At 57.3% G+C, this 87,171-nt stretch carries 65 protein-coding genes; 29 read left to right on the forward strand and 36 right to left on the reverse strand.

Annotated features, from left to right (window positions below; genetic code table 11):
- Positions 1–316 precede the first annotated feature (316 nt).
- Together VF639_RS22605 and VF639_RS22610 are read right to left on the reverse strand one after the other, a co-directional pair.
- Positions 317–751 carry an acyltransferase gene (locus VF639_RS22605; RefSeq protein WP_331148223.1) on the reverse strand — a complete coding sequence of 145 codons (435 nt, stop codon included), beginning with the start codon at positions 749–751 and terminating at the stop codon, positions 317–319.
- A 107-nt stretch (positions 752–858) separates the two neighbouring features.
- A complete protein-coding gene (locus VF639_RS22610; protein ID WP_331148224.1) occupies positions 859–1,725 on the reverse strand; it encodes a glycosyltransferase family 2 protein in 867 nt (288 codons plus the stop codon).
- Between the two features lie 733 nt (positions 1,726–2,458).
- Here VF639_RS22610 and VF639_RS22615 point away from each other — a divergent pair.
- From VF639_RS22615 to VF639_RS22640, 6 genes are all read left to right on the forward strand, one after another.
- Positions 2,459–3,811 carry a TolC family protein gene (locus VF639_RS22615; RefSeq protein ID WP_331148225.1) on the forward strand — a complete coding sequence of 451 codons (1,353 nt, stop codon included), beginning with the start codon at positions 2,459–2,461 and terminating at the stop codon, positions 3,809–3,811.
- Between the two features lie 129 nt (positions 3,812–3,940).
- Positions 3,941–5,104, forward strand: a complete 1,164-nt coding sequence (locus VF639_RS22620) for an efflux RND transporter periplasmic adaptor subunit (protein WP_331148226.1) — start codon at positions 3,941–3,943, stop codon at positions 5,102–5,104.
- Between the two features lie 167 nt (positions 5,105–5,271).
- Positions 5,272–8,496, forward strand: a complete 3,225-nt coding sequence (locus VF639_RS22625; protein WP_331148227.1) for an efflux RND transporter permease subunit — start codon at positions 5,272–5,274, stop codon at positions 8,494–8,496.
- 425 nt (positions 8,497–8,921) lie between these two features.
- Entirely contained in the window at positions 8,922–9,839 is a 918-nt protein-coding gene (locus VF639_RS22630) for an alpha/beta hydrolase (RefSeq protein ID WP_331148228.1), read from the forward strand.
- Between the two features lie 218 nt (positions 9,840–10,057).
- Positions 10,058–10,627: a YMGG-like glycine zipper-containing protein gene (locus tag VF639_RS22635; RefSeq protein WP_331148229.1), complete on the forward strand. Its 570-nt coding sequence runs from the start codon at positions 10,058–10,060 to the stop codon at positions 10,625–10,627.
- A gap of 92 nt (positions 10,628–10,719) precedes the next feature.
- A complete protein-coding gene (locus VF639_RS22640) occupies positions 10,720–11,181 on the forward strand; it encodes a DUF4440 domain-containing protein (protein ID WP_331148230.1) in 462 nt (153 codons plus the stop codon).
- Here the strand turns inward: VF639_RS22640 and VF639_RS22645 are convergent.
- The 3 genes from VF639_RS22645 to VF639_RS22655 form a co-directional block, all read right to left on the reverse strand.
- Entirely contained in the window at positions 11,174–11,467 is a 294-nt protein-coding gene (locus VF639_RS22645; RefSeq protein WP_331148231.1) for a hypothetical protein, read from the reverse strand. The genes VF639_RS22640 and VF639_RS22645 overlap by 8 nt on opposite strands.
- A 201-nt stretch (positions 11,468–11,668) precedes the next feature.
- Complete coding sequence (locus VF639_RS22650) at positions 11,669–12,085, reverse strand: DUF779 domain-containing protein (RefSeq protein WP_331148232.1); 417 nt, start codon at positions 12,083–12,085, stop codon at positions 11,669–11,671.
- A 136-nt stretch (positions 12,086–12,221) separates the two neighbouring features.
- On the reverse strand, positions 12,222–12,593 hold the full coding sequence (locus tag VF639_RS22655; protein WP_331148233.1) for a hypothetical protein: 372 nt from the start codon (positions 12,591–12,593) through the stop codon (positions 12,222–12,224).
- Positions 12,594–12,723: 130 nt separating this feature from the next.
- Between VF639_RS22655 and VF639_RS22660 the strand changes: the two genes are divergently transcribed.
- A complete protein-coding gene (locus VF639_RS22660) occupies positions 12,724–13,536 on the forward strand; it encodes a DUF3239 domain-containing protein (RefSeq protein WP_331148234.1) in 813 nt (270 codons plus the stop codon).
- A gap of 236 nt (positions 13,537–13,772) precedes the next feature.
- Here the strand turns inward: VF639_RS22660 and VF639_RS22665 are convergent, their stop codons facing one another.
- On the reverse strand, positions 13,773–15,299 hold the full coding sequence (locus VF639_RS22665) for an aldehyde dehydrogenase family protein (RefSeq protein ID WP_331148235.1): 1,527 nt from the start codon (positions 15,297–15,299) through the stop codon (positions 13,773–13,775).
- Between the two features lie 267 nt (positions 15,300–15,566).
- Here VF639_RS22665 and VF639_RS22670 point away from each other — a divergent pair, with 267 nt between their 5' ends.
- The 3 genes from VF639_RS22670 to VF639_RS22680 all read left to right on the forward strand — a co-directional run bounded on the left by VF639_RS22670 (position 15,567) and on the right by VF639_RS22680 (position 18,508).
- Positions 15,567–16,487: an AraC family transcriptional regulator gene (locus tag VF639_RS22670; RefSeq protein WP_331148236.1), complete on the forward strand. Its 921-nt coding sequence runs from the start codon at positions 15,567–15,569 to the stop codon at positions 16,485–16,487.
- 54 nt (positions 16,488–16,541) lie between these two features.
- A complete protein-coding gene (locus VF639_RS22675; protein ID WP_331148237.1) occupies positions 16,542–17,129 on the forward strand; it encodes a DUF416 family protein in 588 nt (195 codons plus the stop codon).
- 131 nt (positions 17,130–17,260) lie between these two features.
- Positions 17,261–18,508, forward strand: a complete 1,248-nt coding sequence (locus tag VF639_RS22680) for an MFS transporter (protein WP_331148238.1) — start codon at positions 17,261–17,263, stop codon at positions 18,506–18,508.
- A gap of 243 nt (positions 18,509–18,751) precedes the next feature.
- Here the strand turns inward: VF639_RS22680 and rfbD are convergent, their stop codons facing one another.
- The 8 genes from rfbD to VF639_RS22720 form a co-directional block, all read right to left on the reverse strand.
- Positions 18,752–19,603 carry a dTDP-4-dehydrorhamnose reductase gene (gene rfbD / locus VF639_RS22685; RefSeq protein WP_331148239.1) on the reverse strand — a complete coding sequence of 284 codons (852 nt, stop codon included), beginning with the start codon at positions 19,601–19,603 and terminating at the stop codon, positions 18,752–18,754.
- 211 nt (positions 19,604–19,814) lie between these two features.
- Complete coding sequence (locus VF639_RS22690; protein WP_331148240.1) at positions 19,815–21,290, reverse strand: efflux transporter outer membrane subunit; 1,476 nt, start codon at positions 21,288–21,290, stop codon at positions 19,815–19,817.
- Between the two features lie 39 nt (positions 21,291–21,329).
- Positions 21,330–22,634: an efflux RND transporter periplasmic adaptor subunit gene (locus VF639_RS22695; RefSeq protein ID WP_331148241.1), complete on the reverse strand. Its 1,305-nt coding sequence runs from the start codon at positions 22,632–22,634 to the stop codon at positions 21,330–21,332.
- Positions 22,635–22,785: 151 nt separating this feature from the next.
- Entirely contained in the window at positions 22,786–26,142 is a 3,357-nt protein-coding gene (locus VF639_RS22700; RefSeq protein WP_331148242.1) for an efflux RND transporter permease subunit, read from the reverse strand.
- Positions 26,143–26,478: 336 nt separating this feature from the next.
- Positions 26,479–27,390, reverse strand: a complete 912-nt coding sequence (locus VF639_RS22705; protein WP_331148243.1) for a TIGR03915 family putative DNA repair protein — start codon at positions 27,388–27,390, stop codon at positions 26,479–26,481.
- A gap of 115 nt (positions 27,391–27,505) precedes the next feature.
- Positions 27,506–28,402: an alpha/beta fold hydrolase gene (locus VF639_RS22710; RefSeq protein ID WP_331148244.1), complete on the reverse strand. Its 897-nt coding sequence runs from the start codon at positions 28,400–28,402 to the stop codon at positions 27,506–27,508.
- Between the two features lie 50 nt (positions 28,403–28,452).
- On the reverse strand, positions 28,453–28,638 hold the full coding sequence (locus VF639_RS22715; protein ID WP_331148245.1) for a hypothetical protein: 186 nt from the start codon (positions 28,636–28,638) through the stop codon (positions 28,453–28,455).
- Positions 28,639–28,747: 109 nt separating this feature from the next.
- Complete coding sequence (locus tag VF639_RS22720; protein ID WP_331148246.1) at positions 28,748–30,016, reverse strand: putative DNA modification/repair radical SAM protein; 1,269 nt, start codon at positions 30,014–30,016, stop codon at positions 28,748–28,750.
- Positions 30,017–30,314: 298 nt separating this feature from the next.
- On the opposite strand from VF639_RS22720, the gene VF639_RS22725 reads away from it, so the two are divergent.
- Entirely contained in the window at positions 30,315–32,216 is a 1,902-nt protein-coding gene (locus VF639_RS22725) for a BamA/TamA family outer membrane protein (RefSeq protein WP_331148247.1), read from the forward strand.
- 100 nt (positions 32,217–32,316) lie between these two features.
- Here VF639_RS22725 and fbaA read toward each other — a convergent pair whose 3' ends face one another.
- Together fbaA and VF639_RS22735 are read right to left on the reverse strand one after the other, a co-directional pair.
- Entirely contained in the window at positions 32,317–33,396 is a 1,080-nt protein-coding gene (gene fbaA / locus VF639_RS22730; protein ID WP_331148248.1) for a class II fructose-bisphosphate aldolase, read from the reverse strand.
- Positions 33,397–33,746: 350 nt separating this feature from the next.
- Positions 33,747–35,957 carry a sensor histidine kinase gene (locus tag VF639_RS22735; protein WP_331148249.1) on the reverse strand — a complete coding sequence of 737 codons (2,211 nt, stop codon included), beginning with the start codon at positions 35,955–35,957 and terminating at the stop codon, positions 33,747–33,749.
- A gap of 453 nt (positions 35,958–36,410) precedes the next feature.
- Between VF639_RS22735 and VF639_RS22740 the strand changes: the two genes are divergently transcribed.
- From VF639_RS22740 to VF639_RS22750, 3 genes are all read left to right on the forward strand, one after another.
- Positions 36,411–37,721 (forward strand): amidohydrolase, encoded by a 1,311-nt coding sequence (locus tag VF639_RS22740; RefSeq protein ID WP_331148250.1) that lies wholly within the window; start codon positions 36,411–36,413, stop codon positions 37,719–37,721.
- Between the two features lie 161 nt (positions 37,722–37,882).
- Positions 37,883–38,722, forward strand: coding sequence for a CvfB family protein (locus tag VF639_RS22745; RefSeq protein WP_331148251.1), 840 nt, complete (start codon positions 37,883–37,885; stop codon positions 38,720–38,722).
- Positions 38,723–38,934: 212 nt separating this feature from the next.
- Positions 38,935–41,694 carry a cyclic nucleotide-binding domain-containing protein gene (locus VF639_RS22750; protein WP_331148252.1) on the forward strand — a complete coding sequence of 920 codons (2,760 nt, stop codon included), beginning with the start codon at positions 38,935–38,937 and terminating at the stop codon, positions 41,692–41,694.
- Positions 41,695–41,981: 287 nt separating this feature from the next.
- Here VF639_RS22750 and VF639_RS22755 read toward each other — a convergent pair whose 3' ends face one another.
- The 5 genes from VF639_RS22755 to VF639_RS22775 all read right to left on the reverse strand — a co-directional run bounded on the left by VF639_RS22755 (position 41,982) and on the right by VF639_RS22775 (position 48,633).
- The gene (locus VF639_RS22755; protein WP_331148253.1) at positions 41,982–43,214 is read right to left on the reverse strand and encodes a transglutaminase-like domain-containing protein; all 1,233 of its coding nucleotides are present in this window, start codon (positions 43,212–43,214) and stop codon (positions 41,982–41,984) included.
- Between the two features lie 209 nt (positions 43,215–43,423).
- The gene (locus tag VF639_RS22760; protein WP_331148254.1) at positions 43,424–44,470 is read right to left on the reverse strand and encodes an adenylate/guanylate cyclase domain-containing protein; all 1,047 of its coding nucleotides are present in this window, start codon (positions 44,468–44,470) and stop codon (positions 43,424–43,426) included.
- Entirely contained in the window at positions 44,467–44,859 is a 393-nt protein-coding gene (locus VF639_RS22765) for a response regulator (protein ID WP_331148255.1), read from the reverse strand. Before VF639_RS22765 ends, VF639_RS22760 begins: the two co-directional genes overlap by 4 nt.
- Before the next feature lie 37 nt (positions 44,860–44,896).
- On the reverse strand, positions 44,897–47,257 hold the full coding sequence (locus VF639_RS22770) for an ATP-binding protein (RefSeq protein ID WP_331148256.1): 2,361 nt from the start codon (positions 47,255–47,257) through the stop codon (positions 44,897–44,899).
- Between the two features lie 2 nt (positions 47,258–47,259).
- The gene (locus tag VF639_RS22775; protein WP_331148257.1) at positions 47,260–48,633 is read right to left on the reverse strand and encodes a sensor histidine kinase; all 1,374 of its coding nucleotides are present in this window, start codon (positions 48,631–48,633) and stop codon (positions 47,260–47,262) included.
- A gap of 260 nt (positions 48,634–48,893) precedes the next feature.
- Between VF639_RS22775 and VF639_RS22780 the strand changes: the two genes are divergently transcribed.
- The 10 genes from VF639_RS22780 (at position 48,894) to VF639_RS22825 (ending at position 64,932) form a co-directional block, all read left to right on the forward strand.
- Positions 48,894–49,490, forward strand: coding sequence for an HD domain-containing protein (locus VF639_RS22780; RefSeq protein ID WP_331148258.1), 597 nt, complete (start codon positions 48,894–48,896; stop codon positions 49,488–49,490).
- Positions 49,491–49,897: 407 nt separating this feature from the next.
- Positions 49,898–50,560 carry an NAD-dependent epimerase/dehydratase family protein gene (locus VF639_RS22785; protein ID WP_331148259.1) on the forward strand — a complete coding sequence of 221 codons (663 nt, stop codon included), beginning with the start codon at positions 49,898–49,900 and terminating at the stop codon, positions 50,558–50,560.
- Between the two features lie 69 nt (positions 50,561–50,629).
- Positions 50,630–51,202, forward strand: coding sequence for a hypothetical protein (locus tag VF639_RS22790; RefSeq protein WP_331148260.1), 573 nt, complete (start codon positions 50,630–50,632; stop codon positions 51,200–51,202).
- A gap of 441 nt (positions 51,203–51,643) precedes the next feature.
- Positions 51,644–53,089: a T9SS type A sorting domain-containing protein gene (locus VF639_RS22795; protein WP_331148261.1), complete on the forward strand. Its 1,446-nt coding sequence runs from the start codon at positions 51,644–51,646 to the stop codon at positions 53,087–53,089.
- Positions 53,090–53,386: 297 nt separating this feature from the next.
- A complete protein-coding gene (locus tag VF639_RS22800) occupies positions 53,387–53,608 on the forward strand; it encodes a PID-CTERM protein-sorting domain-containing protein (RefSeq protein WP_331148262.1) in 222 nt (73 codons plus the stop codon).
- A 136-nt stretch (positions 53,609–53,744) separates the two neighbouring features.
- The gene (locus tag VF639_RS22805; RefSeq protein ID WP_331148263.1) at positions 53,745–54,800 is read left to right on the forward strand and encodes a hypothetical protein; all 1,056 of its coding nucleotides are present in this window, start codon (positions 53,745–53,747) and stop codon (positions 54,798–54,800) included.
- Between the two features lie 30 nt (positions 54,801–54,830).
- Positions 54,831–60,437 (forward strand): T9SS type A sorting domain-containing protein, encoded by a 5,607-nt coding sequence (locus tag VF639_RS22810; protein WP_331148264.1) that lies wholly within the window; start codon positions 54,831–54,833, stop codon positions 60,435–60,437.
- A 611-nt stretch (positions 60,438–61,048) separates the two neighbouring features.
- Positions 61,049–61,696 carry a (2Fe-2S)-binding protein gene (locus VF639_RS22815; protein ID WP_331148265.1) on the forward strand — a complete coding sequence of 216 codons (648 nt, stop codon included), beginning with the start codon at positions 61,049–61,051 and terminating at the stop codon, positions 61,694–61,696.
- Entirely contained in the window at positions 61,693–62,676 is a 984-nt protein-coding gene (locus VF639_RS22820; RefSeq protein ID WP_331148266.1) for an FAD binding domain-containing protein, read from the forward strand. The genes VF639_RS22815 and VF639_RS22820 overlap by 4 nt, the downstream gene beginning before the upstream one ends.
- Positions 62,677–62,688: 12 nt before the next feature.
- Complete coding sequence (locus tag VF639_RS22825; RefSeq protein WP_331148267.1) at positions 62,689–64,932, forward strand: xanthine dehydrogenase family protein molybdopterin-binding subunit; 2,244 nt, start codon at positions 62,689–62,691, stop codon at positions 64,930–64,932.
- Positions 64,933–65,006: 74 nt separating this feature from the next.
- On the opposite strand, the gene VF639_RS22830 is transcribed toward VF639_RS22825, so the two are convergent.
- The 3 genes from VF639_RS22830 to VF639_RS22840 form a co-directional block, all read right to left on the reverse strand.
- The gene (locus VF639_RS22830; protein WP_331148268.1) at positions 65,007–65,342 is read right to left on the reverse strand and encodes a hypothetical protein; all 336 of its coding nucleotides are present in this window, start codon (positions 65,340–65,342) and stop codon (positions 65,007–65,009) included.
- A 177-nt stretch (positions 65,343–65,519) separates the two neighbouring features.
- Positions 65,520–66,512: a DUF4249 domain-containing protein gene (locus VF639_RS22835; RefSeq protein ID WP_331148269.1), complete on the reverse strand. Its 993-nt coding sequence runs from the start codon at positions 66,510–66,512 to the stop codon at positions 65,520–65,522.
- Between the two features lie 69 nt (positions 66,513–66,581).
- On the reverse strand, positions 66,582–68,972 hold the full coding sequence (locus VF639_RS22840; RefSeq protein WP_331148270.1) for a TonB-dependent receptor: 2,391 nt from the start codon (positions 68,970–68,972) through the stop codon (positions 66,582–66,584).
- Between the two features lie 412 nt (positions 68,973–69,384).
- On the opposite strand from VF639_RS22840, the gene VF639_RS22845 reads away from it, so the two are divergent.
- On the forward strand, positions 69,385–70,746 hold the full coding sequence (locus VF639_RS22845; RefSeq protein ID WP_331148271.1) for a vanadium-dependent haloperoxidase: 1,362 nt from the start codon (positions 69,385–69,387) through the stop codon (positions 70,744–70,746).
- Between the two features lie 118 nt (positions 70,747–70,864).
- On the opposite strand, the gene VF639_RS22850 is transcribed toward VF639_RS22845, so the two are convergent.
- Genes VF639_RS22850 through VF639_RS22860 form a run of 3 tightly spaced genes read right to left on the reverse strand, consistent with a single transcriptional unit; the run spans position 70,865 to position 73,878 of the window.
- Complete coding sequence (locus VF639_RS22850; protein ID WP_331148272.1) at positions 70,865–71,563, reverse strand: LytR/AlgR family response regulator transcription factor; 699 nt, start codon at positions 71,561–71,563, stop codon at positions 70,865–70,867.
- A 6-nt stretch (positions 71,564–71,569) separates the two neighbouring features.
- Positions 71,570–72,691: a sensor histidine kinase gene (locus VF639_RS22855; protein WP_331148273.1), complete on the reverse strand. Its 1,122-nt coding sequence runs from the start codon at positions 72,689–72,691 to the stop codon at positions 71,570–71,572.
- Positions 72,688–73,878, reverse strand: coding sequence for a sensor histidine kinase (locus tag VF639_RS22860; protein WP_331148274.1), 1,191 nt, complete (start codon positions 73,876–73,878; stop codon positions 72,688–72,690). Before VF639_RS22860 ends, VF639_RS22855 begins: the two co-directional genes overlap by 4 nt.
- 281 nt (positions 73,879–74,159) lie before the next feature.
- Between VF639_RS22860 and VF639_RS22865 the strand changes: the two genes are divergently transcribed.
- Positions 74,160–74,651 carry a nuclear transport factor 2 family protein gene (locus VF639_RS22865; protein WP_331148275.1) on the forward strand — a complete coding sequence of 164 codons (492 nt, stop codon included), beginning with the start codon at positions 74,160–74,162 and terminating at the stop codon, positions 74,649–74,651.
- 271 nt (positions 74,652–74,922) lie between these two features.
- The gene (locus VF639_RS22870; protein WP_331148276.1) at positions 74,923–75,297 is read left to right on the forward strand and encodes a hypothetical protein; all 375 of its coding nucleotides are present in this window, start codon (positions 74,923–74,925) and stop codon (positions 75,295–75,297) included.
- 91 nt (positions 75,298–75,388) lie between these two features.
- On the opposite strand, the gene VF639_RS22875 is transcribed toward VF639_RS22870, so the two are convergent.
- The 7 genes from VF639_RS22875 to VF639_RS22905 form a co-directional block, all read right to left on the reverse strand.
- Positions 75,389–78,856: a PAS domain S-box protein gene (locus tag VF639_RS22875; protein WP_331148277.1), complete on the reverse strand. Its 3,468-nt coding sequence runs from the start codon at positions 78,854–78,856 to the stop codon at positions 75,389–75,391.
- Positions 78,857–79,142: 286 nt separating this feature from the next.
- The gene (locus VF639_RS22880) at positions 79,143–79,796 is read right to left on the reverse strand and encodes an OmpH/Skp family outer membrane protein (RefSeq protein ID WP_331148278.1); all 654 of its coding nucleotides are present in this window, start codon (positions 79,794–79,796) and stop codon (positions 79,143–79,145) included.
- 152 nt (positions 79,797–79,948) lie between these two features.
- On the reverse strand, positions 79,949–81,019 hold the full coding sequence (locus tag VF639_RS22885) for a succinylglutamate desuccinylase/aspartoacylase family protein (RefSeq protein WP_331148279.1): 1,071 nt from the start codon (positions 81,017–81,019) through the stop codon (positions 79,949–79,951).
- A gap of 100 nt (positions 81,020–81,119) precedes the next feature.
- Positions 81,120–82,067 carry a 30S ribosomal protein S6--L-glutamate ligase gene (rimK, locus tag VF639_RS22890; protein ID WP_331148280.1) on the reverse strand — a complete coding sequence of 316 codons (948 nt, stop codon included), beginning with the start codon at positions 82,065–82,067 and terminating at the stop codon, positions 81,120–81,122.
- Between the two features lie 80 nt (positions 82,068–82,147).
- The gene (locus VF639_RS22895) at positions 82,148–82,624 is read right to left on the reverse strand and encodes an ATP-dependent zinc protease family protein (RefSeq protein WP_331148281.1); all 477 of its coding nucleotides are present in this window, start codon (positions 82,622–82,624) and stop codon (positions 82,148–82,150) included.
- 117 nt (positions 82,625–82,741) lie between these two features.
- Complete coding sequence (locus VF639_RS22900; RefSeq protein WP_331148282.1) at positions 82,742–83,872, reverse strand: PQQ-dependent sugar dehydrogenase; 1,131 nt, start codon at positions 83,870–83,872, stop codon at positions 82,742–82,744.
- Positions 83,873–84,072: 200 nt separating this feature from the next.
- Positions 84,073–84,351, reverse strand: a complete 279-nt coding sequence (locus VF639_RS22905; protein ID WP_331148283.1) for a 2TM domain-containing protein — start codon at positions 84,349–84,351, stop codon at positions 84,073–84,075.
- Between the two features lie 169 nt (positions 84,352–84,520).
- Here VF639_RS22905 and VF639_RS22910 point away from each other — a divergent pair, with 169 nt between their 5' ends.
- Complete coding sequence (locus tag VF639_RS22910) at positions 84,521–85,099, forward strand: O-acetyl-ADP-ribose deacetylase (RefSeq protein WP_331148284.1); 579 nt, start codon at positions 84,521–84,523, stop codon at positions 85,097–85,099.
- Positions 85,100–85,197: 98 nt separating this feature from the next.
- Entirely contained in the window at positions 85,198–85,659 is a 462-nt protein-coding gene (locus VF639_RS22915) for a DoxX family protein (RefSeq protein WP_331148285.1), read from the forward strand.
- Between the two features lie 11 nt (positions 85,660–85,670).
- Here VF639_RS22915 and VF639_RS22920 read toward each other — a convergent pair whose 3' ends face one another.
- On the reverse strand, positions 85,671–86,462 hold the full coding sequence (locus VF639_RS22920; protein WP_331148286.1) for an alpha/beta fold hydrolase: 792 nt from the start codon (positions 86,460–86,462) through the stop codon (positions 85,671–85,673).
- 103 nt (positions 86,463–86,565) lie between these two features.
- Positions 86,566–87,114 carry a DUF502 domain-containing protein gene (locus VF639_RS22925; protein ID WP_331148287.1) on the reverse strand — a complete coding sequence of 183 codons (549 nt, stop codon included), beginning with the start codon at positions 87,112–87,114 and terminating at the stop codon, positions 86,566–86,568.
- Between the last annotated feature and the right edge of the window lie 57 nt (positions 87,115–87,171).

Consider the following 87,171-nt stretch of genomic DNA (forward strand, 5'->3'; position numbering starts at 1 on the left):
ACTAGCTATGTTTTTGAAGAATTGAAAGGCCCAGAATAGCCTTCCAATGATAATAGCCCCTGAGTTTGGTCTCCTGACTTAAACTCGAAGGGACTATGTAGGGCTTTAAGCCCGCTGTAAAGTTGTTTGAACGCGTCACTGCCCAGGCCAGCTACTTACTAGCTGCTGCAAATGACAGTGCTTGGTTTAATTGCTGTTGAGGCTCGCAGGAACTACTACCACTACAGTTCTGCCAATCAGCATAAAAATAGCTACCCATCTAATTCGCCATGTTATCTCTTAAATAAACATGGCGAATTAGATGGGTAGCTATTCTTCAGTTGAAAAGCCGATCATAAGAAGCATTGTAATCTAAGTTTTGAATGCGGGCGCTTTTATATACGGCAGGCATTCCAACATAAATTTCATACGCTTCTGTTGATTTTGTTAAGAGTGACTTGGCGCCCAATACAGAACCTTTTCTCATGCGGACTCCACCCAACAACATAGCATCGGCTCCAATAAAGACGTAGTCTTCAAGCACTATTTCGCTTTGCCTGCCTTCGCACTGCGGATGATTCATATCATGATCCGCAGTCATTAGTTTCACATAAGGCGATATAGATACGTTATTACCTATCACGATACCGCCTCTGTTATCAAGTCGGCAGAATTGATTAATGGTGCTGTTCTCTCCCATCAGAAAAGTATCGGGCGTATTGAACTTGCATCCTAGATGAACAGTACTGCCTTTGCCGATAGTAAAACCCATTACTTGTTTATAATAGAAAAGCCTTATAGAATGGCTTGGCACGTAAGAGATAAAAAAATTACAAAGGTATATTTTGAACTCAAACCAAAATCCTCTCAATCTCATGGCTACAATACGCTTTGAGCAAGTCGTTTCACATATAAATAGAATACGTCTTTCTCGAAATGCTTGGTATTATTACAAAACGACAAAAATCTTCTAGCAAGCATTGTGGTATAATTAAATCCGCTTTTATTTTTGAAACTATCTTGATGGTAATCAAGAAAATCTTTTAAAAAACTCCTCGTCTCCCCGTTTGGTTTAGAAGAAGAATTCGACTCGTGCCTTCTATAGTAGCCCCATATTTGCGTGTCGTCGAAATACACTTTAGCTCCTTCTAAATAACACCTATACCATAATTCGTAATCACAAACCTGCGTATTCAAAAACAAGTTACCATCATCGAACTCCACTTTTTTCAGCAACTCTTTTCTAACTAAGCTGAAATTCCAGTGAAATGCAGACCGAAAATATAGTTGAGAATATAAATTACTAACCAATCCGCCTACTAAACCAACATGATCAGGATAGACGAATGTTCTACTTGTTCCGGTCACTAGTACTTCAAACTTTCCAGTTATAATATCTAGTGTGGAATCAGAATCTAGTCGTGATAAAAATCCTGCAACCATGTTTGGGTGCATGATGTCATCCCCATTAAATATTACGAAGTAATCGCCAGTAGCTTTAGCATAAGCTACATTCCAGTTCTCGCCGATACCTAAGTTACGAGGATTTCTGAAAAGCACTACTTTCGATTCATCAGCATATAATTTATTAAGCAATTCCCAAGTTCCGTCATTTGAGCAATCATCCTGGATAATAATTTCAACTTGATCGTGCGTTTGAGCCAAGCAGCTATCTATTGCTTGCTGAACATACTTAACCGCATTGTATATTGGAATTATTATGGAGACCAGACAAGATGCCGACATGTAAATTTACTGTTTGAAAAGAAAAATAATTTTAGAAACAGTAATTTCCAGCTTATTGAACACGTAACTTATTTAATTCGAGTGAAAATTAATTATACAATTAGCTAATATTATCGGTGCCTTTAAGCTGCAAATATACTTAAATGCATAACCTCAAGAAACTAACTTACCGTAAAACGCTTTTCTATTTGCTGGTAGTATTTTTATCGGCTGCCTGAAGCTGGACTAGTATCAAAATTCTGGTGTATATCGTAAGTGCAGAGGGATAAGTTCAATTTGTGTTGGTGCTTGAGTGTCAAACAAGGGTAATCGATGAGGCAGAAGGTGAGTGTAAATATATGTAAAAGTACAAATTATTCTTTGATAAGATCAGCTAAGTAGCTAAATAGAACTATTTGCGCAACTAAGTACAACTTTGAATTATTATATTATTTTATCCATCAATAGTATTCAAAGAACTTACATATTGACCGCTGCTTTTGTTTAAGCATACAACCTTTTGCTGGTATCCCTGTTTATTGGCCTTGCTCCCCTTTCGGATGCTGCTTTTGCGCTGTGCTGCTAATCTTAACTTATTCCTTGCTGAGCAGGCGTCATCGTACGCAAGTTCTACCGACCATGCAGCTTCACCTACCTACGCAGCATCCCTTACACCGGTTTTTTCGTTTGCCCTGCGGTCGATCCGGCCGCTTACCGTTCAGTTACGTAAGGTAGTAGCTGCTTTCACTAGTATATGATACACATAACACGGATGCACCGGCTTCTGCTTGGTATCCTCTTGCTTGCCCCGGTGTGGCTGCAGGCTCAAGCCCCTACACCTGCCCCTACTACCGGTCAACTTACGCTCGAGCAATGCCTGCAGTACGCACTGCAAAATCAGCCAGTGCTGCGTCAGGCTCGCATCGACGAAGAAACCAATGAAGCCACCATTCGCATTGGGTTGGCGGGTTGGTTGCCGCAGGTGGGGCTCAACGCCACCGGCCAGCACTACTTTCAGCTGCCGTACACCGTGTTTCCGAATGCCGACGGAGTGAACGTGCCACGCCAGATTGGCTTGCAAAACACTTCCACCGTGGGTGTTTCGGCCACGCAGGCGCTTTACAACAACGATGTGCGCCTGGCTTTGCGTAGTGCCCGACCGTCGCGGCAACTGTACCAGCAAAATACCGTTGGGACTCGTATTGATGTGGTAACCGATGTGAGCAAAGCCTTCTACGATGTGCTGCTCTCCCAACGGCAGCTCGACGTGCTCAAGGAAGACATCGTTCGGTTGCAGCGCAGCCTGCAGGATGCCAAAGCCCGCTACGATGCTGGCATTGTGGACAAGACCGACTACAAACAGGCCGAGATTCTGCTCAACAATTCTATTGTTGACCGCAAGCGCGCCGTGGAGGCCATCAACGCCAAGTCGGCGTACTTGAAGGAGCTGATGGGCCAGAATGGTGCGCAACCGCTGGTGCTACAGTACGACACGCTGCGGCTGATGCAGGATGCCACCGTGGACACCACCGTGACGCTGGAGCCGGCCAACCGCATCGAAATTCAGCGGCTGCAAACCCAGAAAGCCTTGCAGGAAGCTCAAATCAGCTACTACCGCTTAGGTTTCCTACCGGCAGTTTCGGCATTCGGCAACTACAACGCCGTGTTTCAAAACAACAACTTCGGCGACTTGTACAGCCGCCGCTTCCCCAACTCCTATGCGGGCGTGCAGCTGTCTTTGCCGATCTTCCAAGGCACTCGCCGCTTACAAAACCTACGACGGGAGCGGCTCGTGGATCAGCGCCTCGACCAGGATATTATTGCCACTCGCAACCGGATCAATACCGAGTTCGAGCAGGCGATGTCCAACTACAAGAGCAACTACGCCGACTACCTGGTGGGGCAGCGCAACCTGGCGTTGTCGCGGGAGGTGTACACGGTGGTGAACCTGCAATACCGCGAAGGCATCAAAACCTACCTCGATGTAATTGTGGCGCAAACCACCCTGCGGACGTCTCAACTCAACTACTACAGCGCCTTATTCCAAGTGCTGAGCAGCAAAGTAGACTTGCTACGCGCCCAAGGCAACCTAACCACTTCTTATTAATCAATGGAAGCTTTAGCCTTTGTTCTGCTGGCTATTGCTTTACGAACAGGATTATCCTGGAGCTGAACTGCACAGCCAAGCAGCTGTAAACTCCGGGCTCTCCTTTCCAAGCTGTATTTAATTCCCCTTATGAAGAAGATAGTTCTTGTCCTGAGCTACGCGGCAGGCCTGTTTGCCTGGACGAGCTGCGGCAACAAAGAAGCTGAAAAGCCAGCGGGTCCGCCGCCGGCAACCCCCGTTACGCTAGTAGACGCCCGCACCACCGACGCCGTGTACTACGACGAGTACCCGGCCACGGTGGTAGCCATTAATAACGTGGAGCTGCGCAGCCAAGTGGCGGGCTTCATCACGGGCATTTTCTTTAAGGAAGGCGACGTGGTGACCAAGGGCAAAACGCTTTACGAAATCGACCGGCGGCGGTACCAGGCGGCGTATCAGCAGGCGCAGGCGGCCCTGCGCAGCACCCAGGCCACTGTTCAGAATGCCAAGGTCAACCTGGACCGCTATGAGCGGCTGGCCCAGCAAGATGCTATTGCTCGCCAAATAGTGGACAATGCCTCTACGGCCTACGCCACCGCCCAAAGCCAGGTAGCTGAAGCGCAGGCCGGCGTGGCCCTGGCCCGCACCGACCTCGACTACTCGTTGGTGAAAGCTCCTTTCACGGGCCGCATCGGTATTTCGCAGGTGCGTCTTGGCTCACAAATCAGCCCTGGCACCACCCTGCTCAATACGATGAGCGCGGAAGACCCTATGGGCGTAGACTTTGTAATTACGGAATCCGACCTAACCCGCTTCGCCGACTTGCAGCGTCAAGCTCCGGGCCGCAACGACTCGACCTTTCGGATGGTACTACCCGATGGCACGCCTTACAATCAGCCAGGTAAAATTCTGGCCATCGACCGAGGTGTGGAACAAGGCACCGGAACCGTGCAGATTCGGGTGCAGTTCAACAACCCCAAGCGCCAGCTCAAGGATGGAATGAGCTCCGTGCTGCGCGTACTCAACCGCCAGTCGGGCCGCCGCATTGTAATTCCCTACAAGGCTATTGTCGAGCAAATGGGCGAAAACTTCGTGTTTGTGGCTGGCGACAGCAGCAAGGCCTATCAGCGCAAGGTGCAAATCGGCCCGCGCCTGCGCGACCAAATTGTGGTGATGGAAGGCCTCAAGCAAGGCGATAAAGTGATAACCGAGGGCTTGCAGCGCCTGCGCGATGGCGGTAAGATTCAGGTGGGTACGCCCGCCCAGGCAGGTGCCCAAGGCGGTGGTGCCCCGGCGACCGGATCCGCCAAATAACAAAGAATGTTCTGCTTGATCTGGCGTCCGCTTGTCGAAGCGTTTCGCTAGGGTGCTAATCCCATTTACCATTACAACGTCAGCACGCGAGATGCTTCGACAAGCTCCGCATGACGTTCTTGAATTTCCGCTAACAGCCATCAGCTGACAGCTAACAGCCAAATCAAATGATTGCAGAAACCTTTATTAGGCGCCCCGTTACGGCCATTGTCACCTCGCTGGTGATTGTGCTGGTAGGGGCGCTGGCCATTCTGAATTTGCCTATTGGGCAATATCCAGAAATTACGCCCCCTACCGTATCCGTAAGCGGTACTTATACCGGCGCCGATGCCCAAACGGTGGAACAAACGGTGGCCACGCCCGTGGAAGTGCAGGTAAACGGTACGCCCGGCATGACCTACCTGCAAAGCAACAGCACCAGCAACGGGCAGATGAGCATGACGGTCAACTTCGAGGTGGGTACCGACATCAATATTGCTGCCCTCGACGTGCAGAACCGCGTGGGTATTGCTCAACCGACGCTGCCGCAGGAAGTACAGCGCCTCGGCCTGGTGGTGCGCAAGCGAAACCCGAGTATTCTGATGCTGGTGGCTATGTACGCGCCCAAAGGCACGCACAATACCACCTTCCTCGACAACTACGCCAACGTCTTCATCAAGGACGCCCTGCTTCGCACCAAAGGCGTGGGCGATATTGTATCACGTGCCGACGACTTCTCGATGCGCGTGTGGCTTCAACCCGACAAACTCTCGCAGTTAGGCGTAACGGCCCAGGAAGTAACGGCCGCCATTCAGGAGCAAAACGCCCAAATTGCGGCCGGCTCGATTGGCGCCCCTCCCCAGCAAACCGGCCAGACCTTCGAGTATATCGTGTTCGTGAAGGGCCGCCTAACCACCACCGAAGAGTTCGGCGACATCATTGTCAAAACCCAGCCCGCCGACGGTTCACTGGTGTACCTGAAAGACGTGGCCCGCCTGGAGCTTGGCAAGTTCAACTACGGCAACAACTCGTTTGTGGACGGCAAGCGCGCCGCTTATCTGCTGGTGTACCAGGCGCCCGGCGCCAACGCCCTCGAAACGTTTGAAAATGTAAACGCGACGATGGAAGAGCTTAAAAAGCAGTTTCCCGCCGACCTCTCCTACGTAGTGCCATTTGAGTCGGCTACCGTGGTGCAGGTTTCGATTGAGGAGGTACTGCACACGCTGGTGGAGGCCCTGCTGCTGGTAGTGGTAGTGGTGTTCCTGTTCCTGCAAAGCTGGCGCTCCACCCTAATTCCGGTGCTGGCTATTCCGGTGTCCATTGTGGGCACGTTCATCTTCTTTATTCCGTTGGGCTTCACTATCAACACGCTGACCATGTTCGGCTTTGTGCTGGCTATCGGTATTGTGGTCGACGACGCCATTGTGGTGGTGGAAGCTGTGGAGCACAACATGAACGAGCGGAACATGAACGTTTTGGATGCCACGCTGGAAGCCATGCGCGAAATTTCGGCGCCGGTTATTGCCATTGCCTTAATTCTGGCGGCGGTGTTCGTACCCGTAGGCTTTATTCCCGGCATCACGGGCCGCTTGTATCAGCAGTTTGCCATTACCATTGCTATTTCGGTGCTGATTTCGGCGTTTGTGGCCTTGTCGCTCACGCCGGCCTTGTGCGTGCTGCTGCTCAAGCCCCACAAGCGCGACGAGAAGTCGGGCGGCATCGATAAGCTGTTCTTCAAGTTCAACACCTGGTTCGACAAGGTGACGTCGAAGTACGGCAACGGAGTGCAGCGCGGCATCAAGCACTCGCGCTTCGTGGTTGTCATTCTGGTGTGCATTGTGGCCGGTACGGTGCTGTTGTTTATGAAGAAGCCCGGCGGCTTTATTCCCACCGAAGACGAAGGCCGGATTATCGTGACGTTCAACCTGCCGGAAGCTTCCTCCACGGCCCGCACGGTGAGTACCCTAAACGAGATTATGAAGGAGCTAGGCCAGATTAAAGGCATCCGGCACTACGCTGCTTTGGGTGGTCTGAACGCCGTTAACTTTTCCTCGAAATCGAACAGCGGTACGGTGTTCTGCCAGCTACAGCCTTGGGAAGAACGCGAAGACAAAGAATTACAGCTGCAAGGCCTGATTGCCACCGTGCAAAAGCGCCTGAGCCGTCTCAAGGAAGCCAACATTGTGGTGATTTCGCCGCCCGCCATTCCGGGCCTTGGCAACACCGGCGGTTTCTCGTTTGTGTTGCAGGAGCGCGAAGCCGGCGGCGACATCAAGAACTTCGATGCAACGCTGCAAAACTTCCTCGGCGCCTTGCGTAAGCGGCCCGAAATTGCGGCCCCGTTCTCGTTCTTTACCGCCAATACGCCTGGCTACCTGCTCACCATCGACCGGGAGAAAACCAAGAAGCTCGGCGTCTCGATTGCCGACGTGGGCACCGCGCTACGCACCTACCTCGGCAGCGCCTACGTCAACGACTTCACTGTGTACGGCCGCAACTTCCGCGTCGTAACCCAAGCCGACTCCATGTACCGCGGCGACATCAGCAACCTCGGCCAGTACTACGTGCGCAACAGCAGCGGCGGCATGGTGCCACTCAGCACGCTTACCAGCTACAAGCGCGCCGAAAGCGCGCCGCTTATCTCGCACTACAACCTTTTCCGCTCAGCCGAAATCAACGGCAACCCAGCCCCCGGCTACAGCTCCGGCGACGCCATCAAGGCCTTACAGGAAACGGCGGCGCAGTCGTTGCCCCAGGGCTACGGGTTTGAATTCTCGGGCTTGAGCCGCGAGGAATTGCTAGCCGGCGGGCAGACGGTATACATCTTCGCCCTGTCGATTGCCTTCGTATTCTTGTTTCTGGCCGCGCTCTACGAGAGTTGGTCGGTGCCGTTTTCGGTGCTGCTGGCCGTGCCGGTAGGGGCGTTTGGGGCTATTCTGGCGCTTACCTTTTTGCCCAAGCTGACCAACAACGTGTACGCCCAAATTGGCTTGATTACGCTGATTGGTTTGTCGGCCAAAAACGCCATTCTGATTATCGAGTTTGCCAAGGAACGGGTAGACAAGGGAATGCCGCTGGTAGATGCCACGCTGGAAGCCGTGCGGCTCCGCCTGCGCCCTATTGTCATGACCTCATTGGCCTTTATCCTGGGGGTGCTGCCGCTGGTTTTCGCCTCCGGTGCCGGTGCCCAAAGCCGCCAGACCATTGGCTGGACGGTGTTTGGCGGGATGCTCTCGGCCACTTTGCTGGCTATTTTCATCGTGCCGGTGCTGTATGTCATCATCACGCGTTTCGCCTACGGCAAAGAAAAGCTAGCCGAGTTGGAAGCCAACTACAAGCCCGACGAAGAACACGGCGGCCCCAAAGAAGAAGGCCCCGGTGAAGGCGACCGGCCAGCCCCACAGCCGGCGTAAAGTTGACTTAGAGGACAATTAAGACAAAGTCCCACTTCGCGACCTGTGTTGATAATGTTGTAGCCGGTCAGGTCAATATTCTTTAACACGAGTCGCGAAGTGGGACTTTGCCATACTTATCAGAGCTGCCAAACATTGCCTTCTTCCGCCGTTGCCAAGAATCAAACGCGCAAGCTGATTGAAGCCTACTCTGATTTGCAAAGACGTTCGCGGCAAGCAGTATAAATCAGCGTCCTAAACCGGCTGCGCGAGTGGAGCCAGTCGGCCACCCTCAAAAAGCAGTAGGCAGTTTGGTGTAGCAACAAACGAAATTCTGCTTTACTTCACTCCTTCCTAATATTGCCACCTTACGTAGGCGTATCGTGCTGTTTGGCTTTGATAGCGGCGGCATCGCCCACTATTCCTTGGAACCTGTAGTTAACCTGATGAAAAAGCTTCTGCTCACCGTGACCCTTGGCGCTTGTTCGCACCTGCTACTCGCACAACAAGTTATTTCGGTATACGCCGTTACCATTCCTGATTCCAAGCCGAGCGACGTCAAGGAAAGCACGGTGACGGAAGCAAACGGTGGTATTCGTATCTCCAACGTCATTCAGCCGACACTGACGGTATACAAGCCTGCTAAAGAGAAGGCCAACGGCACGGCCGTAATAGTGTGTCCGGGAGGTGGCTATGCGCGCCTGGCCTTCGACCACGAGGGCCTTGACGTGGCCAAGCGGCTGACGGAAATGGGCGTTACGGCTTTTGTGCTCAAGTACCGCCTGCCCAACGACCAAAGCCAGCCCGACAAATCGATTGCGCCCTTACTCGACGCGCAGCAAGCCATTCGGCTGGTGCGGCAGCGGGCCACCGAGTTTGGCGTGAATCCCGCCCGCGTGGGCATCATGGGCTTTTCGGCGGGTGGGCATTTGGCTTCTACAGCGGGCACGCACTTTGCCAAGCCCGTCGGCCAGGACCCTACCAACACCTCCGTGCGGCCCGACTTTCTGGTGCTGCTCTACCCTGTTATTAGCCTTACCGATAGTTTGATGCACGCTGGCTCGCGCACCAACCTGCTTGGCAACACGCCCACGGCTGACCAAATCCGGCTCTACTCCAACGACCAGCAGGTAAGCGCCCAAACGCCGCCCACCTTCCTGGTACACGCCGCCGACGACAAAACGGTGAAAGTGCAGAACAGCCTGCGGTTCTATGAAGCCTGCGTGCGCCGCGGCGTGCCTGCCGAAATGCACCTCTACCCCAAAGGCGGCCACGGCTTCGGCATGAACAACCAAACCACTAAGGACAGTTGGGTGGACCGTATGCAAAACTGGTTCGATGCCAACGGCTGGCTGGTGAAGTAGTTTCCCAAGTATTTTTTCCTTACGGCCCGAGCCCCTGAGACAAACTCTCAGGGGCTCGGTTATTTGGAAACTACGCAGTCTGTTCTTGCTATTGTTATTATATATCGAAATCGTATAGTTTTTATCTTCTGCACAAGTCCATTCGTCTTACTGGCACGGTGCTTGCAAACTTCCTTCACAAGTGAATGAAAGTTCCTTTACCCGTAAAAATATTCATCATGAAAAAGATTAGTTTAATTCTCGCTCTGGTTCTGATTTTCGCTTCTGTTTTCAGCTTCAACACACAAGCTCAAAACAAAGTAAGCTCACATGCTAAAGGTGCTGTTATTGGTGGCTTGGGTGGCGCCGCCGCTGGTGCTCTCATCAACAAGCGCAACCGCGTGGTAGGTGGCGTAGTAGGTGGTGCTGCCGGCGCCGGCCTTGGATACGCCATCGGTAAGAATGCCGACAACAAGCGCAAGGCCGAAGCCGCCCGCGTAGCTGCCGCCAACCGCGCCGAAGCCAACCGTGTAGCCGCTGCCCGTCGCGCTGAAGCCCAACGCACCGCGGCTTATAAATCTGGTTTAGAGCAAGGCTCTGCCTTAGCCGCCAGAAACTCGGCCGCTCCCGCTGGCGCTGCTGCCCTGACAGCTGGTACCGGTGCCGGCGTGATGTACACGCTGAACTCCAACACCAGTCAGGCGGCTTACGCTCCTACCGCTTCAAACAGTTCTTATCTGCCCAACGAGTCGTACGGCGACCGGGCATCTGCTTATCCTAGCTCGGAAGTTCGCCGGAAGAGCTGGTAGTTCCACACAAACCACACTTAACCGAAAAACCCGGGCCTTCGCGTCCGGGTTTTTCAATCCTCGCTACTTACTACTTACCAAAACCTTATCCCATGAAAATCTATTTCGGCTGGCTGCTGGCGGCAGCGTCGCTAGCCTCTTGCTCCTCTGACAAAAAATCGGCAGAAACCGTGAACGTGCAAACCCTTAACCAGCAGTTCATCGGGGCCTGGAACAGCCGCAACACCGCGCAACTCGACACCCTATTGGCTGACGACATCCAGTATTCGCAGGGTGAAACGCATTTCAAGGGCAAGTCGGAAGTATCCGACAAGTGGGTGCGCGCCACGCTCGGCACCATCACCGACCTGAAAACCTACGCCACCAGCTCCGGCGCTGATACCCAAATGGCGTACGAAGCCGGTACGTTTTCCACCGAAGTAGTGCCCGAAGGCCCCAACTCGCCCCGCGGCGAGGGGGAAGGCAACTTCATTTTGCTGTGGAAGAAAAACGCCAAGAATGCCTGGAAGCTCAGCTACGTGCAGCTCGAAGGCCTACCAGTACAGGTTAAATAGCAAACGGATCCTGCTGTTCCCGCAAGTACACCAGGGTTCCGGCCGGTACGGATTCGATTCCTTCTTGCGTCAGCAACAAGGCCCGCTTTTCAACCGCCACAGCACCGGGCGAATCGGAAGGGCGGGATATTTCTTCGATGCTGGCAGTGGCTTTGGCTTCACTGCCATTGGGGAAGACCAGGTGCACCAGCCACTGCGTATACAGGTCGAAGTCTTGCAGCAGAGGCCCCACCTGCTGCGGCAGCAGCAAGACACCTAAGCCGGTCAGGCTAACGCTTTTTTCCACTTGCATTAATAGTTTCCGGGGCATCTGCCCTATACGTTGAAAAGCCCCCGGCAACCAGTTGCCGGGGGCTTTTTGCTTTTGATTTGGGCCCCGCCCCTTCGCGAAAGGGTGACGTTGTGAAAGGTGAAACGTGTCGTATTAATTGCTCACAACTTCACGCTTCACTAATTCACCACCTCCTGAAGAGGGTGGGGCAGACGCCTAGGCAGCTTCAGTAGGTCGGGTAAGGTACTCTTCGCCATCGTACACCGGGGTCATGTTTTGCTCTTCTTGCTGCGTAAACAGCCGGGAGCGAATCAGGAACCGGACGCCGAGCGGTATTTCCAGGGAGAAGCTGGCGCCGCGTCCTTTCACTACATCCACTGTGAGTTGGGTGTGTTTCCAGTACTCGAATTGGCTGGCGCTCATGAAAAAGTCGCAGCCGTGAATTTGGCCGAGCCAAGTATCGTTGGTGCCTACCCGAAACTCGCCGGCAGCAAAGCACATGGGCGAGGAGCCGTCGCAGCAGCCACCGCTCTGGTGAAACATCAGCGGGCCGTGCTCGTCGCGTAGCAGGTCGATGGTAGCTTCGGCGGCGGGCGTAACGAGGACGCGGGGAGTTGGTTCGGTGGGGGGCATAAAAGGCACAAAGAAAGTGATGACGGTGGGCTAGTTGAACGGACAAGCTTCGATTTATAGACGAGCGTATCTGCTTCTGCGTCTTCTGCGGCCCAAAACCCATTGGGCCTGTAGGCTAATTGAAGCGGCAACTTAACTAGTGAGCGGAACTAGATGCTATGCGACGGTAGGTGTACACAGTGCCTGTTGTTAGATTCTGTACCCGCACAAGCCCTTGCTTGTAAGCCTTCAAGTTGTTGCGGACTCCTCGCTTGGTATCGTAGAGAATCTCCCACTCACCATCCTGGTTTTTTGTACCGCCATAATAACCAGATCTTGGTGCGGTCGGCATTGGAGCCGGAGTAGGTTGATTCTCGGCTTCGCCTAACAAGCGTACCTCCTCTGTTTTTTGCAACAGCCAACCCGGGTTCTTCTCGCCGGGCACGGGCAGCTTTTGCGCTTGCGCCGCTAGGGTAGTCCAAGCTAAAAGAGCAGCTGTACATACGCAGTGGATCAATGAAGTTTTCATAAGTCAAGAACTTAGCTTTATTCCGTTGATAACGACGCCGTTTCGAGGTGTATCGTTGCGTTTAGCGGAAACAAATAGGCCGGTGTATCTTACCAACGCTTTATGGCGGTGCCGTCGATGACAACCTGAAATGCCCGGAGCCGTTGCTCCTAAGAAGCTCAACCTAACGCCCCACATGGAACGACAGATTGGTGACTCCGGCAAATTCCTAAATGCCTCCATGGCCACGCGGGCCGTGAACATCAAACCCGACATGCGCAAGGTCGCCCGACTTGATACCTACCACAAAAGCTACCGTAGCCTGCTGATCGGGTGGGGTTTGGCGGGGCTGGCGCTGCTAGCGGGCGGCATTGTGTTGTGGCTTTTGCAGCATCAGGTGTGGGGCGGCTTTCTGATTGCGTTGGCGCTACCCGTGCTCTACACCGCCTCCCGGTTTCCCCAAACGCTCAAAGGCGACGCCTACCGCAACGGCTTGCTGATACCGGGCATCATTACCAATCTGACCCCCCTCACGCTGACTTGCCTGACCGACGTCCGTACCGATGACGAAGACGACTACCAGGAACCTGAAGACGTAGCGCAAAACGCTCGTGGCGGCATCGTGTGGGGCGTCAGGCAGGTGGTTATTCACCAACTCTCCGTACAGCCCGAACGACTAGGCGAACAAGTCCCATGCGTGTCTTTGTTTGGCGAAACCAACGACGAGGGAGTATTTTACACCAATTTCGAACCACGCCCTTTAGCTTGGGGCACTGATGATGCTCACGTTATCGAGCAAGCCCGGCAGGCGATAGAAGATGCCGAATGGCTGCTCCTGCCGCCGCTGGCCCTGGCCTACGAAACCAGCGAGAAGAACGACAACGGCATTGCGTATTTCGACGCCGGTTTGAATCCGGTTAGCCTACCCAAAACATCCACGCCTGCTGCCGAAGCCACAGAATAGAGGCGCCAGTATAGCAAAGTGGTTAAGGTAGTGGTGCCACGACTCCTTTTAGGGTTCACTTATTAGGCGGTGTGGATAGGCTTGCCGTTTTGTAGCGCGGAAGCCACAGGAAATCTGTTCCGCGACGAGCAAAGCGAGTTCCTGCGCGGGAGAGCCAAAAGGTACAAACGCGAGATACTCGCTCTGCTCGTCGCGGAACAGATTTCCTGTGGCTTCCGCGCTACTGTCAACAGAGACTAAAAGAAGCCGAGCTTTTGCTGGCTGTAGGAAATGAGCATGTTCTTGTTTTGGCGGTAGTGGCCAAGCATCATCTTGTGATTCTCGCGCCCAAAGCCCGACGACTTGTAGCCCCCGAACGGTGCGCCAGCCGGATAATCGTGGTAGCAGTTCACCCACACGCGGCCCGCTTGAATGGCGCGGGGCACCTCGTACAGTTCGTGCGCGTCGCGGGTCCAGACGCCGGCGCCGAGGCCGTAGAGCGTATCGTTGGCTATTTCGAGGGCTTCTGCTACCGTTTTGAAGGTGGTAACGGACACCACCGGGCCGAAGATTTCTTCCTGGAAGATGCGCATCTTGTTGTGGCCGCGGAACATCGTGGGCTGGATGTAGTAACCCTCGGATAGCGCACCATCCTCCTGCTGGTAGGCGTCGCCGCCAGTTAGCACTTCGGCGCCTTCGGCCTTACCAATTTCCAGGTAGCTCAGAATTTTCTCGAACTGGTCGTTGCTGGCTTGGGCACCCATCATGGTTTCCATGTCGAGCGGATTGCCGAGCTTGATGGCCTTCACCCGCTCAATCACGCGGGCAATAAACTCGTCGTAGATGTCTTCCTGAATCAGCATCCGCGAAGGGCAGGTGCAGATTTCGCCTTGGTTGAGGGCGAACATCACGGCGCCCTCAATGGCTTTGTCGAGGAAGTCGTCGTCGGCATCCAGCACGCTCTTGAAGAAGATGTTCGGCGACTTGCCACCCAGCTCCATCGTTACGGGAATGATGTTTTCGGAGGCGTACTGCATGATCAAGCGGCCCGTGGTGGTTTCGCCCGTGAAGGATACCTTCTGAATGCGCGGCGACGAGGCCAGCGGCTTACCGGCTTCCAGCCCGAAGCCGTTTACCACGTTCACCACGCCCGGGGGCAGTACGTCTTGCAGCAATTCCATGAGCACCATAATGGAGGCCGGGGTTTGCTCGGCCGGCTTCATCACCACGCAGCAGCCGGCGGCCAGGGCGGGGGCCAGCTTCCAGGTGGCCATCAGCAGCGGGAAGTTCCAGGGAATAATCTGCCCCACCACGCCTAGCGGCTCGTTGATATTCATCGACACGGTGGTCGAGTTCAGTTCCGTCACGTTGCCTTCCTCGGCCCGGATTACGCTGGCGAAGTAGCGGAAGTGGTCGACTACCAGCGGCAGGTCGGCAAGGGTGGTTTCGCGGATGGGCTTACCATTTTCCACGCACTCCACCGCCGCCAGGTGTGGCAGGTTTTCCTCGATAATATTGGCTACCTTATTCAGTAGATTGCTCCGCTCGGTGGCCGAGGTTTTGCCCCAGGTTTTGAAGGCCGTATGCGCCGCTTCCAGAGCCAGTTCGATGTCCTCTTTGGTGCTGCGGGCTACTTTGCAAAAAGCCTTGCCATCAATGGGCGACGGGTTTTCGAAGTATTGGCCTTTCACCGGGGCTACCCATTTGCCGCCAATGAAGTTGTCGTAGTGCGATTTGAATTGGGGACGGGCAACGAGGGTGGTGGTTTTTTCTAGGGTTTCCATTAGCGCTAGATTGAGGTTAAATTTAGATACCCCAAGCTAGCGTTTCCCTCAGCTGAAATAGTTGTAGTATACTCTCACAAAAGCAACCTATCATCTCATAATGTGAGTACTTACTCACCAAGCCCATTTCTACTGGTGTCGTGCGTAGCTTTCCTGCAACAAACCTGCGCGTCATTTAACTGGCGCGGTAACCGTTCCTCTTTTTAGTTGTTACTTACAACTTGGATTTCCTTTGCTTTCCCAAAGCTTCCAATTGTTTTGTCGTCCATGCCGCATCTGCCCGCCCCTATTGCTCTCCGCCAGGCCGACCAGCTTTCCACGCTCGTTGAAAACCGGACGGTATACGCCCTGGATGCTTTCGAGCTGAACGTGTTTGAAACGCACCGCACGGCCCATCAGGTGCCGCTGAGCATGGGCAGCCTGGTGCTAACAACTATGCTTCGGGGCAAAAAGGTGATGCACTTGGCGGGCCGCCCGGCGTTCGAGTACCTACCCGGCGAGTCGGTTATCGTGGATGAAAACGAGACCATGCTCATCGACTTCCCCGAAGCCGCCGAAGACAACCCCACGCAGTGCCTGGCCGTGGCCATTCCCGCCGATACCATCCGCCAAACCGTGGATTTGCTCAACGAGCACCAGCCCCGCGCCGAAGAGCACCTGCCCTGGCAGCTCGATACCGTTGATTTTGCACACTTTCAGAACACGCCCGAGCTTACCTCGGCTCTGGAGCGCCTCGTGCAGCTCTCCCGCGACACCGGCCGGGTGAAGGATGTATTGGCCACGTTTACCATTCAGGAAATGCTGGTACGCCTGATGCAGACGCAGGCCCGGCAGCTCATCTTCAACAACTACACGCAGCACCTTACCTCCCACCGCTTCGCCCACGTGGTGCAGTATATCAAGCAGCACCTCACCGAGCAGATTACGGTGGACAAGCTCAGCGCCCTGGCTTGTATGAGCAAGGCCACGTTTTTCCGGGTGTTTAAGCGCGAATTAGGCCTTACGCCCATCGAGTACATCATTCAGGAGCGCCTGGCCGAAGCCAAGCGCCTGCTGCGCAACCCGCTCTCGTCGGTGGCTGATGTCTGCTTTAGAGCAGGCTTTAATAACACAGCGTATTTCCAGAAGCTATTCAAGCAGTACGAGGGGATGACGCCCGGCTTATATAAAAAGCAGCACGCGGTGTAGGTCCACTTTTCGGCATTAATCTTTTCTTCACTATTTAATAGTGTACTTGCAGGCTTGCTAGACATTCCGCACCCTTCCCAGTTATCGGCTCGCCATAAATCCATCATGGCGGCGCTTACTTGTGAGAAGATGCAGGTGCTCTACGAAGCTTTCTGTGAAGTAGAAGAGTGGGGTGATCCTGCCCTTTATCAGGAAGGAATTGAGGCCCTCTACAGTTTCGGGCTGGATAATTCTACGGCGGCTGCCACGCAGTTCCTGGCCACTGCGCAACACCTCTCCCCCGACCTCGACGACTTTGCCACGGCCCTGGCTTCTTACGCTCTTGATGCCAGCAGCGCCCTTACGGAAGCCCTTCTTTTCGTTTCGAAGCAGCAGGAGCACTACTTCCAGAACCACCTTACCGCCGTGACGGACTGCGTAGATACGTTCGTGCAGATGTACTTGAACCTAAACCCGAACCGGCGGGATTTAGACCAGATCATTAAGGCCGACCACTACATGCAGCAAGAGCGTCAGAGGCGCGCAAGGTTGTACAAGGTTTTGCGCAACATGCCCGAAATAACGCCAAGCGCTGTCGCTACACTTAAAAATATCAACGGCACAGAGCCCATCGTTGGTCTCGACCGGTTGATTGGCTTGTGAAGTCAGTGCCATTCCGCGTCAGGATTTGGCAGGTTCTACTTCTAGGTCGACTGCAACCTTACACCTGAAATTCCTGTTAGCTGAGGCCGTATACACACTCCTGCCATAAGGCAGTGGTGGCACCTTATCTCATGGAAGAACAAGCAGTGGCTGAACGTCAGCCCGTGGTAGAAGGCACTTCTGCTACGCAAATAAACCAAGCCCCCTTAGCGCCTGCCTTGGTGTGGCTGATGGCCATTACCTGCGGTTTGGTGGTGGCCAATATCTACTACAACCAACCTTTGCTAGCTGAAATTGGCCGCACATTCCGGCTTTCCGAAAGCGAAGTGAGCTTGGTGGCTACTATTACGCAAGTGGGCTACACGCTCGGGCTGCTGTTCGTGGTGCCCCTCGGCGACAAGCGCGAACGGAAAGGCTTGATTCTGGCGCTAATATTGGCGGCGGCTGTGTGCATGGCCGCTGCGGCTTTTGCGCCCACATTCGCGCTGCTGGCCGCGGCCAGCCTCTGCATCGGCATTTTCTCGGCGGTGCCGCAGCTGCTCATGCCCATGGCCGCCTCGCTGGCCTCCGACGAAGAGCGGGGCCGCGTGGTGGGCAAAGTAATGAGCGGCTTACTGATTGGCGTTCTGCTTTCGCGCACCATCAGCGGCTACGTGGGGGCTCATTTCGGCTGGCGCACCATGTTTTGGATTGGCGCTGCTGTGATGGTGCTACTAACTGGCATTCTGGCTCGGATGCTGCCGCGCAATCAGCCCAACTTCCAGGGTAGCTACGGCGGTTTGCTGAAATCCTTGGGCACCCTCACCCGCGACCTACCGGTGCTACGCCGCTCGGCACTGGTGGCAGGCTGCATGTTTGCCGGCTTCAGCGCTTTTTGGACTACGCTGGTATTCTTCCTGGAAAGCGACACCTACCACTACGGCAGCGAAGCAGCCGGCTTGTTCGGGCTTATCGGGGCTAGTGGGGCCTTTGCGGCCTCGTTTGCAGGTAAATCAGCGGACCGCAAGGGTCCTGATTTTGGCATCAACCTCGGGATTCTGCTGTTTGTGGGAGCCTACGGGCTGCTGGCTTCCGGCGGCTATTATTTAGTAGGCCTGGTGGTGGCTGTGGTGATTTTAGATGTGGGCCAGCAAATGACGCACATCTCCAATCAAGCCCGCATTTTCAACTTACTTCCCGAAGCTCGCAGCCGCTTAAACACGGTGTACATGACGGCCGCCTTTTTAGGTGCCTCCATGGGTTCGTTGGTGGGAGCTTGGGCATGGAGCCACTTCCATTGGCCCGGCGTATGCGGTGTGGGGCTGGCTTTCGGAGGAATAGCGTATCTGCTCAACCGGTTTTACGGGCGGGGTGCTGAAGTGCCAGCACCTGCTCGTTAAGTTATTTTCACGCATAATCGAAAAAGCCTTTGCTTTAGTTAAAGCAAAGGCTTTTTCGATTATGCGTATTAGTAAGGCCCTATCCAAATAGGCAAAAAAGAACGTCATGCAGAGGCGCAGCCGAAGCATCTCGCGTGCTGACACTGGAGTACTAATCAGACCTCAGCACGTCAAACATCAACACGCAAGATACCTCGGCTGCGGCTCTGCATAACTACCCACGCCGATAGCTTCCAAGTGCGTTTACAGTCGACTCAAGCATTCTTTCAGACTGTCGCGCCAGTGCGGAATGGCTAGGTTGAATGTGGTTTTCACTTTCGTTTTGTCCATCACCGAATACGTTGGCCGGGTGGCTTTGGTGGGGTATTCGGCCGTGCGAATGGGGACGGTGCGCACGGAGGTATTGCTTAACTCGAAAATAGCTCTGGCGAAATCGTACCAGGAAGTCAAGCCTTCGTTGCTGTAGTGATAGATGCCATACGCTTGGCTTTCCGTTTCGATAAAAGTGAGGATGCAGCCGGCTAGGTCGATGGCGTAGGTGGGGGTGCCGGCCTGGTCCCAAATAACCCGCAGTTCTTCCCGCTCCCGACCAAACTTCAGCATGGTCTTCACAAAGTTGTTGGCGTATTCCGAGTACAGCCAGCTGGTGCGCAAGATGAAGTACTGACTGGTATGGGCGGGTATAGCCTGTTCTCCCTCCAACTTGGTGAGGCCATAGACGCTGACAGGCGCGGCTTCGTCGGTCTCCAGGAGCGGCGTATTACCGGTTCCGGCAAAAACAAAGTCAGTGGAAATATGAACAAGCGTAGTGCCTTGCTCGCCACAGAGCTGCGCCAGATTAGCGGCGCCATCCTTGTTAACCTTGCGAGCTATAGCAACTTCGTCTTCTGCTTTATCTACGGCCGTATAAGCGGCGCAATTGATGCAGTAAGTAGGCTTGTACTGCGTGAATACGGCGCGCAGCTTATCGGTATCGAGAATATCAGCTTGCTCTTCTGGCAGGAATACGATGTCTGTGATGCTTCGCTCTTTGGCTACATGCTGCAGGCATTGTCCTAATTGACCAGACGCCCCGAAAACGATTATTTTACTCATTCTGAAAAGAAGGGATAAAGACAGGCAAGTACGCTTCTGACGTCCTGCATGTCGTTTTATAGCTAACTACAGTGCGTTTGCCGCGCAATTTAGCGTTTTCGAGTTTGCCCGCACGGGTGGAGTTGGGATGAGGCGCGTGTGAAGCACAAGAACAACGAAAAGAGCTTTGCAGGCACATCAACGAGCGGTGATACCGCACTATCCCGTTGGTTTATTCCCAACCGCCGCCCAAGGCCTTGATTAGCTGGATTGCCGACTGAAACTGGAAACTCTGGGTTTGCACGGCTTGCCGGGCGGCGTCCAGCGTTTGACGGTCGGCGTCTACCACTTCAAAATAGTTGGTCAGGCCGCGGTTGTATCGGGCCCTGGTTAGTAATCCGGCCTGGCGGGCGGCGCGCAGGGCCCGCTGTTGCGCAGCTAGTTGCGCGGCACTTTGCTGCACATCGGCCAGGGCCGTTTCAACTTCCTGAAAAGCTACCAAGGCAGTTTGCTGGTATTGGGCCGTGGCGGTGGTAGTGCGGGCTTTGGCTAATTCCTCGTTTGAGCGCAATCGGCCCCCGTTGAAAATTGGAATGGCTACGCCGGCACCCACGTAGTAGGTATAGCTGTCACTCAAGCGCGCTAGTTCGCCTAACTGCGCACTCTGCGGACCGATATAGCCATTGAGCTGCACCGTGGGCAGCCGGGCCAGGCGGGCCGATTCGGTGCGGGAATCGGCGGCGGCTAGCAGGCGCTCCGCTTGTTGCAAGTCGGGGCGGCGGGCGAGTAGGGCGGCGGGTACACCGGCGGGTATGGTGGGCACGAGCAGGTCGGTGGGCCGCGGAGCCACAACAAAACTGCTGGCTGGCTGACCACACACCGTAGCCAAAGCCGCCACGTAGCGGGCCCGCTGGCGCTGCACTTCCACGCGGCTCGCGTCTACGTTGGCTAATTCGGTTTCGGCGCGGCGCACACCAATTTCATTGTCGACACCGGCTTTGTAGCGGGCTTGCACCAACTGTAGGTTCTCGACGCGAGCTTGACGGGTACTGTCGAGCACGCCAAGGTCGGCGTCGAGGCCCCGGACACTGTAGTAGTAGCTGGCGGCATCGGTGGTGAGGGTAAGCTGCACGGTCCGCAAATCTGCTTCCGCGGCCTGCTGATCAGCTTGGGCGGCCTGGATGTCGCGCCGCAAGCGCCCCCACACATCCACTTCGTAGCTGACATTGATAGGAATATAGAACTGCTGTTGGCTTACGCCCGCCACTTGCGCGTTGGCGAACTGCACCGGCCGCAACGCCGACAACCGGCTGCGGTATACCTGCGGATTCACGGTTACATCGGGCTTCAGGTAGGAGCCAGCTATGCGCACCGTGGCGCGGGCTTCTTCCACGCGCGAGGCGGCGGCGCGCACGTTGAAGCTGCCCGCTAGCGCCTGCTGTTCCAGCGCCTCCAGCACGGGGTCGTTGAAGAGCGCCCACCAGGAGGAAACGGCCGGAGCTGCTTGCGGCGGGGCAGCGGTGGTGGTGGCGGCGGGCGACGGAATTGGTGTTCCTGCGGAGTCGCGGTTGTTTTGCCAGGCGGCGGGCGCTGCCACGGTGGGCGGCTGGTACTGTGGGCCGCGCGCGCAACCAACTACTCCTGCCAGGATTGGCATCAACACCCAACACCAGCGGCTACAGGAAAACAAAGCAATGAAAAACCTCATGCGCAATCAATCAGCAGCAAAAAATACAGAGCAGCTCCCTTATTTTCCCGTTCCCTCCCCTACTGGCGACGAGATGCGCGGCCGGTCGGGGTCGTAGAGGCGTTCGGGGGCTTTCGGGCCGGCGGGCGTATCGGGTTTCTTGGCGGCGGGCGCTTTGCGGGCCGTCACAGTTTCGCCTTCTCGCAACGATTCGATGGGGTTGATAACCAGCATTTCGCCGCCTTTCAAGCCTTGCAACACCTCGATTTGCGCCCCAAAGTCGCGGCCGGCCAAGATGGGCTGGTAATGCACCTTCCGGTCGTGCACTACCACCACGCGGGTATCGGTGCCGCCCGGCACCAAGGCATTGGCAGGCACAATAACGCTCGGCGAAGTGCGTGGCAGCTCGAACCGGATTTGGCCGAACACCCCCGGCCGCAACAGTTGCTGGCGGTTAGGAATCTTAACTACCGTCAGCAAAGTCCGGGTATCGGAACTGAGCGCGCCCGCCTCCCTCGATACTCGACCCTGAAAGGTTCGGTCGGTGAATTCGGGCACAATTAGCTCGGCAATCAGGCCCGCTTTTATGCCGGTAGCATAGTTCTGCGGCACATTCACGAAGGCCCGTAGCGTATCGGTTTGCTCTACTTTAAACAGCTGAGTGCCTTCCGTGTTGCTGGTCGATACCAGGGTGCCGACCTCCACATTGCGCTGCGTTACGATGCCGCTGAACGGCGCACGCACCTCCCGGAAGTTGCGCAAAGCCAGCAGTTGCTGCACGGCGGCTTGTTGGCCGCTGTAGCGGGCCTGAGCTTCGTCGAGTTCTTGCTTGGAAATAGCGCCGGGCATGTCTACACTGCGCAAACGGTCGTAGCTGGTGCGGCTAAGGGCGAGGCTGGTTCGGGCCTCCACTACTTGCTGGTCTAGCTCGGGCGTGGCGATGCGGGCTAAGAGCTGCCCGCGCTTTACCCGGGTGCCTATGTCCACATACCAGGCCTGCACGAAGCCGTTGGTGCGGGCAAACAGAAAGGTTTCGCGGTTGGAAACGGTGTTAGCAGGCAGTTCCACCCGCACCGTATCGGGGGCGGCTTGCGCGGCCTGCACGTTGACGACCGGTGTGGCGTTGGCCGAAGCTCTAACTTCTTTATCGCGGGCCTTGTTGGCCTTCAGCCTGGGCAGCAAGCCAAACAGGAATAGCCCGCCAAACACTAGGGCAATCAGTACGATTACCAGCCAAAATCGCCGCTTTCCGCTTGGTTTTGGGGCAGCCGAATCGTCGGCCGCCGTGGGTTCCGGCGGGGCAGGCGGGGCAGGCTGGTAGGTGGGTTGCCGAGAAGTTATGCTATCGTCCGGGTGTAAAGCCATTGAGGAAGATTAATCTTAAATCCGGTGCTGCTCATCTTGCGTTCTTAAGCAGTAAGGAGCCAGCACAAAGTAGCGCGGAAGCCACAGGAAATCTGTTCCGCGCTACTTCTTGCTGGCTTTTTGCAGGATCTGGCGATGGGAGTATACTTTATTAGGCGGCAACTCGCTGTTGTTGCTCTTCCTCTTTACGGGCGCCGTCGAGTTGGCGCTGCTTCAGGTAGCTGAACATAATCGGGACGAAGAACAAGGTGGTAACGGTGGCCAGCAGCAGGCCGCCAATTACGGCCCGGCCAAGCGGGGCGTTTTGCTCGCCACCTTCGCCTAAGCCGAGTGCCATGGGCAACAAACCAATAGTCATGGCCAGGGCCGTCATGAGCACGGGGCGCAGGCGGGTGAAACCGGCGTCGAGGGCGGCATCGCGCGGCGAGAGGTCGGGCTCTTCTTCGCGTCGTTCATTGGCAAAGGTGACCAGCAGAATACTGTTGGCGGTGGCCACGCCGATGCACATGATGGCGCCCATCAGGGAGGGCACCGAAAAGGTGGTTTGCGTGACGAACAGCATCCACAGAATACCCGACATGGCGCCCGGCAAGGCCATGATGATGATGAACGGGTCGAGCCAGGACTGAAAGTTCACGACCATCAGCAGGTACACCAGCGCAATAGCTCCTAGCAAGCCAATGCCAAGCCCAATAAACGAGGTATGCATGCTGTCGACCTGGCCGCGCACGGTGATGGTGGTGCCTTTGGGCAAGTCTTTGCGGGCTTCCTCCAGAATCTTATTCATGTCGGTGGCCACGCTGCCAAGGTCGCGGCCTTCTACGCTGGCGTACACATCTATCACGCGCTGAATGTTGTAGTCGCTGGCGAGGGCAGCGGTGGTGGCGCGGCGGGTGGTGGCAAAGCTACTGAGCAGCTGGGGCGCCAATTGCGAAGGGCCCGTGATGCCAATGGTTCTCAACTCATCGAGACTGGACAGGGCGCTGGGCGGCGTTTGCACGGCCACAATGTAGTTGACGCCCGTTTTGGGGTTGAGCCACTGATTAGGCGTAGTCTGGGTGCTCGACGACAGATTAACCAGCACGTTGTTGGCAATGTCGCGCTGGGAAAGGCCCGCTTGCTGGGCCCGCACCCGGTCCACATCGAGGCGCATTTGGGGCAGGTCGAAAGCCTGGTACACGAAGGCATCGACCACCCCCGAGGTTTTCGCCATTTGCTCCCTGATTTTGGTGGCAATCTTGTAGTTGGCCTCCACATTCTTGCCCGTCACCTGGATATCGATGGGCGCCGGCAAGCCGAAGTTCAACGTTTGGTTGACGATATCGGCCGGCTGAAAAAACACCTGCAAATCAGGATATTGCTGATTGATGCGACGGCGAATTTCGGTGATGTACTCGGCCGTCGACCCGTGCTCTTCCTTCATCGACACCAGAATTTCTCCGTCGCCGGCCCCAATCACGGGGTTATCGCCCATGAGCAGGTTCAGCGGCACTACGGGCAAGCCAATATTGTCGAGCACCAGATCCAGTTCTTCGGCCGGAATAACGGCGCGAATAATCTTTTCCACTTCCGCAAAGCGGCGCTCGGTTTCCTCGAGGCGGGTACCCGTAGGGGCGCGCACGTGCAAGCGGAGCTGGCCGGCATCTACCCTAGGAAAGAAGTTTTGCCCGATAAACGGGTAGAGGCAGCCCGAACTAATAAACAGCACGGCAAAGCACACCACCACCAGGCGGCGATGATCAAGCACCCAATCGAGGGCGTCGCGGTAGCCTTCGCGGAACTTCTCGAACCGGTGGTCGAAGGCTTTGTGGATGCGCCACACCCAACTCTTCTCGATGCCTTTGGCGGCTTCCCGCTCGGCGTCGGTGATGGGGTGCTCTTCTTCCTCGGCACTCACCGTGGGGTGCTCCCGCTCTAGCTGCTCGCGGCGGAGCTGGCTGAGTCGAACTTCGGCTTCACTTACGGTCTGGCCGTCGCGCACTTGCTCGGTGGGCAGGTGGGCGCCGCCTTCGGCGTGGTAGATGGGCAGCTCCTTGCGCAGCAGAAACTGCACCATGGTGGGCACCAGCGTCCGGGAAAGCAAGTACGAAGCCAGCATGGCAAAAATAACGGCCATGGCCAGCGGCGTGAAAATGTACGACGCCACCCCCGACAAAAAGAACACCGGCACGAAGACTATGCAGATAGCCAACGTAGCCACCAGCGCCGGCGTCGCAATCTGCTGCGCCCCGTCCAGAATCGAGCGTTTCAGCCCTTTCTTCATGGCCATGTTGCGGTGGATGTTCTCGATTTCCACCGTCGCATCATCCACCAGGATGCCCACCGCCAACGACAGCCCGCTCAGCGTCATGATGTTGAGCGTTTGGCCGAGCAGCTTCATCACCACAATGCTGACCAGAATTGACAGCGGAATACTAAGGGCAATGATGAGCGTGGAGCGCCACGACCCGAGGAACAACAAAATCATCAGGCCGGTGAGGGCCGCCGCAATGCAAGCCTCGATGATGACGCCCTTGATGCTGGCCCGCACGAAAAACGACTGGTCGAACAGGAGCTTCAAATCCAGGCCCTCGGGGGCGTTGGCCAGCACATTGGGCAACGCCTGCTTGATGCCTTCGATAACATCGAGCGTGCTGGCTCCGCCGCTTTTGAGGATGGGCACGAAGGCCGTGCGCCGCCCGTTTTGCCGCACAATGTTTTGCTGCACCGCCGCCCCTTCGTGCACAAACGCTACGTCGCGCACGTACACCGTGGCCCCGTTCACTTCCTTGATGGGCAAATCGTTGAGAGTGGCAACTGCTTCAGGGCTGCTGTTGAGGCGCACATCGTACTCGCGGTTGCCAATTTTAGCGGAGCCAGCGGGCAGAATGATGTTTTGGCTGCTTATGGCCGTTACTACATCATTGGCCGACAAACCTTTTCCGGCCAGCGCGCTGGGGTTCAGGTCCACCATGATTTGTTTGGGTTTGCCGCCGTTGGGCAGCAGCAACGAAGCCCCTTTCACGATAGCCAAGCCCGGCCGGATATAGGCATTATTGGCGTCGTATAAGTCCGACTCCCCGAGCGTTTCCGACGACAAGCTGGCCTGGGCAATGGGCACGTTAGAGGCCGAGTACCGGATGATGTTGGGCGGCGTGATGCCGGGCGGCATAGTCCGCAGGATGGTCTGGGAAATGGCCGTGAGCTGGGCAACCCCCGCCGCCGGGTCGGAGCCGGGCTGGAAAAACACTTTGATGATGCCCACGCCCTTCAGGGCCTGCGACTCCATGTGCTCGATGTTGCTGACGGTGGTGGTGTAGGCGCGTTGGTTTACCACCAAAATACGCTTGTTCATTTCCTCGGCGCTCATCCCCGAGTAGGTCCAGACCACCCCTACCACCGGAATATTCACCTCCGGAAAAATGTCCACTGCCATCGTGCGAATGGTCATGATGCCACTCAGCAATATCAGCAGCGCCATAACCACGAACGTGTAAGGACGCGCTAGCGCCAACCGAACTATCCACATGCGGAAACAACCTGTTTGTTAGCTTATTGAAACTCTTCGATTCAGACCAGCAGAAAGCTATTTCAGCAAGCTATGGCTTCCACCTATCTTAAAAAATGATTCAGCACCAGTGCATCGCCTCTAGCTTCTATAAGAGTGAACCAGATTAATGGGCCAAAAAAGTTCTGCGTTGCTTCGAGCAACACCTACTTTATTTCTTGAGCCCACGCAATGACAAGGCAATCTTGGTAGTGTTGCACCTTTCTGTTGGAAGCATACGGGCCCGGCACTATAAAAGCTGGCTTTCAGCTAACTCGTTTACAAGAAACAAGAAAGCCGCTCTGTTGGCAGAGCGGCTCACGATTGACCTGGCGGCCTCTTGTTCTTGATGGGCTGGAAACGTTGCTCCCGCGGCTGCTTTTCGCTGAGGTAGCGCCAGTAGCGCAGCGGAATATGGCGGCGGTGCAGCTTCATGTTTTTGCGCTCCGGAATGTTAACATGGTCGAAATACGACTGCCAGAGCAGCTTAAACAGCGGCTCCCGCTCGTCGAGCACCGTGGCCGATATGTCGGTGCTGCGCTGCGGGGCGGTGGTTTCGAACTGCACCACGTCGGTGCGCTGGAGGTCATAGTAGAGGCCGTAGCGACGGCGCTTATCGAAGATTAGCCAGCGCTGGTCGGCGTAGCGCTTGGTGAAGTGCGGCGCAATCAGCGGCAACACGTCGAAATCCGGGTCGATGGTGGCGTGAAAGAGGTTGTCGCTGGTTTTCTCGAAGCGCACGAAGGCCTCCATGCGGTGCTTCTCCCGATACATCTGCTGCGCGATGTGCGCTACGCGGCGCACGTTGTCATCGGCGTAATTCTCGGCAATGTCGCGAACAGAGCGCATGGCTAAGTCGGCGTAGCGAAAGATTAGTAGCTCCCGATCCGGTTGCTCGCTCAGAAATACGTGGTAGAGCCGGGTGCGGGCCTCTTTGTCTAGGTGGCGCAACAGGCCGTCCCACACGCGGGTGGCGGTAGCCTCGTCGGTATCGATTTGCACGGGTTGGGCGAACAAGCCGCCTTGCACTTCTCCTAGCGGCTGAATGCTATTGGGAGCGGCCTTCCGGTCGTAGATGGCGAATAGCACCGTCAATAAGCCTTCAAACGAACCGTCATACGCATAATCCAACGGCGCATTGGTCAGCGCGGGTGCCGTAGGGCGGGGCGTAGCTGAAGCGGCGGCAAGAGTTGCTTTCCGGCGGTTGTAGGGCGTAAGGGAACGGCTCATTAAGTGCTAGGTAAAAGCTAGTAGCTACTGGCGGCGGGCTTTCAAGGAACAGCGTTAGACACCAGTAGTTTTCCAGAACATCCGGTACATATTACGCCTCAAGCCTACAGGAATGCTACCTTAAATTTCTTTGAGTATATGGCTGCCCCTGCGTCTGCAGAAACTCAAGCAGCAGCTTGTTTACGGCGCGGGGCTCTTCCTGGTGGAGCCAGTGGGTGGCATCCTTGAAATAGGTTAGCTCTCCTTTCTCGCACATAGTCAGGCTGAGGCAGCCTAACACAGGCTCAAGAAAAGCATCTCGCTGCCCCCACAACAGCCGCACGGGCACCGTGATGCGCCCCACTTTACCTGTCCGACCCGTTTTGCGGAAGGCCGCCCGGTACCAGTTGATCATGCCGGTAAGCGCGCCAGGTTGCGCCCACGCTTTTACGTACTGCTGCAAGTCATAGGAAGAAAACGTATCGGGCCGACTAGTACCTCGCAACGAAGCCCGCCCGAACAGGTATTCCTTGCGCCGAAACAGCTTCTCGGGCAACCACGGCAACTGGAAAAAGTAGATGTACCAACTTTTCAGCAGCTGCCGCGGGGCCTTCCGCAACGCGCGGCTAAGCACCGCCGGATGCGGCACATTCAGAATAGCCGCCTGCGCCACCCGCGCCGGGTAGCGCCCGGCCAGCCACCACGCCACGGCCGCGCCCCAATCGTGGCCGATGACAACTGCCTTGGCTTGGCCAGCCGCATCGAGCAAACCGATAATATCAGCTCCTAGTTTGTCGATGCGGTAGTTGGACACACCGGTTGGCTTCTCGCTCAGGTTGTACCCGCGTTGGTCGGGAACCCATACGCGGTAGCCAGCTTCCGCCAGCGCCGGAATCTGCTTGCGCCAGCTGTACCAGAACTCCGGAAAGCCATGCAGCAAAATAACCAGCGGCCCCTCGAGGGGGCCGCACTGTACCACATGCAGCGTAATGCCGTTGGTACGGACGTAATAATGCTCTATTTCGAAAGCCATGCTACGACGTACCTCATAGTAAGGCACAAGGTTATGGCTCAGCTAGTTGCTCAGGCCGCTTCCGACTGTGGTCTAGCTTGCGCGGCGTTGGCTTGCGCCGCTTCACGGTGGAGCTGCTGCACAATCGGCAACAGGTCGGAAAGCTTACAGCAACAGGCAATACGGGCCACTTTGGCAGGTTTTGCAGCTTCGAGGGAGGCCGCCGACGCGTCGGCGGCGCGATGAGAAATGGTCATGGTTCGTTTTTCGTTATTGGTTTTTGGCTGTTCGTTTTTAGCTGCTACACTTTGTTTTCCAAGGGTTTGGCACCGCGCGAAAAACAAAAAACCAACAACGAAAAACAGATTAACTGGCTTGGGCAAAAAGGTCGAGCTGTTGGGTAACAAGCGCCGAGCGTACCGAACCCGCGCCAAATAGAATCTGGCGGCGAATGGTTTGCTCGTCGTAATCACGCTTCTCCAGCGCCTGCCCGCGGCAGGTCAGGAAAAACTTGGCCCGCTTGAGTACCACCCCAAACTTGTGCAGATGGTCGAGGGTGATGGGGGCAAACCGCCGGGCGGCCACGATCCGTTTGGCGGAGCGCGCCCCTACGCCGGGGATGCGCAAGATCATTTCGTAGTCGGCGCTATTCACGTCCACCGGAAACACGTGGCGGTTGCGCAGGGCCCACGCCAGCTTTGGGTCCACTTCCAGGTCGAGGAAGGGGTGCGCGGGGTCCAGGATTTCGTCGGCCTGGAAACCGTAAAAGCGCATCAGCCAGTCGGTTTGGTAGAGGCGGTGCTCCCGGATGAGGGGCGGCTGCGTCAGCTGGGGCAGGCGGGCATCGTCGGTGACGGGGATGTAGCCCGAGTAGTACACGCGCTTCAAACCGTAGCCTTTGTAGAGCGAGTCGGTCAGATTGATGATTTCGAGGTCGTTTTCGGCCGAAGCGCCCACAATGAGCTGCGTGCTTTGGCCGGCGGTGGCAAACTGCGGCACCTTCTTGAAAAGCGCTTTCTCTTCTTTGTTTTTGGTGATGCCGTCCCGGATCTGGGCCATCGGGGTCAGAATCTCTTCGTAGTTCTTTTCCGGCGCCAGGTTCTGCAAGCTCATATCCGAGGGCAACTCGATGTTCACGCTCAGCCGGTCGGCGTACAAGCCTGCCTCCTGAATCAACTCTTCCGAGGCGCCCGGAATGGCTTTCACGTGAATGTAGCCGTTGAAATTGTGCTCGGTGCGCAACTTCTTGATGATGCGCACGAGGCGCTCCATGGTATAGTCGGGCGACGAGAAAATGCCGGAACTTAAGAACAAGCCCTCGATGTAATTACGACGGTAGAAGTTCATGGTCAGGTCCACCACTTCGTCCACGGTGAAGGCGGCGCGCTTCACGTCGTTGCTTTTGCGCGACACGCAATAGGCGCAGTCGAAGATGCAGTGGTTGGTGAGCAGGATCTTGAGCAGACTTACGCAACGGCCGTCTTCGGTGTAGCTGTGGCAGATGCCCATGCCTTCCGCATTGCCGAGGCCCTTGGATTCGTTTTTGCGCTTGCCACCGCTGCTCGAGCACGATACATCGTACTTCGCGGCGTCTGCCAAAATGCTTAGCTTTTCCTGAATGCGCTGGTCGTTCATTGGGCTGTATCTGGGCTTAAAAATAGAGGCTTGTGCTGAGATATGCACTATACTCCAAGACTAATTTCATTAGAAATGTTCCTCAACTGCGGAGTATTTGTCTTGCTTTATCAGACAACCACTTTGTTGTTCCGACGCAGGAGGAATCTGAGTAAGGTCGCTGAACGGCTTCCCTCAGATCCTCCTGCGTCGGAATGACAGTTGGCCTTTTTACCTCGTTTCAGAGGCGTTTTGCAACGATTTTCGTGTGGCAAACCTCCTTATAACACTGTAACTTGCAAGAGTTGGATTCCGCCTTATGAGGTATATGGTTTTGGTATGGGCGTTTTGGTGGCTTGGGGCCTTATCGGCCCTGGCTCAGAACGGCGTGCGTCCCGACACCACTCGTATTGTCGAGCCCACAGATACCGTTAGTCGCCCCGCTGTTCGCACCGACTCGCTGCGGCGGCGCTTCGACCAGGAGCGTTTGCTGAACGGCCTCAAGGCGTACACCCGGCGCAAAACTATTGCCGGTAAAGCCGCGGCGGTGCTTTTCAACTTCACGCCCCGCCACGAAGACCAGGCCGGCCTCGATGCCGCCTTGCTTGACCGCCAGTACGACCGGCACAGCTACAAAATCGTCCGGAGCATCAACATCAAAACCCTGACGGCGTTCGGCTACAGCATTTCCGATACCACCCGCACACCGCGCAACATTCTAGAGAAAACCGGCAACGCCCTCCACATGAAAACCTCCCGGGCCCGGGTGCGGCAAGTTTTGCTTTTCAAGGTAGGTAGGGAACTGGAACCGCAGGCGCTGGCCGAATCGGAACGTTTGTTGCGCCAAACCGACGAGCTGGTGGATGCGCGGGTATTCGTGAACGAGCGCACCAGCACCGCCGACAGCGTGGACGTGGAGGTCGTAACGAAGGATGTATTCAGTCTGAGCGGCTCGTTTGAAATACGCGACGTTGACGCAGCGGTGATTGGGCTAAACGACCAGAACTTTCTGGGCCAGGGGCACCGGTTTCGCAACCGGTACGAGTTTGGGCGTAACCAGCCCCAATCGTGGAGTTACATAGGCAGCTACCGCATTCCGTTTCGCAATTTTCTGTACGGTGAGGCCCGCTACCGCAACGAGTACCAAAATCATTCGAGCGGCATCACGCTCAGCCGGGATTTCTACTCCATCAATACCAAGTATGCCGGGGCACTGGCTATAAATAATTACAGCTACCGTCTGGTACTTGTGCCGCCACCCAATGGGCAAGAGCCGGTGTACTCTCCCATCAGCTACAGCACGCAAGACCTATGGGTGGGCCGCTCCCTCCCCCTGCGCAGCTATGACCTGGGCTACGAAAACCCCGGCCGGATGATTCTATCGGCCCGGCTCTTGCGCACGTATCACACGGTCCGCCCTAATACTGATTTCCTCAACGCCAGTGCCCTCCTGGGCACTGTGGGGTACAGTGTGCGGCGTTATTATAAAGACAAGTACCTGTTTGGGTTTGGGCGCACCGAGGACATTCCAACGGGGACCCTGCTGAGCGCCACGGTGGGCTACGAGCTCAACGATCAAGACCACCGCAACTACTACGGCGCCCGAATTTCAACTGCTAATTACAGTCCGCGCAAAGGGTATCTGTATCTGAGCGGGGAGTTTGGCTCGTACATGCGGCCCACCACCGGCGCCTGGCAACAAGGCCTGGTTAGTACGGAAGTACTGTACTTCACCCGCCTCTATCACACTGGCAACTATCAGTGGCGCCATTTTCTGTGGAACCGGTCGGCTATCGGGTTCAACCGCCTCTCCAGCGACCTGCCGCTTTCCATCGAAGGCGAAAGGGGCCTGCGCGGCTTCAAGTCGGTCAGCGACCTACGGGGCACCAGCCGGGTGGTTCTCAACTATGAAACCACGGTGTATACGCCCGTCTCGTTTCTGGGCTTCCGCTTGGCGGGCGTGCTTTTTGCCGACGTGGCTTGGCTCAATACGCGCTCGAAACGGATTCTACCCATCTACGAGAAGCCTTACACTGGTTTTGGGGTGGGCGTCCGTTTCCGCAACGAGTATACCCCCATTCGTGCTTTCCAGATTCTGTTCGGCTACTACCCCCGCGGCCTCACCACCGACAGCGGCTACCGCATCTACGAAAGCTCCCGCCCCTACTACGACTTCAGCGACTTCAGCTTCGGCCAGCCAAGCATCGCGCGGTATGAGTGATAGGAGCTAGGAGGGAGGAGCTAGGAGCCAAGAGCTTTTTTGCTCGTGCCCTCTAGCCTAGTCTCCTAGCTCCTAGCTTCTCACTCCTAACTCCTCCCTCCTACCGCCGATTGATGGCGTTCAGGTCTTCGAAAGCTTGCTTGAGGCGAGCAATGAAGGTTTCTTCGCCTTTGCGGAGCCATACGCGCGGGTCGTAGTACTTCTTGTTGGGCGAATCGGCACCGCTGGGGTTACCGATCTGGCTTTGCAGGAAGCCTTCGTTTTTCACGTAGTAATCCTTGATGCCTTCCCACAACGCCCACTGCAGGTCGGTGTCGAGGTTCATCTTGATGGCGCCGTAGCTGATGGCCTCGCGGATTTCCTCCTGGCTGGAGCCAGAGCCGCCGTGGAACACGAAATCAACGGGCTGCGGGCCGGTGTTGAAATGCTCCTGCACGTACTCTTGCGAGTTTTTCAGGATAACAGGCTGCAGCTTCACGTTGCCGGGCTTGTACACGCCGTGCACGTTGCCGAAAGCAGCGGCCACCGTGAAGCGGGGGCTTACCTCGCTCAACTCCTTGTAGGCGTAGGCTACTTCCGAGGGCTGCGTGTAGAGCTTGGAGCTGTCCACGTCGGAATTATCAACGCCGTCTTCCTCGCCGCCCGTCACGCCAAGCTCGATTTCCAGCGTCATGCCGATCTTGCTCATGCGCTCCAGGTAGCGCTTACAGATTTCGATGTTCTCTTCAATCGGCTCCTCCGACAAGTCCAGCATGTGCGAGCTGTAGAGGGGCTGACCGTACTGAGCGTAGTGCTTTTCGCCGGCGGCGAGCAGGCCGTCGATCCAGGGCAGCAGCTTTTTGGCGGCGTGGTCGGTGTGCAGAATCACGGGCACATTGTAGAGCTCGGCCATGAGGTGCACGTGCTGCGCCCCCGAAATAGCGCCGGCAATGCTAGCCCGCTGGTCGCCGTTGGGAATAGACTTACCAGCGAAGAATTGCGCGCCACCGTTGGAAAACTGGATGATAACCGGCGAGTTGACGCCAGCCGCCGTTTCCAGCACGGCGTTTACTGTATTGGTGCCCGTCACGTTGACGGCGGGAAGTGCGAAGGCATTGGCCTTGGCCACTTGAAACAGGGCTTGTACTTCGTCGCCGTGCAGGACGCCAGCCCGCAGGCCAGTAAGGGTTTGTTCAGCCATTGATTTGAAAGAAATATGAACAGGAAATGGGGAATCTACAGCCGCAAGTTTGCTTGGCCGGACCGGAGCTAACGTCACCGTTCACGTTCCGGCTACAGCGCCAAGTTAGGGGCTGCTAGCGTACAAAAGAAAGAAAGTCGAAAACTACCCCCATATAATCCACATTCGTGCAGACAGGATTAGTTGAACTTCCGCAGCCGAATGGGGTGGTCTTACAAACCGCTACACGGAATCTAGAGGGCCACCCCTTTAGCTGCGGCACCACAATAAACCATAGCGCGAAAGCCACACGAAGCCACAGAAAATCTGGTTCTCATTACTGCATAAACAGCTCGTTTGCGCTAGCGGTTCTAGATCTGGTAGGAAGGCAGGTCGCAGGTTATTTCTTCGGCGGGTAAGCTCACGGTAAACTCGGTGTACTGGCCTTCCTGCGTATCAACCAGCAGGTTGCCTTTGTGCATTTTGGTAACAATGTCGTAACTCAATGAAAGCCCAAGACCCGTACCCTGGCCCGTAGGCTTAGTGGTGAAGAAGGGCTGATAGATTTTTGACAGGATAGAGGAGGGAATGCCCGTGCCGTTGTCGCGCACCACTAGTTGCACCGCGTTGCTGCACCGGAGGGTGCGCACCAGCACTTCGGGTTTGTAGTCTTTGCCTTCCTGCGCTTGCCGCTTACAAACGGCATAAAAGGCGTTGTTGAACAGGTTGAGCAGCACGCGCCCCATGTCCTGCGGCACGACTTCAAGCAAACCCAAATCCGGGTCGAAGTCGGTGGTAAGTTTGGCACTGAAATCCGGGTTCTTGGCCCGCAACCCTTGATAGCTTAGGCGCATGAACTCGTCGGCCAAGGCATTGAGGTCGGTCAGGGCCCGCTCGCCGGTTCCGATGCGGGCGTGTTCCAGCATGCCTTGCACTATCGAGCCGGCCCGGTGGCCATGATGATGAATTTTCTCCAGCACCTCCGTTAGCTCGCCCAATAAGTCGCAGGTGTAGGTTTTTTGCGGAGCGGCAAGCACCGGCAACATTTCGTCTTTCAGCTCTAGCAGCAGCTCATTGGCCACTTCCGAGAAGTTCTTAACAAAGTTGAGCGGGTTCTGAATTTCGTGGGCAATGCCGGCCGTCAGCTCCCCGAGGCTAGCCATTTTTTCGCGCTGAATCAGCTGGTTTTGGGTGGCTTGCAGGTTGTGCAGGGTTTTTTGCAGGGCCGCGGTGCGTTGCTGCACCTTGCGCTCCAGCGTCTCGTTTTGCTGCGCTAGTAGTTGCTGTTTTTCCTGCTCCTGCGCCAGCATCTGCTGCGAGAGGTTACGCACCTGATTCAGCTTGATTTCCAGCAGCCGGCTGGCCCAGGCAAACTGCCGCGTCAGGTACAGCGAAATGGCCAGCACCGGACTCAAGAACACCGGGAAAGTGAGGATGGTACGCAAGGGCAACGACAGCACGTTTACTTGTAGCAGCGCCTGGTTGTAGCGCGAAATAAAACCGTACGCAAGCAACAAAACCAAGGAAACAGCAAACCCGGTGGCAATAATACCCGCGGCTTGCTTGGTTTGCCGCAACGCGCCCAGCGTCAGCCGCAACTGCTCGACCGTAACCAGCAGCATAAACCCCACGGTGGGGTACCAACTGTAGTGGTTGGCGAAGGTGAGCAACCCCAAACTCAGGAAATTGGCCGCCCACAAGCCCCGGTAGATACTACCAATGGGTACGCCAAACAGGCTGTACAATGCCCGCACCACCAGTATCCCTCCAGTTTGCAAGCACACATAAGAAAGAATATCAACCCCAATCCGAACATCAAGCCGGTGCACTTCATCTAAAAACCCCGTGCACGCAAAGCTGATGGCACCGGCCAGGGTGTAGAGGGTGAAAAAATAGTTGGCGCGCTGCGCCGGATTGTAGAGGTAGAAAGCCAGGTGCAGAACGCTCAGCAGCAGAAAAGCGCCAAAGAGCAGCATGTCCGACGTTTTGTAAGTGGCTTCCAGCTGATTGCTTTGCACCACCTGCTGCAGTCCTTCTAGTCGGGCCCGAAAAAACGAAGGCACAAAAAAGTCGCTGAACACACTGAAGCGGGGCCAAACCGCAAACCGCACGGCCAGCACCTGCTCTTCTGCCTCGCTCAGCTGCAACTCAATCGGCTCATCGTCGGGCCAGTAAGGCCGTACCTGCTTGGGGTCGGAGCTGAGGGTGCCGTACTGGCGCAGCAAGCGGCCGTTGAAGTAGATTTCCGAGGCCGCATATTGGCTGATACGCAAGACCAAGGCTTGTTTCCGCAAGGCAGGGCTCACCCGGAAGCGCAGCCGCAACCACCCCGAGCCGGCCTTTTCCACCTGGGGCAGGCTGTGCAGGCTCAGCGTAGGGTCAATGGGCTGCCACTGTAACTCGCTGAGGCCCGGCAACGCCCAGCGCGGGTTGTCGCCAGGATGAAACCGCCACCCTTGGTTGAGCACCAGGCCCTCGGCAGACATCTGCTGATAAGTTGCCACCGGGCCGGCTGCATTTGGCGCCGATGCTACGTTACTTGCTAGCAGAAACGCCCAAAACAATAGAAACAAAGCTTTCATAAGCGCCCACAAATACACTACCAGTCCCCTTCACAAGCCGTTCAAAAACCCACGCCGCGGAACTTAACTGTTAACCTTGGCTAGCAGCAGACGCACGTCGGACGACAACAAGGAATAGAAATGCGCAACTGTTTCTAAGTATAAATATACCATTCTGCTATATAACTTATTCTCCTCAAGAGAAACAATCTGTTACAAGCCAGCCAATCGGCTTTGGCCTGCTTAATAGCTGGTTGAGCTAACCGGAAACAGAAGTGTACCGGGTTGCGACGCGGACTTGTGCGGGGCTACTTGGCCTGAGTTGAACAGCTTTTCGGAGGCCAGTAAGCTCGCCATGCCAAGCCTCGCGCAACTACCCTTGCCGCAGGAACTGGTGTAACTTGACCCCAACCCAATGGCGCACTGCTTGGTTTAAGTGCTTGTTGCCGCCGCTTCGCTTACTTTCTTTGCTTTATGAAGTTGAAACTATACCTTTTGCCGTTGGCTTTGCCGCTGCTGACAGCAGCACCGGCCTGGGCGCAAGACGCGGCCCTCGATGCCCGCATAGCCAAGCTGGCCCGCCAGCAGGAAAAGAATGTGGTGGCCTGGCGGCGCGACATCCACCAGAACCCCGAGCTCAGCAACGAAGAAAAACGCACTTCGGCGCTGGTAGCTGACTATCTGCGCAAGCTCGGGATGGAGGTGCAAACCGGAGTGGCGCGCACTGGGGTCGTAGGCATTCTGCGCGGCGGCAAACCGGGGCCCGTAGTGGCGCTGCGGGCTGATATGGATGCCCTACCCGTAACCGAGCCGGCCGGGCTGGCCTTTGCCTCCACGGTGAAAGCGCAGTACAACGGCCAGCAGGTGGGCGTGATGCACGCCTGCGGCCACGACTCGCACACGGCCATGCTGATGGGCGCCGCCACGGTGCTGAGTGAGATACGCAAAGACCTGCCGGGCACGGTGAAGTTCATCTTCCAGCCGGCCGAAGAAGGGTCCTTGCCCGGCATGGTGGGCGGCGCCCGCCTCATGGTGCAGGAAGGCGTGCTCGACAACCCGAAAGTGGACGCCATTTTCGGCCTGCACGTGAGTGCGCAGCGCGAAGTGGGCACTATCGAGTACCGCTCGGGGCCGGAAATGGCCAGCTCGGATGTCTTCACCATCAAGGTGAAAGGCAAATCGGCACACGGCGCTACCCCGTGGTTGGGCGTGGACCCGGTGGTGGTTTCGGCGCAGATTGTGTTGGGCTTGCAAACCATTATCAGCCGGCAAACCGAGCTGACCGAGGATGCCGCGGTGCTGACGGTGGGCATCATGCAGGCCGGGGTACGCAACAACATCATTCCGGAGCAGGCCGAAATGGCGGGTACTATCCGCACCCTCAGCCCGGAAATGCAGCAGAAGGTGTGGGCTGCCATCCGGCGTACGGCCACCAACGTAGCGGAAAGCGCGGGCGCCACGGCCGAAGTGGACATTGTGAACTACGCGCCGGTTACCATCAACAACCCGCGCCTGACCGAGCTGATGCTGCCTTCGCTGCGCACGGCGGCCGGGGCCAGCAAGGTGCGGGAAACTAAAGCCTCGATGATAGCCGAAGACTTTGCCTGCTACCAGGAAAAAGTGCCCGGCTTGTTTGTGTGGCTGGGGGGTATGCCCGTAGGTGGCAACCCGGCCACTGCCGCCCCCCACCACACGGCCGGGTTCCACATCGAAGAAAGCGGATTCACCCTCGGCGTCACGACGCTGGCCACGCTGGCCGCCGATTATCTAACCAAAAAGAAGTAACGCTAAGCTCCTGCTTGGCGAGTGAACAAGGCGAATAGTTGGCGTATGCTGACGGTGCAGACGAGAATAATTACTCGGTTTGTATCCGGAGCTTTGCGCTACGCTTCCCGTACAAAGAGGCCTGTATCTTTGCTGTTCCTCTCCTTACCCCAACATCTCCTATGCTACTCGGCGACTACAACGAACTGGAAGTGGACCGCGAGGTCGATTTTGGCATGTACCTGCGGTCCGATGACGGCGACATGCTGATTCCGCGCAAATACATTCCCGAGGGCACCCGCATCGGCGACGTGCTGCGCGTGTTCGTGTACCGCGACTCGGAAGACCGCCTTATTGCCACTACCTTAGACCCGCTGGCCAAAGTCGGCGACTTTGCTGCCTTGACGGTACGCGACGTGACCCCGCTAGGTGCCTTCCTGGACTGGGGCCTCGAAAAAGATTTGTTTCTCCCCTACCGCAACCAGCGTCGCAGCCTGCGCGTGGGCCAGCGCGAAACCGTGTACGTGTACCTCGACGACACCTCAGACCGCATCGTAGCCACCGCCAAATGGGAGCGGCAGTTGCCTAGTGACGTGCTGTTCCCCGGCAAAGTGGGCGACGAAGTGCGCTTGTTTGTGGCCGATGAAACAGATATGGGCTACAAGGTTATCGTCAACGGCACCCATCAGGGCTTGCTCTACCACAACGAGGTGTTCCGGCCGCTACGTCTCGGTGACACGCCTACCGGCTACGTGCGCCAGATTCGGGAAGATGGCAAGCTGGATATCAGCCTGCAGCGCGTCGGCTACGACGAAGCCCTGGCCGCCGCCGATACCCTGCTGGATGCCCTACGCCAAGCTCCCGGTGGCAAGCTCCCACTCGGCGACAAAAGTGAGCCCGACGATATATACCGCCGCTTGGGCATGAGCAAGAAGGTATTCAAAAAGGCCTTGGGCACGCTGTATAAACGCGGCGAGGTGCAGCTTTTCCCGGAACACACGCAGCTGGTGAGCAAGAGCTAATCAGGCGGTGCTTTGGGAGCCTTGTTTGGTTTTCGCAATAAGGCCGTCATGCTTCGGCAAGCTCGGCATGGCGGCCTGGAGTTTTGAGATACAGTTACCTGAAGCCAGTCCAGCTTTTCTTTTCAAGTGAGTAAGCCTTAATAGGCAGCAGATAGCTATTCCTTCGGGAAGCCGTTAACTTGCCGCTACGAATTCCAACCGTAGGCTACCTGATGTTTCTTACCACCTGGCACCGCTTTCTTGGTATCCGCCCTGAGGAGGGCAAGACGGTGTGGCTGTTCTTTCTGCACAACTTCCTGCTCGGCATCGGCACCATCCTGGTGTACGTGGCGGCCAACGTTATTCTGCTTGAGAACAACCCCGAGCGCAACCTGCCGCTGGCCTACGGCGTGGCCGCGCTGGCGCTCATGGCCGTGGGCCGGGCCTATACGCATTTCGAGCACCAACTGCAACTGCAGCGCCTAGCGGTGCGGGTGCTGCTGGCAGTGGTAGTCCTGACGGGCGTGCTGGGCGTGCTGGTGGCGCTGGGGCATTCGGTGGCGGCTGCGGTGGCTATTATGGCGGGCTACCGCATCATCTACCTGCTCACCAACCTCGAGTTCTGGGGCGTGTCGGCGGTGGTGTTTGACGTGCGGCAAAGCAAGCGGCTCTTCAGCCTCATCAGTTCCGGTGATATGCCGGCCAAAGCCCTGGGCGCGGTACTGGCGGTGCTGGTTCACGGCCACACCGACTTGCTGTACTTACTGCTGCTGGCTTTTGCGGCTTACGGAGGCGCGTTGCTGACGCTGCGCACCACGTTGGCCTCGCACGTGGTAGAAGCTAAATCGGTGGCCCGGCGGCAACGACAACAAGGTACAACCTCGTTGCTGCAACGCTGGTTCGGCAACAGTGACTTGGTGCTATCGATGTGTTTGAGTTTGATGGCTGTGGCGGCTGTTACGACCGGCGTCGAGTATTCGTTCTTCGTCAACGTCAAGCACAAATTCCACGACCAGGCCACGCTGATGCGCTATTTAGGTACGGTTCTGACGCTGACCTACCTGCTGGCCATGGTGTTCAAAGTACTGCTTTCGCAGTTCACGCTCGAGCGCATGGGCATACGCCGCATGTTGCTGGCCTTGCCGATTTTGGTGCTAGTAGGGGTTCTGCTATTTGGGGGGCTGCGCTACATTGCGGCCGTCGACTCCCTCATGCTGCTGTACTTCTGCGGCTTGTTTCTGGGGCTGGAGGTGCTGCGGCGGGCGGTTTTCGACCCGGTGTTTCTGGTGCTGTTTCAGGCACTTTCGGCCGAAGAGCGGTTGCAGGCCCACACCAGGGCCAAGGGCTTTTTCGAGCCTTTAGGGATGGCGCTGGCCGGATTCCTGCTGTTTGCGCTGCACCACTTGCCGGAGCTGAACGAGTGGCTGCCGTTCGTGTGGATGGGCTTGTTTGCGGCCGGGGCGCTGCTATTTCTGCACCGCACCTACGGCCACTACCTCGCCGAGCTGCAACACGCCGTCAGCCGCCGCTTCACCGACGATACCGAGGTGCTGACGTCTATTTCGGGCTGGCGCCAGCCCTCTGCGGCCGACCCTGGCCATGCTTCTGAGGTACCGAACACCGAATACATCCGGGGACTGGTTGCGGCCTTAACAGATCGGACGCGGCGCCGCGGGGCGGCCGCACGCCTGGTACAGCTCGGCGAAACGGCTTTGCCGCTGCTAGCCGAGGCCCTGCACGTAGCCACCGAAGAAGTGCAGGTGCAGCGACTCGCGCAGGTGTGCGGCCACATCCGTACGGATGCCAGTCGCCGAGTCCTGGTGGCGCTGGTGCAGCAGCCTCGCCTGTTCGGGCGCGAAGTTGCCCTTCGTGCCCTTCGTAACTTCGACCAAAACCCTAATGATGCGCCCACCTTCCAGGTTTTGATGCGCGAAGAGTTGCAGCTGGCTCAGCAGTTGCTCTATGGTCTGGCCGCCGCGCCCGTCGAACTTTCTCGTGCTCTCAACTACGAGCTAACCCGGGTGCAGCAGCGAATTTTTGGCTTGCTGCTCCAACTCTATCCCCCGCAGTTCATTGCCGATGCTCAACGCGGCGTGGCACATGCCGCCCGCGAGCGACAAGCCAACGCCCTCGAAATCCTCGACAACATCATTCCCCGCTCGCTCTACCAGGGCCTGCAAGCCCTGCTCGACGTGCTGCCCGTGCCCGACAAAATCCGCACTTTCGACCGGTTGCTAGGGGCTCCCGCGGTGCCAGTACTGGTGGTACCGCTAGTGGTTTGGGAAGGCGAAACCGGCTTTTCCGACTGGACCGTAAGCGTAGCGCTACGGCACTGGCGTCCTGAATCAAGCACCGTAGCACAACTGGTTTCCCACCTCGATAGCAAGAGCCTGCTCGTGCGCGAAAGTGCGTTTGCCGTGCTCGAGCAACTAGCGCAGCAACAACCGTTCTTGCATCAGCAGCTTGTAAACAAGTATCCTATTGTAGCTTTCCAACTTATGGACCATCACGCTGCCGCCGGCCATATTTCCGCTCAGGAGCGGGTGCAGGTGCTACACCACACCGCGTTGTTTGCCGAAACTCCTGAAAACGTGCTTAGCAGCATCGTCCCGATCATGAAGGAAGTTTCCTTCCACGAGGGCCAAGAGATATTCGCCAAAGGCGACTTGGGCACCTCACTCTACATCGTGTACGAAGGCGAAGTAGGCATCTTCAACGGCCCTCAACAGCTCGCCACATTCAAGAAAGGCGACTTTTTCGGCGAGTTGGCCTTGCTCGACGCCGAGCCCCGTTCTGCCACCGCCGTAGCGCACGGCCCCGTAGTAGCCTTCCGCCTCGACCAGGAAGATTTCTATGACGTGATGGAGGAACGCGGCGAAGTGCTGCGCAACGTACTGCGGGTGCTTTGCCAACGCCTGCGCCGCCAAAACGAGAAAATGCAGTTAGCCGAACCTCGTCCCCTGGCTTCCTCTTCAGAAGAAAGCGGAAAATAGCTTTCAAGGTGTGCCCGGAAGCTATAGTAACGTTAGGCTTCAAAGCTGTTTAGGAAGTCATCAGACCATCATGCTTGAATTTTCAGACTTCCTAAACAGCTTCTTCATCTAGCCAGCCTAATATCCGCTTGACGGGAAGTAGGCATAAGGTTTCCTACAAGCTTTTGGAGCCTATCAGACTAGAGCCTGTCATTCCGACGCAGGAGGAATCCGAGTTATTTCGATGAAGACTTTACTCAGATTCCTCCTGCGTCGGAATGACAGTTTCTAATCGGAGTGACGAGCTTTTAAGGCTTTTGCCAAAAAGTAACCGGGCTGTTCGTTGCGTACTCCGTAATGGTGGTAGCGCCCGCCTTGGTAGTCTTCACGGCTTTTCTGGCAATAGGCACGGGCAAAAGCCGAATATACTCTATGGTTTTTCCGTCGCGCCGGGTTTCCAGATCGTACTCACTGCTCACGGGCGAGGCCAGCTGGTACAGGTTCTTGGCCATGTACTGGTAGAGGTAATCCTCCTTCATCTTGGACACCTTGTGGTTCCAGTTGGCAGTAGGGTTAACCAGCAGTGGCTTGCCGTTGACGAGTCGCTCCCGGACTTCCTCTATGCTTAGCAGATTTCCCTGCTCGTTCATCACGTAGGCATCGTTGGTAGGGTCCATCCAGAGCCATTTGTTTTCACTGGCGGAGTACACCGCGTTGATGACGTGGCTATCCACGTCGGTGCTGTCTTTGGGCAGGCAGCCTACAAAGCGGGCTTTGTAGCCCATAGCCAGGTAGGCTTCGTTGAGAATGGTAGCCAAGCCCCGGCAGTTCAAGCCGCGCTTTTCCTTCTGGCAAACCTGGATGAAATCCTGCGCATTCCGGGAAGGCGGATTGCCGTTGTTGCCATCGTGGGGCACCAGTTCGTGCACCCAATGCAGCAGGTTAATCATGCGCGAAACCTCGTTGCCCGCCCCGGCAATAGAATCCAGCTGGTAGGTTTTGCGCAAGGCCACCAGGTGCGGCTCATCGGCCGACTGGTAACGAAACGCCGGCAAGGTCTGACTCTCCTTCGCCACGTAGCCTTTCGACTGCTGCAGCACATACAGGTAGTCGCCCTTCTCCCGGATGGACGCCATCTGCTGTTGGAACCCTTTATCGCTCCGGATGAAATCCAGGTCGGTGTCGGATTTGGCGTGCATGTAGTTCTGCCAGCCATTGCTGACAGCCAGCTTGAAGCTCGCCAACGCATTGGGCCGGTCCTTGGCCAGTGCGTAATAGCAGGCTTCGTTGTAGTACATGCTGGCCAAGTTCGGCTTCAGCTCCCTTTTAACCGGCTCGTCGAGCGCATCGTAGGTTTTGTGCCACCCCGCCAGCAAAGTAAGCGCCTGCCGATACTGCCTGGCCTCCACCAAAGGCCGCACCTCCTTGTTAAGGTTGGCACTATAGGCCCCAAATTCCTCTTTGGTCTTGCCTTGCTGTTGCGCCACTAAGGCCGAGCTAGTTAGCAGAAAGCAGATAATCAGCGAAAAAGCACACCTCATCAATAGAATTGATTAAGAGAATTTATAGCATACCAAGGCGAGCCTTCACCCAATGCGTTGCCGGGCTACCGAGTGAACTGGGGAAGCGTGACGGTGGAATAGATGGAACAAACGAGCACACCGTTGCCGCCTTCAGTACAAACGAGTTAGCGTGAAAGCAGAACGCCATGCGGCTTAACCGCAGTATGGCGTTCTGCTATTATTTCTGCCTACGCCATCACCTCGTAGGTCATCACCGGTTTGGCCTTGTTCTTTAGCTTCAACTCGCCCACGGGCTGACATTGGAAAGACTCTTTTACCTTCAAGTAAATAGCGTCGGTGATGATGATTTGGTTGGGCTGGGCGGCCCCTTGCAAACGCTGACTCACGTTGACGGTGTCGCCGATAACGGTGTAGTCGAGGCGGCGCAGGGAGGCCGAGCCGATGTTGCCGCACACCATTTCGCCGGTGTTGATGCCGATAGATACCTGCGGCTGGTAGCTGGTGCCGTCGGGCAGGGTGCTTAGCTGGTTCTGGATGAGCGTACGCACCGTCAAGGACGCATCAATGGCTTTGTCGAGGTGGTATTCGCCCCGGAACACGGCCATTACCGCGTCGCCCATAAACTTGTCGATGTAGCCGCCCTGCGCAATAATCTCCTTCACCATCTGGTCGAAGTAGGTGTTGAGCAGCGTAACCACCGTGGGCGCCGGCAGCACCTCCGACAGGGCCGTGAAGCCGCAAATGTCGATAAAGACAACGGTGGCTTCCACGGTTTCGCTGGCCATAAGCCGGTCTTCGAAACCGGGGCGGGCCATGAAATTGATTACCGTTTCGTCGACGTACATCTTCAGGATGTTGTTTTCCTGGATGGCCCGCAGCGTTTCGCGCAGCTGCTGGACGTGGCTGGCGGTTTTTTGCATGGTCACTTCCAGGTCGGCGAAGTCCACGGGCTTGCACACGAAGTCGAAGGCACCGCGGTTCATGGCCGTCCGGATATTTTCCATGTCGCCGTAGGCCGACACCATCACCGTTTTCAACACCGAATTCAGCTCGTGGAGCTTGGAAAGCAGCGTCAGCCCGTCCATGACGGGCATGTTGATGTCGGAGAGAATAATATCCAGGTCCGGATTTTCTCGAATGCAGTCCAGGGCCTCCTGCCCGTTGCCGGCAAACTTGAACTCGTACACGCCTTCCCGAATCTGCCGCCGAAATTTCTGCTTGATTAGCAGCTCCAGGTCGGCCTCATCGTCTACTACCAGGATTCTTGTTTTCATAGCTTATCCTCCAGCGAGAACAGTTTTTCTTTGAGCGCGGCAAAATCTACGGGCTTGGTCAGGAAGTCGTTGGCCCCGAGCTGCATGGCCTGGTTGTAGCTGTCGGTGTCGCCGTAAGCGGTTATCATCATGACCAGGGGCGGGGCCGGGGGCGGGGCGGCGTATTCCTGCTTCACGCGCCGCAGCAGCTCCAGCCCGCTCATGCCCGGCATGTTGATGTCCGATAAAATCAGCACCACTTCCGACGCGTGGCCGTGCAAGTAATCAAGCGCCTCTTCGCCCGAATAAGCAAAAGAAAACGTGAATGCGCCGCTGCGAATCTCGCGCCGGAAGCGCTGCTCGAACAAGATGCGCACGTCTGCTTCGTCGTCAACAACCAGTATTTTCATCTTGTCAAAGTTAGTATAGTTGCCAGATTGATTTGTCTTAAATTGGCAAGGCAACCAGAAACTCGGTGCCCTTCCCTTCTTTACTTGCCACGCTGAGCGTACCACCGTGGCCTTTGGTGATGATGTCATGGCTGAGTGAGAGGCCTAGGCCCGTGCCTTCGCCGGTGGGTTTGGTGGTGAAGAAGGGTTGAAAAATCTTTTGCTTGACATCCTCGGGAATACCCATACCGTTGTCGCTCACCCGGACTTCGATAGCGCCAGCAGCCTGCTTGGTGCTGACCGTGACGGTGGGCTGATAGCCGGGCTCGTCTTGTTTCTGGCGCTGCTGCACGGCGTAGAAGGCGTTGGTGAGTAGGTTGAGCAACACCCGCCCCACATCCTGCGTGATAATCTCGACCGGCTTAAGGCCGGGGTCGAAGTGGGTGGTGAGGTTGGCGTTGAAGCTTTTGTCTTTGGCCCGCAAGCCCTGGTAAGCTAGGCGCAGATACTCGTCGCACAGCGCATTGATATCCGTCGGGGCCCGCTCGCCGGTGCTGGCCCGGCTGTGTTCGAGCATGCCGCGCACGATGCTGCTGGCCCGCTGCCCGTGCTGGTAAATTTTGCCCAGGTTTTGTTTCAAGTCGCCTAACAGCTCAACTTCCAGGGCCACGTCGCGGGTTGGCCGCTGCTGCTCTTCCGCTAGCTCCTCGACCAGTTCCCCTGATACCTCTGCGAAATTGTTGACGAAGTTGAGCGGGTTCTGAATTTCGTGAGCGATACCGGCCGTTAGCTCGCCCAAACTGGCCATCTTTTCAACCTGAATGAGTTGGGCCTGGGTGGTGCGCAGCTTGGTGAGGGAGGCATCGAGCTGGTCGCGCTGGGTTTGCATTTCCATCTTCTGCTGGCTGAGCAGGGCGTTGGCCCGTTGCTGGCGGCGGTTGGCGCGCCCGAGCACGAAGCCCAGGCCAGCCAGCAGAGCCAGCACGGCCAGCGCGGAAAACAGCAGCAGGCGCTGGCGCCGGGCGCGGGCCGCGTCCTGCACCTGGGCCAGGCGCAGGGCCGCAATGCGAGCCTGCTGGGCCTGTTTGGCGCGCTCGCCCTCGTAGCTGGCCACCTGGAACGTGCCCTGCGTGGTGCGCAACGAATCGGCAAGTGCCAGGCCGAGGCGGGCGTAGCGGCCGGCGGGCGCGGCCTGCCCCTGCTGGGCGTAGAAGTCGGTCAGCGCGCGCAGGTAAGCCAGGCGTTGCATCACCAGCTTCGCTTCGCGGGCTTTGCTGTAGGCCGTCAGCCAGGCCTGTTCGGCGCGAGCCGGTTCGCCGCGGGCGGTGTAGTAGCGGGCCCAGGTCGCGTCCAGCTCGATAACGCCGCCAGGGCTGCGGATGCCCAGCTTCAGCGAGTCGGCCAGCTGCTGGGCCCGCGCCTGTAGGGGCCCGGCCTCGGCTACCCGGCGCATATCGAGCAGCACCGCGCTTTCAACTACCAAACCGTAGGCCTGATTAAGCGGTACCAGGGCGGCGTAGCGGCGGGTGGTATCGGTGGAGACGTCGGCCAGGGCCCGGTTGGCGGCGCGCAAAGCGGCGGGATAGTCGCGCAGCTGGCGGTAGGCCTGGGCCATACCCCGATACGCGAAGGCGTTCTGGTCGAAGTCGTCGCGCCGGGGCAGGATGGCGCCCACGGCCAGCCCCTGGCGCAGAAAGTAAAGGGCCTTGGCCGGGTTGCCCCACTCGGCGTACAAATTGCCGACCGCATTCAGCTCATTCTCCTGCCGATACCGGTCAAACGCCCGGTAGAGGTCGGCGGAGCGCAGGAAGTGACTGATGCCCTGGTTGTAATCTCCTCGTCTTGCGAAAGGCGCCCCTAGCAAATGGTGGCAAGCGGCCAGGTTCACCAGCGCCCCACGAGCCTCATATTGGGTTACCTTGGCTTGGAAATAGGCTATTTGCGCTTCCGGCTGCTTGAGCTGTCGGAATAGGGTACCGATTTCCCCCAACGATATCCGCGCCGGTCGACCCACGCTGTCGAACGCCTCCACAACAGCCCGCAGGCCCTTGAGACGAGTCGCGGGGTTGGCTTTGGCCTTATACAGCTGGTAGTCGGCGTAGAATAGCTGGTGGGCACGGGCCTCGGGCCGGCGCAGGCGGCGCAGCAGGCGTAACCGCTCCCGGAACAAGGAATCGTAGTCGGCCTCCGACCTGGGCTCCCCCCCCACCTCGAACAGGTGCAGCAGGGTGCGCAGACGGGCGGTGTCGGCGCGCTGGGTGTCGAGCACCCGGCGCAGGGAGTCGCCGTCGGCTTCCCAGTAGCGGCGGGCCGGCGTGGTCTGGGCCGCCAGCGGGTGGCCGAGCAGGGTAAGCAGGCACAGCGGCAGCAGCCAGTGCAAGCACGGCCGAAGCGGAGTCAGAGGAGATAAGGCGGGCATAATCAAGCAGGTAAGCAAATAAGAAATTCGGTTGATTCGCCCGGCACGGAAATCACGCTGAGCGTACCACCGTGGCCTTTGGTGATGATGTCGTAGCTCAGCGAGAGGCCTAGGCCCGTGCCTTCGCCGGTGGGCTTGGTGGTGAAGAAGGGCTGGAAGATTTTGGCCTGCACCTCCGCCGGAATGCCGGAGCCGTTGTCGCGCACGCGGAGTTCGAGGTGGTCCTGGCAGTTCTTGCTACTGACGCTGACGGTGGGTTGGTAGCCGGGCTGGCCTTGTTTCTGGCGCTGCTGCACGGCGTAGAAGGCGTTGGTGAGCAGGTTGAGCAACACCCGGCCAATGTCCTGCGAAACAACTTCGACGGGCTCCAGGCTAGTATCGAAGTCGGTGGTGAGGGTGGCGTTGAAGGTTTTGTCTTTGGCGCGCAGGCCGTGGTAAGCCAGGCGCAGGTATTCGTCGGCCAGGGCGTTGAGGTCGGTGGGGTGCCGCTCGCCGTTGCTGGCCCGGCTGTGCTCCAACATGCCCCGCACAATGCTGCTGGCCCGCTGCCCGTGATGGGTGATTTTCTGGAGGTTCTGCTTTAAGTCGGCCAGCAGCTCGCTTTCCAATTCCGGGTCGCGCGTGGGCTTCAACTGCTCTTCTTCCAGCTCCTGCAACAGCTCGGTGCTCACTTCCGAGAAATTGTTGACGAAGTTGAGCGGGTTCTGAATCTCGTGGGCGATGCCGGCCGTCAGCTCGCCCAGGCTGGCCATCTTCTCGGCCTGAATGAGCTGGGCCTGGGTGGTTTTCAGTTCGGTGAGCGTGTCGCGCAGCTCTTCGGCCCGCTGCGTGAGGGCGGCGGTGCGCTCCGATACCAACCGTTCCAGCTCGGCATTTTGGGCTTCTATCCGCTTCTTGTTTCGTTCTTCTTCCTCGCGTACCAGGCGCTCGGCTTCCAGCTGCTTTTTCTGGCTGCGGGCAATAAACCCGAAGGTGATCATCCAGATAATAGCAAAGCCCTGTGTGGTTTGGAAAGCATCATCGTAGGCTTTGAGAAGTTGCTTGCTTAACAGCGCGGCCACAAACTCAAACAAGAAGTACAAAGCGAATGGCGCCATGGCCAAGAGCAATGTGCGCGCCGGGCGGTAGTCGCGCACCCGGAGCAGCATAGCCGCTATTACGCCAAACGCAAACAGCCAATACGCATCGTTGAGCAGCTCACTCTTCACCCTGAAAATAGCGGCCAACACAAACAGCACCACGCCCGGCACCCAAATCTTCTTCAGCACGGCATCCCAACGGGCAGAGCGAATAGGCAAATTCAGGAACTTGCTTAGCACCCGCCCGATTCCGGTAGTTAATCCGGCTGTGAATAAAATCTCGGTATTGATATCCATAAAGTCCGGTGTCCAGTAAATGAATTTCGGTAAGTGCTGGCTGCGGGCTAGCAGCCATGCGAAACCGTTTCCAGCTTTGCATTCGTTGATCGAGGGCGAGTAAACACGGAGCCTACTCTTCCAGGCTTTGCCGATGGGCTGCTGAAGGTAAAGAAAGGGCATAAAATTCAGGCTTTCCTATTCTCGAATTAAGCGCGCTGGGCTGTCCTATCTGTTTGTATGAATATCTTGCTGTGTTTTCCGACCGTTAGCTGGAACCCATGAACGTTGCGCTTGCCGAAGAATATGTTTTGTTGCAGCTGCGCACGCAACTGCCCGCCATTCTCTACTACCACGGCGTGCACCACACGCTCGACGTAACGCAGGCCGCCATGCAGCTGGCCACGGCCGAAGGCATCACCGACGAAACCGAGCGCCAACTACTACGCACGGCCGCTCTCTACCACGACACCGGCTTTCTGCGCACCTACACCGGGCACGAAGCCGAGGGCTGCGCCCTCGTGCGGGAGGTGTTGCCCACCTTCGATTATCAGCCCACCCAGATTGAAACTATCTGCGCCATGATTATGGCCACCCGGCTGCCCCAGGACCCGCACTCGCACCTGGCCGAAATCCTCTGCGATGCCGACCTCGATTACCTAGGCCGCCCCGATTTCGAGCCGATAGCGCACACCTTATTTCTGGAGTTTCAGGCGCGGCAGCTTGTTACGGCCGACGAAGAAGCCTGGAACCGCTCGCAAGAACAATTTCTGGCCCAGCACCACTATTGGACCACCACGGCTACTGCCTGGCGCGAAGCCCCCAAGCAGGCTCGGTTAGCGGAAATTCGAGAGAAGCTCTCGACTTCCTTGCAATAGTCTGCGGCCTCAGTGCCGCATTACTAACGAACAATGTAGAGACGCCTCTTTGCGTCTCGGCGTTGAACAACATCGGCGGGTTGGTGCGGGCGCCGAGACGCAAAGAGGCGTCTCTACCTCGTTCTAATCGCTCTTTGGCTAACTCAAACAGCTTCTTAGAGTCGCTATATGGCTGCTCTGTTACTTACCTTAACTGGTATAGAGCGAAGGGCCGCATTCGCTTTTCAACTGCCCTAATCAGCCCTTTGCAGACAGTAAGCAACGCTTGCGGTGCGAGTAGCATCTTTCCGCCACTGCCTTACCCTGCGAGCGGGTTTTACGTACCACGGCAGGCCCCAACGGCTAAGCGCGAAGGCTAGCTGTTCGGGTATCAGGCTTTCGGCTACCCGTTGCTACTTCTTTATATTATGCACAAAACCGCTCTCATTGCCGGGGCCACTGGCCTGATTGGTTCGCAGCTCCTGCCCCTACTGCTGGCCTCCGACCGTTATGCCAAAGTTATTGTGGTAGCAAGGCGACCCTTGCCCCAGGTGCACGCCAAGCTGGAACAGCGCATCCTCGATTTCGACCGCCTCGAAGAACACAGTATGAGTTTAATTGCCGACGACGTGTACTGCTGCCTCGGCACGACTATGCGCCAAGCAGGCTCTAAAGACGCTTTTTACCGCGTCGATTATCTGTACGTGGTAGCGCTGGCCGCCCTGACGGCCCGCAACTTTGCTTCGCAGCTGCTGCTGGTGTCGGCCATGGGGGCCGATGCTGAATCGCGCTTTTATTACAACCGGGTAAAAGGCGAAATGGAAGCCGCAGTGCGCCAAACACCTTTTCGAGCGATTCACATCTTCCGGCCTTCGTTGCTGCTCGGTGAGCGAAGTGAAAAGCGGACGGGCGAACAAATCGGCGCAGTGCTGCTCCGGGCCCTCACCCCCCTGCTGCTGGGGCCCCTGCGCAAGTACCGGGCCGTGCCCGCCGCCGCCGTAGCGCGCGCCATGCTACGCGCTGCCGAAGACGACGGTGGTGGCATCAAGGTGCATCTGTCCGACGAAATAGCCCGCACTACCGTTATGTAATAATTCCGCCCTATATCCGCCTGTGTCAGTATATTTACTGGAATTAGTTTTCATTTTTATCATTTTACTATGAAGAATTTTACCCTTTTTGCGTTGGGTATTGCGCTGGCTTGTAGCACGCAGGTAGTGTCGGCCCAAAGCAAAAAAAAGAGTAGCGGCGGCGGTAGCAGTAGTAGCTACAGCACTGGAATTGGGTTGCGGGGTGGTGGCTATTCTTCGGGGCTTACCATCAAACATTTTCTAAGTGGTAAAAACGGGGTTGCTATCGAAGGGCTGCTGACGACGGAGTACAAAGCGCGCGGGGTCCGGCTTACCTTACTGGGCGAGAAGCACAAAGGCATTTCTGATGTGAAAGGCTTACAATTCTACTACGGTGCTGGCTTCCACGCCGGCGCCTACCGGGGCCGCTACTACTTCGCGGATGCCCGCTTCTATCGGTACCACAAGAAGGACCTCTACGTCTACTACACCGATGACGCTACTTACGTAGCCTTTGGGGCCGACCTGGTTCTGGGGTTAGAGTACAAGATAGAGGATCTGCCGTTCGTGGTGGGTGTCGACTACAAGCCGTTCTTCGAGGTATTTAATGGCTACACCGGCTTCTACAACGACGCGGCCGTGAGCTTGCGCTTCACGTTCTAGCGTTTTAGCGTTTTAGCGTTTTAGCATAGTACGGTAGTGGTACGGGTTTTACAGGGGCCGTATCACTTCGTTTAGAACCTGATCAGTTCTTTGTCCGGTTTTGCTAATCAGCCTGTATCAGGCGCTTGTTCGATTCATTCTCAGCACCCCATCAGGCATTCTGATGGGGTGTTTTTGTGTTTACGAAATACATATTCAGCTTGTAAAAGCAGCTTCCTACTAGCTACTACCTAGCTCGGAAAGCGTTACCCCGCGCTGCTACACTAAACTGAGTAGCGCTAACAACTCCAATCAAAAAATACCTAGAAGTAGGTATTGACGCCTACTCCATGGAATGTTATATTCATATAACAAGTAACCCACTAGCAATCAGATCTATAAAGGTCTTTTCTTGCTCATCCTGCTGTCGTTTTTGTTGCCGTTCATCTACTCCCTTTCGCTATGAAGCACTCCCTACTCTTCCTTGTACTTAGCTGGACATCGGGTTTGGCGCCAGCCTTGGCTCAGCTACCAAAATCTACCGACCGGGCTCCGCGGCCTCTAACTGAGCTAGAGCGGCTTGAGGGTCAGTTTCACCGGCAGCTTCCTGCTCCCGCCCGACCTACTGCCACGGTGCGGGTACCAACGCGAAGTTCTTCTTACCTCTGGAATCGGGCAACCAATCAGTGGACGGCACCGACCATCCAGCTTAGCACCTACAACAATCAGGCGCTTATAACGCAAGCTACTTCTCTGGATTCCACTTCACAACGCCCTATCAGCCGCACCTCCTATACCTACGACGCTACCGGTCATTCTACCCTGTATCTGGGGGAAACCTGGAATGGTACAAGCTGGCAAAATTCCAATCAGACATTCATAAGCTATGATGCCCAAGGCCGTGTAACGCAGTATCTCGATCAGGCCTGGACGAATGGCGCCTGGGTTAATGCGTACCGCACCCAGATTACCTACAATGCCCAAGGCTATCAAACGCAGTACTTGAGCCAGATATGGACCAATGGAGCGTGGGTAACAAATTGGGGCAGCTCTTCCACCTATAGCTTCGACACGAGTAGCCGCTTAACCGAAGTTATTTCCGCGAATTGGGATTTAAATACCGGCGTTTTTGTGCCCCAGGCCCGCTACCTCTATACATACAATGGCGTCGCTGTCCTGACTAGCACACTGACTATTCAGTACTGGCAAAACGGTGCCTGGACGAACAGTCTTAGGGAGTTAAACTTTAATCGCGACGCGCAACAACGAATCACTTACAGTGAAGGCCAGACCTGGGACGGGGCCGCCTGGCAGTTGAGTACACGCTACAACTATACCTATGCAGCCACAAACCCAGGCTATGTACAGCTAACCGAGCGGCTGCAAGGGAGCACCTGGGTGAACAGTATGCGCGTTACCTACTCGTTTGATGCTCAAAATCAATTCACGAGCTATAGCCTCGAAAACTGGAGTAACAATGGCTGGGTAACAACGCAAGGCGGCCGCAACATCAACGGCTACAACGCTACCAATGACCTTATTCGCCGGCTCGAACAGCAATTTGATCCGACAGCTAATGCCTATGTGAGTATGTTAAGAGCTTATTACTTTAACTTCCAATCTATTGCGTTAGCCACTAAGCCGGCCATATTCCGGGGGCAGGTTTCGCTCTACCCTAACCCGAGCAGTTCCAGCGCCACGCTTACGCTTGCTGGCCTCCATACATCATCAGCGGCCAGCGCTGAGGTAGTTAATATGCTAGGCCAAGTGGTGCTAAGCATCCAACTAAAGCCGCGAGCGGGCGCGGTACATCAGAAGCTGAACTTAGCTGGCTTGCCAGCAGGAGTGTACTCTGTATGTATTCGCACCGCCGAAGGGGCTATTACCAAACGGCTGGTACGCCAATAGCTTTGTCTCCTTAATCAAGCTCCTGAGAGAAGCACCTCGCTGACCTTCTAGCGGGGTGATATGCTGCGCGCATGGCTTTGCAAAGCAACTCGTAAGCTTCTGGCGTCCAGCAGGCTTCGCACCTACAAAATACCTAAAATTAGGTATTGCGCTTAGCCTATATTAGGCCAATATTTACAAATATAAATTCATATAGTACAAATAGTTGCGCTACCACTTTCTGCGCCTGCGTTTGGCAACTGCCCTGCTTTGCCAGACACCTACCTGACTCGTCTTTGTCACCTTAGCTTCAAATGTATGTTACCACATTCTACTTTCATCAGTCACCGGCTTTACACCTGGTTGAAGCCGGTCTTATTACTACTCGTGCTACTGCTGATTGCGGGCAGCCTCCGGGCGCAAGGACCCGGCTCGGGCGGGCCTACGCCCACCGCCGTGCCCATTGATGGCGGCGCCTCGCTGCTGCTGGCGGCTGGGGCCGCTTATGGCCTCCGACGCTTGCGCAAGCTGCGCCGGTAGGCCGTAGCCCACCGATATAGGGCCGCCCCTTTAGTGTGTCATCGACTGGATGCCTCCTGGCTGAAACGCTAGGAGTGGCTATGCTTTTGCCTGTTTTTCCTTTAACAACCCTCTTTTCAACCTCTACCCTTACGCTATGAAAACCACCTTTACCACCCTGTTTACCAGCCTGCTACTGCTGTACACCCTCGCCGCCCAGGCCCAGGTCATCCGCCGCTGCAACAACGTTGGCGTCACTGGCACCAACATCTACGCCACCTTGCAAGCCGCCCACGACGCCTCAGCCGCCAACGACATTATTTACCTGGAACCCAGCAGTATTTCATACGGCCCCCTGGTTTGCGTCCGCCCGCTCACCATTATTGGGAACGGCTATTTCCTGACGCAGAATCCCGGATTGCAGTTGGATACCCGAGAGTCGATTACCGATGCCGTTACGTTTGCCAATGGCAGCGCCGGCTCGCGTATTACCGGGTGTCGATTGAACGGAAGTGCTAGTATTGGAGCCAGCAATATCACCGTGGAGCGCAATTATTTTAACACCAGTTATTGCTATATCGGCTACAATCCATCTGTAGGTTCCGTGGGCGTGAGCAACATCATCGTCCGGCAGAACTTTATTGACAATGGCTATGATGTCTACTTATATCCAGGTTCGACAGCGGCTACAGCCGTTAGCAATGTTAATATCATCAACAACATTATCACCGGGAATATAACAACTCCCACAGGGCAGTTTACCCGCCTCAGTAATATTCTGATTACCAACAATGTGATTGGCAATTTGACAGGCAGCAGCTCCTACAGAATTGACGTGGATAACGCCGTCATTAAGAATAACATCCTGACCTATACCGGCACCGGCAATAACTTCACGCCGCGCAATAACGCGTATAGCAACAACATCAGCGGCAACACGGCTTTTGGCACGGCCAACGGCAACCAGCAGAACGTGGCGCCTACGGCTATGTTTGTGGGCGGTACTGGTTCTACCGATGGCGCGTTCGTGTTGCGGGCGGCCCCGAATCCGGCCATTGGCACCGGTGAAAGTGGCACGAACGTGGGAGCGTTTGGTGGGGTGAATCCGTACCGCTTGTCGGGTATCCCGAACGTGCCCACCATCTACCAGTACAACCAATCGGTGACGGGCAACACGCTCAACGCCACCATCAGCACCCGGTCCAACAACTAGGGCAGCCCCACAGCTTCCTTCGTATTTCTTATGGACTTCCTGCGCATGATGCGGGGCGGCCGGCTGCTGCTGGCTGTACTGATGGCGGTAATGTCGGCTTTTTTTGCGCCGCTCCACGCCCAGACTCCCCCTAACCTTGATAGGGTGGAGTACTTTCTCGACACCGACCCCGGCTTCGGCCTTGGTACGGCCGTTACGCTACCCACCATGTCGGCGGCCACGCTTACCGGCCTGAGCTTTCCCGTGAATCTGAGTGGCCTCCCGACGGGCTTTCACACCTTATTTATCCGCTCCCGAGCGGGTGGCACCCTTTGGAGTGAAACCAACAAGCAGCTGCTTTACGTGGGCACCAGTGCCACCGATCCGGCCCCGGCCCTCAACCGGCTGGAATACTTTGTGGATGCTGATCCGGGCTTCGGGGCGGCTACAGCCGTAGCGCTGCCCGGCACGCCCGGCAACACGCTCACCAACCAGACTTTTGCTGTGCCACTCGGCGCGATGGGGCCGGGTTTTCACAGTCTGTTTTTCCGCTCGCGCGACGCCAGCGGCGCCTGGAGCCAGACCCAGCGGCAGATTTTCTACACCGAGCCGACCATCAACACCACTACGCCTGCCCTGGAGGCCCTGGAGTACTTCGTGGATACCGACCCTGGCTACGGACGGGGCAGCAGCGTCGCTATTACGGGCGGCACCAACGCCACGGGCGTCAGCTTCTCGGTAGGGCTTGGCTCGTTGTCAGTGGGCTTCCACACGCTGTTCTACCGCACCCGCGACGTAGTCGGCCGGTGGAGCCAGACCCAGAACCGCATCTTCTACGTGGATGACCCCACGGTGGCTATGGTGCCCAACCTCGATAAAGCCGAGTACTATTTCGACACCGACCCCGGCTACGGCCTAGCGACCAACGTGCCCGTTGCCACGCCGGCGGCCACGCTCACCAGCCTCAACCTGCTGGCCGACGCCACGGCCTTGGCCGACGGGCCGCACCGGCTGTTTGTGCGGGTGCGCGACGCGGCCGGCAAATGGAGCCAGGTGCTGAACCGCAGCTTTACGAAGAGCGGCTGCTCCAGCTCACCCAACCTGGCCGCCAACCGACCCGCCGCCAGCTACACGGGCAGCGGCATTACAGCTACGGCCGTGGAGCAGATGTACAACGGCAACGCCGTGACGGGCAGTTCGTCTACGTTCCAGAACAGCTACTACGCGCAGGTGGATTTGGGTACGGCGCTGCAAACGGTGTCGGATGTGCAGCTGAGCTTGCAAAACGTGAACGGTACGGCGGTGAGCTACACCTTGCAGGTGGAGGTGTCGAGCAACCTGAACAACTGGACTACAGTCGATAATTTTCAGGCAACGCTGCCAGCCAACCAAACCGCGCCGGTGCTGGTGAGCCGGACGCTGGCTACGGTGCAGAACGACGTGCGGGGCGTGCGGCTGCGGCTGTTGCTGCCCACCATTTCGCAGGGCATTCAGCTAACCAACGCGGGCGTGTTCTACTTCAACTGCGTGGGGCCTACCATTACCAGCTTCACGCCCACGGGCGGCCCGGCCGGCACGCCGGTTACCATTATGGGCACCAACCTGACCGGGGCTACGGTTGTGCGCTTCAATGGCGTGGCGGCGGGTGCCATCACCAACAATACCGCCACCAGCCTGACGGTGGCGGCCCCGGTAGGCGGCTCGTCGGGCCAGATTTGCGTGACGACGCCGGCCGGTGTGGCTTGCTCGGCGCAAAGCTACAACTACCCGCCGGCCATTGCCACGGGCACGGTGTCGCCGGGCACGTTTTGCGCCGGGCAGACGATTTCGGTACCGTTTAGCACCAACACAGGGGCTTTTGGGACGGGCAACGAGTTCAAGCTTCAACTGTCCGACGCCAGTGGGGTGTTTGCAGCCAACGCGCCCCTATTTGGTACGCTGGTTAACGCCAACACTAATGGCGGCACGCTCAGCGGACTTGTTCCGCTGACTACGCCAGCCGGTATTGGGTATCGGGTGCGGTTGGTGGCTTCTAATCCGGCTGTTATCGGGACGGAAAACGTGGTGAACCTGACTGTAAATACCGCGCCGGTAAGCCAAGCAACTGGTCCGGCAACGGTAACCAACGGCAGCCCCATCAACCTAACGGTGTCGCCCACTTATCCGGGGGCCACGTACCGCTGGACGGGGCCAAATAATTATGTTTCCACTCTCCAAAACCCCACCATTGCCAGTGCAACCAACCCCGGCGTGAACCGGTTCACGGTGACCGTAACGCTCGGCAGTTGTAGCTACTCTAGCTTCGTGGACGTGACGGTACAGGCTTCCACCAACCCGATTCTGACCTTGACACCGTTTACGGGGCCGCTGTGCCCGGCTACGCCGCGCAGCCTCACCTTCAACGTGACGGGCAACGCCTTCCCAACCGGCAATGTGCTGACCGCGCAGCTTTCCGATGCCAGCGGCTCGTTTGCCAGCCCTGTCAGCATCGGCACCCGAAATTTCAGCGGGCTTGGCACCAGTTCACTTACCGTTACGCTGCCCCGTGCCACGGCCACGGGCAGCGGCTACCGGATCCGGCTGGTGGGCTCCGATCCGGCTACCATCGTCAGCAACGACAACGGCTCCGACCTGACGGTAAATGCCCTGCCACTAGTAACGGTGGGCAGCAACTCGCCGGTGGTGGCGGGCAACACGCTCCAGCTGCAAGGCGGCCCGGCAGCTACCGGCAATACCTACCAGTGGGTCTTCACGAATGCAACGGGCGGGGGCAGCACCGTTAGCTTCCAGCAAAACCCCCAAATCACCAACGCTCAGCCTTCGCAGTCGGGCCGCTACCGGCTATTTCTGACCAACGCGGCAGGCTGCACCGATACGGCTTCGGTGCGGGTGCTGGTAACGCCGGTGGCGCCAGGAACTACGTTGGTACTGAATTCTGTGTCGGCTACGGGGCCAGTGTGCGTGGGGGCGTCTTTCAACGTGAACTACACTGCCGCCGGCCCAGATTTCAACGCGGGTAATACCATTTCGGCGGTGCTTTCCGATGCCAGCGGCGTGTTCTCCAGCAGCAGTCCGGTTGTGGGCTCAGCTACCGTAACCACGGCCGCCGCGGGCACGCTGAGCGTGACGATACCCCCCGCTACCCCGGCCGGTTCCGGGTACCGGATTCGCCTGGAAAGCAGCAGCCCAATAATAGTCAGCAACAGCAGCAGCCCGCCTTTAAGCATCATCAACCTAGCTACGGCGTCGGCGGGCTCTAACTCGCCGGTAGCGGCAGGCTCCGGCATCTCCCTGACGGCCACCGGCATCAGTGGCGCCACTTACCAGTGGACCGGGCCCAACAACTACTCGGCGATGGGTCCGAACCAAACCATTAGCGGGGCTACGGCGGCTAATGCGGGGGTGTATCAGGTGACGATTTCCCTGAACGGCTGCACCGCCACGGCCAGCACCACAGTGGTTGTAACGCCCCCCACGCAAGGGGCCAGCATTCAGACGGGTACTTTGGCCAGAAGCTACTGCGCAGGCACGGCGCTGAGCGTGCCCTTTACGGCCAGTGGCTTCACGGCGGGCAACGTATTTACAGCGCAGCTTTCAACGGCCACGGGCGTATTTGGCGGTAGCCCGGTAACCATTGGGACGCTGACTGGCAGCACGAGCGGGACCATTGCGGCCACCATTCCGGCCGGCACCGCGCCAGGCGCTGGCTACCGGATTCGGGTGGTGGGCAGCCAACCCGCCACTATTGGGGCTGATAACGGGGTGGATATCATGATAACTGCTGCTGGAGCCTTCACCTGGACCGGGGCCGTGAATAGCAGCTGGTTTGACCCTGCCAACTGGAGCTGCGGTACGGTGCCCACTAGTTCCAGCAACGTCCTGATTCCGAGCGGACTGAGCACGTATCCGGTGCTTAGCACCAGCAACACCGCTGCTACGGCCCTTAACCTGACGGTAGCCAACGGCGCTTCGCTGTCGTTGGGCGACGCCTTCGAGCTGCTCGGCAACCTAGTAAACAACGGCACCCTGAACGCGGGCACCAGTACGCTGCTGTGCAGGGGCACTACCACCCAAACCTTGGGCGGCACCGGAGTTCTGCGCTTCTACGACCTGACGGTCAACAACCCGACGGGCGTGACGCTGCAAAGCGCGGCGGGCGTGCGGCACTTGCTGACGCTCACCAGCGGTAACCTGGCCTCGGGTGGCAACCTCACGCTGCTTTCTGACGCTACGGGCACAGCGATGGTGGTGAACCCAGTGGGTGGCGGCACCGTGACGGGGCGGGCCATAATGGAGCGGTTTGTTACGGGTTCGGTGCAAGGCTATCGGCACTTCTCGTCGCCAATGCTGTCGGGTACAGCTACTGTACAAGAGTTTGCCGATGATGTGGCGGGCTTCAACGTAAACCCCGCATACAACACCCTAGGCAATGCCGCGTCGCCTTTCCCGACCTTATTCCAGTACGATGAAACCCGCTTGAATGCCACTAGCAACACATTTGATGCTGGCTGGATGGTACCCGAGGCTACTGGTAACCTGACGGCGGGCCGGGGGTACTCGGTTCAAACGGCCCCGGCTTCCACGGTAGATATTTCCGGTACGCTGGCCAGTGCCAACGTGAGCTACCCGCTTACACGCGGCCCCTACGCGGAGTCGGGCTGGCAGTTGTTGGGCAACCCTTTCCCCTCTCCGCTGGATTGGGATTTAGTGCCCGCCGCGCCCGGCGTGGATAAAGCGTTGTACGTGTACGTGCCTTCCGGGCCCTATTCGGGCAGCTACCGCTCTTATGTAAACGGGGTGGGTCAAAACGGCGGCAGCAAGGATCTGGCGGCCATGCAGGGGTTCTTCGTGCGGGCCACCACCGCCACGGCTACCTTGAGCTTGCCTAGCACAGCCCGCGCCACCACCTACCTCAACCCTACCTTCGAGCGAGGCACGGCTAGCCGAAGTTCTACCCGCCCCCTGCTTCGGCTGAGTGCCCGCAACGCCAGCGGCCAAGCCGACGAAACTGTGGTGTACTTCGACCCTGCTGCCACAACTGCTTTCGATACTGCCTACGATGCCTACAAGGTGCAGCTCAACGGCAACGGCCTACCTTCTCTCTGGACCATTGCTGGCAACCACGGTTTGGCTATCAATGCGCTGGCCACTTTAACTGACGTGCCTAGTATCCCGCTCGCGGTGCGTGTTAGCCAGAACGGCGCGCATACGTTGCAAGCCACCGAACTCCTGAATATGCCTGCAGGCACCGAGGTGTGGCTGGAAGACCGGGAACTTGGCGTGCGGCAGAATTTGGCAACCACGCCTTCTTATGCCTTCAGCATGGTGGCTAGCTACAGCGGGCAGCGCTTCTACCTCTGGATACAAGCTGGCCGGCCGGCCGCCACGGCGGCCAGCGCGCTACAAGCGGCTACACACCTCTATCCCAATCCGGCCAGCAGTACGGCCACGTTAGAAATGGCAGGACTAACGGGTACGGGCGAGATTCAGCTACAACTGCTCAACACGCTCGGGCAGGTGGTGCTTAAGCGCACGGTGCAGCCCCGCGCCGGCATCGTGCACGAGCAGCTCGACCTTACTCATTTGCCTACGGGCGTGTATTCAGTTCGCCTTTTCACCAAGCAGGGCATCGTTGTGAAACGCTTGGTGCGCGAATAACCTGGTTCCAGGTTTTGTTACGGTGGCTCTCTTCGAGAGGAAGCAAAACCAACCAGGCAAAAGCCAGCGACTTCTAGTCGCTGGCTTTTTTATTTCAAGGCAAATAGTTTGCTCTTACGCGGGAAACCTCACCCCTAGCCCTTCTCCAAGCGGAGAGGGGAACTAGCTTTTAGTATTAGAAAGTCGTCAGGCGCAAAACACGCTTCAATTCCAGAAAATTGCTTTTCAAGCAAGGGAAGACGAACTCCAAAGTCCGGCTGCGTAAGAGCTCCCCCAAAAAAGCAACCAGCTGCGCCAGCCCTTCCGAACCTCATCAATAGCTTCAGAAATGCAAAAAACAGGGTTTCAACTCTGAACACTCCCCTGTTTCTGCCGTAAACCTATAAGGTGTTACGGGCGGCGGAAAACTTGCAGAAAGTAGTTAGATTAGTCGGGCAGTATACTATTTTTCCTAGATTGAATTGCCTGTCTTAGCCCAATTTGTTTGCCTGTTGAAGCCACCTACGTGCTACCATGGGTGTCCATGAATGACCTGGCCCCGAAAGTAGCCACCCTAAATACCTCGATTTAACCACCGGCTTGCGCGCCAAGCCAAGCCTCTATACTCACTCATGATGGCTGACTCAACTCCTGATTCCAAGCCGGAAAACCCACAATGCGGCCACGATGCGGCGCGCCGGCAGTTCCTCAAGCAATCCTCGGTGCTCACGGCACTGGCCTTCACGCCGGGTCCGGTCGTGCAAGCCGCCGCTGCCGAATGGGACGAAAAAATTGCCGCTCCTTTTGAAAAAGTTGGCTTGAAGCTGGCCGTGAATGGCAAAAACTACAAGCTGTCAGTGGAGCCGCGCGTAACGGTGCTGGACTTGCTACGTGAGCAGCTGCACCTGACCGGCACCAAAAAAGGCTGCGACTACGGCCAATGCGGCGCCTGCACCGTGCACATCGATGGCAAGCGCGTCAATTCCTGCCTGGCTTTGGCCGTGATGCAGGACGGCCGCGAAATCACGACCATCGAGGGCCTGGCCAAAGGCGACGACCTGCACCCCATGCAGGAAGCCTTCATCAAGCACGACGGCTTCCAGTGCGGCTACTGCACGCCGGGCCAGATCATGTCGGCGGTGGCGTGTATTCGGGAAGGGAAGGCGGACTCCGAGGGGGAAATCCGGGAGTTTATGAGCGGCAATATCTGCCGCTGCGGGGCGTACCCCAACATTGTAAGTGCCATTCAGGAAGTTAAAAACGGAGGACAAAAGGTATGATCCAGTTTCAATACGTCCGTCCGAGCAAGCCGAAGGCAGCTATCGATGCCCGCGCCAAAGACCAGAACTCGCAGTTCATTGCCGGTGGTACCAACCTGCTCGACTTGATGAAGCGCGGGGTGATGAATCCGGAGCGCCTCATCGACATCAGCCGCCTGCCCCTCGACAAGCTGGAGCGCCAGAACAACACGTTCCGCATCGGGTCCATGGCTCTGAACGCTACCGTCGCCGACGACAAGCAGGTGCTGGAGAGGCTGCCGCTGCTGGCGCAGGCCCTGAATGCCGGCGCCTCGGCGCAGTTGCGCAACATGGCCACTATCGGTGGCAACATGCTGCAGCGCACCCGCTGCCCCTACTTCTACGACACGGCCCTGCCCTGCAACAAGCGCGAGCCTGGCTCTGGCTGCGGTGCCCTCGAAGGCTACAACCGTATGCACGCCATTTTCGGCTTCTCCGATAAGTGCATCGCCGTACACCCCTCCGACATGAGCGTGGCCCTCGTAGCGCTGGATGCTACCGTGCTGGTTAGTGGCCCCAAAGGCGACCGGCGCATCCCGTTCGGGGAGCTGCACCGCTTGCCCGGCGACCTGCCGCAACGCGACACTACGCTGGAGCCCGGCGAACTGATAACGGCCGTGGAAGTGCCCGAAGGTCCTTTCACCAAGAATGTGCACTACCTGAAAGTGCGCGAAAGGGCTTCCTACGCCTTTGCGTTGCTGTCGGTAGCGGCGGCGCTGCAATTGGAAAACAACATCATCAAAGATGCCCGCTTGGCCATGGGCGGCGTGGCGCACAAGCCCTGGCGGCTGACTGAGGCCGAAAAGTCCTTGATAGGCAAGCCCGCCACGGAAGCTTCTTTTCAGGCGGCGGCCGCTATTGCTATGCAAGGAGCCAAAGCGTTCAAGCACAACGCCTTCAAACTAAAGCTAGGGCCTAATGCCATCGTGCAGGCTCTCAAAAACGCTACCAACGTGGCCTAAAGCCCCTATTTTATGAACGAGCAACCTCTCTTCAAAGACGGCGGCGTGGTAGGCAACCGAATGAACCGCGTAGATGGCCGCCTGAAAGTAACCGGCGCCGCCCAATACTCGGCCGAATATCAGCTGCCGGGCCTCGTGCACGGCGTGCTGGTAGGCAGCACCATTGCCAAAGGCCGCATCAAAAGCATCGACACCAAAGCCGCTGAGCGGGCCCCTGGCGTATTGGCCGTTATCACGCACTTGAACGCCATTAAGGTGCCCGGCAACGCCAACCGCAGCCAGCCCGACGAGCCACCAACAGCCGGACAGCCGCTGCGCGTGTTCCACGACGAAAAAATCGTTTTCAACGACCAGCCCATTGCCTTGGTGGTGGCCGATACGCTGGAGCGGGCCCGCTACGCAGCGGGCCTGGTGAAGACGCAGTACGAAGCCGACCAACACGCCACCAATTTCAACGCCCATACCGACCGGGCCAAAGTGCCCGCGCAAGCGAAAAAGAACCCGAAGTCGCCGCAGGCCGACCACGACCGGGGCCAGGTGGATGGTTACAAAACCGCGCCGGTGAAGCTGGAAATGGAGTACATAATTCCCTCGGAGATGCACAACCCGATGGAGCTGCAATCCATTATTGCTCATTGGGAAGCCCCCGACAGACTCACCGTGTACGACAAAGTACAGGCCGTGAAGGGTACGCAAAAGGCCTTTGCCAAGGATTGGGGCCTTCCCGAGCAGAACGTGAAAGTCATTGCTACGTTTGTGGGCGGCGCCTTTGGCAACGGCCTGCACAACTGGCCGCACGAAACAGCTGCCATCATTGCCGCCAAAATGGTGAACCGCCCGGTGAAGCTGGTGCTCACGCGCGAGCAGATGTTTACCATGGTGGGCTACCGACCCTACACCTGGCAGCGCATTGGTATCGGCGCCACACCCGATGGCAAGCTGGTGGGCATCACCCACGAAGCAACGGGCCAGACCTCTACCTATGAGGACTTCACCGAGTCGACGGTGCAGCAGACGCGCATGATGTACCAGAGCCCCAACATCAGCACGCGCTACCGGATTCTGCCCCTTGATATCAGCACGCCCATCTGGATGCGCGGTCCCGGCGAAGCTACTGGTGCCTTCGCGCTGGAATCGGCGATGGACGAGCTGGCGCACGCACTGAACCTGGACCCGATGGAATTCCGCCTGCGCAACTACACCAACGTCGACCCCGACAACGGCAAGCCCTGGTCAACTAAGTACTTGAAGGAATGCTACCAGATGGGCGCTGACCGAATTGGCTGGAAAAACCGCCGGATGCAACCCGGCACCAACAAGCAAGGCGACTGGCTGGTGGGCTACGGCATGGGCGTGGGCACGTTCGGCGCCAACCGCGGCAGCTCCAAGGCCGGTGCCAAGCTGCTTGGCAACGGCACGGTGGTGCTGCAAAGCGCTACCACCGACATCGGCCCCGGCACGGCTACCGTAATGGTGCAGCTGGCCGCCGATGCGCTAGGATTGCCGCCCGAAAAAGTTCGTTTCGAGTTGGGCAACTCCACTTTTCCGGATGCGCCGTCGCAGGGTGGCTCGGCTACGGTCAACACCGTGGGCTCGGCTGTGGTGGAGGCATGTGCGGCGCTCAAAGAGAAGCTGCACCAACTAGCTGGTCCGGCCTTTAGCGCCGCCAAGCCCGCCGATATCGTTATGCAGGGCACCCAACTTTCCTTGGCCAATAATGCCGCCGCCAAGGTTTCGTATGCCGACCTGGTAAGGCAGAACAACGGCCAGGAAGTGGCCGTGGTCATTGAATCCAAGCCGGGCAACGAGCGGCAGAAGTACTCGATGTACTCGTTTTCGGTGCATTTTGCCGAGGTGCATGTGCACCAGCTGACCGGCGAGGTACGGGTAAAGAAAATGGTTTCCTGCGCCGATGCGGGTACTATCGTCAACCACAAAACAGCCGGCAACCAGATGCTGGGTGGCGCCGTTGGTGGCATTGGCATGGCCCTCACCGAAGGCGCCATGATAGATGACCGTTTCGGCCGCTACATCACCAAAGACCTCGCCGACTACCATGTGCCCGTACATGCCGATGCCCCGGCCATCGAGGTAGCCTTCGTGGACAAACCCGACCTGATAGTAGATGCCATGGGTACCAAGGGGATCGGCGAAATAGCCATTATTGGGGCCGCGCCGGCCATTGCCAACGCTGTGTTCAACGCCACCGGCAAGCGCATCCGCGAGCTGCCCATCACGCCGGATAAGCTGATTTAGAGGCCTGCCTCGTATTTACAAAAAAGACCAACCAGCAAGCTGGTTGGTCTTTTTTGCGTTAGCAGATCGTGCTTCTAGTAGCGCCCACCGCGGCCGCCACGGTAACCACCGCCGCCGTTGCGGTAGCCACCATCCCGGTGGTAGCCGCCGTTATTCGAACGGTTGTAATAGCCTGGATTGGGGTGTACTACACGGGGCCGCACGATGACGGGAGCGGGCTGTACAATCACGCGAGATGGACGATAGTAGCGCGGGCCATAATAGGGCCGGTAGCGAGGACCGTAATAGTCGCCGTAGTAGCCGGCCGGGCCGGTGGAAACTACAGCTTGGGTGGAACCAGCACAACCAGTCAGCAAAGTACCTGCCACTAGCAGGGCAAGTATAAAGGGAAATTTCAGGAGCTTTTTCATAGGTACTAGCAGCTAGTCACATTAGGGACTGGCAACTGGTATTTAGACGCAAAAACCAGCCCAAAGTTTAATTTGCTTCCTATCTTCTCGCCTATATATCTCCCTACTAATCAAGCTTAAGCACCATAAAGCACTAGCCTGAGCAGCACTTCAAGCAGAGTCAGCGCCAGACGGCTCTTAGAGCGCAATCCGATACGTGACATCGGTGCTACCACCGAACAGACCATAGCCGGGACGTACGTTGGAAAAGAGCGGCGCGGGCTCAGCAAACGGGTTGCCATCGGTGTCGTAGTAGCGCTGCAACGACTGGTAGAAACGGTAGGCTTCGGGGGTGATGCTGCTGACTATAATTTCAATAAAACCAGGCTTCGAGTAGGTGCTAGCAGGGTCGTATCTACCTCCGTACCGCAAGTACACATCGGTGCTAAGGTTGAGGCGCTGGCCATTACCGCCAGCGTCGCTGAAAGGGTACTGGCTGTAGTTGCTCTGGCTTACAGAAAACTGAGGCCGGGTTAGATTTATCTCGGGATTATTGTTGCTGTTGTAATCCAGTTGCACGTAACCCCAATATTGGCCGTTGCGGTCGAGCACGCGAGCATACGCCAGGTAGTAGTCGGTAGTAGCCGCGTTGTCGAGGATACTGCACGTAAGGCGGCCAGGATATGCATCGGAAGGCAGCTGATTGGACTGACGAATGGCGTAACCACCTGTTTCTATAACGGCGCGCGCTGGCAACGTTAGCTTTGCTTCTACTGCTTCGACTCCTGGCACTGACGCACGCAATGTGTAGGTCTGGCCCGGCTCACCTACAAACCCACGTGCGGGGACATAATAGCCATATATGCTGTCGGGCCGGCCCGTAGTGTAGTTGTAGCCTTGCCGAGCCTTAGATCGGAACTGCTCCACCGTTTGCCCGGCTTCGTTAACTAGTTCCACGCTAGCGTCGCCGCGGCCCGTAGGCTGTTTCACTTCCAGCGCACCTTGGCTCACGCTCACAAACAGTTCACGCCCCTCGAAGAAGTTCTGATATTCACTTGATGGTGCTTGGTTGCTGAGCGTGTAGGTAAGGGCCAGCCGGGGCGTGTGCGGCGGCGTATCCACGGCTACAATGGTTTCGCAGCCGCTAAACACCAAAGTAGCAAACGAGAGAAAAATAACTGCCTTTTTCATAGTCAAATAGAAAGAAGAACAGGCCCAATCACAAGCAGCGGAACAGGCCTAATCAGCGTAAATCAGTGATTAAAATTTGAAGGCTTTGCTGAACGAAGGGATAATGGGAAACAGCGAAACCTGGCGGTACACGGGCTTTTGCACGTTACCTTGGTAGTCGGTATAGCCAGGGTCGAAGTAGAGATAATAGGGGTTGCGACGGCTATAGACGTTGTAAATCGAGAAGCTGTTCACCACCTCGCCCCACTTCTTTTTCTTGGTTTTGCTTAGGTCGAGGTCGAAGCGGTGGTAGGCCGCCATCCGGAAGGAGTTCCGCTCGCCGTAGTCTTCAAACTCCTGACCATCTCCCAGCAAAAACCGTCCCTGCGACAAGGTAGTGGCGTTGCCAGTACCGTAGACCCAGGTGCCCGACAGCGTGAAAGTGGGGCTGAACTTGTGAATGGCCACCACCGAAATATCGTGGCGCCGGTCGTACTTGTAGGGGAAAATGCGGCCTTGGTTGAGGTCGGGGAAGCGGCGCTTGCTCCAGGCCAGGGTGTAGCCAATCCAGCCGGTGGTGCGGCCGGTTTTCTTCTGGATGAAGAACTCGCCGCCGTAGGCCCAGCCTTTGCCGCTGGTTACTTTGCTTTCCCAGTCGCTGTCCACGGTGCCCAGGAAGCTGGCGCCCTCGCGGTACTCCACCAGGTTGCGCATGGGCTTGTAGTAGCTCTCGAAGCTTAGTTCGTAGTCTTCGTCTTTGAAGCGCAGCGTGCGGGCCGCGCCCACACTGACTTGCTGCGCGCGTTGCGGCTTAATAATCTTCGTAGCGGGCACCCACAAATCAGTGGGCAGCCCGATGCCGCTGTTGGTGAGCAGGTGAATGAACTGCGCAGTGCGGGCATAGGAAGCTTTCAGCGCCCATTCTTCGGTGAGCAGGAAACGGGCAGCCAGGCGCGGCTCTATGCTCGGGTAGAACTTGCCTTCCACGGCAAAGCCGTTCAGGCGCAGGCCACCGTTCACTTTCAGGCGGTCGGTGAGGCGGTAATCGTCTTCGGCGTACAGCCCTATTTCGCTGGCCATAGTGCGCGTGCCCGAGTTTAGCTGGCTGCCCAGGTCGTCGGCGATGCCTTTGGAAGTGAAGGCGCCGGGCCGGAACGAGTGCAGAATGTACTGCCCGCCAAACCGGATGTAGTGGTCGGGGGTGGGCGTATAGTCGAAGTCGGTTTTTAGGCTGAAGTCGCGGATGTTGGACAAGTAGCGCAACGAAAACTTATCGGTGCGCGGTTCGCCTTGGTCTTTGTAGCGCCGTTCCTCCCCCGCTCCTACATTAAACTGATATTTGCTGTAGGTGAGGTGGGTGTTCATGAACAGCTGGTCGTTCACGATGTGGTTCCAGCGCAACCCCGACGTGAGGTTGCCCCAGCCTAAGTCGCCATCGGTGCGGCTGTAGTCTTCGGCGCCTTCGTCTCTGTCGCGGATGCGGGCGTAGAACTTGTCGTAGCCGGTGTAGGCGCTCAGGTAGAGCCGGTCGCGGCTGCCTACCTTCCAGTTCAGCTTGGCATTGAGGTCGTGGAAGAAGTACCCCACCGACCCTTTGGTATCTTCCGCCGCAAGCTGCGACTTAATGAACGGCTGGGCCAGCACATCGAGGTAAGTACGGCGGGCCGAGATGATGAACGAGGCGGTATCCTTCTTGATGGGGCCTTCCAGCGTGATTTTCGAGGCTACAATGCCAATGGCGCCTTCGCCGTGGAACTCCTGCATGTTGCCTTCCTTCATCGAAATATCGAGCACCGACGACAAACGCCCACCGTACCGCGCCGGAAATCCACCTTTAATCAGCTCCACGTTATTCAGCGCATCGGCATTGAATACCGAGAAGAAGCCGAACAAGTGGGCCGCGTTGTAAACGGGCGTACCGTCGAGCAGAATCAGGTTCTGGTCGGGGGAACCGCCGCGCACGTACAGGCCGCTCTGGCCCTCGCCGCCGCTTTGCACGCCGGGCAGCAGCTGCAGCACCTTCAGCACGTCGGTTTCGCCGAACAGCTTGGGCAGGTTCTTGATTTGAGTGATGGGCACGTTGATGGTACCCATGCGGGTGCTCTGCTCGATGCGCTCCTGCCGGTTGCCTACTACCTCCACATCGGCCAGCGCGTTGCTGCTGGCCCGCAACCGGAAATCGTGCGTCACGTTGCGGCTCGTGGCTGTAACCCAGCGGGCGCGCTCGTAGCCAAGGTAGCTGGCCACCAGTCGCACCGAATCGGTGGCGGGCAGCGTGAGCGAGTAGAAGCCATACGTGTTGGTAGCAGTGCCCTGCCCCATGCCCGGATTTACCACAGCCACCCCAATCAGGTTTTCCCCCGTCGCCCCGTCGCGGACGTAGCCGCTGATGGTGATTTTGGAGGCGGGCTGCTGCGCATGGGCCGCCGCTACATTCAACACTATACAGGATACTATACCAACGCGAAAAATTGAAATCATATAAATTTTTTGGTACAGGATGGCACTAAGCTAATCAGCTAACAACACGCAACCAACGCAGGCAATTAGCGCCTTGGTATATAGCAGTTTCCGTAGAAGCAAAAGGTTGGCTCGGCCAAGTTAATCTTGTGTGAACTGCACTCCTTCCTCTTCCTTTTAAGTTGCAGGATCAGACGTGCACCATCAGCCAGCAGCTAACAGGCCGCTGCTTTTGCTGGCGTACCCCTTCCCATGGGCGAGAACTCGGAAACAGAGTTTCGTGCTGTTTATCGCTGATAATGTGCTGTTTGTCGATGGCGCTTTGCAGCTGGGAGAATAAGCAGGCGGCAGTTGGCGAGAGCCGGTACTTTCGGAGCGTCATGCCCGGTGGGCCTGGCACCCCAACAATTCCTCTCTTTCCAACCTATGCGTTATGAGCACCAAAACTACCCACACCAAAGGCCTCGCAGGGGCAAGATCCCTGGTCTTCAAGCTACTGCTTTTCACTGGCCTGGCCACCCCGGTTTCCTCCTGCACCGACGACGATTCGGCTACCGTCGATCCGTCTCCCCCCACTTCATCTTATCGCGCCGATGTGGCTGTGGCGTGGCTGAACCTGCAGCTGCGGCTGGTGCGCACCACGCCCGTGGTGGCGACCAATACGCTTGGGCGGCCGTTTGGCTATGCCGGCATTGTGGGGTACGAGGCAGTAGTGCCGGGCATGCCGGGCTACAAGTCGTTGGCCGGGCAGCTGAACGGGTTGAGTGGCTTGCCCCTTGCTGGCCGGAGTGCCCTCTATAGCTGGCCGCTGAGCGCCAACGCGGCCCTGGCCGCCTTCAACCGTAGCCTGTTCGCCACTACCTCCGCCGCCAATTTAAGCGCCATCGACTCGCTGGAGGCGGCCACCAGGGCAATCTATCAGGTGGACCTGCCTCCCGGGGTTGGCACCCGGTCGGCGGAGTTTGGCCAGCAGGTAGCCGCGGCGGTGCTGACCTGGATGCAAACCGACGGCCACAACAACGCCACCGTGTATACCCCGCCCACTGGCCCCGGCAAGTGGGTACCCACAGCCCCGGCCTTCGCGCCTTCTTTCTTTCCGTTCTGGGGCAGCAACCGCCTTCTGGTGACCGGCAGCGGCGACAACGCCGACCCCGGCCCGCCGCCTGCCTACTCGGAAGCGGCTGGCTCACCCTTCTACCTGATGGCCCGCGAAGTAGCCGACATCTCGCAAACGCTCACGCCTGACCAACGTGCCATTGCTTTATTTTGGAATGACCAGCCCAACGGCCGCACTTTCACGCCGCACGGCCACTGGATGTCTATTCTAACCCAGACCCTGGCAAACGAGAATACAACCCTGGATAAAGCCCTGCTGGCCTACGCCAAAGTGGGTATCAGCATGAACGAAGCCACCATCAGCTGCTTTACTACCAAGTACACCCACTGCTTGCTACGCCCCATCACCTACATCCGCGGCCCGCTCGGCAACCCCACCTGGAACCCCCTGATACCAACCCCGCCCCACCCCGAATACAGCGCGGGCCACGCCACCGTATCCAGTGCCGCCGCCGAAGCCCTGACTCAGCTGTTCGGCGCCAATTACGCCTTTACCGACGCGAGCTACGTTCCCTTCGGCCTGAGTGCCCGCTCCTACACCTCGTTCGAGCAAGCAGGCGCCGAAGCAGCCCTATCTCGCTTGTATGGCGGCATTCACTACCGGAATTCTTGCGAGAAAGGCTTGGCGCAAGGCAAAAAAGTTGCCCAGAACGTCAACACTAAGCTTGATTTTGAATGATTGGGTGAAGGAACGGTCACCCTAGCGAGATGCTTCGGCTCCGGCTGCGCATCCTGGCTTGAGGCGCCACATGCTGAGCATGGCGGTTCTTTTCTCATCCAATTCCCTAATCATTCAACTACAACACCTCCTCGACCCGCGGACGAAACAGGCGCCCAATGGGAAGCTCCTGATTGGCTACTTCCACGTGCCGAGCACTGTAGGTTCTGATTTTATCGAGGGCCACAATGAAGGAGCGGTGAATGCGCAGGAAGTTGCTTTCCGATAGCTTTTCCTCCATGCCGTTGATAGTTTGCTTGACTACCAGTGGTGGCCCGGCCGCAGTATGAATTTTCACGTAGTCTTTCAGGCCCTCCACGTACAGAATGTCGCGTAGCACCACCTTCACCATTTTCCGGTCGATGCGGAAATATAGAAATGCATCGGGGTTTACGACGTGGGGAGCCTCTGACGGCGCGGCAGCCTCCACTTTGCTGACCTTGGCCACTGCTTTCAGAAACCGCTCCAACGACACAGGCTTGAGCAGATAATCGATGGCGTCGAGCTCAAACCCTTCGTAGGCATACTCGCGGTAGGCCGTAGTGAAGATAACTTGCGGCGGGTGGCGCAAGCTGCGCAGAAAATCGGTACCCAGCATTTTGGGCATCTTGATATCCAGAAACAGCAGGTCAACGGGCTGCTGCTGCAGGACCCCGAACGCCTGCAAAGCGTTTTCGCAGGTGCCCACCAATTCCAGATGCGCCACTTCACGCACGTAAGATTCCAGCACTTCCAGCGCCGGGGGTTCGTCGTCAACTAATAAGCACTGCAGTTTCATGGCATATCACGTGTCCGTGGTGGAAAACCGGGCCCGCAAGGGCTCGGCAATGGTCGTTGGGACGGTGGTAAGCGGGGGCGGCGAGGGCCGCAGGTGCAGAGCAACAAGAAAGCTATCAGGCTCCGACACGATTTTTAGCTCGTGCCGGCTGTCGTAGAGGCGGGCCAGGCGCTGCCGAATGCTACGCAGGCCGGTTCCTTCGTGCCAGTCAGCGCAAGTATCGAGCTGGCTATTAATTACTTTGAAGGTAAGCGAATTCGCCTTAGCTACCAAGTCTATGCTTATCCAGGCGCATTCCAGCTGCGGCTCCGTGCCATACCGAAATGCATTTTCCACGAAGGGCAGCAGCAGTAGCGGCGCAATGGCATGGTGCTCGAAGTTGCCACTGAAACTGAGCGATACCTCGACGCGGCCCTTCAGGCGCAACTGTTCCAGGGCTACATAATGCCGTATCATGGCCACCTCATCGGCGAGCGGCACCACGTCGCAGGCGCTTTCGTAGAGCATGTAGCGCAGCAGCTCCGCCAGGTGCAGCACCGCCCCCGGCGACTCCGCCGACTTTTGCGTGGTGAGTTTGTGCAGCGTGCGGAGCGTATCGAACAGGAACGTGGGCTGTAGTTGGGCCTTGAGCAGTTCCAGCTCGGTTTGCAGCTTGCGCTGAAGCAGTTCCTGTTGGTGTTGGCGCTGCTCGTACCAGCCGTTCATTACCTTGATGGCACTGGCCGCGCCCGCCGTTATAATGAGCACCCACCACGTGTAACTCAAATACGTTAAATCGGTCCAATCGTAAACCCAGCTTGGCATAACCCCAAACACGTTGGGGACTATCACTAAATCGTAGAACGAACGGGTTAGATTGGTGAGCACCACGGTGGCTAGTAGCCAGCCGGCCAGCAGCACCAGAAACAAGGGCAACTGTTTCTGGCGCATCAACCGGGGCAGCACCCCGTACAGCAGTGGGTAGATGGCGAGCAACGAGGCGGGCAGCTGATTGAAAAACAATCCGCCCACGTACAGGTCGGTTCCGATGGCGAAATGAGCCGGTAGCTGCATCAGAAAGTTGGTGCCCAGCGTGGCCGCCCAAAATAACCCGTGCCGCATCAGCCGGGGGCGGGGCCAGGCGCTCATGCGCGGAGCGGCCCGGCTACGGGTCGCGCTGAGTGCCACGTATGGATTTGACTTTTTTGCGGGAGTGGTCCTGCCGAAGCTGGCCATTGGGTGAGTGGTGGGGCCGCAACCGGGGCCAGCTCCAGCTTGAGCTGCACGGTGAACGTTTCGTCGGTGGCTTCGATGGCAAGGTGATGCCGCTGCGGATACAGCAGGCGCAGCCGTTGGCGCACATTGCGCAGGCCAATACCAGTGTGCGGCGTCGGGGTCGGCGCATCGTCGCTTTTGCTGTTCTCGATGACGCAGGTGCAGGTGCTGCCCTGCACGGCCAGCGCCACCCGAATCCGGGCCTGGCCCAGCAACTCGGCCGGACCATGCTTGAAGGCATTTTCTACCAATGGCAGCAGCAGCAGCGGCGCAATACCCACCATGGCCGGAATACCCTCGGCCTCGAACTCCAGCGTAAGCCGGCTCCCGTAGCGTAGCTGCTCGAGAGCCATATAGTTGCGGAGCAGGGCCACCTCGTCGGGCAGGGCCACCAGCGAAGTGTTGCCCTGCGCCACCACAAACTGCAGCAGGCCCATTAGGCGCTCCACCACCACTGGCGCCTCGTCTGAGTGGCGGAGCGTGAGGGCGTAAAGGTTGTTGAGCGTGTTGAAGAGGAAATGCGGGTGTACCTGCGCCCGCAGCAGTTGCAGCTCGGCCGACGTATTTTCCTGCATCAGCCGGGCATTGTCGAGGCCTTTCAGCCGCCACTGCCGGTACAGCTGCAGACAGGCCGCCGCCCCGGCCGTGAGCAATAGCGGCAGATGTGAGCCGGTAGCAAACACCACGTTGTACTCGGCAAACGTAGAAGGAAAGCCCGAGTGCGAAGGCAGCAGAACCCAGGCCCGGTACGTGAAGTTGAGGACCAGGGCCAGCCAGAACCACAAGGCCAACAAACTTAGAAAGCGTACCCGCTGCTGATCGAGCCAAAGCCGGGGCAGCACCCCATAGAGCAGCGAATACGTAATGACCAGCCGCAAGGGCAGCAGCAATAGCACATTGAGCAGGATGCCTTGCCAGCCTATATTCAACTGCAGTTGGAAACCAAGAAACCAAGTGACCCAGGCTGTATCTACGAGCCAGAACAGCCCGTGCCGCAGCCACCAGTGCTGGTCTAGCGCCCGTAAGACCGGCGCCCATACCCGTTTTCCTGTTTGTGCCATGCTGGTATAGCCGAATAAGCGTCCGTGAATATACCAATCCGCACAAGGATAAGACGCTCACAATCTGCTTTGTAGACCAACTACCAGCCAACGTCGACCAACGACTTCGCCGGCAGTTAGTCGCCGCCAGTCGGCCGTATTGCGGCCCGCAGCGGCCACCGGGCGAATAGGCAAGCAAGGGCTGAGAGCGGCAACCATATTTGGGCATAGCAACGGCAAGCAGGGCTCCAAGCCGGCCGAACAGAAGCCCGCGCATTCCTCACCGCTTACCCTAACTCTGCATGAAAAATGTTGCCTCTCTGCTCGTGTGTCTACTCCCGCTCTGCGCCTGTGACAAGAAAGAGGAAGCCGCCCCGCAAGCCACGCCCGAATTTGCCACTCCAGCCGATGCCCGGGCTTATTTCGACGACCTGGACGCGCAGCAAATGCGCGCCATGGTAAGCCGGGACTCTGCGTTTTTCGCCCGGCACTACGCTCCTTCCTACTACAACTGCACGCCCTACGGCGAGCTCAACAACAAAGCCGCCGAAATCCAGACGCTGCTGCACGGACCCTGGGTTACAGTGGAGCACATAGCCCCTCAGTTCGACATTTTCGCGTACTCCGGCAACATGGCCTCGCTCACCGGCACCAAGCGCATCAAAATTCGCACCCCGGCCGGCGAGTCGTTTATCTACGTGCGCCGCCTCGCTGTTTTTCAGAAAATCGATGGGCAGTGGCAGGCCATTTCCGGCCAGGGCACCCTGGTGCAAACCCGCTTCGTGGGCCAGTAACGGCGGCCCCGGCAGCTCGGTCCGCGCTGCAAAACGAGCAACAGGGAAAACCGATGCCGCAACCTAGGGAAACCACCGGTTTTCGCCCGTCAGTTTTCGCTTCCAGAAGCCCTTCTGCAACCACCGCAGCCCGGACGGATTTTCAGCTTAAAATTCAGATGGCGCTCAAATCCACTGTCTATCACATGTATATGTGTTGGTGCCGGTGCCCGCAAGCAGTAAATTTATTACTCTGACCTACCCCAACTTCTCACTTCTTTATTGTCAAGCCATGAAATCTTCCCTCCTTTTTCGTCTGCTCACTTTCTCGCTTTTCCTCTTGATTTCCTCGCCCACCTGGGCCCAGACGCCACCGGCCGCACCTACTTTGCCCGGCTACTGGAATCTGGAAACCAACCTGACCACCCGCAACTACACCATCGTGCGCTTCTACAACCACCAGGATCAGCTGGTCTACGAAGAGCAGCTCGACAATCTGTGCCTCGATCTTGGCAAAGGCAATGGTCGTTGCCGCCGGACCACCCGGCAACTCAATACGGCGCTGCAACGGGTGTTGCGCAACCCGTCGACCACCACTGAGGCCACTCTGCTGGCTGCCGAGCTTGGAGGCAACCGCCGCGTACAGCGCCTGTATGCAGTACGCTAATAGCCCGCTATTGCAGGGAGTAGCACCAAGTTTGCCTTACCGCTTACAAGCCGACTTACGCAATGTGCAAGATGGGGCCGCGGCTTGCAGCCTATTTAAGATGCAGTTTCTCCAGGGCTTGGCAAGTTCGTTGGAGTTGATGGCAGAGGAACCGTGCTGCTTGTTGCGCAGCCTCCGGCTTGGTAGCTGAACTTTCCAGCTTTTGAATAGCCGCCCCACCACCTGCTATGCGCAGCAACAGCACCGATGGCTTCACACTGTGGGCCAGTTGGCCAACAGTACGCCGGTCGTTGGCGGCCAAGGCTTGCTGCAGCGCTTGTATAGCGGCCGGCGTTTCCCGCACAAACACCTCCAGCATCCGCTCCACAAAGCGCGGGTTGCCATTAGCCGACTCTTCCAGAAAACTCAGGTCGTAGAGCTCGGCAGTATCGGCCGCTGGTGGCGCAGCCAGAGGGGCGGGCGGCAGCTGGGTTCCGTTTAGCACGCTTACTATGGTCTGGTAGAGGTGCTGCTCCTCGAACGGCTTGATCAAGCAGGCATTCATACCGACCGCCAGGTACCGCTCCTGGTCTTGGCGCAGCGCATTAGCGGTCAGGGCAATGATGGGAATAGTAGCCCGGCGCGGGTCGGGGTGCCGCCGTATGATCTTTGTTACTTCCACGCCGCTCATACCAGGCATCTGAATGTCCATGAGTACCACGTCGTACAGCTGCTCATTAAACAGCTCCAGGGCTTCGGGGCCGTTGCTGGCACAATCTATTTCCACACCTCGGGGCTGCAGCATCAGGGTGGAAATGCGCTGGTTGATGCGGTTGTCTTCGGCCAGCAGCACGCGTAGTTGAGCTAGTGCGGGCTGTTCGGCGGTTTTTAGCTCGCGGGCCGGGGTGGCCGGGGTACGGGCCAAGGTAGCAGTAAACGAGAACGTACTGCCTTGGCCAGGGGCGCTTTCGACGAGGAGCGTGCCGCCCATCAGCTGCACCAAATGCTGGCTGATCGACAAGCCCAGCCCCGACCCGCCAAACCGGCGAGTGGTATCGGTGCTGGCCTGGGTGAAAATCTCGAAAATCTGCTGCTGCTTATCGGCTGGAATGCCAATGCCGGTATCGCGCACCCAAAACCGGATGGTTAAATTTTCGGGCGTATCATGGAGCACGTCGCCGCCGAGCGTAACACTGCCGTACTCCGTGAACTTGATGGCGTTGCTGAGCAGGTTGAGCAGCACTTGGTTGAGCCGGTGCGAATCGCCGAGCACGAAGGGCGGCGCAATCGGCAGCGGCGCCACCGACAAGTACAGGCCTTTTTCCTCGGCCAGGTAGGTCATGGCCTGCACTGCCCCCTGCACCGACGCCCACAGGTCGAAGGCCGCGTGTTCGAGCTCGAGCTGCCCCGCCGTAATCTTGGCCATGTCCAGCACGTCGTTCACCACGGCCAATAGGTGCTGCCCCGACTGGTTGATGGTGTCGAGCAGCTCGCGCTGCTGCGGATTAAGCCCGGTTTTGGTGAGCAAGGCCGCCATGCCGAGCACCCCGTTGAGCGGCGTTCGGATTTCGTGGCTCATGCTGGCCAGGAAATTGTCTTTGGCGCGGGCGCTTTCCTCTACTTCGCGCTTGGCCTGGCGCAACGCCCGCTCGTTCAGCACGCTTTCCGTGATGTCGTAGGCCGAGGCCACTACGTAGGCCAGCCGGCCTTCCTCTTTCACTTGGTAGTTGTTGTACTGCAGGTAGCGCTTTTCGCCTCTCAGGGTCACCAGCGCCATGATGCTGCGCTGCCCTGGCTGCAGGGCAAACCCGGCTAAGTACTCCTGCAGCTCCCGGTGGTATTCGGCGGGCACCACTTCGCGCAGGCTTCCACCTACCAGCCGGTGGGCTGGCAGGCCCATCAAGCGCTCAATAGCCGGGTTCACCGACAGCATATTACCTTCCAAGTCGTGCGTACAAATCAAGGCCTGGGAGTAATGCACCAAGTCCCGGTACTTTTTCTCGCTGATTTCCAGCTGCTGACGCGCCAATTTGATGTCCGTGATGTCGGTAGCAACGGTGAGGACGTTCAACGACCCGTCGCTGCGCACAAAAGGCCGCTTCATAGCCTGCAGCCAACGCCCCTCGCCATCCGCCATCGTGAATGCCGTAACGTAGTTGAAATCCTGGCGGGTATTTAGCACATAAGCGTGGCTCTCGTCGACGCGCTTTATTTTCTGCCTGATAACAGAATCTTCCGCTTCCTCCACAAGGCCATTAATCACATCAATGTGGCGAATGCGCTTGGCAAAGTTGTCGAAGGTCTTGTTGCTAAATACGAGGGCATTGGCTTCGTCCCGCACGTAAATGAGGGTGGGGCTGGTGTCAATTACCTGCCGAGTGAATTCCTGCTGTTCGGTTAGTTGGCGCCGGGTAAGCTCTTGGTCGGTTACGTTCTGCAGAATAACCAGCACGGCCTGCGCACCTGGTAGCGCCACTAGCCGCGCCGCGTGAAAGGATACCCCACTGCTGGTCGTCAGCTCGAACGCACAGGCCTCAGGGTGGCCCGTGGTGCGCACCTGCTCGAGGCATGGTGCCAGGTACTGCCGGGCCGACTCGGGCAGCAAATGCTCCAACGAAGTCCCGGTTGATTTTTCCTCCGGCAACAGCAAAGGTGTATCGCCCTGCTTGACATCCCGCACCAGCCCATTGGCATCCACCACCAGAATGGTGTCGGGCAGGGCCGCAAACAGGGCCCGCAGGCGTTCTTCGGCTTTGTAGCGCTGCGTAATGTCGGTACCGTAGCCAATCAGCATTCGGGTCTGGCCCTCTTGGCCCCGAATGGCGTGCAGGTGGCGCAGCGTGTAGCGCATGTCGCCGTTGGGGAGTTGAAACGACTCTTCCCATGCTGCTTTGCCTTCCGTTTCGGCTTGGTCGAGCAACTGCTGGCGACGAACCGCTATTTCTGGGTTGCGGTTGCGATACGCTACATACTCGGCATCAGTCTTGCCAATCAGCCAGGCGCGTATCCTAGGGTCGACTATTGACTTGGCATTCACGTAGCGGTAGCGATGATCAGGACTGTACACGGCCGCTTCCCCAGGTAGAAAGTCGAGGATAGTTTCGTAGAAATCCCGCTGCTCGTTGAGGCGGCGCGCGTTTTTCTTGCGCTCGGTTACGTCGCGAAAGCAGATCAGACGGCTACTGAGCGTAGCTTGGCCGCTCCCGATCGGAATATAATCAATCTGAATAGTACGACCGTCGCGCAACAGCATTTCGGTGCAAATAGCGCTGCTTACGGATGCCCACGCTTCGTGAACCCAGGTAGTGAATACCAGTGGGTCTTGCATCAAGGCCTGTACGGCAGGCACTATATCGGCCGAGGTTTTGCCAAGCCAGTGGCTGGCCGGACTTGCCAGACCCAGCAGCGCGCACGTTTGCTCGTTGATGAGGCTGATGATGCCCTGATCGTTGTATAGTAGCACGCCTTCCGGCAGGAAATCAGCCAGAGTGGCCAAGTGTTGCTCGGCCGTAGTTGTGGCTGCCCGCGCTGCCTGCAACTCCTGCTCTAATTCCTGAATGCGCTGTTCGTGATAAGTCATTCGTGCGTTGATGTTCAAGGTATTCTACCATGAAAACGTAACAGTAAAGGTACCGGATTCTTATCCTACGTTTAATAGACAAAGTTGTATCTGTAGGCCTTTTACCTAAATGGGAAGATGCACAAAGAAATTCTTAGCTGAACAATAAAGAATGTGATTTTTACGCTACAACCTTCGCTGCGATTTGCGTTGTAGCTACTTTTAGTGGCTTGACTAGGTACAAAAGCAAGCCGCCCTCTTTCCCAATAAGAGAAAGAGGGCGGCCAATAAATGAAGGAGGAACAACTTATTTTTTTACGGAGTATTCGCTATTCAAATATTTAAGCACCTGCGGCGTGATATCGAGGTCTTTGCGACCGTAGGCAATGGTACCACTCGGGGCAGCAATCAGAATCAGGCGGTAGCCGTTGGCTTTGCCATACTTCTCGATTTGCTTGTTGAGGCGCTCCAACACGCTTTGGGTCATTTTCGCCTCTTCTTCCTGGGCCTGCTGCTGGAGCTTCTGCTGCCCCGCCCCTACTTGCTGCTGTTGGGCCTGGAGTTTCTGCTCGGTGGCAGCCCGCTGCTCGGCGGTCAGGCTCTCGGCTTGTTTCTGATATTGCTGCACAGCCGTCTGAAAACCGCGTACCATCGTTTGGTTCTGGGCTTCCCAGCGCTTGGCTTTCACTTCGAAGGCTTTGCGAGCGTCCTGCATGCCTTTGTAGCCGTCGAGGAGCTTACTTGATTCCACGTAGGCTACCTTGTCGGTATCGGCCACGGCGGCTAGGTCGTCGGTGTTGGTGGTGGCCACGGAGCTACCGGAGTCGGTGGATTGAGCGGCTACAACGGGAGTTTTGCGGGTGGGAGCAGCGGCAGGTTTGTTGGCGAAGTGCAGATAAAACAGCACCGCCACGGCAATAACCAGCACTGCGTTCAGGGCCAGTTGGAAAGAATTTTTCATGCGCAAATCAAGAGAGAAACAAAAAACAGCTGGTGTTCAAGAAACCAATGCCAGCAAACAATTGCTCAAAGAAAAGGAAAAACCCGCGGCTGCGCCTTACGCTGGAGCAGGACAAGGGTCGGCTTGGGCAAGACAACCAGCCTGCTCACCTGCTACTGCGCTTCCTCCTCGTCTGCTTCCGGATCGTCGGTATCAACTTCCAGGGGCTTACCTGGTTTTTCCTCGAAAGGCGGGGCCAAGTCGCTACGGCTAGGGGAAGCATCTAAGCGGCCCACATGTACCAGCGCATCGCCCTGATTGACAACGGGCATGTAGTTGACGCCAATAATGTAGCCTGCCACCGGCGACTCCAGCCGCACGGCCTTTTCGCCGTAGGGGTCGGCCACGGAACCGTATACCTGCCCTTTCTCGATGTAGTCGCCGTTGTGAACAAAGCTGCGAAAGAGCCCGGCATACTTGGCCCGGAGCCAGCTAGAGCGCATACACACTACGCTTGGGCGCTCGGGCGGTGTCGCCTCAGCCACCATTCCCAGGTGGTGCAAAAGCCGGAAGGCACCCGCAATAGCCAGCTCAATACCAAGCTCATCAAGCCGCAACGACTCCCCGGTTTCATACACGATGATGCGCCGGCCTTGCTGCATAGCGGCTTCGCGCAAAGAGCCGGGCCGCAGCGGAGCATTCAGCGTGAAGGGCGCACCAAAAGCGGCGGCCAGGGCATCCGTCTCTGGGTCTTCGTGCAGCAGGCATCGGATCTGGGACATGTTGGAGCGTGCCGCGCCGCCGGTATGAAAATCGATGCCGTAATCAATCAGCGGCATGATTTCGCGCATGAAGCGGTGGGCAACCCGGCTCGCCAGAGAGCCGCGGGGGTTGCCGGGGAAGCTCCGGTTCACGTCTTTGCCATCGGGCACCTCACGGCTGAAATTCAGAAAGCCGTAGATATTGAGGATGGGAATGGCAATAATGCTGCCCCGCAGCGGCCGCAGCAAGTCGCGCCGAACTAGGCGGCGGATGGTTTCGATGCCGTTTACCTCGTCGCCGTGCATGCCGGCCAGCAGCAGCACCGTCGGGCCAGGCTTGTGCGAGCGAAACACATGCACCGGAATATCGATAACGGTACCCGAAGGAAGCCGCGAAATAACCAGCCGCGTCTGCACGTCCTCGCCGGGCCTGATAACCAGGCCGTTGAGCAGCATATCTTCGGAGCGGGCAACTGGAGTCAAAGTTTTTTGGCTACGAGCCGCAAGCTGCAAGCCACAAGCATAAGCTGCTGTTCAACAGAGGGCTTATAGCTTGTGGCTTGCAGCTTGCGGCTTACACTGATTACCGGGGCATGTCGGGCTGGTTGTCGGGTAGGGCGGCCAGGGCGGTTTTGGACTTGGCCTTCGATTTCTTTTTCTGGACTATTTCGGCCGTGTACTCGATGATCTTGCCAGCTATATCGAGGCCGGTGGCTTTTTCGATGCCTTCCAGCCCAGGCGACGAATTCACTTCCAGCACCAAAGGGCCCCGCTTGCTTTGCAGCATATCCACGCCCGCAATGCCGAGGCCCAGAGATTTGGCGGCCAGCAGGGCGGCAGCTTTTTCGGCGCGGGTTAGCTTCACCAGCACGCCGGTGCCGCCGCGGTGCAGGTTCGAGCGGAACTCGCCTTCCTTGCCTTGCCGCTTCATGGCGCCCACCACTTCCCCGTTCACCACGAAGGCCCGGAGGTCGGCGCCTTTGCTTTCGGCAATGAATTCCTGCACAATAATGCGGGCCTTGAGGTTGTGGAAGGCTTCGATAACGGATTGGGCAGCCTTGGCGCTTTCGGCCAGCACTACGCCCAGGCCCTGGGTGCCTTCGAGGAGCTTGATGATGACGGGTGCCCCGCCTACCTGCTCGATCATCTCGGCCACCTCATCGGAATAGTTGGTGAAGGCCGTTTTGGGCATACCTACACCGGCGCGAGCCAGAATCTGCATAGAGCGGAGCTTGTCGCGGCTGCGCACGATGGCCTGGCTCTCAACGGCGGTACGCACCTTCATCATCTCGAACTGCCGCACTACGGCGCAGCCGTAAAACGTGACGGAAGCGCCAATCCGCGGGATAATGGCATCAATACCCGTCAGGCGGTGGCCCTGGTAAATGATGTCGGGCTTGCCTTTTTCAAGCACCAGGTTGCAGTGTAAATGATCAACCACCACGGCTTCGTGGCCGCGCTGCGCAGCGGCTTCCACAAGGCGGGTAGTGGAATATAGCTTGGGCTCACGCGACAGAATCGCCAGTTTCATCGGAAAAAAGATAGAGTAGTTTAAAGCGAAGGCGCACGAAGGGCCTACGAACCCGCAAGTAACGAAATAAGCACGGCCGTTTAGGAGCGCGACGCTTTGGCCGCAACCTGGGCGCGATACGACATATTGCGCCGCGCCACATCAACCACGAAGTGCCCGTGCCGCAGCAGGCGCCGGCCTAGCAGCACGGGGTACTTCATATCGGATCGGTCTGATAAAGAAAATTCGGTGTCGAAATCCTCCCCAAATATCCGCAGCGCCGCCTGAATGACATAGCGTTCCTGCATTTCTCCGTTGGAACTCTTGATGTTGCGGAGCGAAAACTCCGGAAATTCCATCACCGTGCCATCGAAGTTAGGATGAGAAGGATCTAGAAGCAGCACGCGCAGGCGCGGCTGCCTGTCGGGCCCGGTTACCACCTGGATATCCGAGCAATGAATCGAACTGGTGTAGGCCCCGGTATCTACCTTGGCTTCCACGCCCCAAAGCTGAAACTTAGGAAAATCCACCAGTTCCAGCCGCCCCAAGATACGCTTCGGAACCCGCTGTTTTTTCATGACCTCAATGTAAACGGGAAGTTCCACTCCGCAGGCATCAACAACGGCAGAAAATTACTTGAACAGCAAGTACTGCGGTGCTTGCCCCGCGAAGTGGAACTTCACGCTACTGGCCGTTTAGCCCTTGTAGCTGATCCGGTACACGGCGTCGTTCTGGTCGTCGGAAACCAACATCGAGCCGTCGGGCAGCACGAGCAGGCAAACCGGCCGTCCCCACGACTTCTGGCCCTGCAGCCAGCCTTCGGCGAAGGTTTCGTAGCTCTTGGCTTGCTTACCGGATGCGTCGAGGCGCACCAGGGAGATGCGGTAGCCGAGCTTGCTGCTGCGGTTCCAGGAGCCGTGCTCGGGAATGAAAATCTGGTTGCGGTAGGTGGCCGGGAATTTCTTGCCGGTATAAAACTTCATGCCAAGCGCCGCTACGTGCGGGCCAAGCTTGCGAGCGGGCTTGGTGTACGTATCGGCTGAGCGGCCTTTGCTGAACTCGGGGTCGGGCACGTCGCCGGCAAAGAAGTACGGAAAGCCGAAGTGCAAGCCGGCGTTAGGCGCCCGGTTCAACTCGTCGGAGGGCAAGTTGTCGCCGAGCATGTCGCGGCCGTTGTCGGTGAACCATAAGGCTTTGTCTACGGGGCTCCAGTCGAAACCAACTGTATTACGCACGCCTTGCGCGTAGATTTCCAGGCCAGTACCATCCGGATTCATCCGGGTGATGGTACCAATAACGGGCTCGGAAGGAATGCAGGTGTTGCAAGGAGCGCCTACCGGTACGTAGAGCTTGCCATCGGGGCCAAAAGAAATGTAGCGGTAGCCGTGCCACTCATTGTTGAGCAGCTGGTCGAACACCACAACCGGCTTGGGCGGCTGCTTAAGCTTTTGAGCAATGTTGTCGTAGCGAATGATTCGGTGAATCTCTCCTACATACAACGAGCCATTGCGGATAGCCACCCCATTGGGACCGTTCAGGCCGTTGGCGATAGTAATTACTTCGTCGGCTTTGCCGTCTTTGTTACGGTCGGGCAGGCCGTACACTTTGCCGCCGTCGCGGCTGCCTACGTACACCGTGCCATCGGGCCCGACGGCCAGTTCACGGGCACTTTTCACGTTTTGCGCGAAGTACGTGATGGTAAAGCCAGCGGGCAATTTGATTTTGCTCAGATTGGCATCCGGGGCCGCCGTGGGCCGGTCGGGCGTGGAGGAAACAAGGGCCAGCGGTGCCAGAAACAGAAGGGGAAGCAGTCGGTGTGTCTTCATACAGCCACAAACTACTGATAAGCCCGCAAAGTTGCGGTGTATCTTCAATGAACAACGAATAATGCGGTGTATTTTCAATGAACAACGAATAATTAGGAATAAGGAGTGAGAAACAAGCCGTGCCATCACACAAGATGCTTCGCCTAAGGCTGCGCAGACGCTAGATGAAGCACGACGGGCACATTGCTTACTCCTTGTTTTTAATTCCTTGTTCTCTTAACTAGCTTTTCGTATTCGCGCTCTGATTGTTGTTGTTCTCCAAAGCCGGCGTACACTCTGATGCCTTGCAGTACCAACCCTATTCCCCAGAAAGCACCTGCCCATATGGGCCACGGCATGGGGCGCGCCTCCTGCCCCGTGAGGCCCCAGATAACCCAGAGCACGGCATTCACCAGAACGTAGGTAGACAGGTGCGACTTGAATTTAGCGCGGTCCTTTGCCATACGCCAGAGTTGCGGGTCACGATTAGAAGTTTCCATGGCAGGGAGTGTTATAGTTGATTGATGATCAAACGTATAACATCGGCCCGACCGAAACCAAAATACCTTACTCAAGCGGTATAATACAGGGCTGAAGCTTAGAAAATGGCTACTCAACCGCAGCCCGTATGCTGCCGCGCGCGTATGCCAATCACCTACCCCGTCTCCTATGCCTACCTCCTCCCCTACCGCCGCCAACTGGCGCGCCGAAGCGAAATCGTTCGGCCGTATCCTGCTCTACCGCGGCGACATCACCCGCGTCGACACCGACGCTATAGTGAATGCCGCCAATTCCAGCCTGCTCGGGGGCGGTGGTGTCGATGGAGCCATTCACCGGGCAGGCGGCCCCGAAATTCTGGAAGCTTGCCGCCGCTTGCGAGCCGGCCACTACGGCAAGGGCTTGCCAACGGGCCAGGCGGTTATCACCACTGCGGGCCGGCTGCCCGCCCAGCACGTTATTCATACGGTAGGGCCGGTCTGGAACGGTGGGCACCAGCAAGAGCCCGAGCTACTAGCCAACTGCTACCGCAACAGTCTGCAGCTAGCAACTGAAAATCAGCTTCGCAGCCTTGCCTTCTCCAGCATCAGCACCGGCGTGTATGGCTATCCGAAAGCAGAAGCTACTATGATTGCCGTACGCGAAGTCCGAGCGTTTCTGGAGTTGCACGAGTTGCCAGAGGAAGTGGTTTTCGTGACGTTTGACGAGGCTAGCTTCCAGTTGTATGAGCAAGAATTAGAGCAGATATAAAAGTGTGTTTACAGGTAAAAATCAATACATTACACGTAGATAAAACCATGCCCTAAGTAGTCAACGACATCCTTCCATCCCCCAAAAGGAAAAGTGTTATGGCACTTTCAACTACCCACCCAGCCCCCACCAGCCACAGAAGTAAAAACAGTTCCAGCAATCCGGTTTGGATGGATGCGCTGCGCATTCTGCTAGGCTTGTTTCTGTTCGTTAAGGGCGTCGCGTTTTTAAGCAAATCCAGCGACGTGTATTACCTGCTCAGCCAGCAGCAAAGCTTAGGGCAACTCAGTAAAGCGTCTGTTTTCTTTAGTGTCGTGCACATGCTTGGTGGGGCAATGATTGCCTTTGGAGCCCTAACTCGGCTCGCGCTTCTGTGCCAAATACCCATTGTACTAGGCGCCGCGCTAGTTGTCAATCCGCAGCGCGGCTTCAACATCGACAACAAGGAGCTTTGGCTGTCCTTGCTCGTGCTCGGCCTGCTCTTGTTCTTCATGATCAAGGGCCCAGGCCGACATTCCATCGACAACAAGGTGTTCCGCAGCCAGCCGGACCCGTTGTAAGCGCCCAGGCGCTACAGCCTCACCGCCGGGTGCCGCCGCAGATAGGCGGCTACGTTGTAGATAAGCCCGGCGTGGCCTGCTTCCAGCAGAATGGTTTCGGCGCCTTGCAGTAAGGCGATGAACCGCTGCAACCCGGCGTGCGGAATCACTTGGTCGTGGCGGCCGAGGAAAAAGGTAACGGGCGTAGGCCGTCGATTCAACAACTCCGCCAGCTTCTGCAAACTGAATGTCAGCAGCCGGAAGCCCACCCAGCTCCGATACACGCGCAGCCGCTTTTCCCGGCTTTCCAATTGCCATTCGGCAAAGCGCACCAAGTTAGCCGGCACCAGGCGGCGCTGTTCCAGGGTGCTCAGAAACTGCAACAACCGTTGCGGCCGCAGCACCGCCCGGCCCAGCACACCCCGCATCCACGGCGGATACGTAGCCAGCGAGTACCAGAACTGCCGCTGCAACCCATCGGGCGCAATCAACCACACGTGCTGCACCCGATCCGGGAAGCTCTCGACGGCCGTGAGGGCAAACTTGGCCCCCATGCTAAAGGCCAGCAAGCTGAAATCTGCAATGTGGTTGCTTGTCAGGAACTCGTTCAGCAACTCGCTTAAACGCTTTTTAGTGAGCGGAGCGTCGGCTTTAGCTAACCGGCTGCGGCCGTGGTAGAATAGGTCGAAAGCATATACCGTCACCTCCGGGCCTAGCTCCCCGATGAGCGTGCGCCAGTGTCCCTCGCCTTGCCCGTAGCCATGAAACGCCAGAATCACGCGCGGCCCGGAGCCGTAGGTTCGGTAGTACAGCGAGGTTTTCATTTACCAGTTACCGTTTATCAGTAAGGGCAAACGGTTCTTCTCGCTTTTGGATGCTACGCTCCTGCTTGTTACTTGTTAAGTGCTGGTTGTTAAATGATAAATGTTAAATGAGCCTAGAGACACCGCCCGAGACAATAAATTTCATGACTTCACTGCTTGGCAAATCCAAGTAGGTGATGTTGGCGGCGGGCATCAGCACCAGTTCGCCGGAAAAGTTGTAGGAGTGCGGGAAATACACGGCCAGCAGCTCCTCCCGGTTGATGGCCAGCATGGCGTCCTGCGTCACGAACCCCATCTTGTAGACTTCGTCTTGCGCGTTCATGCGGGCCAGCACGGGGCAGTTGAACTTTTGGTTGTCGCCCACGAAGGCGTCGAACAGGTCTTTGAGGCTGGAATAAATGATGCTGACCAGGGGCGTGCGGTGCAAAACCCGCTCGGCAATAACCAGAAACGGCCGCACCATAAACGACTTCGCCACGAAGCCAACCAGGGTTACTACCACCACGGCCCCCAACAGCCCGAGCCCTGGCACCCCGTAGTTCGGAAACAGGTTGTCGAGCCAGTGAAACACGGCGTACAGGATGTACCCCGTCAGGCCAATAGGCGCAACAATAAGAAAGCCGTTAAGAAAGTAGTTGAAATATTTACGCATGAGGCGAAGGTAGCAGAAGGTGAAATAGTGAGATGGTGAGATGGTGAGTTTGATGTT

It is taken from the genome of Hymenobacter sp. (genome assembly GCF_036387835.1).
GTDB lineage: Bacteria > Bacteroidota > Bacteroidia > Cytophagales > Hymenobacteraceae > Hymenobacter.

Excerpts from the sequence above, each read along its gene's own strand:
- VF639_RS22605 (WP_331148223.1), bottom strand. The coding sequence starts at position 751 with ATGGGTTTTACTATCGGCAAAGGCAGTACTGTTCATCTAGGATGCAAG.
- VF639_RS22610 (WP_331148224.1), bottom strand. The coding sequence starts at position 1,725 with ATGTCGGCATCTTGTCTGGTCTCCATAATAATTCCAATATACAATGCG.
- VF639_RS22615 (WP_331148225.1), top strand. The coding sequence starts at position 2,459 with ATGATACACATAACACGGATGCACCGGCTTCTGCTTGGTATCCTCTTG.
- VF639_RS22620 (WP_331148226.1), top strand. The coding sequence starts at position 3,941 with ATGAAGAAGATAGTTCTTGTCCTGAGCTACGCGGCAGGCCTGTTTGCC.
- VF639_RS22625 (WP_331148227.1), top strand. The coding sequence starts at position 5,272 with ATGATTGCAGAAACCTTTATTAGGCGCCCCGTTACGGCCATTGTCACC.
- VF639_RS22630 (WP_331148228.1), top strand. The coding sequence starts at position 8,922 with ATGAAAAAGCTTCTGCTCACCGTGACCCTTGGCGCTTGTTCGCACCTG.
- VF639_RS22635 (WP_331148229.1), top strand. The coding sequence starts at position 10,058 with ATGAAAAAGATTAGTTTAATTCTCGCTCTGGTTCTGATTTTCGCTTCT.
- VF639_RS22640 (WP_331148230.1), top strand. The coding sequence starts at position 10,720 with ATGAAAATCTATTTCGGCTGGCTGCTGGCGGCAGCGTCGCTAGCCTCT.
- VF639_RS22650 (WP_331148232.1), bottom strand. The coding sequence starts at position 12,085 with ATGCCCCCCACCGAACCAACTCCCCGCGTCCTCGTTACGCCCGCCGCC.
- VF639_RS22655 (WP_331148233.1), bottom strand. The coding sequence starts at position 12,593 with ATGAAAACTTCATTGATCCACTGCGTATGTACAGCTGCTCTTTTAGCT.
- VF639_RS22660 (WP_331148234.1), top strand. The coding sequence starts at position 12,724 with ATGCCCGGAGCCGTTGCTCCTAAGAAGCTCAACCTAACGCCCCACATG.
- VF639_RS22665 (WP_331148235.1), bottom strand. The coding sequence starts at position 15,299 with ATGGAAACCCTAGAAAAAACCACCACCCTCGTTGCCCGTCCCCAATTC.
- VF639_RS22670 (WP_331148236.1), top strand. The coding sequence starts at position 15,567 with ATGCCGCATCTGCCCGCCCCTATTGCTCTCCGCCAGGCCGACCAGCTT.
- VF639_RS22680 (WP_331148238.1), top strand. The coding sequence starts at position 17,261 with ATGGAAGAACAAGCAGTGGCTGAACGTCAGCCCGTGGTAGAAGGCACT.
- rfbD (WP_331148239.1), bottom strand. The coding sequence starts at position 19,603 with ATGAGTAAAATAATCGTTTTCGGGGCGTCTGGTCAATTAGGACAATGC.
- VF639_RS22690 (WP_331148240.1), bottom strand. The coding sequence starts at position 21,290 with ATGAGGTTTTTCATTGCTTTGTTTTCCTGTAGCCGCTGGTGTTGGGTG.
- VF639_RS22695 (WP_331148241.1), bottom strand. The coding sequence starts at position 22,634 with ATGGCTTTACACCCGGACGATAGCATAACTTCTCGGCAACCCACCTAC.
- VF639_RS22700 (WP_331148242.1), bottom strand. The coding sequence starts at position 26,142 with ATGTGGATAGTTCGGTTGGCGCTAGCGCGTCCTTACACGTTCGTGGTT.
- VF639_RS22705 (WP_331148243.1), bottom strand. The coding sequence starts at position 27,390 with ATGAGCCGTTCCCTTACGCCCTACAACCGCCGGAAAGCAACTCTTGCC.
- VF639_RS22710 (WP_331148244.1), bottom strand. The coding sequence starts at position 28,402 with ATGGCTTTCGAAATAGAGCATTATTACGTCCGTACCAACGGCATTACG.
- VF639_RS22715 (WP_331148245.1), bottom strand. The coding sequence starts at position 28,638 with ATGACCATTTCTCATCGCGCCGCCGACGCGTCGGCGGCCTCCCTCGAA.
- VF639_RS22720 (WP_331148246.1), bottom strand. The coding sequence starts at position 30,016 with ATGAACGACCAGCGCATTCAGGAAAAGCTAAGCATTTTGGCAGACGCC.
- VF639_RS22725 (WP_331148247.1), top strand. The coding sequence starts at position 30,315 with ATGAGGTATATGGTTTTGGTATGGGCGTTTTGGTGGCTTGGGGCCTTA.
- fbaA (WP_331148248.1), bottom strand. The coding sequence starts at position 33,396 with ATGGCTGAACAAACCCTTACTGGCCTGCGGGCTGGCGTCCTGCACGGC.
- VF639_RS22735 (WP_331148249.1), bottom strand. The coding sequence starts at position 35,957 with ATGAAAGCTTTGTTTCTATTGTTTTGGGCGTTTCTGCTAGCAAGTAAC.
- VF639_RS22740 (WP_331148250.1), top strand. The coding sequence starts at position 36,411 with ATGAAGTTGAAACTATACCTTTTGCCGTTGGCTTTGCCGCTGCTGACA.
- VF639_RS22745 (WP_331148251.1), top strand. The coding sequence starts at position 37,883 with ATGCTACTCGGCGACTACAACGAACTGGAAGTGGACCGCGAGGTCGAT.
- VF639_RS22750 (WP_331148252.1), top strand. The coding sequence starts at position 38,935 with ATGTTTCTTACCACCTGGCACCGCTTTCTTGGTATCCGCCCTGAGGAG.
- VF639_RS22755 (WP_331148253.1), bottom strand. The coding sequence starts at position 43,214 with ATGAGGTGTGCTTTTTCGCTGATTATCTGCTTTCTGCTAACTAGCTCG.
- VF639_RS22760 (WP_331148254.1), bottom strand. The coding sequence starts at position 44,470 with ATGAAAACAAGAATCCTGGTAGTAGACGATGAGGCCGACCTGGAGCTG.
- VF639_RS22765 (WP_331148255.1), bottom strand. The coding sequence starts at position 44,859 with ATGAAAATACTGGTTGTTGACGACGAAGCAGACGTGCGCATCTTGTTC.
- VF639_RS22770 (WP_331148256.1), bottom strand. The coding sequence starts at position 47,257 with ATGCCCGCCTTATCTCCTCTGACTCCGCTTCGGCCGTGCTTGCACTGG.
- VF639_RS22775 (WP_331148257.1), bottom strand. The coding sequence starts at position 48,633 with ATGGATATCAATACCGAGATTTTATTCACAGCCGGATTAACTACCGGA.
- VF639_RS22780 (WP_331148258.1), top strand. The coding sequence starts at position 48,894 with ATGAACGTTGCGCTTGCCGAAGAATATGTTTTGTTGCAGCTGCGCACG.
- VF639_RS22785 (WP_331148259.1), top strand. The coding sequence starts at position 49,898 with ATGCACAAAACCGCTCTCATTGCCGGGGCCACTGGCCTGATTGGTTCG.
- VF639_RS22790 (WP_331148260.1), top strand. The coding sequence starts at position 50,630 with ATGAAGAATTTTACCCTTTTTGCGTTGGGTATTGCGCTGGCTTGTAGC.
- VF639_RS22795 (WP_331148261.1), top strand. The coding sequence starts at position 51,644 with ATGAAGCACTCCCTACTCTTCCTTGTACTTAGCTGGACATCGGGTTTG.
- VF639_RS22800 (WP_331148262.1), top strand. The coding sequence starts at position 53,387 with ATGTTACCACATTCTACTTTCATCAGTCACCGGCTTTACACCTGGTTG.
- VF639_RS22805 (WP_331148263.1), top strand. The coding sequence starts at position 53,745 with ATGAAAACCACCTTTACCACCCTGTTTACCAGCCTGCTACTGCTGTAC.
- VF639_RS22810 (WP_331148264.1), top strand. The coding sequence starts at position 54,831 with ATGGACTTCCTGCGCATGATGCGGGGCGGCCGGCTGCTGCTGGCTGTA.
- VF639_RS22815 (WP_331148265.1), top strand. The coding sequence starts at position 61,049 with ATGATGGCTGACTCAACTCCTGATTCCAAGCCGGAAAACCCACAATGC.
- VF639_RS22820 (WP_331148266.1), top strand. The coding sequence starts at position 61,693 with ATGATCCAGTTTCAATACGTCCGTCCGAGCAAGCCGAAGGCAGCTATC.
- VF639_RS22825 (WP_331148267.1), top strand. The coding sequence starts at position 62,689 with ATGAACGAGCAACCTCTCTTCAAAGACGGCGGCGTGGTAGGCAACCGA.
- VF639_RS22830 (WP_331148268.1), bottom strand. The coding sequence starts at position 65,342 with ATGAAAAAGCTCCTGAAATTTCCCTTTATACTTGCCCTGCTAGTGGCA.
- VF639_RS22835 (WP_331148269.1), bottom strand. The coding sequence starts at position 66,512 with ATGAAAAAGGCAGTTATTTTTCTCTCGTTTGCTACTTTGGTGTTTAGC.
- VF639_RS22840 (WP_331148270.1), bottom strand. The coding sequence starts at position 68,972 with ATGATTTCAATTTTTCGCGTTGGTATAGTATCCTGTATAGTGTTGAAT.
- VF639_RS22845 (WP_331148271.1), top strand. The coding sequence starts at position 69,385 with ATGAGCACCAAAACTACCCACACCAAAGGCCTCGCAGGGGCAAGATCC.
- VF639_RS22850 (WP_331148272.1), bottom strand. The coding sequence starts at position 71,563 with ATGAAACTGCAGTGCTTATTAGTTGACGACGAACCCCCGGCGCTGGAA.
- VF639_RS22855 (WP_331148273.1), bottom strand. The coding sequence starts at position 72,691 with ATGAGCGCCTGGCCCCGCCCCCGGCTGATGCGGCACGGGTTATTTTGG.
- VF639_RS22860 (WP_331148274.1), bottom strand. The coding sequence starts at position 73,878 with ATGGCACAAACAGGAAAACGGGTATGGGCGCCGGTCTTACGGGCGCTA.
- VF639_RS22865 (WP_331148275.1), top strand. The coding sequence starts at position 74,160 with ATGAAAAATGTTGCCTCTCTGCTCGTGTGTCTACTCCCGCTCTGCGCC.
- VF639_RS22870 (WP_331148276.1), top strand. The coding sequence starts at position 74,923 with ATGAAATCTTCCCTCCTTTTTCGTCTGCTCACTTTCTCGCTTTTCCTC.
- VF639_RS22875 (WP_331148277.1), bottom strand. The coding sequence starts at position 78,856 with ATGACTTATCACGAACAGCGCATTCAGGAATTAGAGCAGGAGTTGCAG.
- VF639_RS22880 (WP_331148278.1), bottom strand. The coding sequence starts at position 79,796 with ATGAAAAATTCTTTCCAACTGGCCCTGAACGCAGTGCTGGTTATTGCC.
- rimK (WP_331148280.1), bottom strand. The coding sequence starts at position 82,067 with ATGAAACTGGCGATTCTGTCGCGTGAGCCCAAGCTATATTCCACTACC.
- VF639_RS22895 (WP_331148281.1), bottom strand. The coding sequence starts at position 82,624 with ATGAAAAAACAGCGGGTTCCGAAGCGTATCTTGGGGCGGCTGGAACTG.
- VF639_RS22900 (WP_331148282.1), bottom strand. The coding sequence starts at position 83,872 with ATGAAGACACACCGACTGCTTCCCCTTCTGTTTCTGGCACCGCTGGCC.
- VF639_RS22905 (WP_331148283.1), bottom strand. The coding sequence starts at position 84,351 with ATGGAAACTTCTAATCGTGACCCGCAACTCTGGCGTATGGCAAAGGAC.
- VF639_RS22910 (WP_331148284.1), top strand. The coding sequence starts at position 84,521 with ATGCCTACCTCCTCCCCTACCGCCGCCAACTGGCGCGCCGAAGCGAAA.
- VF639_RS22915 (WP_331148285.1), top strand. The coding sequence starts at position 85,198 with ATGGCACTTTCAACTACCCACCCAGCCCCCACCAGCCACAGAAGTAAA.
- VF639_RS22920 (WP_331148286.1), bottom strand. The coding sequence starts at position 86,462 with ATGAAAACCTCGCTGTACTACCGAACCTACGGCTCCGGGCCGCGCGTG.
- VF639_RS22925 (WP_331148287.1), bottom strand. The coding sequence starts at position 87,114 with ATGCGTAAATATTTCAACTACTTTCTTAACGGCTTTCTTATTGTTGCG.